This window comes from Ruegeria atlantica (assembly GCF_013032455.1).
In the GTDB taxonomy this organism is placed as follows: domain Bacteria; phylum Pseudomonadota; class Alphaproteobacteria; order Rhodobacterales; family Rhodobacteraceae; genus Ruegeria; species Ruegeria atlantica_B.
Genome location: NZ_WQCF01000013.1, coordinates 1 through 100,329 on the forward strand (window position 1 = coordinate 1; position 100,329 = coordinate 100,329).

Here is a 100,329-nt window from a genome sequence, read left to right on the forward strand (position 1 = left end):
TACAGGCCGACGATGCACTAACAATCAATTTGGACCAGTCAGATGAGGCTGCTCAATCTGTCAGTTTCGGACGCTCTGATTGTCCCTCCCAGGCTCTCAGCGGCTCTGCGATGATTGTTTTGCGATCTTCCACTTGGCAACCGCTTTCGTCATCCAGTGGTTACGAGCCCTTATCTTAAAATCCTTAGATTTCGACCGCAAAGCGCATTGTATTCATGGCCTTGTGGCATTACTGGTTTTTCAGGCCTGAAATAGGCCCAATGCACATTGCCCGCGTGGTGGAATGGTAGACACAGGAGACTTAAAATCTCCAGGCGGAAACGCCGTGCCGGTTCGAGTCCGGCCGCGGGTACCAAAACCGACTTTGTGCAAGTCTTATTCTCTGAGCATGAGCGCTCTCTTTGTTCGCTCACCTTTTCAATAAGCTGCGCTTTAGATCCCGCTTTCCTGTAGGGGCGAGTGGCTCGTTCAAATCCCATCTGCACGAAAAGGATTCGTAGAAGGACTTTGACCGGCTCACAACCTAGCGCAACCTGTTCGGGCGGCCACAATCAAACCGGGAAACCCAAGTGGCCTATCAGGCGCCAGATATCCCGGTTAGCAGCCGACAATTGCGTGAGGGTATCTTCGATTTGCTGAATGGCCTCTTCGTCAACAGTGTCTTCGCGCCCCATTTTTATATCGGTCTTTCTATCCGAGATGCGCATCAGAATTGTCTTTGGGTTTCCGCTGTCGGCATCGAACGAGTAAATGCAGTGATTGTATTTGTTTCGAATAGACGACAGCTTACTTAGTCGTTGGGTGAGTTCCAGAACTGGATCCCGAATTTCAGGCGGACGGCCGTCCATCTTTGCCAGCCGCTCCACAAGGTCTACGCGAGCGCGCGTTGTGTTGAGGGTCAGAAAGATAATAACGGCGACGTCTTTTTTTGTATCACCAAGTCCAGCAATAAGGTGGATCAACAGGCTTTCGGTGTTGGTCCACATGTAATTGAGCTTGCCGACCAGCAGGATTAGGCGGTCAAAGCGAGTTTCGAGTGCTTCAGTCAACTGTTTGAGCCTGATCTTGTTCTGCTACCACCTCAAAATAGAACTGAGCAGCAGCTGTCCTGTTGCTGACACCGATCTTGCCCGCAACGTTATGCATGTGCAGCTTTACCGTGTGCTCGGTGATGCCGAGGTTTGATGCGATGATCTTGTTGCTTTGACCTTTCGAGACGAGGCGCAGAACCTGCTTTTCGCGCCGGGTCAATCGGGCAAATACCGGGTTTGGTTCTTTCGTTTTTTGCTGCGGCTTTGCCGGGGCGTCGCCCAGCAGGCAGGGTGTGGTCGGGCTTTGCGGGGGGGACACACAGTCTGCCAGAAAGCTCGGCAGGTAAAGCTCTTCATGCATCAAAAGCCGCAAAATGGACCGCCATACATCTGGCGCGACGTTCATTGGAAGATAGCCAATATCCCCGAACTGTCCCCTGTCCCAGTTTTTAAATAAGGAACGGGCTGTGTCTTCCTTACGATATGCAAAGGCAAGACATCCCGACCCAACTGTTTCGATATAGAGGCCTGGTTGGGTAAGAAGGTCGTTCAGCATGATTTGGTCGACGACAACCACTTTCCCGGCCGGCAATCTGGATGTGTCGAGTGATTTTAGTTCAGCGATGTCATCATACCTATGCGCAGCAACACCGAATTCCGTCTGAACGCTACGCAGAGTTTGGTTTGAAAAGAAAAGCTCCTTGCCAATAAAGTTGATCGAGAAATCTTCGGTGCAAGTATCTTTTTGGGCGGCACTATCCCGCAACGGATTGCTCATTACTTCCCCCTAAAAACTCACGCCACGAAATCTGTAGCGCACCAGTAAACAACACACTTAACGCGAATTAACGATAGATTAACTTTTGGTTTAAGTAACTATAGCTGAAAGTCCAGTTTTCATCAATATTGGGCCTTTTCCAACCCATTCGGACTAGAACTTTGGTTTAGGTTCATCGCTGCTACTCCCGAAAATGTTGAGGGTTAATGCGGTTTTAGATCCTTATCCGAAATCCTTCGGAAAATTGGTGATTTTATCCGTTAATATATAATTAATAATTAAAAATACTGCGTAATATCAAGCCACTGTGCCGTCTAATGCTTAAGGTCAGCTATTCAGGGCGCTGTTCGGCTGCGACCATTACCCTGCTTCAATTTGGGAAGCTTAGTTACTGATCTGCCTGCGCATCGCGAATTGACGCGAACCTCAATGACCGCGAGCAGAGAGTCGGCTTGGCCGGGAAAGGGAGGTGGGAAACGACTTCACCAAACGAAACCGCTTCAAGCGCGTTTTCGCGCCTGAGAGCTTAAATATTGTTTCAACAGCGCCAGTAGCCGTTTGTTAGATGAATGACGGTCGGGCGCGGCAATAAATGGATATTTGTTATGAGTAAAAACCGTCAATATCAGCCCCACAATGACATCACAGCAATCGGTGAAGTGAACGTTGACGAGGCCTATGTGCCAATCGACGCTGACATCAACGTCAAACATGCAGATGTCGATGCAAATTTGAACAAACAGAAACAAGACACGGATGTTGATCAGAATCAGCGCCAAACCACTGACGTCGACGCGGATCAGGATCAGCGCACAGACGTGGACAATGAAAATGATCAGGACCAAGACCAGGATCAGCAACAAAAGCAGTCTCAGTCGAACAAAAATGGCGGCGATGACAGCAACACGAACGACGTCAACAACAAGATCAATATTGATTTTGGCGGCGGCGAGTGGATCCCCCGTGACGATGATTTGGTCGATGTGGATGTAAGCAAAGGCGGTTCGGTTGACGACGTGATCACCGTTGGGAACGACTTTGATTATGATCCGGGTGATGACACAAATTTGGACATTTCGTTGGACGGCTCAGGCAACGACATGTTGTCGATCAACAACCAGCTTGCAGAACTGACTGACAACGATCATCTGGGCCAAGCTTCGGTTTCGAATGACGGTGGCACGTTCGAGCAACATGGCGACGCGACTGGCGGTACCGCCAACTCTGACGATGGCATAGATGCCGAGTCACTTGGCGGCAATTCCGGCGCGGGTGGTACGGCTCATGGTGGCGGTGCGATGGCCTTCACCAAGGGTAGTAATGCACAGTCGGGCGGCGGCGAAACTGGCAACGCCAATGCCGATGCAGACGCCGGAAATGGCGGTGACTCGGGTGATGCAAAAACTCTGGGTCTGAACGCCAGCAAGTCGGATGCGAATGCCAGCGGATCCGGCGACGGTGGCAATGGTGGAACTGCGGACAGTGATTCCAGCGCCTACAACAAAGGTTACTCGGACGCGTCCGACGCTGATAGCGACGGCGGAGACGGTGGCAACGCAGGCTCGATTGGTCTGGGGCTGGGATTGGGACTGTCGGGTGCCGGTAACAGCGGTCAGTCAACCGGTGGTTCCAATGACAGCATCGCAGCTGCCAAAGGCGGTGCGCTTGCAGCCAATGACGCATCATCCGGCAACGCCGACGGCGGTGACAGTGCAGCTGGCAACATCGGCCTGGCCAAAAATGAATCAGACAGTGACACCGAAGCCAACGGTGCTTCTTCGGGTGGCAATATCGGTCTTGGTAAAGCTGGCAGCCTTGCCAACAGCGACGCTGATGCTGACGGAGGCAAAGGTGTCGGCGGTGACGGTGACGGCGGCAAAGGTGAAGGTGCACGCGGCGACGGTGGCGATGGCACTGGTGGCGCCGGTACTGGCGGAGACGCCGGTCAGATCGATGCAGCACTTGCGGCTTCGCACCAGAGCACGGGTCTGAGCGGCCTGAACCTGGGCGGCGCGGGTGCCTACAACGGCGGTGGCGGTGAAGCCGAAGCTGGCAAAGGCTATGGCGGTGAAGGGGACGGCGGCCGCGGTATTGGTGGCGACGGAACCGGCGGTAACGGTCCGGGCGGCGACGGGACTGGCGGTGCCGGTACCGGCGGTCAAGCGGACTCTGACTCGGATGCTCAGGGCGTCGGAGATCAGTATGCTACAGGCCCGGTTGTCACCCAATCCCCGGGAGATGTCACAGGCACGGCGCGCAACGATCAGGATGCCGACTCGAACGGTGGCGCCGGCGGAACCAACGACACCGATGGTCGCGCAGACGCTGAAGGAACCGGTATGGCAACGGCCAACGGGACCGGCGGTGGCGGCGGCGCAATCCAACAGGACGCGCAGTCGAGTGGCAGCGGCACGGGGTCTGCAGACGCGGATAACGATGCCGGTTATGGCGGAGAATCCTCGGTATTTGCCACGGCGGACACCGATGGCACCGCTGACAGCCTGGCCGAGGCAATCTCTGGCTATGGTGGCGCTGGCAGTTCGGACAATGACGCAACGTCGACCGCATATGGCACGACCAATGGTATGTCCGAGTCGGGCATCGGCGGCGGCGGTGGTGCCGCGCAATCGACTGGCGGTCAAAGCGGCGACGCCAACGGCTTCGCAGAAGCTGGCAACGTAACTGGCGGTAACGTCAGCGGTGGCGATGTTTCGGGTGCGTATTCTGGGGCCGGTGGCAACGCTGGTAGCGCTGGTACCTGGGGCTCGAACAATGGCGGCGACGGCATCGTAAACGGTGAATCGCATGCTTCTGCCGCTGCGGTGGTTGATACGTCAGCCTTCAACCAGTCGATCGTCATGGGAGCCAACGTCCTTGGCAACTCAGTCGATACAACGATGGTGGGCGGGTCCATGAGCTCGTCCTACGCCAGCGACGATACCGACGTGTAACCAGAGTTCAGAGCCCGCGCATGCGGACTCTGATACTCTTCGAGAAAAACGCCGAGGCCGCAAAAAGGCGGCCTCGGCCCAACTTAACCCAAGCCGGAAATTTCAGCCGGGGCGGGGAAAGGAACCGATATGTCTCTCGACAGTATTACGGAACAGATTGCACATTTTATTGGAACGTTTGAGCTTACGACCGAACAGGCGCGATTGCGCGATCAGTATGAAGAATTTACCGCGCTAAGACGCCAAGCAGAACTTGAAGATTTGGCAGACCCCACACGTATTGAGGTCTCGGCACATCTGAAATTAGAGACGGGCGAGCATAATATGCTGCCATACAAGTTTTCTGCGCCGCAGGCCGACGTGCCCTTACCACCTGCCACCGCTGAGCAGCTTGAAAGTCTCGGAGCGGTTCCCAGCCAGTCGTTTGGTTTGGATTTCAATTTTCCCCAAGCGCTTGAGTTGGGATCATCCATACAACTCACCATGATCGTGAAGCCAGAGTTTATTACCGAACTGATCGGTTCGGCGGTCACCTATACGGTTCAGAAAATCCGACTAACCGACAATGACACCGTCGGAGAGGGTGATTTCCGAGATGTCGAAGCTTTGATGGCAAAGGGTGACGGGCTGTTGGCAAAGGCGTTGTCGCTGCATGCCACTTCGTCCCCGTCAATGGACATTCAGGATTACCTGTCTGGCGCGGCGCTGGAAGTACTTATCGACCAGATGCAAACAACCCTGACCCCCGAAGTGGAAGGGGCAGAAATTCATCAGTTCCACGGCGATGACGCATTGGGCATTGTTGTGAATGGCGAACATGTCGATGAAGTGCCGGATTTCAACGAATTGCTGCCCGCGCATCTCAAGGCCGATGAAGAAGAGGGGGCAGGGGATGATACCCCAAACCCATGGCCCGCAGAATGGGAGCAGACCGAAGATCCTGTGTTCGAAGATGGCCATTCGGTGATTGCAGGTGGAAATCTGGCGGTGAACGAAGTTGCGGTAACCGTCAGCTGGATTGACGCCCCCAACATCCTTGTAGGTGGTAAAGCCACAAACCTGACGGTGTTCAATCAAGTGGCTGTTGTCTCTGATGTTGATGAAGGCGAGCCCGGCGTGCAGAGTGAAACTCATGTGGTGCAGTCCTCTGAGATTGCTGTTGAGGCCAACGAAGCATCATGGCTGGAAGACAATGTCGCGGAAGCAGGTCAAGCGCCGGTTGTCGATGTCGATTGGATTTCCGGCGATATGTTGGTCACGAATTTCATCAAGCAGGTTATCGACGCTACGGATATCGACCAGATCGCCACCGAAATTACCGCGACGTCCACGGCCTACACGTTGGGCGAGAATGTCATGACCAACGTGACTGACATTCTTCAGTTGGGCAGCTTCTACGATATGATCGTTGTTGGTGGAGATATGACATCGGTCGATGCTGTGTCGCAGACCATCGTGCTGTCTGACAATGACGTGGTGCATGGTGCTCAACCGACAGAGGCTGAGGACAATCTGGTGATGAATCAGGTGTCTCTGACGACGACGGGCGAAGACACACATGAGGAGTTGAGCGAAACACTGGCCGAGGTGATACCTCTGCAAGAAGTGGACACCGAGGCGTTGGAAGACGCGCTTTTGAATGATCCCATGTTTGCCGGGACAGAACTGGTCCGGGTGCTCAAGATTGAGGGCGATCTTTTGCAGGTCAATGTCATCGATCAGGTCACCGTGTTGCAAGATGATGACGATGTTTATGTCGATGCCCCCCCTGGCAAAGAGGTTGCCGCGCTGGGTGCTGGTAATGGCATTCTGAATTCCGCCCATGTGAAAAAGATGGGTGTGGATTCAGTGATCAGAGCTAAGGAAGAGGAATATTCCGATCTGCTTTTGCATCAGGCAAGCATCTTTGAAGACGCGATGGCGGAAAAAACCGAGATTATCAGCGAAGCTGTCGCGCTGATGATGGAAGAGCTTGATGCGCCGGGCAAATCTGAACACGCCCCCGGCCACAACAAACTGACGCCATCGGAAAAAGCAGGCCTCGACGATGGTCTGGAGACTATGCTTGCGTAGTAATTTTGTGTGTTTTGCGAGTGACTTGAAAGTTTTGATATGTCGATTAAATTCCCGTCGCGTCCGAGACGTTACGCCAGCCCGTTGGACCGCCATGGTGGTGCCGTCTCATCAACCTCAGATGCAAGCGGTTCTGGGGAGAATTCAAAGAAAACCCCTGGATTGCGACTAAGCGACGACTACCGCGTGCGTGACCCCGAAGGTGGCACTCGCGACGCCGTTGTCACAGGCGATGCGAGCGCGGGCCAGACGGTGAAACCAAACCTGACGGGTCACAATACGAAAGACGAACCAAGCCTGCGCGCGGGATCCTCCTCCCAGCGCAAGCAGCCGCGGCCTGTCGAAGGTCATGACCAACAGGACAGCGGTGCTGGGGTGGCCGATGCCGAGGGCTCAGATCCCGAAACCGTCAGTAAGACCAGCGACCGAAGTACCCCCAGGTCGCGCTCGGGTGACGGTGATAGAATGGGCACCACAATCGAGGCCAAGGCGAATGAACCATTGCTGCGCAGCACCCAAAATGGCGGTGATGGGAAGGGGCCACCCCAAACATTTCACAAACGCACACCCCCCGAGGATTTCCGAAAAACGCTTCGAACCTCGCTACGGGCGATCTATCGCAATCTGGCTTTTGTGCTGGTTTTGACCTGCGCGACGAACGTTCTGATCCTGGCAATACCGATTTACCTGTTTCAGATCAGCGACCGTGTTCTGACCAGCCGCTCGCTGGACACTCTGATCATGCTGACGGCCATCGTGGCCGGGGCGGTGATATTCCAATCAGCTTTTGATGCGGTGCGGCGGTTCATGCTGATGCGTACCGCGGTTGAGGTTGCGGCCCGTCTCGGTGCACCGATCCTGAGCGCTGCCGCGCATGCCTCGTTGCATGGTACAGGGCGTGAATATCAGACATTGGGTGATCTTCAGCAGGTCAGGGGGTTTCTTGTTTCGGGGACGCTGATCTCATTCCTTGATGTGCCCTTTGCGCCCTTGTTCATTTTGATGATCTTTCTGGTGCACCCTCAGCTTGGGATGATCGTGATCGTAACAGCCCTGCTGCTGATGACGATCGCCTTCATCAACCAACGCATGACGGCGAAACCCTTTGCCGAGGCCAACAAAGCGCAATCGATGGCGAACCAGCATCTGGACTCGATGTCGCGCAACAGTCAGATCATAAATGCCCTTGCTATGATCCCCGAGGCCGTGCGCATCTGGGGTCGTGACACCGCGCAATCCATGACATGGCAAGTCCGCGCCCAGGATCGCAACGTGATCTTCGCAGCGATTTCACGTGCCGTGCGTCTGCTGACTCAGATCGCCATTCTGGGCTGGGGCGCGTATTTGGCGTTACAGGGTGAAATCACTGGCGGTATGGTGATCGCGGCTTCGATTATTGCCGGCCGTGCATTTGCACCCATTGAAGGGTCAATCGAAGGGTGGAACGGCTTCCTGCTGACGCGGGCAGCCTATGGTCGGATCAACCAACTGTTGTCCAACTCTGCCCTGCAGTTCGAAAAACTGCGCCTGCCACGCCCAGAAGGACGGCTGGATGTCGAGCGCCTGCTTTACGTACCGGGCGGAACCAAACGCGTCGTGCTGAACGGGATCAGTTTCTCGCTGAATCCGGGCGAGACATTGGCCATCATTGGTAATTCGGGTGCAGGTAAAACCACTCTGGGTAAAACACTAGTCGGGTCAATCCTGCCCACGTCGGGCAGTGTGCGGCTGGATCTGATGGATATCCGCAACTGGGATCCGCGCCAGTTTGGAGAAAGCATCGGCTATCTGCCGCAGGATGTTCAACTGTTCCCCGGCACGATCAAGGACAATATCGGACGGATGCGCTCGGACGCGACGGATGAACAGATCCACGATGCCGCGGTTCTGGCCGATGTGCACAACATGATCGCGACCCTGCCGCAAGGTTACGAGACGGTGGTCTCCGCCGATGGCTCGCCCCTGTCTGGTGGGCAGAAACAGCGCATCGCATTGGCAAGGGCGTTCTTTGGCAACCCACGCATGGTGGTTCTGGATGAGCCGAACTCGAACCTCGACGTGGCTGGTGACAAAGCCTTGGCCCGTGCCATTGAGCAAGCCAAAGAAAGCAAGATTACCGTGGTCGTGATTACTCAGAAGCCAACGCTGCTGAACGTGGTCGATAAGATCATGCTGCTTACAGATGGACGTGTGGCGCTGTTTGGCCAGCGCGAACAGGTTCTGCAACAACTCAATGGGCCGCGCAGTAATACGCCCGGCATTCAAAACCAGTAAGGGGGTGCGACATGAATGATCTTGTCCCCGTGAATAACGATCCCAAGAACCCCGACGTCTGGTATGCCGAGGTTCCACGTTCAATCAACCGTCTGGTCGTCATAGGGATGATCCTGCTGGTTGTTTGTTTTGGTGGTTTCGGCGTCTGGTCTTTCCGCGCACCTTTGGCCGCTGCTGTGATTGCGCAGGGCAGCTTTGTCGCCACCGGCCGCAACAAGATTGTGCAGCATCTGGAAGGCGGTATCATTCAGGACATCAAGGTAATCGAAGGCCAGTCCGTCAAGGCCGGTCAAGTCCTGATGACGTTGGACCAGACATCGGCCGAAGCCAATGAGCGCGAGTTGTTCATCCGCAAAGCACGCCTGCAGGCTATGTCCGAGCGCCTGAATGCAGAATATGCAGAATTGCAACGGTTGGAATTTTCCCCTGCCTTGATGGCCCAGGCAGAGGACACAGAGGTGATGACAATCCTTGATGGGCAAAAGATCAGCTTTGATCTGTCTCGCAAGACCTTGCTGAACGATATCGCTCTGTTGGAACGCAACATGGAAGCCCTGAGAATTCGTTCCAGCGGGTTTGAGGCGCAGTTGGACAGCATGGTTCGGCGCTCAGCGATCCTGCAAGAGGAATACGAGACCAAGCAGGCCCTTTTTGAAAAGGGGCTGGTCCGTAAGGGCGAACTGAACACAATCCGCCGGGTTCAGGCCGAAGCTGAGGGGCAGCAGGCGCGCCTGCAAGCCGAAGCTGCCGAAATCAACCAAATGTTGCTGAAATACGAAGAGCAGATATCGCGCACTCGTGCGGCTTATCGTGAGGCTGCGTTGGACGAGTTAGGCGTGATCGAAGCCGATCTGGAAAGCGTGCGCGAAAAAGCGCGCCAAGCCCGCAGCGTTTTGGATCGCGCGGTTGTACGGGCCCCGGTGTCGGGCACGGTTGTGCGGTTGCACTATCATACGCCGGGCGGCGTGATCGAAACTGGTGAGCCCATCGCCGAAATCCTGCCCGCAGACGCGCCATTGATTATCGAGGCGCAAATCCCGCGCACCGAGATCGACAGCGTTGTCACGGGTCAGAATGCAACCGTGCGGCTTGTGGCACTGAATCAACGCACGACCCCGGTGCTGAACGGTCAGGTGTTCTATCTGTCAGCCGATGCTCTGGTCGAAGACACTGCGGGTGCTCCGCAAGAGGTCTATCTCGCCCGCATCTCGCTTGATCCCGAAGAGATCGAGCGCGTGCGCGGCTTTATCCCTACCCCCGGTATGCCTGCGGAAATCATGATCCAGACAGAAGAGCGGACCTTTGCAGCCTATATAGCTAAGCCTGTGACAGACAGCATGTCGCGCGCTTTCCGCGAACAGTGAAGGGGCTGGCCTGCGGTTAGTCTACACCTTCCATTTCCTGCATGTTAACCTGCGGCGACATTCACCGGAGGATTGCGCATGCCTTTGACCGTAAAAGACATGATGGAGGCCGCAAATGCGGTCGTTAAACGTGTAGATACCGCTTTTGCCCAAGTAGCTTTAGGGCAGGGTGGTCTGTTGCTGGATGTGCGCGATGCCGTTGAATTACAGCAAACCGGTCGGGCCAAGGGCGCGCATCATATCCCGCGTAGCATGTTAGAGTTTCGGGCTGATGACACCTTGCAATCCCATGACCCAGAACTTCAAAAAGATCGCCCGATCGTTCTGTATTGCGCGGCCGGAGGTCGCGCTGCTTTGGCGGGCAAGTTGCTGAAAGACATGGGGTATCATCAGGTCTACAACCTTGGCGGATTGTCCGATTGGATCAATGCCGGCGGAGAGGTTACTGAGCTCTAGGCGTTCAGGAATGCCCGGACAGCCGCCTCAAACTCTCGCGGTTTTTCGGCGTGTAGCCAATGCCCCGCGCCGGGTATCTTGGCAAACTTGGCAGCCGGGAAAAGCCCTCGGATCAGGTCGCGGTGCTCGGGCAGGACATAGTCGGACTCGGCGCCAGACAGAAACAGGGTTGGGCCGTCCCAGCTTGCGGTTAGTTCAGGAAAGCCCATGATCTTGGGCATTTCGGCAGCCAGCACGTCGAGGTTCAGCAACCAGCGCTGCCCTTTGACATCCAGCGATTGCGTAAAAAAGCTCTGTAGCGCAGGCTCAACGCCCAACTTCGCCAGTTGCTCCGATGCATCCGAGCGGCGCTCGACCTTGGACAGATCAACGGCGCGCATTGCTTCGATGAACTGGATCTGACTATGGCTGTAGATAACTGGCGCAATGTCGGCCACGACTAACTTGCGTACCAAATCTCCATGTTGCAGCGCCAGCGTCATTGCCGCCTTACCGCCCATCGAATGCCCCACTACATCGGCCTTGCCACCAAAATTGTCGATCACCTCGGCCAGATCGTTTGCGAGGTCGGGATAGCTGTGCTGATTGGTCCACATGCTATAGGCGTGGTTGCGCATATCGACAGCAACCACCTGCCTTTCATCCGCCAGCCGTCGGGCGATTACCCCCCAATTTCGCGCCGAGCCATACAGCCCATGTGCAATCAGCAAAGGAGGTTTCGCAGTCGGTTCGCCATGAATGATCGTATTCAGCATGCTGGTGTGATACCCGCCGTGAGCGGAAACAGCCAGCCCCATTGTCGCCCTCGCCCAAGGTGGTTAGATTAACGGGCTTGGAGGCCGCGTCATGTCGGAAATTACAGATGTCCAAAGCCAGATCGCGCACACGGTTCAGCTGCTGCGTAATAAATTGGGAGTTCGGGACAAAACGCTGACAGCATCGGTAAAAAAGGCCAAGCGGCAGCTGCCCCGTCGGATTTACAAACAGGCTCTTTTGCTGGCGAATGCCGAGCAGATGGCGGCTCATCCCAAATTGCGTCTGGTGCTGGATACACCGAAACTTGTGAAAGCGTCAGAAGAGGTTCAGGCCCATCTGAACGGAATCAACTTGGCTGATCGGCGTTGGGGTTGGTTTCTAAGCTTTCTTGGATCGCTGGCCTTGGGTTTCCTTGCCCTGTCGGTGCTGGCGTTGATCGTTCTGCGCTGGCGCGGCTTTATTTGAGTACAACTGGTCAAAGAAAACGGCGCCCAAGGGACGCCGTACCTATCATTTATGGGTTTCCGATTTACAGGTTCGGATAGATCGGGAATTTCGCGCAGAGGTCTGCGACCCCGGCTTTGACCTTGGCTTCGACTTCGCCGTTACCGTCCTCGCCATTGGCGGCCAGACCGTCGACAACTTCGATGATCCAGTCGGCGATCTGACGGAACTCGGTCTCACCGAATCCGCGGGTGGTGCCAGCGGGCGAGCCCAGACGGATGCCGCTGGTGATGGTCGGTTTTTCCGGGTCAAACGGCACGCCGTTCTTGTTGCAGGTGATATGTGCGCGGCCCAGAGCCTTCTCGGTGGCGTTGCCCTTGACGCCTTTGGGGCGCAGGTCGACCAGCACCACGTGGGTGTCGGTGCCGTGGGTCACGGTGTCCAAGCCGCCTTTGATCAGCTGATCCGACAGGGCCTGTGCGTTGACCACGACTTGCTTGATATAGTCTTTGAACTCGGGGCGCAGCGCCTCACCAAAGGCCACGGCCTTGGCTGCGATCACATGCATTAGCGGGCCGCCCTGAATGCCTGGGAAGATCGCCGAATTCACTTTCTTGGCGATCGCCTCGTCATTGGTCAGGATCATGCCGCCACGCGGGCCGCGCAGGGTCTTGTGGGTGGTGGTTGTTGCCACATGCGCATGCGGGAAGGGCGAGGGGTGCTCACCCGCGGCAACCAGACCAGCGATATGAGCCATGTCCACGTGCAGGTATGCGCCAACCATGTCGGCGATCTCGCGCATGCGGGCAAAGTCGATGACGCGCGGGATGGCCGAACCGCCCGCGATGATCAGCTTGGGCTGGTGTTCCTTCGCCAGTGCTTCGATCTGGTCATAGTCGATCAGGTTGTCCTGCTGGCGCACGCCGTAATGTACGGCGTTGAACCATTTGCCCGACTGGTTCGGGGCAGCGCCGTGTGTCAGGTGGCCGCCGGCATCCAGGCTCATACCCAAGATTGTGTCACCAGGTTTGATCAGCGCTTGGAACACACCTTGGTTCGCCTGCGAACCCGAGTTGGGCTGAACGTTGGCGAATTCACAGCCAAACAGTTGCTTGGCGCGGTCGATGGCCAGATTCTCAGCGATATCAACGAACTGGCAGCCGCCATAGTAGCGACGACCGGGATAGCCTTCGGCGTATTTGTTCGTCATCACTGAGCCCTGTGCTTCCATAACGGCGGCAGAGACGATGTTCTCGGACGCGATCAATTCGATCTCGTCTCGCTGGCGACCCAGCTCGGATGTGATAGAGCCAAACAGCTCAGCGTCACGCTCGGCGAGGGATTGGGTGAAAAAACCGGTATCACGAAGATTGGCGTTCATGGAGGCTCCACTGGGCTGGGTAAGAATCTTGCGGATTTCCTATCGGAAACGATTCATTTGCAAAAGGCGTAAAGCGACGATTTGGCCCGCTGTGGCGTCAAGACTGGCCTATTGCGGAAAGGTATGTTTGTTTCGGAACCAAATGTGCAGCACCGGAAACCGGAATAGATGAAAAAGAGAATCGCTTTTCTTGCCAGCGACGCCAAAGTGGCCCAAACCGCGCGAGACAGCCTTGTGAAACGCTATGGTAATGCGGCCCCACGGGACGCCGATGTGGTGGTTGCTTTGGGTGGTGACGGCTTCATGTTGCACACATTGCATAATATGCAGCATCTCGACACGCCGGTGTACGGAATGAACCGCGGCACAATCGGCTTTCTGATGAACGAGTTCCACGAAGACGACCTGATGGAACGTCTGGCTGCGGCCGAAGAAGAGCTTATCAACCCATTGGCCATGCAGGCTATGGATCAATCCGGCAAGATGCATGAGGCGCTGGCGATCAACGAGGTGTCTTTGCTGCGGGCAGGCCCACAGGCGGCACGGCTGAAGATCAGCGTTGATGGGCGGGTGCGAATGGCTGAATTGGTCTGCGACGGGGCTCTGTTGTCCACGCCCGCCGGGTCGACCGCCTATAACTACTCGGCGCATGGGCCAATTCTACCGATCGGATCTGACGTTTTGGCACTGACGGCGATTGCCGCGTTCCGTCCGCGTCGGTGGCGCGGGGCGTTATTGCCCAAGATTGCCAAGGTTCGGTTTGATGTGTTGGACGCCGACAAACGCCCCGTTATGGCGGATGCGGATTCGGTTTCTTTTCCGGATATCGACTGGGTCGAAATCCGATCCGAGCCGTCCATTCAGCACCGTATTCTGTTTGACCCCGGGCACGGTCTGGAAGAGCGCCTAATCTCGGAGCAATTTACCTGAGGTTGTATGTGTTCAAACTTTTTTCGCCTTGTGTGATCCAGTTCACAGGAGAATCGTTTGTCGTTTGTTAATATGAACTTGCCCGGAGAACACGCCAAGGTGGGAGTGAGTGGCCACCAGACGGCGTATTCGAATGATTGCGCAGTTTTCGCGCTGGCGAGGGTAGGTGGTGCTACGCTCGTTGTCAGAATTCCGGGCTTATTTAAGTAAGCGGACCCCGGGCACAAAACCCCGGGGTCTATTTTTGTAAAGTGCTTAATTCGGCTGAGGCCATTTTGTCCCAAAGTGGCAGGCACATTTGACCTACGCGTGCCTCTATCGCCAAGGCGGCATCCACTGCCATATCCTCGCGCCAGCGTCGGGCTGCAATCTGGACGTTGATCGGTTGCGGGCCTTGGGGCAAGTCGGCCAGATGTGCCGGAACGCAGGCGGCAGGTAACCCCATAAAGTTCATTGCATAGGAATAAACGGCGCAGCCAAGAACCTCATGCACGCCTTCGGCCCCCTCGGTATCCCGATCAGGTTTGAAGAAAGGTTGCGGCAGGAAAGGGGACAGAATGAGCGGGTAATCCTCCAGAAACAGCGACCAATCACGTGCATAGGTACTGCGTTTGGCCAGCATCTGGACCAATTCGGTGCCGGTGACAGGCGGAAACTCCTGAAAGTAGACGTCGAAAATGTCACGTATCGTTTGCGATCCTGCGGCTTCTATATCGCCCTTCATCAGGGTCAGAACTTCCCCCATCAGTGTACGGTAGCCAATCCGCCCACAGTCGAACACGTCGGGCGGGCTGACCTCCTCCACCTGATAGCCAGCGTCGGCCAAAGCCTCGCGTGCCATGTCTAATGCCTTGTCAACCTCAGGGTGAAGATCGTAGCCGAAGGTTTCTTTGGTGACGGCGACCTTGATCGGACCGTCTGCCTGTTCGCCCCGCCACGGCATCGGGACGTGGAAGGGATCGCGAGGATCAGCTGCAATCAGGCTAGGCATCGACAGGTGAAGGTCGGCGGCGGTGCGAGTGATCAACCCCTGCACTGACATGGATTGCGCCAGCAGTCCGCGCTCGGCTTGTTGACTGGGGTTCCACGCGGGTACGCGACCAAGGCCAGGCTTAACCGTGACTGCTCCGTTGGCAGCGGCCGGAAACCGCAGACTGCCGCCGATATCATTGCCATGCGCCAGCGCCCCGATCCCTGCCATAACGGCTGCTCCCGCACCCCCCGAGGATCCACCAGGTGAGATATGACGCCCCCAAGGGTTATGTGTACGGCCGTGCAAAGGGTTGTCGGTGTCGGCGCGAAAAGAGAACTCGGGCGTGTTGGTGCGTCCGATGACGATGGCTCCGGCGTTTTGCAGATTGCGAACAACCGGCGCGTCATCGGGGGCGATCACGTCTTTCAGGGCGACGACACCGTTCGAAGTGGCGTGGCCCTTTTGATCGACGTTGATCTTAATCGTCACCGGTACGCCGTGTAGAGGTCCGGTTGGGATGCCCTGTGCCCGCGCCCGGTCGAGGGTTTGGGCGCGGTCAAGCGCCTCGGCGCTCAGATCTTCGACCACGGCATTCAGTTCCGGGTTGACCTCGTGCATCCGGTCAATTGCGCTTTGAACTGCGTCCTCGGCGCTGAGGTCTCCGCTACGGGTTCGGGCGGTCAGATCGGTGGCGCTTAGGCGCCATATGTCGGTTTGTGTCATGCAGCCTCACTGTCTTGGTCAGACAGTAGGGGCGTTGGGCCCGGTTGCAAGCGAAAGCCGGTGAGGGCGGGGCGACCGACGGCCGCCCAGATCCCATTTACTGCGCAAATCCGATGGATTTCAGCGCAACCTCGATTTCGTCCAGAATCGCCGGATCGTCGATGGTTGCAGGCATCTTGTACTCTTTGCTGTCTGCGATCGAAACCATTGTTCCACGCAAGATTTTACCCGAGCGTGTTTTGGGCAAGCGATCCACGACAACGGCCTGTTTGAAGGCAGCAACCGGTCCGATCTTTTCGCGCACCAGCTTGACCACGTCCTGTACTACCTCACCGTGGTCGCGATCACAGCCCGCGTTCAGGCAGAGGAAACCCACCGGCATTTGACCTTTGAGCTGATCCGACACGCCGATTACTGCGCATTCGGCGACGTCTGGATGTGCGGCCAGCACCTCCTCCATTCCGCCGGTAGACAGGCGGTGACCCGCGACGTTGATCACGTCATCAGTGCGCGCCATGATATAAAGATAACCGTCCTCATCAATCATGCCAGCGTCGCCGGTTTCGTAGTACCCAGGGAACTGATTCAGGTACGAGCTTTTGAACCGCTCTTCTGCATTCCACAGCGTCGGCAGTGTGCCTGGGGGAAGGGGTAATTTGACTGCAATCGCACCCAGTTCGCCGGGTTTCACCGCGTGGCCGCCTTCGTCTAGGATCTGTACGTCATAGCCTGGCATCGGCTTGGCCGGAGAGCCCAGCTTAACCGGCAGTTCTTCGATACCCAGCGGGTTGCCCGCGATGGCCCAGCCTGTTTCCGTCTGCCACCAGTGGTCGATCACCGGAACCTTCAGTGCATCTTGCGCCCATTCGATGGTATCCGGGTCTGCGCGTTCGCCCGCCAGAAACAGCGCGCGCAGGCCAGACAGGTCGTATTTCGCCAGCATCTCGCCTTTTGGGTCTTCCCGTTTAACGGCGCGAATGGCGGTGGGAGCGGTGAAGAAGCTTTTGACCTTATGTTCGGAAATTACCCGCCAGAAGGTACCCGCGTCAGGTGTGCCGACAGGTTTGCCCTCGAACACAATGGTTGTATTGCCGTGGATCAGCGGGGCGTAACAGATGTAAGAGTGCCCCACCACCCAGCCCACGTCAGACGCGGCCCAGAACACATCGCCGGGGTCGACGTCGTAAATGTTCTTCATTGTCCAGTTCAGAGCCACCAGGTGACCCGCGGTAGGGCGCACAACGCCCTTGGGGGCTCCAGTCGTACCCGAGGTGTAAAGGATATAGGCCGGATCATTGCCATCTACCGGCACACATTCTGCCGGTTCAACGCCGTACTGGAACCCGTGCCAGTTAAAATCGCGCCCCTCGACCAATTGCGCCACTTCCTGCTCGCGCTGGAAGATCACGCAGAAATCGGGTTTGTGGCTGGCCATCTCTATGGCGCCGTCTAGCAGAGGTTTGTAGTGAACCACGCGGCCCGGTTCCATCCCGCACGAGGCGGCGATGATCGCCTTTGGCTTGGCATCATCGATCCGAACGGCCAGTTCGTTGCTTGCAAAACCACCGAACACAACCGAATGAACCGCACCGAGGCGTGCGCAGGCCAACATGGCCTCCAGGGCTTCGGGGATCATCGGCATATAGATGATGACCCGATCACCCTTTTCGACACCCTTGTCCCGCAACGCCCCGGCCAAAGTGGCGACACGGTTGCGCAGCTCGACATAGGAAATTTCGCGCTTGGTGTGTGTGATCGGGCTGTCGTAGATGATAGCCGTCTGCTCGCCGCGGCCGTTTTCGACGTGGCGGTCTACCGCGTTCCAGCAGGTGTTGACCTTGGCGTCGCAGAACCATTCATAGAGCGGAGCGTTGTCGTCAAAAAGCGCCTTGGTCGGCGGTTTGATCCAGTCTATCCCCTTGGCGGCTTCCATCCAGAATGCCTCGGGGTCTGACTTCCAACTCTGGTATACGTCCTGATATGCCACAATGGCCTCCTCCTTCAACTCCGCGATTTGTGTAAGGCCGTGAGGGGGCGGCACACAAGCAAAGGAAATGACGGAGCGTCACTTTATCGCAAAATCTTTGCAGGATTTGCCAAAGTGGGCTGCAAATTTTTGCAAACCTCCTGCCAGGGGCAAAGTTGTGTGTGTCAGAGGGCCAGTTTTGCAAATCTGCAAATAATCGAATGCAAAGAATCACTGGTGCCCAGGTGCCTCTGAGGGCACCTGAGATTTAGTGTCGTGGACTAGCTGTATTGCGTGACTGGCGTGCCTGCAATTGCGGCCATGTTCAGCAACCCACGCGCCGTTATAGATGGGGTCACGATATGGGCCTTGTTGCCCATGCCCATCAGGATCGGCCCAACCTCAAGCCCATCAGCTTTCATCTTCAGGATGTTGCGCACACCGCTGGCCGCATCCGCATGGGCAAAGATCAGCACGTTGGCCGTTCCTTCCAGACGCGAGTTCGGAAAAATGCGCGACCGTAGTTCCGGGTCCAGCGCCAGATCAAGGTTCATCTCACCTTCATAGGTAAAGTCTCGCGGTTCGGAATCGAGGATTTCCAGCGCGGCCCTCAGACGTTTTCCTGACCCTTCGGCCTGGTTGCCGAATTGCGATTGTGAACAGAAGGCGATATTGGGTTCGATCCCAAATCGCCGCACGTGACGGGCTGCGCCGATCGTGATTTCAGCCAGTTCCTCGGGTGTTGGCAATAGTCGCACATGCGTATCGGCGATGAACAGGGGGCCATCTTCAAGGATCATCAGTGACAACGCACCATGCGGATGTTGTTCACCATTGGCCAGAACCTGTTCGACATAGTTCAGGTGCCAGCGATACTCGCCAAAAGTACCGCAGATCATGCTGTCTGCATCACCGCGATGAACCATGATGGCGGCAATTGCGGTGTTGTTTGTGCGCATGATTGCCTTGGCAAGATCAGGGGTGACGCCACGGCGCTGCATGATTTCGTGATAGGAATTCCAGTATTCGTAATACCGTGGGTCGTCTTCCGGGTTCACGATCGGGAAGTCATGGCCGGGGCGAACAGTAAGGCCCAACCGTTCACATCGCGCTTCGATTACGTCCGGGCGGCCGATCAGAATGGGTGTCTCAGTGGTTTCTTCCAAAATGGCCTGAGCTGCACGGAGAACACGTTCGTCCTCGCCCTCGGAAAACACGATCCGTCGCGAGGCGGCAGTTGCAGCCTCGAAAACGGGGCGCATGAGAAGGGCGGATTTGAACACGGTCTCATTCAGGCGCTCTTTATAGGCCTCAATATCGTCGATCGGGCGCTTGGCCACACCGCTTTTCATAGCCGCCTTGGCAACAGCCGAGGACACAACGCCCACCAGACGCGGATCAAATGGTTTCGGGATCAGGTAATCCGGGCCGAAAGTCAGTTGCTCACCTTTATAGGCTGCGGCGGCTTCGGCGCTGGTGGTGGCGCGGGCCATTTCGGCGATACCATCGACGCATGCGATCTGCATTTCGTCATTGATCTCGGTCGCACCCACATCCAGAGCACCCCGGAAAATGAAAGGGAAGCACAGGACATTGTTCACCTGATTGGGGAAATCGCTGCGACCCGTTGCGATGATCGCGTCAGGGGCAACCTCGCGCGCGGCTTGTGGCAGAATTTCCGGTGACGGGTTGGCCAGCGCAAAGATGATCGGGCGCTTGGCCATTTTCTTGACCATCTCGGGCTTGAGCACGTTGGGCCCGCTCAGACCCAGAAACAGGTCGGCATCCCCGATCACGTCGTCCAGCGTGCGCAGGTCGGTTTTCTGCGCAAACTGATCCTTGTGCGGGTTCATATCCTCGGTGCGGCCCTCATAGACAAGGCCGTTGACGTCGCACAGCCAGATATTCTCGCGCTTAACACCCAGTTTCACCAGCATGCTCAGACAGGCAATCCCCGCCGCGCCGCCTCCGGTCGAGACGACCTTGATCTCTTCGAACTTCTTTCTGGCCACGTGCAGTGCGTTTTTTGCGGCCGCGCCGACAACAATGGCGGTGCCGTGTTGGTCGTCGTGGAAAACCGGAATGTTCATCCGCTCGCGACAGATTTTCTCGACGATAAAACAGTCGGGGGCTTTGATGTCTTCCAGATTGATGGCGCCGAAGGTTGGCTCCAGTGCGCAAACGATGTCGGCCAGCTTTTCCGGGTCGGGCTGATCAACTTCGATGTCAAAACAGTCAATGCCCGCAAACTTTTTGAAAAGAACCGCCTTGCCTTCCATCACCGGCTTTGAAGCCAGCGCGCCGATATTCCCAAGCCCCAGAACTGCTGTTCCGTTCGAGACAACAGCCACAAGATTGCCCCGCGCAGTATATAGGGCAGCGTTGTGTGGGTCGGCCTTGATCTCAAGGCTTGCTTCAGCGACGCCGGGGGAATAAGCGCGGGCAAGATCACGACCGTTTGCCATCGGTTTTGTCGCCTTGATCTCCAGCTTGCCGGGCTTTGGATGGGCGTGATAATCAAGCGCGGCCTGCCGCAGGCTGGGTGTATCGGACATTGGCGTTTTGGCTCCGTTCTGAAATTTGATTTAGCCTTAAACTATTTTTTCCGGCTTGGCTACGTCGCGTCAGTTGATAGGTTAAATATGGCCGTTTTGCCGCTGCGGTTGATTTCTGTCACAAAACATTTACTGTCCGTCGACCTTGAAATTGGGGTCAGCCGTATGAGCACAAAGCAGAACTTGGGGTCAGACTCTGACCTTTCAATCGCCAGCAACAATTTTGGAACCGACCGTTTTGCATTTCGCGCTGCCATCGCATTGGCAGTGGTCATACTGTGCGGCATTTCGATTTGGCCAGTTCAGGCAGCCGCATTCAATCAAGAGGGCGGTCTGATCGAAACTGGCTCGGCAGCGGCTTTGCTCATTGCGGCACTGGTGGCGCTGTACCGGTATCGCGGGATAAGCCGACTGTATATCGGCGTGGTCCTGCTGCTACTGGCAGAGCGAGAGCTTGAAGCCGACATTTATGCAGTAGACAGCGTGCCTTACTTTATTCTGCACGGGCTGGATGTCCTATTGGACATGACGATTGTGCGTGTGGCGTTGGCGGTAATCGTGTTGGGCGGGCTGATCTGGCACGGGGTGCCGACCGGGTGGCGCGCACTCAAGGCGCGGGCTCCGTTTCTTATGGTGTTCTTTCTAGCAGGCATGTGCGCTGTTGTGGCTCAGGGGCTGGAAGAAATCAGTAGTGCTATGGGGGCCGAGATGACCGAAGTCATGGCGACCCGTCTGTTCGTGCTGGAAGAAACGCTCGAGATGTTCTTTTCGATTGGCATTTTGGCCGCCGTTCTGATCGGATGGCCGAAAACCAAGGCCGAAGAGACAGTCAATGAGCAAACCTCAAAACCAAATATGCGCTGAAATACGCCTGCCGACCCAGGAACTGCGCAACGACATACCGTTTTACACCAAGGTTCTGGGCATGCGGATGGACATGATCTACCCCGCAGATGACCCACGTGTCGCTGTATTCTCGGGCCACGGCTTGCGTCTGCGGATCGAAAAGGATGCGCCAGAGACGCCGGGTACCGTGCGAATCCTGACGGACAAGCCGGATGAATTTGCCAACGGTCAGCGTGATCTGGTGGCACCCAATGGAACACGGGTCGAGATTGATGAACTGAACCCACCGATGGTCATGCCGGAAACGGTGCACTCCTTCGTTGTGCGTCGTCTTAAGGATCAGGCGCCGTGGATTATTGGTCGGGCTGGTATGCACTATCGCGATCTGGTGCCGGACCGGTTGGGTGGGTCGATCATCGCCAGCCATATCCGCATTCCTGATGGTGGGCCGGTGCCGGATATGGTGCATTTCCACAAGGTCGGATTTCAATTGATCTTCTGTATCCATGGCTGGGTAGACGTGGTCTATGAAGATCAGGGTGAAAAGATGCGCCTGACTGCAGGCGATTGCTTTATCCAGCCACCGGAAATCCGTCACCGGGTGCTTGAGGCGTCAGACAACGTGCAGGTGATCGAGATTGGTGTTCCGGCGGAACATGTCACCGAAATTGATCACGATATGGACCTACCGACTCCACATTACCGCCCCGGCCGGGAATGGCAGGGCCAGCGGTTCGTATTCAATCAGGCCGAAGGCGCCGAATGGGGGGCGTTCCGACTGCCGGGTTACATCTGCCGCGATACAACCATTTCTGAAAACACCAAAGGTGTTGCCGGGGTGCAGGTTGTACGCAAAGGGCATGGCGATCCGGTTTGGGCTACCCATGATACCGATATCCACTTTACCTTCGTCATGAGTGGCGAGGTCACACTTGAGGGCGAAGGCCGGGAACCCTATCGGTTGGAGCAAGGCGATGCTTTCGTGATCCCGCCCTGTATGCGCACCCGGTTGGCTGATCCTTCCGAAGATGTCGAATTGCTAGAGGTCACGCTACCCGGCACGTTCAATACGGTTCTGGGGTAAGGAATCTTCTGCTTGGGGGTTCATCTTCACGAGCAGTTTCATTTAGGGTACGACTTTCTGACCAACTGATCAAAAATTGGGGAATCGCCATGACTTTGAAAGACGCGGCACTGTCTGTCCGGGAAAAAGCTTATGCTCCCTATTCAAACTTTAAGGTTGGTGCGGCGATCCAGGCGGCGTCTGGTCAGGTTTTCTCGGGTTGCAACGTAGAAAACGTCGCCTATCCCGAAGGCACCTGTGCCGAGGCCGGTGCCATCGCCGCCATGGTCGCGGCGGGCGAGCAAGCCCTGACCGAAGTTTACGTGGTGGCGTCTTCTCCGCAACCTGTGCCACCGTGTGGCGGGTGCCGCCAAAAGCTGGCCGAGTTCGGAAAGCGTGACGTCAAAGTGACCTTGGCCACTGTGGGCGGTGCTGAGTTCGAAACCACGATTGGGGATCTTCTGCCGGGTGCCTTCGACGCCTCGCATATGGAGGATGTCTGAGCCGATGGACGCCCGCTCGATTATTGCCAAACTGCGCCGCGAACAGGTGCCGACGAGTAAAGAGCTGACATGGTTCGCGCAAGGGCTTGCTGATGGCGGCGTCAGCGATGCACAGGCCGGAGCTTTTGCAATGGCCGTCTGCATGGGTGGGTTGGGCGCAAAGGGGCGGGCCGATCTGACCGTGGCGATGCGCGACAGCGGCGATGTGCTTAGCTGGGATTTTGACGGCCCGGTGATCGACAAACATTCGACCGGAGGGGTGGGCGATTGCGTTTCGCTGGTGCTTGCGCCAGTGTTGGCCGAACTCGGCGCGTATGTTCCGATGATCTCGGGGCGGGGGTTGGGCCATACCGGTGGCACGTTGGACAAACTGGAATCGATACCGGGCGTCAGCACGCAGATCGGGCAGGAGCGCCTGACCCAGATTCTGCACGAAACCGGGGCAGCCATTGTTGGTGCCACGGGCCAGATCGCGCCTGCGGACAAGCGGCTTTACGCAATTCGCGATGTAACGGCGACCGTTGAAAGCCTGGATCTCATCACCGCGTCGATCCTGTCCAAGAAATTGGCCGCCAGCCCCGAGGCATTGGTGCTGGATGTCAAGGTAGGCAGCGGTGCCTTTATGAAAACGCTTGAGGATGCGCGCAATTTGGCACGCGCTTTGACAGAGACTGCAAACGCCGCTGGTTGCCGAACATCTGCGGTGATCACGGATATGAACCAACCACTGGCCCCTGCGCTGGGCAACGCGCTAGAAGTGGCCGAGGTGATGAAGGTTCTGACCGACACGCATTACACGCCGCTCGCTGAAATCACGGCGGAACTGGGTGGGGTTCTGCTGGCTGATGCGGGGATGTACGCAACGGCGGACGAGGGGCGCGACAAGATCACAGATGTCATCCGTGATGGCCGCGCGGCAGAGCGTTTCGGTCACATGATGGCTGCCGTTGGCGGGCCGTTGCAGTTTGTCGAAAACTGGGTGCGTTTCTTGCCCGAAGCCAGCGTTATCCTCGAAGTTCCGGCACAGGACACGGGCTATATCACTGCTATCGACGGTGAGGCACTGGGTCTCGCCGTGGTCGCGCTGGGCGGTGGGCGGCAGGTTGAAGATGACGTGATTGACCCTGCAGTTGGTCTGTCGGCCATCGTGCGGCTTGGTGACAAGGTCGAAAAGGGTGGGCCATTGGCAGTTGTCCATGCGTCCCGTGAAGATGCCGCGCAGCATGCTGCTGAAACGATTCTGCGAGCAATCACGATCAGACCTGACGCAGTCATGGCACCTGTACTTGTGCACGAAAGGATTTCTTCGTGACCCGCGCGTTTCTGGTTGTGATGGACTCGGTCGGTATCGGCGGGGCACCGGATGCGGACCGTTTCTTTAATGGCGAGACACCTGATACCGGCGCCAACACGCTGGCCCACATTGCGCAGGCCTGCGCCGAGGGTCAAGCCGAGGGCGGGCGTTCGGGGCCGTTGCACCTGCCCAATCTGGATGCGCTGGGGCTAGGCGCGGCGACACGCTTGGCCTCGGGTACGGCCACACCTGGATTGCAGGCCGAACCGGTGGGCACTTGGGGCTGCGCGCGCGAGCATTCGCTGGGCAAGGATACGCCTTCGGGGCATTGGGAATTGGCTGGGCTGCCGGTGCCCTGGAATTGGCATTACTTCCCGGACACCTCACCATCTTTTCCACCTGAACTTAGCCGAGCCGCTGCCGAGGTTGCTGGAACCGAAGGCATTCTTGGTGATTGCCACGCCTCGGGCACCGCCATTATTGCCGAGCTTGGGCCCGAGCATATGCGAACAGGTTGGCCGATCTGCTACACCTCTGCCGACAGCGTCTTCCAGATCGCCGCTCATGAGGAAAGCTTTGGTCTCGACCGCCTGCTGGAGATGTGCAAATCATTAGCCCCGCGTCTGCATGAGATGAAAGTTGGGCGCGTTATCGCGCGGCCCTTCGTCGGCTCGCCTGAAACGGGCTTCACTCGTACCACCAATCGCAAGGACTACGCTATTCTGCCACCCGCTTCGGTGCTGACCAACTGGGCGCAAGATGCAGGGCGGCGTGTGCATGCGGTGGGCAAGATCGGCGATATTTTCTCGATGCAGGGGATCGACACGCTGCGCAAAGGATCGGACGCCGAACTGATGGGACACCTATCTGATCTGGTCGATGAGGCCGAAGAGGGCAGCCTGACTTTCGCCAATTTTGTCGAATTTGACAGCCTGTATGGCCATCGCCGTGACATCAGCGGATATGCCCGCGCGCTGGAATGGTTCGACCGAGAGATTGGCGTGATCCTTCAGAAACTGCGCCCCGGAGACCTGATGCTGCTGACCGCTGATCACGGCAATGATCCCAGCTGGATCGGCACCGATCACACGCGCGAACAAGTGCCAGTTTTGATAGCCGGGCAAGGAACAGGCCAGATCGGCGCGGTGAATTTCGCCGACGTCGCCGCCAGTATCGCACATCACCTGAACATTCCGGCGCAAGGGCCGGGAAAGAGTTTCCTATGACTGTCGCTGACCTGCCTAAAGTCGAATTACACCTGCACCACGAGGGCGCGGCACCGCCCGCATTCATTCGCCAGCTGGCTCATGAAAAGCGCACGGACCTAAGTGGTATCTTCAAGCCCGACGGCAGCTACGACTTTCGCGATTTCGCGCATTTCCTCAGTGTCTATGAAGCCGCTTGCGAAGTATTGAAAACACCCGAAGATTTTCGCCGATTGACCTTGGCGATCCTCGAAGAAAGTGCTGAGAACGGGGTAGTTTACTCGGAATCCTTCCTTAGCCCTGATTTTTGCGGTGGTGGTGATTTGCATGCTTGGCGTGACTACCTGAACGCCATTCAGGACGCTGCTGATGAGGCCGAGCGCAAATTCGACATCACCCTGCGCGGTGTCGTGACCTGTGTCCGCCATTTTGGACCAGATCAGGCCAAGCGAAGCGCATATTGTGCCGCTGAGACAGCGGGCGATTGGATCACAGGCTTTGGTATGGGCGGCAACGAATCCGTTGGTAAACAGGGCGACTACGAGTGGGCCTTCGACTGCGCGCGTGAGGCCGGTTTGCGCCTAACCACACACGCAGGTGAGTTCGGCGGCCCTGAAAGCGTGCGTGATGCGATCCGTAGCCTGGGTGTTGAACGGATCGGTCATGGTGTACGGGCCATCGAAGACCCGGACCTGATACACGAACTGGTCGACCGTGAGGTCACGCTAGAGGTCTGCCCCGGATCGAATGTGGTTCTGGGCCTCTACCCTGATTTTGGCACCCACCCGATCGCGAAACTCCGCGATGCGGGTGTCAAAGTTACCGTTTCTACGGATGATCCGCCGTTTTTCCATACCACCATGCGGCGCGAATATGAGATGCTGAGCAAGGCCTTCGGCTGGAAAGCTGAAGATTTTGTCGCCTTGAATGAAACGGCCCTTGCTGCCGCCTTTTGCGATGAAGACACCCGCGCGCGGGTCAAGAAAAGACTGGAGAGAACATGAGCGAACACCTTACCGTCGTTGACCACCCGCTGGTGCAGCACAAACTGACGCTCATGCGGGACAAGGGGACTTCGACCGCTGAATTCCGGCAATTGTTGCGCGAGATCACATTGCTGCTGGCCTATGAGGTCACGCGTGAGTTGAAACTGACAACCCGCCATATCGAAACTCCGATGGAGGAGATGGACGCCCCCATTCTGGCCGGTAAGAAACTGGCGCTGGTCTCGATCCTGCGAGCCGGGAATGGAATGCTGGACGGGGTGCTGGAGTTGATCCCCTCGGCCCGCGTCGGGTTTGTCGGTCTCTACCGGGACGAAGAGACCCTGAAGCCTGTGCAGTATTACTTTAAGGCACCTGAGGGGCTAAAAGATCGTTTGGTCATTGCTGTCGACCCAATGCTTGCCACCGGCAACAGTTCTGTCGCGGCGATTGATTTGCTGAAAGAGGCAGGGGCGACCGATATTCGCTTCCTCTGCCTGCTGGCGGCACCCGAAGGCGTGGAACGCATGAAAGAAGCACACCCAGACGTTAAAATCGTCACAGCGGCGCTGGATCGAGAGCTGAACTCCAAAGGCTACATCATGCCCGGCCTTGGCGATGCCGGCGATCGGATGTTCGGCACCAAGTAAGCTATTCGCTGCAGATATTTTGTAGCCGAACCCAATCGCGATCCGAAAGAACCTGCTGAAGAGGGCGGCCCGCCATTGGATCGGCCTCGATCAGGCCCAGCACTGTTTCGCCGGTTACATCCATCGCATAGGCATAAGGCGTCGACGGCAACGCAGCCTGCGCGAACACTTCCAGCAATTCATCCTCGGGCAGGGATGCGCGCGGTTCGGACAGAACCTGCTCGGTGTAGGTATCTATATTCTCGGATGTCAGTTCTCCGGTCGTCAGCAGCCGGAATGCGGTAGTGGCGCCGGTGCGGTCCAGCAGATCGTTCAGCGGATCCTGCGCCTCGGCCCGCGCGCGTTCGGCAATTATGTAGCCGGCGGCGACTGAAGGGTCCTCGTGATCCTCGACCAATGCGCGATTCAGCAAAACGATCCCACCTGGAAGACTCAGACTGGTTTGGACGCCTGCGGGCAGAATGACAACCTTCTGAACTCCGGTGCGTGCGGCCAACTGATCGAGTGCGGCTTGTGCGCCCTCGACCGTGCAGGCTCGGCCCGAGACCCGCTCGATTCTTTGCAAAATCGTGTTTCCGATATCCTTGCGTTTGATATCGGGGACGACGGACACAACATGGCTTTGCAGGGCGAGGGGCAGCCACAGAAATAGTAACGCGGCCACAGCAACCACAACGCCCGCAACACTGAACCAGCGCAATCGACCGGGGTGGGGGCGCGCCCTGTCAATGGCGCGCTGCAGGCGGTCGATGGCCTCGATCATGGTGGTTTCGGATTCCTCCAGTTCCAGCGTCTCATCCGGATCGCCGTCCGGGTTGAAAATAGCCGGAAAGCTGCCCGGATTCTGGCGCTCTAAGGCCGCCAGAGACCAATGGGTAAGCGCCTGTTCGTTGAAATCCGTAATTGTCAGCGTGGCTTCGCCGATCGATACCACGACCTCGCGACGTTGCACATCGGGCGAGGGGCGCCACAGACCGGTGGCTTCGATCCGTTGGTACTGTTTAAATGCCGTCTTCAAGATGAGAAATGCTCGTTATTATTTTGCTTCAGTTTAGCATGGTAAATTCCAATGGCGCAAACCTGTTGCGCGGAGTTTGAAAAATGTGCTGGATATCACGATGCGTAGGAAATAGGTCCGGCGCACCATTTTAAGATCAAGGCACAGAATGCAGGCAGATACTCAGACCTCACCGATTTTGGCCGCGGTCCTGATGGTCAGTGCAATGGCGATCATCGGGGTAATCGACAACGTGGTGATCCTATTGTCGGAAACGATTGGCCTGTGGCAGTTCCATCTGAGCCGCGCCCTGCTGATGCTGCCGCTGATCGCTGGCCTGTCTCTTTTAGGTATGGGTGGTTTGCGCCCACAGCGGTTGGGGCCGGTTATCTTGCGCAGCGTGTTGATCACGCTGGCGATGTTGTTCTATTTTGCCTCATTGGCGTTGATGCCGATTGCACAGGCGCTGGCGGGCCTGTTCACGTCGCCAATCTTTGTGCTGTTGATATCGGCGCTGGCGATGGGGCAAAGGATCGGTCCGTGGCGGATTCTGGCGGTTGTGATCGGGTTTTCAGGTACCCTGTGTGTGCTGCAGCTTAACCCGTATGAGTTCGACGCAAAGACGCTTCTTCCTGTGGCTGGCGGGTTGTTCTACGCCCTCAGTGCCATCATCACACGCAGCCACTGCGCGCAGGAAAGCACAGTGGCGTTGTTGGCGGCCATGATCGCTACGCTTGGCTTGGCAGGGGCCATCGGGCTGGCTGTGTTTTCATTCGTTCCGCATTCCTTTCCTGACGGCTTCGTCACACGGGGTATGGTTTGGCAAATGCAACCTGCGCTGCTCTGGATCGTCATACAGGCGGTTGGCTCAACGATCGCGGTCTTCATGTTGATCAAATCCTATCAGATTGGTGAACCCTCCTATGTGGCAGTGTTCGAATACTCGGTGATGATCTTCGGCCCGCTGTTTGCGTGGGTCGCGTTGGGCCAGACGATCGGTGTCATGCAGATCGCCGGGATCGGGCTAATCGCGGCGGCAGGGGCATTGTTGGGCTGGAGGTCAAAACGCGCTGCAGCAGTCGGAGAGGCAGCGTGATCATCTCGCGCGGGCGAGGCTATGTCTTTGTCCATATTCCCAAAACGGGCGGCACGTCGTTGGCGCATGCCCTCGAAGAGCGCGCGATGAAGGATGACATCCTATTTGGAGACACACCCAAGGCCGTAAAACGCCGCAAACGTGCCAAAGCTCTGACCGGCAGGGGGCGGTTGTGGAAACATTCAACGCTGGCGGACATCGATGGCGTTCTTTCGATTGAGGAATTGCAGTCTCTGACCACTTTCACTCTGGTGCGTAATCCTTGGGACCGGATTGTCAGCTATTATCACTGGCTGCGGGTGCAGGGATTTGATCATCCGGCAGTTTCATTAGCCAAATCCCTGACCTTCGAAGATTTTGTTCTACACCCGCACACAGCGCGGTCCTTCCAGAATAGCCCTGCGCGCCGCTATATGACCCGCGCGGATGGGGTGGAACAATGCCAAATCTATATTCGTTTAGAACATTTCGATCAGGAAGCAGCGCCCTTGTTCGATCACCTCGGGTTCCGCGTGGCATTGCCGGTTGTCAACAGATCTGATCGGCTTGGTGATTTTCGTGGGTATTACTCTGATCAGGCGGCCCAAATGGTCGGGGATGTTTGCGCAGAGGACATCGACAGATTTGGGTATGCCTTTGATTTTTGAAATTAAAAGAAAATTCTAATTTGGGCCAGAATTAGCGCCTCAAGAGTTTTGCCGCGATACATCTGATTTTAAGCTTTAAGTGACGCAAGACGAGGGGACGTCGCAGTCCTTGCGAACTCATTGGGGACTCTTCCAGCGCAGGTTTTGGGTCGCCCGATCATTCCGATGAGGCCGGTCAACAGAACACGCCGTCCCGGTCGACCGGGGCGTACTGTCATGATGATCTGACGGCCAGATCTAGTCGGAATCAACTAAGAACGCCGGCGCATGAGAGCATGCGCCAGCGTTTCATTTTTAAGCCGCTTTGGCTGCGGGGTTGAAACGGCCATAAAAGCTCTGACCTTTTTCGGCCATCTCACGCAGCAGTGGCGGACAGGCAAAGCGTTCGCCATAGGCTTCGGTCAGTTGATCGCAACGCTCGGCCGCGTAAGGCGTGCCGATGATGTCCAGCCAGCTGAGCGGGCCGCCTGACCATGGTGCAAAGCCCCAACCAAGGATTGCGCCCACGTCGCCTTCACGGATGTCTTCGAGAACGCCTTCTTCCAGCGCGCGGACGGCTTCCAGAACCTGTGCGAACATCAGACGTTCCTGAACTTCGATCAGGTCTGGCTGGTCTTCGGCGTGCGGGTATTTCTCCTGCAGACCTTTCCAGTATTCGACGCGCTTGCCCTTCTCGTCATAGTCGAAAAAGCCCGCGTTGGATTTACGACCCAGACGGCCCTGTTCTTCCATCCAGAAGATTAGATCGTCCGAGGGGCTTTCCGGGTAGGCATCGCCCATCGCCGCCTTGGTCGCACGGGCAATCTTGGCACCCAGATCAATCGAGGTCTCATCGGTCAGCTGGATCGGGCCCACCGGGAAGCCCAGTTGGCGTGCGGCGTTGTCGATCAGCACCGGGTTCACGCCCTCAGCAATCATCCGGACACCTTCGTTGATGTACGGGATGATGCAGCGGTTGGCGTAGAAGAAGCGCGCATCGTTAACCACGATAGGCGTTTTCTTGATCTGACGCACATAATCCAGCGCCTTGGCAACTGCACGGTCGCCGGTTTCCTTGCCCTTGATGATCTCGACCAGGAACATCTTTTCAACCGGCGAGAAGAAGTGAATACCGATGAACTGCTCGGGTCGCACGCTGGCCTTGGCCAGATCGGTGATCGGCAGGGTCGAGGTGTTCGAGGCAAAGATGCAATCCTCGGGGATGATTGCCTCGACCTTTTTGGTCATCTCGGCCTTGACGCCGGGATCTTCGAAGACAGCCTCGATGATCAGGTCGCAGCCTTTCAGATGTTCCAGATTGGGGGTGGCTGTGATGCGGGCCAGCAGGGCCTCTTTCTTCTCAGGCGTGGCTTTGCCACGCTTGATGCCCTTGTCCATATAGCTTTCGCTATAGGTCTTGCCCTTGTCGGCAGCTTCCTGATCACGGTCGATCAGAATAACCTCCATTCCGGCTTGCGCCGAGACCAGAGCGATGCCCGCGCCCATCATGCCCGCGCCCAGAACGCCGACCTTTTTGACGCGCTGATCGGGCACATCCTTCGGACGGACCGCGCCCTTCTCCAACGCTTCCTTGTTCAGGAACAGCGATCGGATCATCGCCGACGAAGACGGGTTCATCAGAATATTGGTGAACCAGCGCGCCTCGATCTTCAGGGCGGTATCGAAATCAACCAACGCGCCTTCGTAGATCGAGCTCAGCAGCGCCTTGGCCGCCGGGAAGGCGCCTTGGGTCTTGCCGTTCACCATCGCGTTGGCGCCGACGAAAGTCATGAAACCAGCGGGGTGGTACGGCGCGCCGCCGGGCATTTTGTAGCCCTTCGCGTCCCAAGGCTTGACCAGATCGGCGTCCTTGGCGTTCAGAGCCCATTCCTTGGCCGCAGCAACCGGATCGTCTGCCAGGGCATCGATCAATTGAGCACCCTTGGCTTTTTTCGGGTCCATCATCTTGCCTTCCAGCAGGACAGGGGCTGCCGCCATTGCGCCCACCATACGGCTGAAACGCATGGTGCCGCCACCGCCGGGGAAGATACCCAGCAGGATTTCCGGCAGGCCGATCTTGGCCTTGGGGTTCGAAGTCATGACGCGGTGATGACAAGCCAGCGCGATCTCGGTCCCGATGCCGGCGCAGGTGCCGTTGATGGCACAGGCGATCGGCTTGCCGCCCTTCTTGGTCTTGGGGTCCATGCCCGCCAATTCCATCTTGCGCAGGATGTGGTGGCCGCCCATGACGAAATCGAACAGCGCCTGCGCAGGTTCATCACCTGCTTCCTCACGGATTGTAGCGAGGGTGTTCAGGTCCATGCCACCAGCGAACGAGCCTTCTTTGCCGCTGGTGATTACGACGCCTTTGATCTCATCATCATTCAGGGCCTGATCGATCAGTTGGCTGACCTCCTGAAAGGCCTCGCGGGTCAGGACGTTCATGGATTTGCCTTGGGCATCCCAGGTAATAAAGGCGACGCCGTCCGCGTCTTTGCTCAAAGTGAAATCAGTCATTGTCATCTCCAATCTGGTCAGCCGTCAGCGGGCTGCCATCCTTGCGGGTGAAGGCGAATCCGTTCTCGTCATCCTTCACCATCATGTCTATGTCGCTGTAATAGCCGGTCTCGGTCGGGGTCCGAGTGCCCACCACCAGAAAGGTTGCGGGCGCATCGGTTTTGTTCACAAGGTGGTGGCCGTTGGCCTCACCTGCTGGCCATGCGGCGCAATCGCCGGGCAGCATCTCATGCTCACCACCGTCGTCGACCAGCACGCATTTGCCGCTGAGCATGATGGCAAACTCGTCCTGCTCCATGTGGTAATGACGGAGCGAAGACATGCCCTGCGGCTCGAGCCGGACGATGTTGACCCCGTACTGGGTGAGCCCGCCCGCATCGCCCACACGCTGCACGAAGCGACCCGCGGTCGCCTCAGCCAGTTTTCCAGGATAGGCCGAGCCACCCTTGAACGGGATCTGAGAGAGGTCCAGCTTGGGCATCAGACCCGCTCGATAATGGTTGCCGCACCCATACCGGACGCGATGCAGAGCGTGGCCAGACCCATTTCCTTGTCCTGACGCTCCAGCTCATCCAGCAGCGTGCCGATGATCATCGCACCGGTTGCGCCCAGCGGGTGACCCATCGCGATCGAACCGCCGTTCACGTTGACCAGCGCCGGATCAACGTCGAACGCCTGCTGAAACCGCAGCACAACCGAGGCGAAGGCTTCGTTCACTTCGAACAGGTCCAGATCGCTGATCTGCATGCCGTTATCGGCCAGGATTTTCTCGGTCACCGGAACCGGGCCAGTCAGCATGATGGTCGGATCGGTGCCGATCTTGGCGGTTGCCTTGATACGGGCGCGGGGCTTCAGGCCGTATTTCTCACCGAATTCCTTGTTGCCGATCAGAACAGCGGCTGAGCCGTCCACGATGCCCGAGCTGTTGCCCGCGTGGTGGATGTGGTTGATCCGCTCCAAATGCGGGTATTTCAACATCGCGACTTTGTCGAAGCCGGGCATTTGCTCACCCATCATCTGGAAGGACGGGTTCAACGCGCCGAGGCTCTGCATGTCGGTGCCGGGGCGCATATATTCGTCGCGATCCAGAATGGTCAGGCCGTTCTGGTCCTTGATGGTGATGACCGATTTCTCGAACCGGTTGTCTTCCCAAGCCTCTGCCGCGCGTTTCTGAGACTCAACGGCCAGTGCATCGGCATCGTCGCGGCTGAACCCATACTCGGTCGCAATAATGTCGGCCGAGATGCCCTGCGGTACAAAGTAGGTGTCCATTGCCAACGTCGGGTCTACGGCAATCGCCGCACCGTCGCTGCCCATGGCCACGCGGCCCATCATCTCAACACCGCCAGCGATATAAGCTTCGCCCGCGCCGCCTTTGACCTGGTTCGCGGCTAGGTTCACGGATTCCATGCCCGAAGCACAGAAGCGGTTGATCGCCAGACCGGGGATCGACTGGTCGAGGTCAGAGGCCAAAACCGCCGAGCGCGCCAGACAGCCGCCTTGCTCCATCACCTGCGTGACGTTGCCCCAGATCACATCCTCAACGGCGTGGCCTTCCAGGTTGTTACGCTCTTTCATCGCGTTCAGGGTCAGGGCGGACAGGCGCACCGAGGTTACCTCGTGCAGGCTGCCATCCTTGCGGCCCTTGCCGCGCGGGGTGCGCAGGGCGTCATAAATGTAAGCTTCGGTCATGGGTCTTCTCCTTAAGCTCGATCCGACGGTTTGCCGGGCATCAGGTCATAGGGGTGTTTCCAGCCGGGCTGTTCGGACAGGCGACTCAGCCAGGCGTCGATATGGGGCCAGTCGGCGCGGTCAAAGCCGAATGGTTCAGGATAATAAAGGTAGCCGCAGCAGCTGATATCGGCGTTGGTCACGCCGTCGCCGACGATCCAGTCGCGCCCATCCAGGTGGGAGTTGAGGACCTCGTATGCTGCCTTGAGGCGCCCTTGATTAAAGGCGATCACATCCGGGTTGCGGTGTTTTTCAGGCAGGAAGTTGATCAGAAAGCGGGTCAACCCCGCCATCGAGCTGAGTTTGTGGTTGTCCCACAGCACCCAGCGCAAAATCTCATAGTTTTCGTCGAGATCCTTGCCACCGAATTTACCCGATTTCTCGGTGACGTAGGCCTGAATGGCACCAGACTGGGAGGTTTGAAATTCACCATCGATCATGAAAGGCGCTTCGCCCATCACGTTGACTGCCGAGCGGAACTCAGGGCTGCGCGTAATACCATTGAAGAAATCTACAAAGACCGGCTCCCAATCCAGCCCGGACATTTCCAGCGCCAGTGCAGCCTTGTAGGAATTCCCGCTTTCGCCGAAACAGTGCAGTTTAATGGTCATGCGTTCGCCCCTCCCGTGGCGCACGTGGATAGGATGGAGTTGAGTATTTTTGAAAAGATGAAGAGACGACATTTACCTTTGATCAACCATGTTTTGTTTAGGTTGTGCTGCGGTACAGGCTGGAGAGCCGATGACCGCAAAAGGTGAAGTCGTCCCTGTCCTGATGGCGAGTGCGCCCGGTGGCAGGGACGCGCCCCGATTTCATCTTTTCAAAAATACTCCCGCCGGAGGCATCTGGCCTCGAGGCTTTAGGCAACGGCGGATTACAATACCGGTTCATCTCTTGCGCGCCTCAAGCTCGGAATTAAAGGTCCGTAACCGGCGAGTCAGTTTCTCCTCATCTGTAACGCTGTTGAAATTCTCGAACAGGAAGGACAACGCCTCACCTTCGTCCAGACCAGCCTCATGCGCAAAGCTACGGAGCTTGCGATAGCCTTCCTCTGTCATGGCGACTGGAAAGCGGCGGGTCAGGCGAAATCGTTTGGGCATTGTCTCTCCCTTGAATGTCCGGCTCCGAGGCAGTGCCCCGGAACCGGTTTGAGATCAGAAATTGGCGGCCTCCAGCGCCATGACCGTTTCCGCACCTGACTGGATGCGCGCTAGATGCATGCTCGTCGCGGGTAGGCGGCGGGCCATATAGAAGCGGCCGGTGTTGATCTTGGTCTCGTAGAACTCTTTGTCCGAGGCCCCACCGTCCAGCGCATCTTGTGCGGCCTTGGCCATCTGCGCCCACATCAGGCCCAGGCAGACCTGACCGAACATGTGCATGAAGTCATAGGAACCGGACAGGGCGTTGTTCGGGTTCTTCATGCCTTCTTGCATGAAGTACATGCCAGCGGCCTGCAGGTCTTTCGACGCGGCTTTTAGCGGTTCGATGAAGGCTTTGTCATAGGCTTCGTCCTTGCCGCCGTTTTCCTTGCAGAACGTTTTGACCATGTCGAAGAAGGCCATGACGTGCTTGCCGCCATCCTGCGCCAGTTTGCGACCGACAAGGTCCAGCGCCTGCACGCCGTTCGCACCTTCGTAGATCATCGCGATGCGGGCGTCGCGGGTGTATTGCGACATGCCCCATTCCTCGATGTAGCCGTGGCCACCATAGACCTGCTGCGCCTGAACGGTCATGTCGTAACCCTGATCGGTCAGAAAGCCCTTGATGACCGGGGTTAGCAGCGAGATCAGCCCGTCCGCATCCTTGTCGCCCGAGCGGTGCGCCTTGTCGATCATAGTCGCACCCCACAGGATGAACGCGCGTGCGCCTTCGGTGAAGCTTTTCTGATCCATCAGGTTACGACGGATATCTGGGTGCACGATCAGCGGATCAGCCGGGCCATCGGGGTTCTTCACGCCGGTCACGTCGCGACCCTGCAGGCGATCCTTGGCATATTCCAAGGCGTTCTGGAATGCGGCTTCGGCCTGCGACAGACCCTGCATCCCAACACCCAGTCGCGCTTCGTTCATCATGGTGAACATGGCGCGCATGCCTTTGTGCTCTTCTCCCAGCAGCCAGCCGGTCGCCTCGTCATAGTTCATGACGCAGGTCGAGTTGCCGTGGATGCCCATCTTCTCTTCGATCTTGCCGACTGAGACGCCGTTGCGCTCACCCAAGCTGCCGTCTTCGTTGACGATGAACTTGGGCACGATGAACAGCGACACGCCCTTGATGCCTTCGGGGCCGCCGGGGATTTTAGCCAGCACCAAATGAATGATGTTGTCGGCCATGTCGTGATCGCCCGCCGAGATAAAGATCTTCTGACCGGAAATCTTATAGCTGCCGTCGCCCTGCGGTTCCGCCTTGGTGCGCATCAGGCCCAGATCGGTACCGCAATGCGGTTCGGTCAGGTTCATGGTGCCGGTCCATTCACAGCTGACCATGTTCGGCAGGTACTTGTTCTTTTGCTCGTCCGACCCATGCGCCAGAATTGCCGAGGCCGCACCATGTGTCAGGCCCTGATACATGGTGAAGGCCTGGTTTGCGCCCGAGAACATCTCGCCAACAGCCGTGCCAATGACGTAGGGCATGTTCTGGCCGCCATACTCTTCTGGCATGTCGAGGCCGGTCCAGCCCCCTTCTTTCATCTGCTCGAAAGCTTCCTTGAATCCTGTGGGTGTGTAAACAATACCGTTTTCCAGACGGCACCCCTCGATGTCTCCGACCACGTTCAGCGGATGCAGAAGGTTGGTGGCAACCTTGCCAGCCTCTTCTAGAACGGCGCCGGTAAACTCGGCCTCCAGTTCGCTGTACCCCGGAATATCGGATTCCGAAATTTTCAGCACATCATGCAGAATGAACTGAGTGTCTTTGGTAGGCGCGTTGTAAACGGGCATTTGAAGCTCCCTTAAATTCAGATGTCCGGGGATTGGGCCGGCGGGATTATTCGGCGGCCTTTTTCTCGTTTTTCATCGAGGCGATGACTTTTTCGCCCCAGCGCAACTGTTCTTTCAGATCGTCAATGGCCTGAGTTAGCTCCTCTCGGCGGGCTTCCATATCTCCCAGACGTTCGCGTGCGATTTCAATCGTGCGGGTCATCTGGGTCATTTGCTGGTCGCCTACGTGGTACAGATCCAGCAGCTGCCGGATTTCTTCCAAGCTAAAGCCGAAACGTTTACCGCGAAGGATCAATTTCAGTCGCGCCCGGTCACGTTTGGTGAACAGGCGTTTCTGGCCCTCGCGGATCGGAAACAAAAGTTCCTTGGCCTCGTAAAACCGCAATGTGCGTGGCGTGACTTCGTAGGTCTCGCACATTTCGCGTATGGTCATCAGGTCTTCGGTCATGGTTTCAGCACTCTCGTCACTGGCGTCTATCAAAGTCAGTTGCGCAGTCGATGCGCACGTTTCAACACGTAGATGACGTTCACGTAATGCAAACGCTACGTCACTTTGAAAGTTGACGTAGCGCCCTCTCGCGTCAAGGTGCGGATTGCTCGAAAATTCGGGCGTTACGTAACGGAATTTCGATGCAAGAGTGGGGTGTAGCAGAATAGGTACGGAGGGCAGAGCCCAGAGACCCGGCTAAATTCGAATACAGACAGAATGGATTAACGCTGATGGGGTCAGCCCAAAGATTTTGCCGTCTGGTCGCGCAGGCGCCGGAGCTCGTCCATCGCCTCATCCAACTGCTGCCGTTGTTTTTGCAGTTCCGGCAACTGCCGGTCGGCCAGTTTGATGAACTCGGCCATCTGGGCCTGATCGCCTTGATCTTCGTAGATCAACAGCCACTGGCGAATCTCTTCCAGCGAGAATCCAAACAGTCGTCCGCGCATGATCAATTTCATCCGTGCGCATTCACGCGGCCCATAGTGGCGGGTGCGGCCTTCACGCTCAGGCTGCAGCAGTTCGATATACTCGTAATAACGCAGGGTGCGCTTGGTTACGCCGAACTCTTCGCACATCTCGTTTAATGACAAACGGTTGTCGGTCATTTGCGGTCTCCTCGATGGCAAATTAGGGCGTCGTTGCGGCAAGCGCAACAGGTGGGCTTGCTCTTTTGCGAAACGCGGGCTCATAAAGGATGAAACCGAAGGGACAGAAAGACATGGTCGACAAAGTTGCGATAGCACGCCGCTTCATCGAAGCGATCCCCCACGCCAGGGCACTTGAGCTGGAGCTTACGACAATCGGCGATGGTGAGGCTGCAATAACAATGCCTTACAACACTGAACTGGTTGGCGACCCCCGAACCGGTGTTATTCACGGAGGGGCAGTTTTCACCGCTCTGGATACCTGCTGTGGTGCGGCGGTCATGAGCCACCCGTCTGCCCCCGGCGGTACAGCGACCATCGACCTGCGGATCGACTATATGCGCGCGGCAACACCTGGGCAGAGCATCACCGCACGCGCGACCTGCTATCACATCACCCGCAACGTTGCCTTCGTGCGGGCAACCGCGATGGATGAAGATCAGGACCTTCTGGTGGCAACCGCCTCGGGCGCATTCACTGTGGAGGGTCTGTAATGGCGCGTCCTCGTCCCGAACCCATGCAGGTCGTCAAACAGCGTCGCGATGCGGCCCTGAACGCGATTGTCGAGGGTGTTCCATACATCCGGTTCCTTAACATCACCTTCGACCGTCGCGGGGATGAGCTGACCGGTGTGCTGAACTTTGATGACAAGCTGATCGGAAACCCTCTGCTTCCAGCGCTACACGGTGGGGTGACGGCGGCTTTTCTTGAAGTCACTGCTGTCATCACACTGAGTTGGGAGTATTTCTTTCCCCGTATCGAAAGCGGTGAAATAGATGCGGAAGAACTGATTAAGGCAGATGCGGTGAGATTTCCCAAGACTGTCGATTTCACTGTTGATTACCTGCGTTCAGGGTTGCCGCGTGATGCCTATGCCCGCGCCTTTGTCAGCCGGTCCGGTCGGCGGTATGCCTCGGTCCGGGTCGAGGCGTGGCAGGACAATCATGCCCGTCCGATTGCGCAGGCGACAGGGCATTTTCTGATGCCGCAAAACAAGTCAGAGGCCGGGTAAATCAGTATGGAAAACGCCTCGGCACCCCTCACACATAAACGGGTGTTGAAAATTGCGCTTCCGATCGTGCTGTCCAACGCCACCGTACCTATCCTTGGGGCGGTTGATACCGGTGTGGTCGGGCAAATGGGGCAGGCGGCTCCTATTGGGGCCGTTGGCATGGGCGCTGTCATTCTGGCGAGTATCTATTGGATATTCGGTTTCCTGCGCATGGGCACCACTGGTCTGGCCGCGCAGGCGCGCGGGGCCGGGGACACGGCTGAGACCGGCGCGCTCCTGATGCGTGGTCTACTGCTGGGTGGCGCGGCAGGGCTGTTCTTTATACTGACGCAGGTTTGGGTGTTTTGGGGTGCTTTTGCCTTGTCGCCTGCCAGCCCAGAGGTCGAAGCACTGACGCGGGACTACTTGCAAATCCGTATTTGGGGGGCGCCTGCTACGATTGCGCTTTACGCCGTGACAGGCTGGCTGATCGCGATCGAGCGAACCCGTGGTGTATTCGTTCTGCAAGTCTGGATGAATGGGCTGAATATCGTTCTGGACCTATGGTTTGTTCTTGGCCTTGGTTGGGGGGTAGAAGGCGTCGCCATTGCCACACTTATTGCTGAATGGACCGGGCTTGCGCTGGGCCTATGGCTTTGCCGCAATGCATTCGGTGGGAGGCAGTGGCGGGACTGGCCACGGATATTCGACCCGGCGCGATTGCGCCGGATGATGCAGGTGAACGGGGATATCATGATCCGTTCGGTTCTGCTGACAGGCTCGTTTGCCACGTTTCTGTTCGTGGGCTCCGATCTGGGGGACGTGAACCTAGCCGCCAATCAGGTGCTGCTGCAATTCCTTGAGATTACCGCCTTTGCCTTGGACGGTTTTGCCTTTTCTGCCGAGGCGCTGGTGGGCAGCGCTGTAGGTGCGCGGGATCGATATCAGGTGCGGCGCGCGTCGATCATGGCATCTCAATGGGGCGTAGGGGGCGCGTTTCTTCTGGGCGTCGTGTTCTACTTTGCCGGACCAGCATTGATCGATCTGATGTCTACCTCGCCCGAAGTGCGGATCGCAGCACGAGAGTATTTGATCTGGGCCGCGCTGGCCCCGGCGATTGGTGTGGCCAGCTGGATGTTCGACGGTATCTACATCGGCGCCACTTGGACCAGCGCCATGCGCAATGCGATGGTCCAGTCGGTTGCGATCTACGTGGTGGCGCTGTTCATTCTAGTGCCGACGTTGGGCAATCACGGCCTGTGGGCCGCGCTGATGGTTTTGAACATCTCGCGCGGCGTCACCATGGGCTGGCGTTATCCCAAGCTTGAGGCGCAGGTAGCCTAAAGCAGCGCCAACAGATTCTCGGGTGGGCGTCCGATAGCCGCCTTGTCACCCCCAATGGCTAGGGGGCGTTCGATCAGGATCGGGTTCTTGGCCATAGCGGCGATCAGGTCATCGCCGGGGGTCGTTTTGGTCAGACCCAGTTCCTTGAACTGCTTCTCGCCAGTACGCATCATGGCGATGGGTTCGATGCCCAGCATGCCGAGAACGGCACGGATTTCTTCGGCCGTTGGTGCGTCTTCCAAGTATTTGCGAACCTCGATCTGGGCGCCTTTTTCTTCCAGCAGCGCGAGCCCGGCGCGGGATTTCGAACAGCGCGGGTTGTGCCAATACTTGATCACAGCCAATCCTTTCGTTTGCTTCCAATGGCTTGCGCGACCGAGTTGAACCCATCCCGCGCCAGCAATTCATCCAGACCTTTGGCAATTTCCGCCACCAGAGAAATGCCGCCATAGACGAGCGCCGTATAAAGCTGAACGGCGGATGCCCCTGCACAGATTTTGGCATAGGCCTGCTCAGCGCTGCTGATACCGCCGACTCCGATCAGAGGGATATTTCCTTCGGTCAGTTGGCTCAGACGCGCCACAACACGGGTTGATTTCTCGAACAGCGGCGCTCCTGACAAGCCACCCGTTTCGTCCTTGTGACTGCTGCGTAACCCGTCGCGGGATAGGGTTGTGTTGGTGGCGATCACTGCATCAACGCCAGTCTCTTGCGCCACATCGGCGATGTCCTGCAGCTCGGCTTCGGTCAGGTCGGGGGCGATTTTCAGGAAAATCGGAATCGGACGCGTCAATTCATTGCGTGCTTCGATCACACCACCAAGCAGAGCGCTCAGCGCGGCCTTGCCCTGTAAATCCCGCAGCTTTTCGGTGTTGGGCGAGGAAACATTGACCGTGGCGAAATCCAGATGCGCTGCGCAGTGCGTCAGTACCTTGGCGAAATCTCCAGAGCGATCATCACTGTCCTTGTTTGCTCCGAGGTTCAGGCCGATCACGGCGTTTTTGGGCCGGTCGGCCAGACGGCGGGCCATGGCCTCCATGCCTTCGTTGTTGAAGCCAAAGCGGTTGATTGCGGCCTTGTCCTCGGTCAGGCGGAACAAGCGAGGCTTGGGGTTGCCGGGCTGCGGGCGCGGGGTGACGGCGCCAACTTCGACAAAGCCAGAGCCGGTGCGCGACAGCGGTGTCAGGACTTCTCCGTTCTTGTCAAACCCTGCAGCCAGCCCGACCGGGTTGGGCAGGTCAATTCCAGCCACCTGTGTCTTTAGTCGAGGCGACGTCACCGGCCCCGGCATTGGGGCCAGACCGGCCTTCAACGCCTTGATCGACATGCCGTGGGCGGTTTCAGGATCCATCTTGTGCAGGATGGCAAGCCCAAGTTTTTCAGTCAGTTTCATCCGAAAGCCTCTCCGCTTTTGGTTGGTGTGCAGCGGATCAGGCGCGAGGTTTCAACCGCCGCCTGCCGGTGAATAACCGCAGCTTGATAGGCCGGGTCCGTCACCATTTCCAAGAATGCATGTGCGGTTGGATAACGGGCGACGAAAACCTCATCCCAGTCCTCATTCTGCGGGCCAATCAGTGTGGTCTGATACGCACCGCGCCACAGGATCGATGCGCCCAGCCGTGCGATGATCGGCGCCGTTTCTGCGCCGTAGTTGCGATACGCTTGCGCACCGGTCAGGCCCGCCCCGGCCAGTTCATGATCTGCGGGGTATTTAGCCTTGGCACGAAATTTCACCAGATTCAGCATTTCGATTGGGTGATCACGGTCCAGCGCCTTGAACGCTTCAAACTGGGTGCGCTCGGGGTCGACGAATGCGGTCATTCTATTTCCTCGGGAAACTTGTGCGCCACACCGTCAAAGGGCAAGGGGAGGGACCATACCACATCGGTCATGCGGATCTGACGATAGAGATGGGGGAACAGGGCTCCACCGCGCGAAACCTCCCATTTCAGATCATCGCCCATAGCTTCGGTGTCGCAGGCCAGCAGGATCAGCCCTTCGACCCCGGCAAAGTGTTTGGCTGCAGTCTCGGTCGCTTGTTCGGCGGTCGAGAAATGAACATAGCCGTCGGAAACATCAATCGGGGCACCGTCAGAAGCACCCTGATCCTGTAGCGCGGCCCACTCATTGGCTCGGAAAATCTTGTAAATCAGCATAAGGCTCTGATGCCCCGCGTGACGGGTAGAATCAAGACGGATTTCCCCCTTTGACTCTTCCTGTTGGCGAGCGCACCATCACACCAATCAAATAAAAGGGAGTATAAAGATGTTGACCCGTTTTCTGGCGTCAGCGGCGGTGCTGGGCCTGACCGCCGGTATAGCTAGCGCCGAATATAAGCTGACCATTTTGCACACAAATGATTTCCACGCGCGTTTTGAGCCGATTAACAAATACGACAGCGCCTGTGACGAGGAAGATCAGGCCGAAGGTAAATGTTTCGGCGGATCGGCCCGTCTTGTTACAGCAGTGAACGAGGCGCGGGAGCGGTCGGAAAATTCGATTCTTGTGGATGGCGGGGATCAGTTTCAGGGCTCGCTGTTTTACACTTACTACAAGGGCAAGGTCGCAGCCGAGTTCATGAATAAGCTGGGTTATGACGCGATGACTGTGGGCAACCACGAATTCGACGACGGCCCCGAAGTGCTGCGCGGCTTTATCGACTCGGTCGATTTTCCGGTACTGATGTCGAACGCGGATATCCGCGACGAAGAACTGCTGACCGACAAGATCAAGAAATCGACCGTCATTGAAGTGGGTGGGGAACAGATCGGCCTGATCGGCCTGACGCCCGAAGATACGCATGATCTTGCCTCGCCGGGCCCCAATATCACCTTCTCTGACCCGGTTCCGGCAGTACAGGCCGAGGTTGACAGGTTAGCGGCAGAGGGCGTGAACAAAATCATCGTACTTAGCCATTCAGGCTATGGTGTCGATCAGCGCGTGGCGCAGGAAACCAATGGTGTAGACGTGATCGTTGGCGGCCATTCGAACACTTACCTGTCGAATGTTTCCGACAAGGCTGCAGGTCCATACCCGACCGTGGTCAATGGTGTTCAGATCGTGCAAGCCTATGCTTATGGCAAGTTTTTAGGGGAGTTGAACGTTACCTTTGACGATGAGGGAAATGTCGTCGAAGCGGTAGGCGAGCCGCTGATCATGGACAATACCGTGACCGAGGATCAGGCTGCCTTGGATCGTATCGCGGAACTGGCCGTACCGTTAGAGGAAATCCGTAACAAGGTGGTGGCGAGCGCGGCTGACGCAATCGAAGGAGACCGCTCGGTCTGCAGGATGCAGGAATGCGAAATGGGCAATCTGGTCGCCGATGCCATGTTGGCGCGGGTTGCAGATCAGGGTGTTCAAATCGCCATCGCAAACTCGGGTGGATTGCGTGCCTCGATTGATCCGGGCGACGTCACTATGGGTGAGGTGCTGACGGTGCTTCCTTTCCAGAACACGCTGTCGACCTTTGAGATTAGCGGTCAAGGCGTGATCGACGCGCTTGAAAACGGTGTCAGTCAGGTCGAAGATGTGAAGGGTCGGTTCCCGCAGATCGCAGGGCTGACCTTCACTTGGGACCCATCCATTTCACCGAATGAAGGGCGCGTCACCGAGGTCATGGTTGCCGATGGAGATGGATTTGTTCCGATCGACCGGGCAGCGACCTATCTGGTGGTGACCAACAACTATGTCCGCAATGGCGGCGACGGGTACAGCATGTTCGAAGGTGACGACAAAAATGCCTATGACTTCGGACCAGATTTGGCTGATGTGACGGCGGAATACCTGGCTGAAAATGCACCGTATCAACCATATCTGGATGGCCGTATTAAGCAGAAATGAATCTGCTAGGTCAGAAAGTAAAAAGGCCGCATCATGTGATGCGGCCTTTGTTTTTTCTGGGTTAACCCAAATCGTATTCGGGCCAGAGTGTCGGATCAAAGCCGTCCAGCATGGGTTGCAGGTGTTCCGAGACACTCTGCCATCCACCAATGGATTTGGTTGAAATCTTGTTGCGGACCTGGTCGATACTGGCCGTTCTGACCTGCTTGGTATTTTTTTCTGGGTGCATCATGGTTTCGTTCCACTGGATATCGCAGAACGTAGCAACTTTTTGGCTGTAGGTTTTCGGGTCAGCCACCAGTTTTTCGTACGGTACTGTCAGAATTCGGTCTCCGGCCACTGCATCCCAATGGGCCATGTAGCGGCGGTACATATTCGCTGAATGAGCAATGGATTTGAGGTTCGAAGCATAACGCATCCCGCCTGCAGGGAATCGTCTGATCCACTTGGACAGCCCGACATCGCGCGGGTCGCGCAGCATGTTGATCACTTTCGCATTGGGGAAGGCCGCCAACAGGAAGCCGACACGCTGATAGTTGTGCGGCATCTTATCGACAAAAGCGACCGACCCTTCGGGGATCGGTGGCATCAGCTTGCGAAACTGTTTTGCGAATTTCGCGGCCTCTGCTTCTTTGAAGCGTTTTTCGTCCTTTTCAAATTGTCGCGACAGGTCGGCCCCTAGCATTAGTTCACCGCAGCCAGCGATATCCGGGGCCGAGCTCAGCATCATCTCCATCAGGGTAGTGCCAGAACGAGGTTGACCCAAAACGAAGATCGGAGTCGGCGATTCGCTTAGTTCGGAAGTCGGCATCTCTGTTCCGACAGGGAACAGACCGGTGATCCGGCTCAGTTTTTCCTCTTCCACGGCTGCGTCATAGGGGTTGCTATCGTGTTGTATCGCATTGGCGCGCAAGAACTGCGGCATAGCTGCCGCCAAATCTTCGATTTTTGAGATCAATTGCGCTTTGGCGAACTCCAGTTCCAGGTTGTCATGGTCTTTGAGTAAGATAGCGGCCTCGACCGCCTCCAGCAGTTCAGGAGCGTCCTCGCTAGAGACCATTGTGGACATTTGCAGAAGGGCTGCTGGATGTTCGGGGACTTCAGCCAGAATGCGCTGAAGGATTTCTTTTGATCCTTTCTTGTCGCCGCTTTGGTGCAGGTTCACGGACTTCTGGAATGCGATCTTCAAATTGTCTGGAGCCAACTCATATGCACGGGCGAGATCGCGTGAGTGATCGTCGACAAACCCGATTTTTGAAAAGGCTTGGGATCGTTTCGACAGAAGGTCGACATTACTGGGATCCGCCTCAAGCTTGCGGGTCGCATGTTCGATGATCGAGCGCCAGTTGCTGCCCTTAAGGTGGATTTCATCCAGAACACGGGTCAGTTCTTTGTTGTTAGGAAACTGTTCCAGCTTTTGTTCGGTGTATTCCAATGCTTTGGGAATCTGTCCGGTTTGCATCAAAGCATTGGCAAGGTTCTCCACGAATTGCGGATCCTCCGGCTTCATCCGGGATGCTTCAACGAAATGGGGGATGGATTTTTTGTACTGCTTCAGCTCTGTCAGTACAAAGCCCGAAATCGCGTGGAAATCTGACTCCTTGGGGAATTTCTTGACGCCAAGCTGCGCCTTCTTCAGCGCTTGCTGCAGTTTGCCAGCTTCTAAAGCCGCCACCGCCTTGCCTTTAAGGGTTTTCGCTGTTTGATTTTGCATGTGACCCCGTGACACCCTGTGCCTGTATAAAACGATTAATGATGGTTCATTACCTATGTGCGGACGGTTTGCAATAACTCTTCCCAACGATGCGATGGCACAGCTGTTTTCTGCGCGGCCTGCGAACACACTGCCGTCAGTGCCGAATTTCAACGTATGTCCGACCAATAAGGTGCATGTTGTGCGGGGGGGAGAGGCAGGGCGCACACTGGACCCGCTGCGCTGGGGGTTTTTACCGCATTGGTACAAGACTGAAACCGCAGGTCCGCTACTGATCAATGCAAGGGCTGAAACTCTGGCTGAAAAACCCGCTTTTCGCGCCGCATGTCGCGAGCGTCGGTGCCTGATCGTGGCGACCGGTTTCTATGAGTGGACCAAGAGTGAACAGGGCACTCGCTTGCCCTGGTACATCCACCGCAAGGATGGTGCCCCAATTACCTTTGCCGGGGTTTGGCAGGATTGGGGCGCAGAAGAGGTTCGACAAGGCACTTGTGCTATCGTGACAACGTCCGCCAACCGGCGCCTCAGCGCCATTCACCACCGGATGCCTCTGATATTGGAGCCAGATGACTGGCCACTTTGGTTGGGTGAAGCAGGCAAGGGTGCGGCGCGTCTGATGCAGCCTGGTGCCGAAGGGGTGTTGGACTATCACCGCGTTGATCCCGCAGTGAATTCGAACCGGGCCAGCGGATCGGACCTGATCGTGCCTATTCCGGCCTAAAGGCATCTTTTCAACGATTAAACCGCAGGATAGACCATTGGCATGGCCTTAAGTTTCACTGATCTGCCCAGCCTTTTTGCACATGACTTCGACACCGTGATCGATGTGCGCAGCCCGGCGGAATATGTCGAGGATCATCTGCCCGGAGCCATAAACCTGCCGGTTTTGGACAATGACGAGCGTGCTGAGATTGGCACTATCTACGTCCAGAAAAGCCCCTTTCTGGCCCGAAAGCTGGGTGCGGCGCTGGTGTTCCGTAATGCGGCCAATCACATCGAACACAGCCTGTCGCATCATGAGGGCGGATGGAAACCGCTGGTCTATTGCTGGAGAGGTGGGCAGCGGTCGGGGTCGTTTACCTGGATGTTGCAGCAGATTGGTTGGCGTGCCGAGGTGGTGGATGGCGGATATCGCACCTACCGCCGTCTGGTGAACGGGTTCCTCTATGACGATCCCTTGCCACATAGGCTGGTTGCCTTGGACGGCTATACAGGCACGGCCAAGACCGACCTGCTGACTAATCTTAATTCGCGCGGCGTTCAGGTGTTGGATCTCGAGGGGCTGGCCAACCATCGGGGATCGCTGTTGGGCGAGATGCCGGGCGGACAACCCAGCCAGAAAGCATTCGAATCCGCTTTGGCCGCCGCATTGTGCAGGTTTGACCCGGCCCGCACGGTGGTGGTTGAGGCAGAGTCGTCCAAGATCGGTACGCTGATCCTGCCACCGAGCCTTTGGGCCGCGTTGCGCGCCGCACCCCGCATTCAGATTTCAGCCTCAATCGAAGCCCGCACTGACTATCTGGTTGGTGCCTATGACGACATCCTTTCAGACGCAGAGCGGTTGCGCGACCGCCTGTCTCCGTTACGAGCGCACAGGGGGCATGAGGTGGTTGATGGTTGGCTCTCTCTGATCGAGGCTGGGGACAAACAGACGCTGACGCGCGCTTTGATGGAACAACATTACGACCCGTCCTACGCCAAATCCCGCCGCGCGTGTTCGGCCGATGTTGTGGCACGTGTCGAGGCATCGGCACTGAATACCGCTGGGCTTAATGCGATGGCCGCGCGGGTGGAAAAAATTCTGGATCAACTTTGAAGGCGCAAGCGGGGAGTGTCGGTCAGGTGACCAATGATGACGGCAGGGTAGCCCGCGTGTCTTAGCTGGTCGCACAGACCTTGCGCATGAACAGGAGCTGCAGCCGCCAACAACCCTCCGGCGGTTTGCGGATCGAACAGAAGATCAGCTTTGCCGCCAACTGGTATCTCTGGAACGACGGAGCGATTGTCGTCGAATATCGTTGAACGTATGCCCTGAACGCTCAACTCTTGCGCGCCAATCATTAACGGTACTGCGTCCAGGTCCAGCAACGCGCCGCAGTCCGAAGCCTCACACATCCCAAGTAGATGTCCGGCCAGACCAAAGCCTGTCACGTCTGTCATCGCATGAGCTTTGGCAAGAATACGAGACGCTTCGTTCTGAGGTTGAACCATCTGACGGAACGCTTCGGCGATCCATTGCCCTTTAGCCCGACCTGCCATTTCCGCTGCCATCAGCACGCCGCTGCCCAGCGGTTTGGTGAGGATCAGCGCATCCCCTGGGCGCCCGCCCGACAATGTGATCGGATCTTGGTCACAAAGGCCGGTCAGGGTGAAACCGATGGTCATCTCATCACCCATCGAGCTGTGGCCGCCGACAATCTCAGCACCTGCCGCGCGGATGACCTCGGTCGCGATGGCCATGATTTCGGCCATCGTGCGGTGCTGTAATTCGGGCGACATGCGCGGCAGTATGATCGACGCGGTCGCTGCCTGCGGGGTCGCCCCCATGGCCCAGATATCTCCCAATGCGTGCACAGCCGCGATCCGGGTCATCAGCGCGGGGTCATTGGTGAAGCCGCGCAAGTGGTCCGATGTCATCACCTGACGCAAGCCGCCAGTGGTCAGCAGGGCGGCATCGTCACCGGGCAGAGGGGTGATGTCGGCTCGCTCCGGCGCAGGTAAATCGGCCAGCGCAGCTTGTAGTGCGCCGCGCCCGATCTTGGCCCCACAGCCTCCGCACATGGGTTTCTTACCCAATGCCGCCAGCATCCCGGCTGCGTGATTGCGTGGCAAAGAGGCGCGCGCCATTTCAGGCAGGTCGCGGAATTTGTTCATAAAGCTCTGGTCGATGTGGTTTTTCCATTTCCACATCAATGGCCCGCTAAATGAGGTGCCTAGGCGTTCGGCCAGTGCGGATTTTCCACCTAGGGATATTAGCTTCAGATAGTCTTTCTGCGGCTGATATCGCCGCATTCGCCCCGCGCCTAACGCGGCCCGCAGGTTGTTGAACAGAACCGGCGCTTCACGCACAGCATAGACCCCGGCCTTGGGCCTGGGATTCTCAGTCAAATGCGCGCAGTCCCCGGCGGCAAAAATCGCCGGTTCGCTGGATTGCAGGAAACCGTTCACGCGGATGTAGCCATCCTGCAGATCAAGCCCGGTATTTGCGATCCACTCATAGGGGCGGGCACCGGCAGCTCCGGTCACGAAGGTAGCCGGGATTTCGCGTCCGTCGTCCAGAACTATATGATCTCTTTCAACGCGCGAAATAGTGGCGTGTTCGATTAGCTCAATACCAAGATCGGCCATCGCCCGGCGGATGGTGGAAGCGGCTTTGTCTCCGGTCGCGGTCAGGGCCGAGGCATTGTCGACCAACGTCACCTGCGCGCTGCGGCCCTTGGCGCGCAGGGCATGAGCCATCGCCATAACCAGTTCAACCCCCGCAACACCGCCGCCGATCACGGCGACCGAGGCAGGGTTGGTACCCGCCAGATACTCTGCCCATCGCGATGCGAACAGCCCCAGCGGTTTGGCTGGGACTGCGTGTTCGGCAAAGCCCGGCAGGGCGGGCATGTCGGACGTGATCCCGACGTTGACCGAAGCCACGTCGAACGACACCGGGGGACGGCCCGGTACTTGAACACGGCGCGCGCCTATGTCGATGCCTTCCACTGGGCCGAGGATAACACGCGCTCCGGCGAACCGCGCCAGCCGCACCAGATCAATGTCCAGTTCTGACCGATTGTAATGCCCGGCGACAAAGCCGGGCAGCATGCCGGAATAAGGTGCAGTGGCGCCGGGGTTAATCACCGTGACCCGCGCGCCGGGCAGGGGGTTCATGCCCCATTTCCGCAGTACCAATGCATGGGTATGACCGCCACCAATCAGAACCAGATCGCGGGTCAGGGGCAGCGGAGAGTGGTGCATGGAACTCAGGTCTTGGTGTGGGCAGGTACGTCTTCGACCTGTTCGACCGCGTGGGTGGCCCAAAGTTCATCCTCGCCCGCGTCTGGCAGATCGCTGGGCTTTTCATGGCGGTGAATATGCCATTTGGCAATGAACAGTGCCGTGATCGGAGCCGTCAGGAACAGGAACAGGGTGATCAGCAATTCGTGCAGCGACAGCATGCCCTCTAACAGGACCGAGTGGCAGATCGACGCCAGCAACACGCCACCCACACCCAGCGTGGTCGCCTTGGTGGGCGCGTGCAGGCGGGACATCGGGTCTTTCAGCTTAATCATTCCGAAAGAGCCGACAAAGCCGAAAATGCCCGAGACGATCAGAAAGAAGGAGATCACTAGTTCTATGAGGAATGTCATGTCGCCCTCACTCGATGATGTTGCCGCGCAGCATAAAGCGCGCATAGGCCACGGTTGAAACAAATCCGAGCATGGCGATGATCATGGCGGCCTCGAAGAATATCTCGGTTCCCAGTGCCAGACCATAAAGGATCATCAGCGCGATGGTGTTGATCACCATCGTATCCAGCGCCAGAACACGGGTTCCGACCCCTTCCGCCGATATGATCCGATAGAGGCACAGCATGATGGCCGCCCCAAAACAGGCGAAGGCAAACCAGATCGCAACTTCGATCATTCGAAAATCTCCTTCAGGCGGCGTTCATAACGCTGTTTGATCTGGTCGCGCACCTCATCCACGTTGGGTGCGTCCAGGCAGTGAACCAAAAGGCAATGCCCCTGCGCGGACAGATCGCAGCTGACCGTGCCGGGGGTCATGGTGATGGTGCCAGCCAGCACCGTAATCGCCTCGGGTGTGCGCAGTTCCAACGGAATAGAAACCCAATTGGGCTGCCGGTCGGCATCGCGTTTGAACAGGATGATCCGGGCAACCGTGATGTTTGCGATCACGATATCCAGCAGGACCACCAGCATATATTCAACCACCTTGGGCCAGTTGCGCAGCTTTGGGCGGTCTGGCCAGTACGGCTGAGTGATGAAAGGGATAATGATCCCAAGGATCAGACCAAAGACCAAAGAGTTCAGCGAGGGTTTGTTCGCCAGCAATATCCAAACCACCGTCAAAAGGAAGGTCAGGTGGGGGTGCGGAAAAATCCGGTGCAGAAGTCTCATCATTCTTCTCCTCCCAGAACGGCCGAGATGTAGTCTTCAGGAGTGAACAGCTGTTCGGCCGTTTTACCAGCGTAGTTGAGCGCAGGGCCTGCGAACAGGGTCAGCATGACAAGGCCCAGCACGGCGCCGAAGATTGCCGTGAATGCGAGGCCGGGATTCGGCTCGGGCGCGGGCAAGGCGGGGGTTTCTTCGTCTTCATCTTCTGGTGCGGGGTTGTACTCGGCTGCGTGGCTTTTCCAGAAGATCAAAGTACCGGCGCGCGCCAGGCCGACGATTGTAACGAAAGACCCTATCAAAATCACAGCCCAGACCACAAAGACATCCGGCGCATCGCGCGCCGCATCCAATACCAACAGCTTGCCAATAAAGCCTGATAGCGGCGGCATACCGGCCAAGGCGATTGCTCCGACAAAGAACAGGGCCGAGATCAACCCGCTTTGCGGCATCGGCGGGGTGGGGGATATTTTGCCGCCCCGGCGCTCCATTACCAGATCGGCCACCAGGAACAGCAGCGCGGTCGCAAGTGTCGAGTGATAGATGTAGTAGAGCGCTGCTGCGGTGGCGGTTTCCGTGAATAGCGAAATTGCAATCAGCAGAGTGCCCATGGAGGCTATGGCACAGAACGCCACCATACGAGCAATATGTTGTGAGCCAAGGATGCCGATTGCGCCAACCGCCAGCGTCACCAGCGCGGCAGGTTGCAACCAGGCACCGACAAGGCCCTGCGTCACCTCCACCTCGGGGCCGAAGCTCAGCGTGTACATCCGCAAGATCGAATAGGCGCCAACCTTGGTCATGATCGCAAACAGAGCGGCCACTGGAAGCGGTGCGTTCGCATAACTGGCCGGCAGCCAGAAATGCAGCGGCAGAACGGCGGCCTTGATACAGAACACCAAAAGCAACAGAACCGCACCGACACGCAGCAAGGCCGTATCATCGGCAGGCAGTTCCGCTACGCGCACTGCCATGTCTGCCATGTTCAGCGTACCAGTCACCGCATAGAGTGTACCCAGTGCAAACAAGAACAGTGTCGAGCCAATCAAGTTATAGGCGACATATTGAACCCCAGCTTTCAAGCGCACTGAGCCGCCGCCATGCGTCATTAGGCCGTAAGACGCGATCAGCAGAACTTCGAAGAAAACAAACAGGTTGAAGGCGTCGCCGGTCAGGAAGGCGCCACAGACCCCCATGAGCTGAAAGTGGAACAGCGCGTGGAAATGCTTACCTCGGTCGTCCCAACCGGACGCAATTGCATAAAGTACAATGGGCAAGGCCAATATGGCCGTAAGAAGGACCATCATGGCAGATAGGCGGTCCAACACCATCACGATGCCGAACGGTGCGGGCCAGTCGCCCAGCTCATAGACCTGAATGTCGCCACCCGCCGCCTGCGCCGTGATGGTCAGGGCAATGCCCAACAAACCCACCACACCAGCAACTGAGAAGATGCGCTGCAGGTCCAGATGATACCGAAGAACCATGATGATAAACGGGGCCAGGATCGCGGGCAGAACGATCGGCGCAACGATCCAGTGGTTCATGCGTCTTCTCCCTGCGCGTCCACGCTGTCATGGGCTTTCATATCGATATGGTCATCTTTCGAGGACAGATAGGCAGAGAGTGAGATCATCACGATTACCGCGGTCATCCCGAACGAGATCACGATGGCCGTCAGCACCAGCGCCTGCGGTAGGGGATCGGTATAGGGGACCTCTTCGTATTTGTTCAGGACGGCGGGCGCATCAAGCGCCAGTCGACCAGTAGCAAACAGAAATACGTTCACCGCATAGGTGATCAACGACAGACCCAGAATGACCGGGAAAGTGCGGCGGCGCAGGATCAGGAAAATCCCGGCGGCGGTCATGATGCCTACGGCTGAGGCGACGAGCGCTTCCATCAGGCCTGCTCCTTCTTTTCTTCTTCTTTCGACCCGTCCCGCAGTGGATTGATATCCATCGGGAACTCCTGTGCCATGCCGGGTTGCCACGCGAACCGCGACAAGCTGTCCAGCGCCAGCATGACCGCGCCCAAAACTGCAAGGAACACTCCGGTGTCGAACAGTATGGCGGTGGCCCATTCGAACTCTTCCAGTGGTGGCCAGTGCAAATAGCCGAAATCACTGGTCAGGAACGGGCGTTCGTTAAACCATGCGCCCAGCCCTGTCGCGGCCGCGATCAGAACACCCCAGCCGATTGTGCCGTGATAGTAGAACCGCTGCCGCTCGATGGCCCAGGTGTAGCCGCTGGCCATGTATTGCATCAGGAACGCAATCGCCACAATCAGACCTGCGATGAACCCGCCGCCCGGCTGGTTGTGACCGCGGAAAAAGATGTAGGCGCCAACCATGAGGGCGATCGGCATCATCACGCGAGTCGCGACCACCATCATCAACGGATGCGAGTCCCCCGATTGCGGCCAGTGCGGTTTGCGGTTCAGCAGATAGCCTCGGACATTGGTGCCCAGAACGGACTCGGTCAGGGCAAAGATGATCAGGGCGGCAATACCCAGAACGATGATCTCGCCAAAGGTATCAAAGCCCCGGAAATCGACCAGGATCACATTGACCACATTGGTGCCGCCGCCGCCTTTATACGAGTTCGCAAGGTGGAATTCCGAGATCGTCGGGAACGCAAAATCCCGCAGCATCAGCGCGTAGATCAATCCGCCGCTGCCAAGGCCCGCCACGACCGAGATTGCCGCATCACGCCAACGTCGCGCCGCGCTACTGTCCCAAGGCGTATCGGTGGGCAGGAAGTTCAACGAAAGCAACAGCAGGATCATTGTCACCACTTCGACCGAGATCTGTGTAAGCGCCAGATCCGGGGCCGAGAGGTAGTTAAACGCCATCGACACGATCAATCCGACCACGCCGATCAGCACCAGCGACAGCAGGCGATTGCGGTGGAACCACATGATCGCCAGCGTTGCGCCAACCAGACAGATCCAGCCGATAAATGGGATGATCTGTATCGGCAAAGGTTCGCGGGTTACCGGGCCCATCGATCCGGTTGTGTAAGCGTAGTAGCCAAGCCCAATTGTGAAGGCGACCAGAATGATAGCATAGCGGCTGATCACGCCGTTATGCAGTGTATCAGTGACCCACCGGCTGAGTGTGGTCAGCGCGCCGATGATGGCCTCGAAGATAACCTTCGCCTCGGGGCGCGGCAGGGCGTTCCATATATGTTCACCCCGACGATGCAATGCCAGTAGGAACAGGCCGCCCAGCGTAGCCACGATCGACATATACAGCGCGGGCGTGAAACCATGCCACAGTTTCAGCGAGTAGTAGGGCAGCTTCTCTCCGCCAATCACCGCGCTGGAAACGACTGCGACCAGAGGTCCGACAATCGCTGCCGAATACAGGCCGATCAATACGACCAGCACCACAAGGAAAGCCGGGGCCAACCACAGACCAACGGGGGGATCATGCGGGTGGTGCGGATAATCGTTGCGCTCTGGGCCAAGGAAGACGTGACTGACAAAGCGGAACGAATAGGCTGCTGAGAACACTGCGGCCAACAGGGCCAGACCCGGCACCAGATAATGTGAATGCAGCCATGTAGTGTGAACCGTTTCCTCCAGCATCATCTCCTTGGACAAGAAGCCGTTTAGAGGCGGTAGGCCGGCCATAGACAGCGCGGCTATGGTGCCAATGGTAAAGGTGATCGGCATCAGCTGACGCAATCCGCCCAGCCGCTTGATATCGCGCGTTCCGGCCTCGTGATCCACGATCCCGGCGGTCATGAACAGCGCCGCCTTGAAGGTCGCGTGGTTGATGATGTGGAACACCGCAGCGACGGCGGCAATCTTGGTGCCAAAACCCAGCAGCATCGTCACCAGACCCAGATGCGACACGGTCGAAAACGCCAGCAGCGCCTTGAGGTCATCTTTGAACAGGGCAATGCATGCCCCAATCAACATGGTCACCAGGCCAGTGGTCGCGACGATATAGAACCACGCATCGGTCCCCGCCAGAACCGGCCACATCCGCGCCATCAGAAACAGCCCGGCCTTCACCATCGTGGCCGAGTGCAGATAGGCCGAAACGGGTGTCGGCGCGGCCATTGCGTGCGGCAGCCAGAAGTGGAAAGGGAACTGCGCCGACTTGGCGAAACAGCCCAGCAGGATCAGGATCAACGCGGGCATGTAGTAGGGCGAAGCTTGGATCAGCTCTTTGTTCTGGAGAATGACGCTCAGGTCATAGGAACCTACGATGTTACCTAGAATCAGCATCCCAGCGATCATTGCCAACCCGCCACCGCCAGTCACCGCCAGCGCCATACGCGCACCCTGTCGACCTTCGGGCAGGTGCTTCCAATAGCCGATCAGCAAGAATGAGCTAAGAGACGTAAGTTCCCAGAAGATAAGCAAAAGAAGGATGTTGTCAGACAGGACAATCCCGACCATCGCGCCCTGAAACAGCAGCAGATAGGTATAGAACTGCCCCATCGGATCCTCGCGCGACAGGTAGAAGCGGGCATAGAGGATGATCAGCAACCCGATTCCAAGGATCAAGAGCGCGAACAGGAACCCAAGACCGTCCAGCATAAAATTGGCATTCAGTCCCAGCGCGGGTATCCATTCGAACCGCGCCATGATCACGTCTCCGCGCATGACTGAAGGGATGTGAATCAACAATCCCATAAGTGCCAGGAATGTGGTCAGTCCGGCAGCCGAGGCTGCAGCGTTTCGTCCTGCCCGGATCAATAGGGCTGGGAAAACAGCTCCGAGGAAGGGAAGGGCCGCGATGAGGAATAGGGACAAGTGCGATACTCCGGTCTGGGCGGTCAAAAGTAGTCCTGATTTTGTAAGGATAATTTTCTAACTGTCCAGCTTTTGCAAGTTTTTAGCTCTGATTTAAGGTGACAAGGACACAAGTTCGTATGGTGAGAAAGAATGACGCGAACTTGATCTGTGGATCGAATTTCTGCACAGCGACGCCTTGTCTATTGTGATAAAATCGATCCGTCGGCGCAGGAGGTGACTGTATGGCGGACAAGTTGAACCGAACTCGAAGATGGGTTTTGTTAGGCGGGGGCGCTGCCATCGCCGTCGGGTTCGCCATTCGAGAGTACCGACTGATCCCACAGGACTATGCTGGCGGTCAAATAAGCGTAGCGGAGGCGCATGAACTGGCGCTGTCAGGTGATATCCTGTTGGTGGATATTCGCACTCCGCGTGAATGGAGGGCGACCGGGATCGGCGACGGAGCGCAGCCTTTGGACATGCGCCGCGAGGATTTTGAGCAGGCGTTGACGCGATTAACCAATGGCGACCGAGGCGCCCCCGTGGCGTTAATCTGTGCTCGTGGTGTGCGATCGGCGCGGCTGAGTAACAGGTTGACCGAGGCAGGGTTCACACACATCATCGACGTGCCCGAGGGCATGCTGGGTTCGGCCGCAGGGCCGGGATGGGTGCGCGCCGGGTTGCCGGTTCAATACAATACAGGAGAGGCAGGATGATCCGTGCATTTGCCTTGGCGACAGGGCTGGCGCTGGTGGGGCAGGCAGGTTTTGCCGCTTGTGCCGATCAGGAGGACAAATGCGAAACCGAAATGGGCGGGTATCATATCGAACTGCCCGAGGCTGAGAACCCGCCACTGGTGGTGTTCCTGCATGGGTACGGTGGTACGGCGACTGGTACACTTAAGAACCGTAACATGGTCGAGCCGTTGCTGGCGCGGGGCTACGCGGTGATGGCCCCTGAGGGGTCGGATCGGAATGGCCGTAAAAGCTGGAACTTCTTCCCCGGATGGGAGGGGCGAGACGAACCCGCATTCCTGACCGAAGCGGTGCAGGATGCCTCGGCTCGGTTTGGGGTAGATGCGGATCGCGTGGTGCTGGGCGGTTTCTCTGCCGGAGCGTTCATGGTCTACTATCTGGCCTGTGCCGCACCAGAGACATTCTCGGCCTATGTCCCCGTGTCAGGTGGTTTTTGGCGTCCACACCCGGAAACTTGTGATGGCCCTGTGCGGATGTTCCACACTCATGGCTGGACTGACAATGTTGTTCCACTGGAAGGGCGTATTCTGGGCGGAGGTCGGTTCCATCAGGGCGATATCTTTGCCGGGCTGGAAATCTGGCGTGTAGCCAACGAATGCGCAGACACAAAGCCCAGCGGGTTTTCAAACACGGGCACGTTCATGCGGCGGTATTGGGCCGGATGCGCGGAGGGCAGCGCGTTGGAATTCGCGCTGTTTCCTGGCGGGCACAATGTGCCCAAAGGGTGGGCGGACATGATGGTGGACTGGTACGAAGGCCTGCCGGGTGGGTGATCACTCGGCAGGTGTCATAACGCCTTTACCTTCGATCACACGCTTCAGCTCATCCCGATGGCGGCGGGCCGAGCGGGTAATGGCGGGTTCGTGGAAATCTTCCTTCATCCCAACCATGCGGCGGGCGGCGCCAGCCGATACACCACTCAGCGCGGACAGCGGAATTGCCAGGGCAAGACTAATGGCGATCGGAGCCAACCAGATCGACACGAGGCCGTAAAGGATACCAACACTCAGCGCGAGGCCGCTAATGGTTTCCAGCGTGTGGCACAGGATCAGTGTCTTCAGGCCATAGGTTCCGCCATCGCGTGCTTGCGGGGACCAGCCCTTTTGAAGGCCCAGAGCGGTACGGAAAACCGCAATCATCTGTTGCACCATCAGGATAGGGGCATAGAGGATCGACAGGATAACCTCGGCCAAAAAGGACGTCAGAAATTTTGACCCGCCGCCGAAGTCCGAGTAGCGTACTCCGCTGAGGGGTAGGGCCAGAACACCCAGCACTTTGGGTGCAAGCAACATCGCGTACATTACCAGAATGATCAGCACGTGACGGGTTTCCGTCATCTCGGGCCATTGCGGGAACAGCGGGTTGTCGGGGCTGAAATAATGAAGGACCGAGGCGTCTTCACCTTGACCGATCAGCGCCCACATCACCAACAGCGCAAACCACAGTGGCGACATCAGATAGCCCACCGCACCGTGGAACATATGAAAGCGCGACACAGCACGGAAACCCGTCGAGCCTAGCAGTTTGAGGTGCTGCAGATTTCCCTGACACCAACGGCGATCCCGCAATGCGTGATCAATCAATGTGGGTGGGGTTTCCTCGTACGAACCACGGATGCGTGGCAAGAACCGTACAGCCCAGCCAGCGCGGCGCAGCAATCCAGCCTCGACGAAATCGTGGCTCATGATCAGTTTTTCCTGACCATTGAGAGCCCGCAGTTTCGGAAGGCCCGCGCTTGAGGCAAAAGCCTTTGTTCTGATGATAGCGTTGTGACCCCAATAATTGCCTTCCTGCCCGCACCAGCGCGCCAGACCTTCGGCAAAGGCGATGCCGTAGACGCCGTTGGCAAACTGCTGCATCCGGGCAAAGACCGACTGTGCGCCGATCAGTTGCGGATAGCTTTGGATCAGGCCCGCACCGGGATCGCGTGCCAGCGAATCCGTCAGGCGCATGATGGCACGGCCCGTCATCAGACTGTCGGCATCCATCACCAGCATCGCATCCCAATCTGCGCCCCAGCGGCTGACCCAGTCGGCGATATTACCCACTTTGCGGTCGGTGTTTTCCTCGCGGCGGCGGTAATACAATTCCAGACCGGGGGCGAGGGTTGTGCGCAGCGCCTCGATGCTCGCCTGTTCCTGTGCTGCGATCTCTGGGTCGCGGGTGTCGGACAGGATAAACATGGCATAGTGGTGCCGACCGCTTCGTGCTTGCAAGTCTTCAAGCATCGTACGGGCATTGCCCAGCACGTTCCAAGGCACCTCGTTATAGACGGGCATCAGAAGCGCCACGCGCAAAGGCTGCGGTCGCCCTTCGCGTTTCGGCTGTTCCTGCCGTGACAGGGACACCATGCCCAACAGCACGGTACAAACCGTGAAGGAAATCCAGAAGAAGTTGAACGAGATCAGCGCCAGCAGGATGGCTTCGATCAGGTTGATACCTTCGGCCCCGAACCAGTCGGTCATCACCCACAGCAAGCCCAGCGTGGCCGCCATCGCGGGTGAAAACGCCAGAGCGCGCCAAAATCCGGCTGAGGGGTGCTTGCCATGCGGCACTTGTGCATCCCGAAAATCCGCACGAAAGTCCTGTGCGGGCATAGCCAGAGGAGCCTCGGGCGGCATGATATGCAGATCCTGGGTCATGCAGTCCATCGGTATAGCCAAACCTCAGAGGCTGGCTGCTTGTCCTTCAGCAACTGCGCGCGCAGTTCCACGTGATTGCGCTCGCCCGGTTGGAAGGAGAACGCCAGCCGCAGACCGCCAGTATCAGGATTGCGCTGCAGCACGCCGTCGGAGGTTTCGGCATGGGGAGAGTCGACAAAAATGGTCATCGCCTCTGGGTCGTCGAAAAGATCAGAGGCTTCAAAGTCGATGACGGCCAGACGGCCTTCGCCAAAGGTGTTGTCGCCCATCGCCGTGCTGATCACGCGCGGCATCGGCGTGCGCTGCGGCTCGTCGCCCCAGATCAGGCGATAAGACAGGTCAACCTGACTGCCGGCTGCATAAGGCTCAGCCGGACGCCAATAGGCGACAATGTTGTCATAGATTTCCTGATCCGCGGGAATCTCGACCAGCGTGACCGTGCCTTTGCCCCAGTCGCCGTTGGGCTCGACCCACAGTCCGGGGCGTTTGTGATAATTTGCCTCAAGGTCTGCATAGTCCGAGAATTCGCGTTTCCGCTGCATCAGGCCAAAGCCACGCGGATTCATGTCGACGAAGGACGAAATCTGCAGCCGCGTCGGGTTGGCCAATGGTCGCCATAGGACTTCTCCAGCGCCATTGCGGATCAGCAGACCATCGCTGTCGTGGACGGCGGGTCGGAAATCATCGAACCGGCTGTGATTGGTCTGGTCGAACAGGAACATCGAGGTGCCGGGCGCGATGCCCACATGGGTCAGTTCTTCGCGCGGGAATAGTGTGGCTTCGATGTCCATCACACAATCCGCGCCTGCGGTGACATTGAACCGATAGGCACCGGTAACGCTGGGACTGTCCATCAGGGCATGGACCACCATGTCACGCTGGCCGGGTTTGGGGCGTTCTAGCCAGAAACGGATGAATTCAGGGAACTCCTCACCATCCGGATCGCCGGTTTTCAGGGCCAGACCGCGGGCTGACAGGCCGTAAACCTCGTGCAGGCCGATGGCGCGGAAATAGCTGGCACCCTGCCAGACGCAGAACTCATCGGTCTTGCCAGGACGGTGCATCTCGGTGCGCAGGCGCAATCCGGAAAAGCCCAGCGTGTCGTCGATCGGCAGCTCCGGTACATCCTCGGACTTGTCAAACATGCTCAGATCAAACGCGACCGGAGTAGCGTATCCGTTTTCGACCGTCGACACCTTAACGGTACGCGGGAAGTACAGTCCAGGCGTGAAGAAATCGATGTTGAAGGGCGTCTCGGTCTCATACCACAACGCGCGATCCAGACGGAAACGGATCGAGCGGTATTGCTGATAGGTCAGATCCTGCCATTCCTGTGGCACCATCTCGCGTTCGGCATAGGGGCGGCTGGCCAGATCCCGGGCCAATGCGATCACGTCGTTGCGGTCAAACGGAGTTTCCCCGCCGGTAGCAAATGTGGCCGGCGCGAAGGCAAGCGCAGAGGTCGAGGCCAAAAATGCGCGACGTGTAAAATTCATTTCTTTGCCTTCCAAGGTTGTGACTTAAACCAAGCGGCCATGTATGCCACGCCGATGATCATCGCAAAGCCAATCATGTTAGCGATGAACACACTGGCAACATCCCGCCCACTCAGGTCCAGTCCGACGCCGATAAGCCGTGCTGCTGCCATGGAAAATACGAATACCACCAGCGATTGTTGTCCAACCTTGGTGATAACGGTCAGCAGGAATTGCCAGACTTTGGCCGCCGCGCCGTGACCGGTGGCGATCAGGCGATGGCCGTGCTCACCGGCGACAACCCAACCCAGATAGGCCAGCGACAGGAAGTGCAGGTAACGGAACAGGCCGAAGTCGGTCTTGTCGCGGAATTCTTTCGTAATGGGCCAGACCTTACGGATTTCTTCGGCCAGATCGGGGGCCGCAGCATTGATCCAGCTAAATACTTTCCACGAGCCAAATGGCATCGATAAAATCAGAAACAGCGCGGCCGCCCAGATCAGGGCCTTGGACACCGGCGGCGCGGGAATCCAGCCGCGCATGAAGGCAAAGCCGGTGAAGAACAGCAACTGCCAGCCAAAGGGGTTAAAGAACCACTGACGGTCAGACCAAGGCTCGGCCGGAAGGTCCAGAACATCGGTCTGCGCCACCAGCCACAGCGTGATCGATGCCAAGGCCACAGCCCAGAACCCGATCCGAGACAACCCCATGACCAGCGGCATCATCGCCAATACCACCAGATACATCGGCAGGATGTCAAAGTAGTTCGGCACATAAGTCAGCGTGAACAGCCCCACGATCTGTGGCGCAGGATCGTTGAAAAAATGCTGTAGATTCAGGGACGAGATGTAGGTCTTCTCGAATAGCCCGCTCTGATCCAGTGCGGCCATGGTCATGGCAACAAAGAAGAACAGCCCGATATGCGCCCAGTAGACTTGCCAGATGCGGAAGGCGACACGGGCCGTGCCCATCCACCAGCCTTTGCGCAGAAACGCCCCGCCGAATGCAATGGCTGATGCCATGCCCGAGCAGAACACGAAAATCTCGGTGGCATCCGAAAATCCGAAGCGGGCCGGTATCCACTTGGCCCACGGGTCGTTGGGGATATGCGCGATCAGAATGATAAACATCGCGATACCGCGATAGAAATCCAAGCGCGGATCGCGCACACGGGCAGGGGCGGCCGTCGAGGCCGCCACCGGCGCAAAATCAGAAGCGGGCGATGCAGTCGCCATACGTATTCTGTCCTTCTGTGGTCTTTTTATTTTGTTATTCAGCCGGAACGCTTTGTGCGTCTCCGTTATTGCGGGCCGCGTCGATTAATACGCGGCGCGCCAGAGCGTAATTGTCCTCGCCCCCGGCACGTTTGGCGCGGCGATCGTCCAAGATGCGCTCGACTGCATCCAGACGGCCAGCGCGCAGGCCAGAGTCAATCGTGATGCGCTCGAATACATCACGTTGGGCGTGGCTGCCACCTGCCAATTGCATACTATTGCGGGCAGTCGACAGAAAATCGAATGCCGCACCGTAAAGCCCTTCGCCAAAGGCCTCAAGTCCCTTGGCTGCGGCGACACCCGGGTCGGACATGCGGATCGGTGTGTCACCTTGATTGCGTTGCGCATCCTTCTGAATACGCTGCAACATCTTACTAGTTGCGACGGTGCGGTTATCACCGGTCAGCGCCAGTAGATAGTGTAGATCGGCGAAAATCAGGCAGCCATCCTCGGTCCGGGCGGCGCTGAGATCAGCCAGTTCCTCCCAGCGGTTGCCAACATCGATGCCTTCCAGCTCCAACCGCGACAGCAGTGACGTGGCGTTTGAAATGTCGCGGTAATCGTCAGTTTTGTCCTGACGGATGTAGTTGTCATACAGTTCCATCACCTGATCGACCTGACCCAGATCCAGATGCATCAGCGCCTTGTGCCACCAGACGTGATAGCGGAAATTGTTACAGTGGGTCCAGGCATCCTCGCGCCCGGCCAGCCAGTCCAGGCCCAACTGCGCATTGCCGGTCATCTCATGCACGTGGGCCACCGCGTGCAGACCCCATGCATCGTCCGAAACCATCCAAAGAGCCTGACGTCCGGCAATCTCGGCTTTTTCATAAGCGCCGGTTTCCTCCAGCGCGAATGAGTGGCAGCCCAGCAGGTATCCACGCCCGGCGTGGTCGGGCGCATAGGCCGGCATAACGCGTTCGATTGACCGGCGCATCCCGGCGGAATCACCCAGAACAAACCGCGTTGCATGGCTGAGCTTCATCGCCAGTGTATCTTCGGGGTGCTTGCGCAGAATTTCTTCGAACTTTTGTACCGCTTGTGAGGGCAGGTCGGCCAGATACAATTCCAGAGCCTGTACATATAGCTTTTCACGTGCCGAGACTGGTTGCCGTTCCATTGCTGCATTGGCTGCGGACAGGGCCTCTACCGCCACCGCAGTCATCTCGCGTCGGCCCAGCAGGACCATGAACAGGCCTTTGATGGCATGACCAAGGGCAAAGTCGGGTTCAAGCTCCAGCACTTTGCCCAGATGTTGCGGTGTGCTTGCCGAATGCGCCATGAAGCCAAGCAGAACACCGTTCCACGCCTCAACACTTGCCGTCTGGCTGAGGGTGTTCATCTGTCCGAAAACGTCTTGTTTCATGCGTATGGTCCGATCCAAGTGAGAATTTTTATACTATTCGATTTATCAGAGACTATGGCCGCTTCGTATCAGTATCGCCCGTGCTCTCGAATTGGTGAAAAGCTGTGTGTGTAAAACGTGAAAATAACCGCCGATTCAACGGCATGTTTCAGCAACATGCCGCCGAATTAGGCATTGTGTTTCAATCTTCAAAGGGGTTCTTGGCGTTCAGTACGGTCTGAGTGTCGGCGCCGAACTCTGGCGGGGCGGTACGGTAGGTGACCGGTGTGCGCGACAATTTCAGCGGGTTTCCGATCAGATTTACCTCGCCCGGGGCGGCCTGCATGGCGATCTGCATCTGCCGCGCTGCGACCTGATCGGTAGCAAAGACCTGATCCATGGTCTGCACCGGACCGACAGGCACCTTACGTGTTTCCAGCTCGGCGATTACAGTCGCCATGTCATAGGCCTGAACCGCCGGGCGTAGCACCGCATTCAGTGCGTCCCGATTTTCGAGCCGCGCAGGGTTTGTGGCAAAGCGCGGGTCATCGGCCAGTTCGGGATGCTCTATAAAGTCACAAAAACGGCGAAACTGGCCATCATTGCCAACTGCTAGAATCACGTGACCATCGGCGGTTTCATAGACGTCATAGGGTACGATATTCGGGTGGCCATTGCCGCGCCGCTGAGGCACTTGGCCCGAGGTCAAATAGTTCACGCCCTCATTGATCAGCCACGCCACCTGCGCATCCACCAGCGCCAGATCAATCTGCTGGCCCTCACCTTTCTGGTCGCGGTGACGCAGGGCGGCCAGAATGCCGACGGTTGCGTACATCCCGCACATGACGTCGGCAATGCCTACGCCCACTTTCATCGGGGCGCCGTCTGGATCTCCGGTCAGCGACATGATCCCGCCATACCCTTGCGCCATCAGGTCATAACCCGGTTTCGAGGAATTCGGTCCAGTCTGGCCGTACCCCGAGATCGAGCAGTAGACGAGGCCCGGCAATTCTTGCGCCAACGAGGCATAGTCCAGCCCGTATTTTGCTAGTCCGCCGGGTTTGAAATTCTCGATCAGGATATCCGCGTGGGAAGCCAACCGCTTGATCTCGGCTTGCCCCTCAGCGGTGGCGATGTCGATGGCAACAGATTTCTTGTTCCGGTTGGTCGACATGAAATAGGCGCTCAAGTCTGAGCGGTTTCCTTCGGCGTCTTCAACGTAAGGAGGGCCCCATTGCCGCGTGTCATCGCCCCCGGTGGCCGGGTTTTCGATCTTGATGACGGTCGCCCCCAAATCGCCCAGCAATTGAGTGCAAGTTGGTCCGGCCAGAATGCGCGAAAGGTCCAGTACTTTGACACCTTTCAGCGGTCCCTCAGATGCGGCCATCATATCCTCCACGCTCGATTTCTGCGGCGATGACGGTGAAGCGGTCGGCTGTGACCGCCTGTTCCAGCGCCGACCGCAGTTCTGCGCGGTTGCGAACGGTATGTCCATAGCCACCAAAGGCTTGTCCCATAGCAGCAAAGTCGTGGCGGTCGAAATCGACACCTTTGTTGCCCATCTGACGCTGGCGCTGTTTCAACTCAATTAGAGCGAGGCTGGCGTCGACAAAGACCAGAAAGATCGGATTGCCACCCATCTCGGCGGCGGTCGACAGCTCTCCAGCAACCATCAGGAACCCAGCATCACCTGAAAAGCTGATGACCGGGCGGTCCGGTTCGGCCAGTTTCAGGCCAATCGCCATCGGCACTGCGCAGCCCATGGTGCAGAGCGCCGAGGATTGGATCAGTCCGCGCTCTTCATGGCAATCCCACATCTGGCTTAGCAGGATGCGATGCGCGCCGCTATCTGCGGTCGCCAGCGTTTCGACGGGTAGTGAGGCACGGGTTTCGGCAATCACTGCAGCGGGGCCCCAATCGTCATCGGTAGGGAAGGCCTGCGCCAGCGCGGCCTTGACCTGCGCAGGCTCGCCACTCGGCCATGTTGCACGGGCAGGGTTGCCTTTGGCGATGGCCTCTAGCGTGGCACCGGTATGGGCCACCAGATTCAACCCGGCCTGGTGCATGTAGTGGTCATTCACCACAGCCGAGATGTCTATGACACGCTTTTCCTCGGGGTCCCAAATCTCGCGCCAACCCGGGCGCATTTCGATCGGGTCGTAGCCCAGACACAAAACCAGATCGGATTGCTCGACCAACGGCACCAGATGTTTGTCGGCCAGCGGCGATAGCCCTGCGCCGCCAAGGCACAGCGGGTGATCCTCGGGGACTACGCCCTTGGCTTTGTAAGTGGTGACAAAGGGGATGCTGAAATGTTCCAGAAACGCCTGCACCACGTTGCGCGAGTCGTCATAGAGCACGTCCAGACCCACAATCGCGATGGGCCGTTCAGCCTCGGCCACCCAGCGGCGGGCCTTTTCGACGCAATTCCCCTCGGGCGCGACGGCGGCGGGTTTCTTAAGGCGGCGGCGTTTGACACCCGAAACGCGCGTGTCTGCAATCGAGATCGGTACGTCGATATGCACCGGGCCGGGGCGCGGCTGGTTCGCCAGCGAGACGGCCTTATCAGCAACGATATCTGCGCCTTGCGCCGTCAGGGTAAACGTCCCCTTGGTGATCGAACGATAGACCTGCGCATGATCCATCACCTGATGCGTGTACGTCAGTGCCTCATCTGCATCGACGCAACCGGTCAGCACGATCATCGGCACCCGGTCTTGCAGCGCGTTAGCAACCACGTTGATTCCGTTCATTGCGCCGGGGCCAAGGGTCGCTACCAGAATGGCAGGCGCACCGTCGCGGTGATGCACTGCCTCGGCCATGAAACCGGCGGCGTTTTCGTGCTTGGTCAGATGAAAGGTGATCCCGGCCTGTTCAAGTGCATCAACCAACGTCAGAACTTCGCCACCGGGCATGCCGAAGGCATGACGGCACCCGGCCTCATAAAGTCGTTGAGCCAATAGGTCAGCCGCGCGCGGGGAGAGGTCCTGCATCAGTTATGCTCCGAAATATTTGTTGCACAGGAGATTGCGGAGGACGCGTCCGGGCGCAAGCTGGTTCACGTCAGTGTGACTATTTGACTGCAGATTCCGCCACTGCCTGAAACTTTGTGTCAAGTTCGGCGGCGATCTGGCGCAGGGGTTCTCCTCCCTCGTCTACATAAGGAGCAAAAACAAAGCTGGGCGTTTTGTAGGACAGAGTTGCGGTACCGTCCTCGTTCTCTGTCACGTAAAAGCGGATAGGTGCTTCAATCATGGCACTGACCGATGTTTCCAGAACGCGAACGGCGTAGTCGTTGTTGAAGGCACCGATAACCAAGTTGCCGGGAATGGTGATCCCGCGCGCTGCGGCAGCCTTGGTTGGTCCGGCCTGGGTGACCACGATCAACCCGTTTTCCTTCACTGCGGATTTGGTGTCAGTAACCAGTTCATCATAGCTTTTGTCGGTGGGTAACACAGCCCATCCTGATAACGGTTCATCCGCTAGGACGGGCAGGGCCAGAAGGCAGAGCAAAGCCAATATCGCGCGCATGTCGGGGCCTCGTTTTGTGTGACTGACCAAGTGATGACAGAAATCCCCGAGCGGCGCATCTACAATCCTTTTGCATTCAGGATTGCGAAGATGGCCATAAACCCTCAGAAACATGCGGACGATACAGGATGAGGCCGCGAGTGGACCGGATACACCTTTTGATCTGCAGCAGTTGTTCAGGCCAGCGCGATCGCGTGGCCGAGCGGCAGGCCGTTGGCGTAGCTCTGTCTCGTGCCGGATTGGAAGATCGCGTTGAGGTCTCGGATCACGCCTGTTTCAGCGGTTGCTCGGAACCGACCGCGCTGGCGCTGCAATCTGCTGGCCGGGCTTCTTATGTATTTTCAGGGGTCAATATCGTTGCGGATGCCGAGGATATCGCCGCAACCTGTAACACCTATCTGGATAGCCCCGAGGGCTGGATCGAAGACGCCCGTCCTTGCGGGCGGCTTCGGATGTGTTTGCGTGCGCGTATTCCGGCGCTTTAATCGACCTGAACGGTGATTGCAGCACTGACCGGAACATCGTCGACTGTCAGCGGGCTATGGCTGTTGGCGTTCAGTGAGACCGAGACCTCAACCTCGCCCTTCGGCAAATCAGGGATGTGCATCCAATTGCCATAGAGCCGGGCCAGTTTCTCGCCATTTACATAGACATGCGCGTGACCTTCGCCGTCCTTGTCGGCGGCAGAAGCGTTTTCCGGTGAGAACCGGAAGTTTTGTGGCATGACGTGAAGATTCCAACCGGCCATCGGATCTTGGGTCAGCGCGATTTCCAGGCCGGGCGCGTCCGGGCCTGCGGGTAGGTTCACCGCAGTTGAGTGGTCATGAGCCACCGCCTCGGCATGAGCGCCGCCGTGATGTGCGGGGTCGCCATGGTCGTGGCCGTCAAACGTGACACCGTTGGCTGCGGCCAGCACGAATCCTGCGCCGCCGCCGAACACCAGACCGATTGCAAATAGGGCAAGTGAGCGAGCCATTTTCTTTCCTTATAGGCAAACAGAAACGCGCCGGGCGGAACCCGGCGCGCATGGGATGAAACGATCAGGCCGTCGCGTCGATGCGCTTGCCTTCGCTTTGCCAGAAATAACCGGCGAAAGCGCCAACCAGAACCCAGGCCACCAGACCGATGCCAAAGGCACGGGCCGCGAAAAGGGCGCCGATCTCGGTTGGGACAGGGCCGGTGAACACATCCGGTTCAGGCGCACCGATCAGGTGCGGTGCCAGCATTAGGGCGGCCGCGACCACATAGCTGATCAGGTTGCCGCCAAAGGCAATCAACCACATTGCTACGATCGCTGCGCCAACTGTCGCAAACCACCAGACCTGACGTGCGTAAACGTCCGCTGCTGCCACACCGGGCACTTCGGGTGCTAGGGTAAAACCCGGTGCAAGGTGGAAAGCGATAAAGCCCGCCAGACCCCACAGAACGCCGGTGCGACCGTCAATCTTGTGGCCATTGCCTTCAGCCACCGACATCAGGGCAACCATCATCAACGCGTAGCCGGTATAGGTCAGCATGGTGAAGATGACACTTAACGCATCGCGGGTCAGCTCCGAGAACATACCCGGCAACTCGGGGTGCGCGGAAACCGCTTCTCCACCGAAATGAACCAACTCGCCTGATTCATAGAGTTCAGCGTGCAGCAAAACGGGTTGCACAAAGACCAACTGCAGCAAGGCGGCTATCAGCCCCGCTGCAGCACCAGCGAACAACGCGCTGGTCAGTATACGACTGAACATGGTCTTAGTGGCAGGGGAAGCCGGTCGCGTGACGGACGTCATGCGCAGCATCGTGCAGTGCCGCGGCCTGAACGTGACCGGTCAGCGTGACGATGCCCAGACCCAGAACCACTGCGAACATGACCGGTACAAAACCTGTGCGCGCGGCGGATGCTGTTTTTGTTAGTGTTGCCATCTTTAGTTCTCCTCTGCCGCCGCACCCGACGGCCGGTGTTTCAATTACATGCCTGGCAGGTCTCCTGGCTTGCGGGTCGATGCCTCTGTTCGCCTTCCCCCTGAAAACAGGAGTGGCTGGTTGAACAGGGCTCACCGCTTACAGTCGCGGGGGCGGCTTTGGTATTGACCACCGCAGTGGTCGCACCAAATTCCCTCTTAGCTTCCGGATGCCTCCGGCGGGACCAGACACCTTCATTTAGACGTTTTGACGGTAATGGCGCAATCGTCATTTGCGACCTATTTCGTCAGTTCACGCGCTTTTTCAGTAAATAGATATCCATGATCCAGCCATGATCGGCGCGCGCGCTGGCGCGTGTGTCCAGAATCTGCTGTGCCACACCTGCCAGAGGCCCCGAGATCAGGATTTCCTCTTTCATACCGACGTAAGCGCCCCACCAGATGTCATATTCGGCCATCTCCAAGGATTGGAATGAACATTCGCCATCCAACATAACCGCAACTTTTGAGGCTTTTGCGGGCCATCCTTCATCGCGAATACGCCGTCCGGTGGTAACCACATAGGATGCACCCAGATCGTTGATCGGAATCGCATGGGCTGCGGTCAGAGCCTGCAGCGCGGTGATTCCGGGAACGACCCGAGTTTCCGGTTGTGGGGTCAAACGTGACGCGATTCGCAGAGAGCTGTCGTACAGCGACGGATCGCCCCAAATCAGAAGCGCCACGTGGCGAACGTCGGGATTGGCCGAGATCGCCTCCTGCCAGCGCAGCGCGATCGCGTCGTGCCACTCATCGACACCTCGCAGATAGCCATCGTCCGACCTGCGCTTGGGAATATCGAAATACGCAATCTGCGGCGGCGTGTCGGTAACGGTCGCGATGATCTCTTCGCGCAACCCGGCCAGATCGGCCTTATTTTCACCTTTGCGGGGGATCAGGATCAGATCCGCATCGCGGATGGCCTGCGCACCCTGCAAGGTCACGTGGTCCGGGTTGCCAGTGCCGATACCTATCAGGGTCAGATCAAACATCGTCGAATTCTGCCAATGGGCCATATAGGATCAGGGCCGGGGCTGTGCCAATCTCAGTGCTCAGTTGTTCAGACAGTGCCCCGACGGTTGCACGGTGTAGCTTCTGATCTGGTGTTGAAACGGATTCGGCCATCATCGCAGGCGTTTCCAAAGGCAACCCGTGTTTGTGCAGGGTTTCGACCAGTAAAGGAAACGTCCGCTTGCCCATGAATACCACAGTCGTCGCATCAGGATCGGCCAGAGCGGGCAGGTTCAGGTCTTCGGGCAACTTGCCGCTAACGTCGTGGCCGGTGACGAATTGTACCCGCCGCGCCGTCAACCGACGGGTCAACGGAATCCCCGCCGCCGCCGCCGCCGCGACCGCCGATGGGATGCCGGGGATGATTTCGTATTCGATTCCGGCTTCGCGCAGGGCCAGAAGTTCTTCCTCCAGTCGCCCAAACATCCCGCCATCGCCGGATTTCAAACGCACGACATGCTGACCGGTCTGCGCATACTCCACCAGCAACCGGCTGACATGGTCCTGCTTGGGAGAGGGCCGCCCGGCGCGTTTGCCGACGCCAACCAAATCGGCATCCTCGCGCGCATGGCTTAGGATCGGGCCGCTGCTGAGATCATCAAACAACACCGCGTCTGCCTTTTGCATCCGGTCGACCGCTTTCAGCGTCAACAATTCCGGATCGCCAGGGCCAGAACCGATGAAGGACACAAATCCGCTCATGCCGAGGCCTCCGCGATCAGGTGAAAGAATGTGCCGGTCACGTTACCGCGTACCGATCCGGTCTGCGGGCCCTCGGCGCCTTCTGCGTCAAACACGCGCGCCAGCGGAGCGTCCGGCTGCTCGACAATTGAGGAATAGTGGAACTCATGCCCGCGCAGGGCCGAGCCGACCCCGTAGCCGGGCATTTGAGCCAGCAATTCCGCCTTGCGATAGCCGAGGTTGAACTTGCGCTTCTCATACGAAGTCACCAGCCCCAGCAATCCTGCCATCTGATGACGGGCGCCATCCTTGTCGATCAAGCCCTGACCTAGGGCCATGTACCCCCCACATTCTCCATGAACCGGCTTAGTTTCCGCATGTCTGCGAAGCCCCGCCAGAAAAGTTTCCGCAGCGGCCAGTGTACCGGCATGCAGCTCAGGATACCCACCAGGCAACCAGACCAGGTCCGCATCCGTTGCGGGGCTTTCGTTTGCAAGTGGAGAAAATGGCAGAATCTCCGCACCGGCCGCGCACCAGCCTTCCAGCAAATGCGGATAGGTGAATGAAAACGCCGCGTCGCGTGCCAGCGCGATCCGCTGGGCTGGGGGCCGCGGCAGCGTGGCGGACGATGGCCCCTGCGGGCCTGAGGACGCCGCCATCTTGATCGCCTCCAAATCCACATGCTCTCGCAGAAATGCCGCATATCCGGCAATCGCCGTTTCAAGATCGGGATGCTCGACCGCCTGGATCAGCCCAAGGTGCCGCTCCGGCAGGGTCAAGTCTCCTCGACGGGGAAGAACGCCCAGAACGGGCAGTCCCGCGCGCTCCATTCCCAATCGGGTAAGACGCTCATGGCGCGGGCTGGCGCATCGGTTCAGGATCACGCCAGCGAAGGGTAGGTCGGGATTGTACATGCGGAAGCCCAGCGCCGTTGCCGCCGCCGACTGCGCCTGACCACCCACGTCCAGCACCAGCACGACTGGCCAACCCATCCGCAACGCGGTTTCGGCACTGGAGCCATGCCCCAATTCTCCGGGCTTGGCGACCCCGTCAAACAAGCCCATTGAGCCTTCGGCCACAACGATATCCGCGCCTTCGGCCTGCGCCGAAATGGCGTTCAGCAGCGGATCACCCATCGCCCAGCTGTCCAGATTGAACGAGGACCGACCCGCCGCTGCCCGGTGGAAGGCCGGGTCGATATAGTCCGGGCCACTTTTGAACGGTTGAACGGTCAGCCCATCCTCGGCCAGTGCACGCAACAGTCCCAGCATGACGGTCGTTTTACCAGTACCCGAGGAAGGTGCAGATATCAGTAGGCCCGGAGGATTAGTCATCACCATGGCTCCAACTAGACCACGGGCTATCCGCGCTCTGCGGACGATACCGCCGGTCGTAATCCTTAGAATATAGGCAGCTTTCGTCAAAACCCTCGCCCGCCAGTGCAGGGCCAACCATGATCAATGCCGTGCGCGAGATGCTCTCGTCTAGCGCCTCTTTTAATGTCGCCAGTGTTGCCCGGATTATCCGCTCGTCCGGCCAACTGGCGCGGTAGACCACGGCGACAGGGCACTCTGCGCCATAGGCCGGTGTCAGATCGGCGATCACCTTGTCCAGATTGCCGATCGACAGATGGATCGCCAGGGTCGCCCCGGTGCGGGCGAAGTTTTCCAAGGTTTCACCTTCGGGCATTGAGGACGCGCGCCCCGGCGTCCGGGTCAACACGACCGATTGTGCCAGACCGGGCAGGGTCAACTCTGTTCCCAAGGCGGCAGCGGCGGCGGCAAAGGACGGCACGCCGGGGGTTACACTGACGGGGATGCCCATTTCCTTCAGGCGGCGGATTTGCTCTCCCATCGCCGACCAAACCGACAGGTCGCCGGAATGCAGCCGTGCCACGTCTTGACCGGCCTGATGCGCGGCCTCGATCTCGGCCATGATCTGATCCAGATCCATCGGCGCGGTATTAATAATCTTTGCGTCTTTGGGGCAATGGCCCAAAATCTCTTCGGGCACTAGCGACCCGGCATAGAGGCATACTGGACAGGAGGCGATGATATCGCGCCCGCGCAGGGTCAACAGGTCGGCGGCACCCGGTCCGGCGCCGATGAAATGAACGGTCATGTCTATCCTCCGATGGCGACGGCGCAGGTTGCAAGCCGGTCGTCCGAGATTTGTCTGTGTGAGATCAGCCGCGCACCATGTCCGGCGGCGGCAAGAGCGGATGCTTCGGCCACGCTGCCGGTGCCATAAGTGGCGCGGCTGCGGTTCGAGCAGGTGAGGGTTCGCTGTCCTGCCAAATCAGCAGGCGCGACGAAATACAGGGGCAGGGCGGCGGCAGTGGCGAATTCGGCAAGTGCCCTGTGGCCTTCCTTGTCTGCCACGGTGGCCAACGCCTCCACGTTTTGACCGGCACTCGCCTTTTCAAAGGCTGTGCGCAGGCTGTCCACCGTCGCCGTAGATGAAAATCCGATACCGGCAACGATCATAGGGTGACGCTCCACTGCACCACCGGATAGGCGGACTTCCAACCGCGGCGTGGGCCAAGGGCCGAGGCTTGGGCCAGTTCGATACGCAGAAGCTCCCCACCCAGTTCATGGTGCCAATGTGCTAGCAGCGCCTCGCTTTCCAGCGTCACTGCGTTGGCGACCAGCCGCGTGCCAGCGGGCAAGGCGTCGCGCAACCAAGCCAGCAGGTTGGCGCTTAGCCCGCCACCGATAAAGACGACATCGGGCAAGGGAATTCCGTTCAGACCATCCGGTGCAGTACCGTGGATCACGTTCAACCGGTCTTGTCCCAGTGTATCGGCGTTACGCCGGATACGTTCGGCGCGGTCCTCGCGCGGTTCGATTGTGGTCGCGGTCAGGGTCGGATCGCACATTAGCCATTCAATACTGATGGACCCGGTGCCACCGCCGATATCCCAAAGGTGCTCGCCCCGCTGAGGTGCCAGCGCCGACAGCGTAAGGGCCCGAACAGGTCGTTTTGTGATTTGGCCGTCAGTTTCGAAAATCTCATCCGGCTTGCCCGATGCCTTTGGAAAGGCGCGCCCTTTGCCTTCAACCTCAAGCCCCACACAAACCGGGTGGTCGAAGCCGCCCAACAACGCCTCGGTCAGCGAGACGCTCCGCGCCCGCTCGCGAGGGCCACCGAGCGCCTCCATCACATGCAAGCGTGTATCGGCAAAACCTGTCTCGGTCAGATATGTTGCCAGTTCTGCTACTGCTGCCCCATTGCGTAACAACAGGATGGCGAGCAGACCGGGCGCCAAATGTGGTCGCAGCCGCGTCAGCGGGGCCGCGTGCAGACCGAACGTCAGCGTGCTTTCCAGCGGCCAGCCTAGCCGTGCGGCAGCGAGCGAAAAGGTCGATTGGCCAGGCAGGGCGGCCCATTCACCAGCCTCGAAATTACGCGCGATAACAGAACCCGCGCCGAACCAGAACGGATCGCCCGAGGCCAGAACGACGGTTGGTCGCCCGCGGAATCCGGTCAGGATCGGCAGGCCATCGGCGAACGGTATGGGCCATTCCACCCGTTGCGCGCTGGTTTCAGCCACCAAGGACAAGTGGCGCGGCGGTCCCATGATGATTTCAGCACGTTCCAGCACTTGACGGCTTGCGGGGGGCAGGCCATCCAGTCCATCTTCGCCCAAGCCCAAAACGGTCAGCCACGGAGCCTCAAGCATGACACACCTCCTGATCCTTGGCGGCACGACCGAGGCCAACGCTTTGGCCAAAGCTGTGGCCGAGCAGGGCATTCCGGCGACCTATTCCTACGCCGGTCGCGTGGATAGCCCGCGCCCGCAGCCTGTGCCGGTGCGTGTCGGAGGCTACGGCGGAGCAGACGGGTTTGCGCGGTACCTGCGCGATCACGCGATTACCCACGTGGTCGACGCCACCCATCCTTTCGCCGCGCAGATGAGCCGCAATGCTGTGAGTGCCAGCCGCGAGGCGGGTGTCCCGTTGGCCGCGCTGACCCGCCCGCAATGGGAGGCGCAAGAAGGTGATAGGTGGCTGCATGTACCTGACATCGAGGGCGCGGTGGCCGCTCTGTCCGGTCCGGCGCAGCGCGTCTTTCTGGCCGTGGGTCGGATGCATCTTGAAGACTTCGCCGCCCAACCCCAGCACCATTACCTGCTGCGCTTGGTGGACGAACCCGACGCTCTGCCCCTGCCGAATTGCGATGTTGTTGTCGCACGCGGGCCGTTTGCCGAAGCGGATGACCGGGCGCTTTTGCAGCGCCATGGTATCGAACTGGTTGTGTCCAAGAACGCAGGCGGCACCGGCGCGCGGGCCAAGCTGGATGCGACACGGGCGCTGGGCATTCCGGTGCTCATGATTGACCGACCGGCCCTGCCGCAGCGGACCGAACTGTCGAGTGTCGCACAGGTTCTGGACTGGCTGGCTCATTCCGGCGTGAACCTCGGAGTGTAGACGATTGGGGTGCTGTCCCGTTCTATCACACGGGTCAGCGATGAGCCGACAATCACAACGGTCTGCATGTCGGCCATATCTGGTGTCGCTTCGGCAAGAGTCGAAATTCGGATCGCCTCATCCGCGCGCGAGACGGCTCGGGCGAATAGAATAAGACGTTCGGGCTCGCATTCCTCACGCAGGATTTCCAGCGTTTTTACAAAACCTTCTGGGCGGGATTTCGAACGTGGATTGTAGAACGCCATCGCGAAATCGCCCTGTGCCGCCAGACGAAGGCGTTTTTCGATCAGGGACCACGGTTTCAGGTTGTCGCTGAGGTTGATGGCGCAGAAATCATGCCCCAAAGGCGCGCCAGCGCGGGCAGACGCGGCCAGCATTGCAGTGATCCCCGGCAGCACATCAATCGGGATATCGCGCCAGTCCGCAGGACCATTTTCCAGCGCCTCAAACACTGCGGCGGCCATTGCGAACACACCCGGATCACCGGATGACACCACAACTACGCGTTTCCCCTCGGCCGCCATCTGCAGCGCGTGTTGCGAGCGGTCGATCTCGACACGGTTGTCACTGGCATGCAGGGTCAGTCCGGGGCGCTCAGCCACGCGCGCAACATAGGGGATGTAGCCAACCACATCTGTAGCTTCGGCCAACGCGGCAGAAACCTCGGGCGTGACTAAATCTTCATTGCCGGGGCCAAGGCCCGCGATTTTGATCCAGCCGCTCATGGGCGTCGTCCCTGACCATGTACGATGATGATCGAGAAATAAGGTGTCACTTTCTCACAAGCCTCGGACAGTTTTGTCACGGTTTGGTTCGGCATCTGTGCGAACTCGACAATCCACGCACGGTCGTAGAGGCCTGCCGTCTTTAGCGCCCGTTTCACTTTGTCGATGTTGCGCCCGATCTTCATCACCACCAGCGCATCGGTCTGCGCCATGCGTTCCGCCAAAGTATCCTCGGGAAGGGTGCCGACAAGAACGGTCAGGACATCATCACCCCAAGTGATCGGGTCGCCCGTGGCCGTCCACGCGCCAGACATACCAGTGATGGCGGGCACAACTTCAACATCAGCTCCGTCGCGTAGTCGACTGTAAAGATGCATAAAAGAACCATAGAAGAACGGATCACCTTCACACAGAACCACCACATCTTCGCCCCGGTCCGACAGGGATTTCAGATGTGCGGCGCAGTCTTTGTAGAACGCTGAAAGCAATTCATTATAGCGCGGATCGGTGACCGGGATTTCAGTGGTCACGGGGTATTCCATCGGGAATTCGATCGCATCACCTGGGATCATGCCGTTGACGATCTTACGCGCCTGACCGCTGCGGCCTGGCTTGCGGAAGAATGCAACGTGGCGCGCATTGCGCAACAGGCGGTCGGCCCGGACGCTCATCAGGTCCGGGTCGCCAGGGCCAAGGCCCACGCCATATATCTTGCCCGCGCTCATTCCGCGCGACTCGCGATGGCGTTAACGGCGGCGACGGTGATGGCGCTGCCGCCCAGACGGCCTTTGACGATACAGGACGGCACCGGTTGCGCTGCCCACAGGGCGTCCTTGGATTCGACCGCACCGACAAAGCCCACGGGGCAACCAATGATGGCAGCGGGGCGGGGGCAGTCCGGGTCTTCCAGCATGTTCAGCAGATGGAACAGCGCGGTTGGGGCATTACCGATAGCTACCAGAGCGCCCTCAAGATGCGGACGCCAGAGCTCTAGCGCCGCGGCAGAGCGGGTGTTGCTCATCTCAGCGGCAAGCGGGCGCACGCGCTCGTCATGCAAGGTGCAGATCACCTCGTTATCCGCGGGCAGTCGGAAGCGGGTGACGCCTTCGCTGACCATGCGTGCGTCACACAGGATCGGAGCACCATTTTCCAAAGCAGTGCGAGCAGACGTGACAAAATTCGGCGAAAAATGCACGAACTCTTCCAGCCCAACCATACCGGCGGCGTGGATCATGCGGACGGCGACCTGTTCTTCGTCGGCGTCGAACCGGGCCAGATCGGCTTCGGACCGGATGGTGGCAAAGCTTTCTTTATAGATCGCCGCGCCATCAGTTTCGTATGTATAGGGCATCAGGTCAGGTCCATGGTCTTGAGTGTTTCGAGTGTCAGGCCGTGCTTGCAGGGCTCATCTCCTGCGCGGCCTTGTTTGACAAGGTCAAATCGCCCATCGCGACCGACCAGAGTAACATCTGCGGGGCCCATCCGCGCGCAGCCTTTGGCGCAGCCCGAGACATGCAGGCTGCCGGTGACACGCGGCGCCAGAGCGCGGGCAATATCACGGGTTTCCGCCTGTGCCTGAGGGCAGTACGGCGCGCCTGGGCAGGCGTCAGTGGTCATCAGCGGGTCAGAGCCATCTGTCACAAAGGCCGGGGCGGGTATCGCCACCCCGCCTTCAAGCAGAAACAACCGCCACGGGGTAACCCGCAGGGCCGACGCGCCCGAGGAAGTGATCAGGTCGGCAAGAGGCCTTGCAGGCAATTGCCCGAACGCGGCGCCATATAGTGTGCCAAGGTCGCATGTGCCGGGCTGGATCGGCGTACCAATGGTACCGGGAAGGGAGCCGTGCCATTCCTGCGATAGGCCCTTAATCGCAACGACGCGCGCCATGCGGCGGGTGTCAGAGGTGTAGTTTTCGGCAAACCACCGCGCCAGATCGATCAATTGGTCTATGGCGTCGGCCTGTGACACTTTTCGTCCGGTCTCGCACCCATCGGCGCGAAGGATCAGGCCGTTCACTCCGGTTTCCAGCCGGATATCGGCTGAGTCCGCTGCCAACAGCCGGCTCGGGCCGGTGTCGATGGCAAAGCCAAATTTCGCAGGTAGGGAAGGCAGTTGCTCAAGCTGGTCAATCAGTTCCTGTGTCAACCGCGCGGTCAAATCACCTGCCTGATACAGCGGTGAGACCAGAATGTTTCGCCGCACCTCAATACCCGGCTCGGCGTCCAGCAGATCCAGCGCCGCCAGTTCCGCCAGCAGCTGCTGGTGGTCCGCTTCCTGCACGCCACGAAGCTGCAGATTGGCTCGGTTGGTCAGGTCGATGGTGCCATTGCCAAAACGATCGGCAAGTTCGCACAGTCCCAGCGCCTGCACCTTGCTCAGACGGGCCAGCCGAGGGCGAACCCGCACCACCAGCCCGTCGCCCGACATCATCGGACGGTGAGCTCCGGGGCACCAGCCTTGGACGATGGGCGCGCTCATGACAGACCCTCAAGATCGGCCCGGATCGAGTTCCGGCGGGTGTTCCAAAGCCCGGCCTCCAGCAGCGCGCGGAATCGATCCTGCATGGCCTGATGCGCTTGCGGATTGGCCTCTTGCAAAAAGGCGTCGACCTCGGCGTCGCCAAGAGTTGCGTCGTGGTAGAGGTCGAATAGATGCGGTGCGACGGTGCCAGACAGATGCGCGAACGAGGCCATGTGATCCAGCGTGGCCGCGATCTCGGCTGCGCCCCGGAACCCGTGACGTTGCATACCCGCGATCCAGCCGGGATTGGCAGCGCGGGCGTGAACGACGCGGCTGATTTCCTCGGGCAGGGTGCGGGCGCGCGGGTTTTCCGGATTGGTGTTGTCCAGATGATAGAGCTGTGCCGTGCCGCCGGTGATCTTCTTTGCAGCAGCAAACCCGGCCTCATGCGTGGCGTAGTCGTTGGCCAGCAGCAGGTCGGTCTCAGTCAGGTCCTGAAGGTGCACGAAACTGTCGGCATTGACGACGCGTTGGGTTATGCCGTTTTTGTCTTGCGCGATATGCTCGCCTTCCAGCGCGAAGGAGCTGGCCTCTAGCCACGCCTCACCGGCCTGTACGCGGGCCTCGTCGGTATAGACTTCGGACAGTTGGGTCATGTTGACGCCATAGCTGCCGGGCGCAGGCCCATAGACCCGTGCCGCAGGTTCCTGACCGGAGTAGGGGTTCCAATCCGGCGCTTCGTCTCGCTCGGACAATGCACGCACCGCCTGACCGAACAGCGCCGAAAGCGTCGGGAAAACATCGCGGAATAGACCCGAGACCCGCAAAGTCACATCCAGGCGCGGGCGGCTGAGGTCGGTGATCGGCAGCACCTCGATGCCCGAGACGCGCTCGGACCCCTTGTCCCAGATCGGTTTTACCCCCAACAGGTGCAGCGCCATCGCGAATTCTTCGCCAGCGGTCCGCATGGTGGCCGAACCCCACAGATCGACGATCAACCCCTTGGGATAGTCGCCTTCCTCTTGCAGGTGCCGCCGCACCAGTTCCTCCGCCAGCTTCACACCTTGGGTATAGGCGGCGCGCGTGGGCACTGATCGAGGGTCGGTGGTGTAGAGGTTCCGCCCGGTGGGCAGCACATCCGACCGCCCACGATAAGGGGAGCCGGACGGCCCGGCCTCGATCCGTCTGCCAGCCAGCGCGTCGATCAGAGCACTGCGCTCAGCATTTGCCGAGGGCGCGGGGTCGAAATTTCCGGTCACCTTAGGCACGCGGCCAAAGATATGCAGCCCGTCGCCGAACTGGCTTTCCTTGATGTCACAGACAAAGCGGTCGATGCGGGTGATTGCCTCGGCGGTGCAGGTGGCCTGATCGAGGCCAAGGTCGCCTTCCAGCCCAATGGCCTGCGCTTCTTCGCGAATATCCACCTGCAAGCGGTCGCGACGCTTGGGGTCAAGGCCGTCAGCATTCGAGAACTCGTCCAGCAGCGATTCAAGCCGCACCATCCGGTCAGGTGTGCCACTTTCCTTCATAGGCGGAGGGATATGGCCCAACGTGACGGCCCCGATGCGGCGTTTGGCCTGCGCGGCCTCGCCGGGGTCGTTGACGATGAACGGATAGATCACCGGCAGGTCTCGGATCAACGCCTCGGGCCAGCAATCGGCGGACAGGGCGACCGATTTGCCGGGCAACCATTCCAGCGTGCCATGCGCACCAATGTGGATCAGCGCATCCGCGCCCAGCTCTTTGCGCAGCCACAAATAGAAAGCCACATAGCTATGGCGCGGGGTGCGTGAGAGGTCGTGGTAATCGTCGTCACGTAACTCGGGTGTGCCGCGTTCCGGTTGCAGTGCGACCACAGCACTGCGACGGCGCAGGGCGGTGAAGCGGAAGGCTCCATCGACGTAGGTTGGGTCGTCTTCGGGCTTGCCCCAGACGGTTTGCAGATCGCTGCGCAGGGTCTCGGGCAATTCGGCCAGTGCGGTCAGGTAATCCGTCAGCGGCCATGAAATCCGGGCGTCTGGCAGCGCGTCGGCAATCGGTTCTTCGGGGGCGGTGTCGTAGCCTTCGCCCTCCAGATCGGACAGCATCGCTTCGGCCGAGGCCAGCGCGTCGAGGCCCACTGCGTGCGCCATTTGCCAATCCTTACCGGGATAGGTCGACAACACCAGAGCCGGGACTTGATCCTGTTTGGGTTTGTCGTTCAGGTTCAGCCAGCCGGACACTCGGTCGATGATTGCTTCGATCCGGTTCGGCTCTGCCCTGTGAGCGAAACGGGAGTATTCCAGATGCGGGTCGCGCTTGCCCGGTTCCTTGAACGACGCGATGCCTGCCGAAATCCGCCCGTCCACCTCGGGCAGCACCACATGCATGGCGAGGTCGGCCGGCGAGAGGCCGCGCTCCGCCTCGGCCCAGGCTTTGCGGCGGGACGTGGCGAGGGCGACCTGGAACACGGGCACGTTCGCCGCGTCTAAAGGTGACGTGCCCGATACGCCTTTGCCCGAGAATGAGGTGGCGTTGATGATCGCCGATGGAGCAAGCGCTACGACTTGTTCGCGCAGCCATTCGGCAGCTGCAGGTGCTTTGAGAGAAGGGGCAAACATACCCACAGCGTCAAACCCGCGTGCGCGAAGGCTGTGGATCAGGGCCGCAACCGGAGCTGTGTCTGCCGAGGTCAGATAGGCGCGGTAGAAGGTGACGAGGATGCGCTTTGCGTCGCCCGTGAACGCCGTATCAACCGGGATGACACCGCGATCCGGGCACCATGCTCCGCATTCGGGCAGGGTTTTGGCCCCCATCACCGGCCCGGCATAGAGCCCCGCCGCCAGTGCCATTTGAGCCAGCGCGGCCTGTGCCGCGACTTCACCACCGGTGTCACACAGATGCGCCAGACGACGCAGGGTCGAGACCGGTAGGGTGGAGTACTCATCCAGCCGCGTGTCCTCACGCCCATCCGCAGGCAGAACGGCCAGCGCGATGCCTTTGGCCTGCGCCAGCGCCAGAACCTGCTGCAACCCGTAGGACCAGTAGGGCACACCGCCGATCAGGCGGATCAGGATGCCCTTTGCACCCTCCAGAGTCTGTTCAACATATGTGTCGACAGACAGAGGGTGTTTCAGCGCCGTCAGGTTTGCCAGCCGCATCGTCGGCATCCGCCCCTCGGGCCCGCCACCGCGATGCCAGCCCGCCGCGAAAGCACCAAGGTCGCTGTCGGAAAAGGACAGCACAACCAGATCCGCCGGGCTTTGGCCCAGATCGGTCGGGGTCTCGGTTTCTTCTAACCCGTGGCTTTCGCGGAAGACGACGTGCATAGCTTACTCGGCGGCCTCGGTCACACCCGCGAGGATGTCACGGATTTCGGCCTCTTTGATGTCGTCATGCTCGGCAATCACGACCAGACGCGAGCGACGCTCTTCGCCGGGCCCCCACGGGCGGTCGTACTGATGACGCACGCGGGCGCCAACGGCCTGAACCAGCAGACGCATCGGCTTACCCTGAACGGCGGCATAGCCTTTGACGCGCAGGATGTTCAACTCCTTGGCCAGACGTTCAATCTTGGCAACCAGATCGGCAGGGTCGGTCTGTTCGGGAAGTTCAACGATAATGCTTTCGAAATCGTCATGCTCGTGGTCGTGGTGGCCGTCATGATGCGAGGGACGCGCCTCCATGTCATCCTCGGCGGCGGCCTCAAGGCCCAGCACGACGCGCACGTCCACGACGCCCTCGGCCACTTCAACTACGGGCAGCGGTCGCGGGGCTTCGGCGGCGATGACTTCCTTAGCTTTGGCAACGCCTTCGGGACCGGCCAGATCAGGCTTGGTCAGCAGGATAATGTCGGCGCAGGAGATCTGATCCTCGAACACTTCGGACAGAGGCGTTTCATGGTCGATCGAGTCATCGGCCAGACGCTGGGCGTCCACGGCCTCGACATTCGTGGCGAAGCGACCGGCGGCGACGGCCTCGGCATCGGCCAGAGCGATCACGCCGTCCACGGTGATTTTCGAACGAATATCGGGCCAGTCGAACGCCTTTAGCAGCGGCTTGGGTAGGGCGAGACCAGAAGTTTCGATCAGGATGTGATCGGGGCGCGGCTCCAGCGCCATCAGGGCTTCGATTGTCGGGATGAAATCATCGGCCACGGTGCAGCAGATGCAGCCGTTCGCCAGTTCCATGATGTTTTCCGCCGGGCAATCCGGAATTGCACAGGATTTCAGGATGTCACCATCGACGCCTACATCACCAAATTCGTTGACCACAACGGCCAGACGTTTGCCCTGCGGGTTCTGCATCAGGTGTTTGACCAGCGTGGTCTTGCCCGAGCCCAAAAAGCCGGTGATCACAGTAACGGGGAGTTTTTCCAGATTGCTCATTTCGGGGCTCCAATCGGGGGAATGCGCGAGGCGCAGTTTTTGCGGAAATGCTCGGGACGTTCGCGCCATTTGACCAGGCCGTCCTCGGTGGCCAGATACTTGGTCGCTCCGTCGACGATGACGTTAACGTGGTCGGTTTCGTTCAGGTTCTCATAGACAAAGGTCCAGCGGTCTGCCCCGCCGCGCAGAACGATGGAACAGCCCTGATCGCAGTTCGATAGGCATTCGACCGGTTTCAGCGTGATGCCCTCGGGCAGGTCCGCCCGTTCCAGGGCTTTATGCAACAATGTTCCGGGGCGCTGGTCGTCATCCTCGACGGGCAGGCCACGGCGGCAAGTGGTACAGACCAGCAATTCGACTGGTGCGGTCTCGGTCACGTCTCTCATCCCCCCAAATCCTCTTCGCGGGGGACGGGGTTTCATGCGGGCCACGTCTGCACATGGGCCCGACACCGGATCACCCCGTCCGGTTTCAACTTCGGGCGCTGGCAGGTCTCCCGGCTTGCGGATATAGGGGCGTCAGCCCCGGCAGATGTCCCGCCTTCCCGGCCTTGCAGGCCAGTGGCTTTGGGCACCCTCTCCGGTCACGGTCGCGGGGGCGGCTGCGTTTGGCGGATGATCCGTTGACGCATTCCCTTTTCATCCATCCAAAGATGGACACCAGCGCGTCGGACATGCGGTACGGGCAGGGGGGTTGTCAAGCACGAGGTACGGGTTGCTGTTGCTCGGGTGAGAAAAGCGACCAGCATGTGTCAAACAGCGGCATTCACGGCAATCCGTTCTCGCAGCCACGCGCAAAACAGCCCCGCGGCCGCTGTCGGCTGGGCAGCTCCCTGCGCGCTGATCAGATAATGTGACTGAGCAAAGGGAATCGCGGGGCCTGCAATTTCAAGCGGCGCACCTTGCCGGATCGCGTTTCGCGCAAACCGTTCCAGAATCGTCGCATAGCCGGCGCCAGCCATGACAAGCTGCAGCGCAGCCACCGAAGTGTCCACCGAATGCTGAGGCGCTTGATCCGAGGGTGCGATGTTATTGGCCTGAAAATACCGTGCCCAGTTGTCTTCGTATCCAAGGATATGAATCAGAGGGCCCTTTTGCAGGTTGTTACACGTCGGCAACCCACCGCCAGCCCGACACACCGGAACTAATTTTTCTTCGGTCAGTTTCTCGGAGATCACACCAGGCCAATCGCCATAACCAAGCCGAATTTCTAGATCCACATCTCCAGGCGCGATGCTGTCATTCCAGATGTGTGAGACCAGTCGCACAGGGATTTCCGGGTGCCGCACGGTAAAGTCAGGCAGTTCTGCAGCTATCCAATACGTTGCGGTTGATATCGCCGCGCGGATTGTCAGGGTCTGCCGTGAGGCAGGGCCAAACAGACTGTTGGTGGACAGGGCGATATCAGCCAGAGAGCGCCGGACCGTCAGCGAATAGGACTGTCCAAGTTCGGTTAGTTCCAACCTCCGCGCGTTCCGGGTGAACAGTTTTTGTCCCAGTTCGGCCTCAAGCGAGCGGATGTGTAGTGAAACCGCCGTCTGCGTCAGGCCAAGTTCCCTCGCTGTAGTGGTAAAATTCAGATGCCGTGCTGCGGATTCAAAGCTGCGCAACCATGTGGGATTTGGCAGGCGGTCCATTTATCACCAAAAATATTTGACCATATATTGGCATATTAATCATTTTCGTTTCTAGCAAGCAACGCGGATACTCGGCCCAAAATACGACCGTCAGGAGGTAAACATGAAAGTCGGATTTATCGGTTTGGGGAATGTCGGTGGTAAACTGTCAGGATCGCTGCTGCGCAATGGAATTGACCTGACGGTCCATGACCTCAACCCCGATCTGGTGGTCGAATTCGTGGCCAAAGGTGCCAAAGCAGCCGAAACCCCTGCGCAAATGATGCGGGATTGCGATGCCGTCATTACCTGCTTGCCATCACCTGCTGCATCTGACGCCGTCATGCAAGAGATGCTGACCGAAGTCGGGCCGGGCAAGATCTGGATGGAGATGTCGACCACCGATGAAGCCGAAGCCAAGCGACTGGGGACTATGGTGATCGAACGCGGAGGCGCAGCGGTCGATTGCCCCGTGTCCGGCGGTTGCCACCGTGCAGCAACCGGCAACATCTCGATCTTCGCCGGATGTGATCGTGCGACGTTTGAGAAAATCCTGCCTTTCCTCACCACAATGGGGCGGCGCGTGCTGCACACAGGAGAATTGGGCTCGGCCTCGGTTCTCAAGGTGCTGACCAATTATCTTGCCACCGCAAACCTGATCACCTGCGCCGAGGCGTTGGTAACAGCCAAGGCTGCAGGCATGGACCTCAACACTACATATGAGGCGATCAAGATTTCTTCGGGCACCTCGTTTGTTCACGAAACCGAAAGCCAGGTCATCTTGAACGGGTCGCGTGATATTTCGTTCACGATGGATCTGGTGAAGAAGGACATTGGCCTGTTTCAGGATGTTGCCGACCGCGCCGGGGTGCCGTTGGAGATAAATCCGGTGATGATCCAAATCTTCGAAGACGGCATTGCCCGGTTCGGTGAACGCGAGCTTTCCCCTAACATTATCAGGCGGTTGGAAGAGGCAACGGGGCTGGATATCACGGCGCCGGGTTTTCCACCAGAGATGTTGGATGATGAGCCTGAGGAGCCGGGATATGAGGTTGTTCCACAGGGGCGTGGAGTCGAATAACAGAGGATACCCTAAATAATATGGGCGGTATGTGATGTTGTAGGAGTGGAGGCGAGTACCGGAATCGAACCGGTGTACACGGATTTGCAATCCGCTGCGTCACCACTCCGCCAACTCGCCTTTTCAAGTAATATCAAATACTTGCCGTGGTGTGGCTGGCGTTTTAACACCTTTCGTCAGGGGCGTCCAGTGGGTTGGGCGCAAAAATCCAAAGCCAGTTTATGACGTGCGGCGCAATGCCATCCCAAGTTCCTGCTATTGGGTCGAATTTTCCACGTCACAGCCGTTGCCGGTTTCGCTTGGATGTGGCACAAGCCGGGTATACTTGGGACTTACAGTGAGCGATCCAATGACAGATTTCGCAACCCGACGCCGCACGATGGTTGACACGCAGGTTCGACCCTCGGATGTCACGAAATTTCCCATCATTGATGCAATGCTGACTGTCCAGCGCGAGAATTTCGTGCCCGACGCCCAACGTGAGGCTGCCTATGCCGAAGGCGTGGTTGATCTTGGGAACGGGCGCTGCTTGCTGGAGCCCCGGACGCTGGCAAAGATTCTGGACGTTCTGAATATCTCGAATGACGAGGCTGTTTTGGATATTGCGCCGGGGCTGGGGTATTCCACAGCAGTCGCAGCGCGCATGGCGCAATTGGTGGTTGCTGTTGAAGAAGACGAAGCTCTTGCTGCCGAAGCGCAGACGATTCTGATGGAGGCTGACGCCGACAACGCGATTGTTCATATCGGGCGGCTTGAGGAGGGTGCAGCCGAGCACGGCCCTTATGACGTCATCATGATTCAGGGTGGGGTTGAGCAAGTGCCTGATGCACTGATCGCTCAATTAAAGGATCACGGCCGCATTGCCTGCCTTTTTGTGGAAGGTGAGCTGGGTGTCGTTCGGGTCGGCCATAAATCCGGCGACAAGGTAACTTGGCGTCGCGCATTCAACGCCAATGCTCCGATTTTGCAGGCGTTTTCCAGAAAGTGTGCATTTTCACTATAGTTCTTAGACATATTCCAATGCTGTCTTGATTAGTTGAACGCATAGACGCAAACTGCGGTTAGGGTTGCGTAATTTTGATTTGAGAGGGATTTCGTTATGCGTGCAAGGACGGGGGCGAAATTTGCGAAGGCTTTGGCACTGACGGCGGGAATAGCGCTGAGTGCCCTTCCTGGGCGTGTAGCTTGGGCGGACAATCTGACGGATGCCTTTATTGGAGCCTATAACACCAGCGGCTTGCTGGAACAGAACCGGGCTCTGTTACGCGCGGCGGACGAAGATGTGGCTATCGCCCTATCGGCGCTCCGCCCGATTATCAACTGGGCGGTCGAAGTCAGTCAGGACTACAGTCGGTCCTCAACGGATCTGGGCGTGAGCCGGGATGAGCCGACCACTTTTTTCACCGGACTTACGCTGAGCCAACTGATTTACGATGGCGGCTTCTCGGTTCTGGGCAAGCAGTCGGCGCAGGAAACAGTACTTGCGACGCGGCAATCCCTTTTGGATATCGAACAGCAGGTTCTGTTCCGGGGTTTGAACGCTTATCTTGGGGTGTTGCTGCAGGAAGAGACGGTTCAGATTCGCCTGAACAACGTCGACGTGTCGGCCGAGGAACTGCGTGCCTCTCAGGACCGGTTTGAGGTGGGCGAGGTGACGCGTACCGACGTCGCGCTGTCCGAGGCGCAGTTGGCCAGCTCACAAGCGGATTTGGCGGTTGCGCGTGGTAACCTTAGCATTGCGCAAGCTGAATATGTTAACGCCGTGGGAAAGCAGCCTGGGCGCACAGCCGGACAGCCGAGCCTGCCGAACTTGCCTGGGTCCGAAGCTGCGGCTGTTAGCCTGGCACAGCGTAATCACCCGGCCATCCAGTCGGCGCAGCATCAGGTGCGTGCGCTGGATCTGGTCGTACAGCAAGAGCGGGCCAACCTAGGCCCCAATGTCAGCCTGAACGCCGATGCGGGCATTCGTGAAAGCTATGACAACGACGACAGCCTTGAGGATGCGACCATCGCGCTGCGTTTCAATCAGCCGATTTACGCCGGTGGCCGCTTGGCTGCCAGCGTTCGCCGTGCGATGGCGACACGGGATGCATCACGCGCCAATCTGCTGAACGTTCAAAAGGACATCACTCAGGGTGTTGCGGATGCTTATGCGGCATTCCAGGCAGCGACAGCCAGCCTGCGCGCATCGGAAGAGCGGGTGCGCGCCTCGCAGGTCGCCTTTGACGGCATCCGGGAAGAGGCAACCTTGGGCGCGCGGACAACTCTGGATGTTTTGAACGCTCAGCAGGACTTGCTGGACGCGCAATTGGCCGAAGTTGCGTCGCGCACAGAGCGGTCTCGGGCCGCGTATGAGCTGCTACAGGCCCAAGGTTTGTTGACCGCAGAACGCCTCGGGCTGGCGGTGCAGATTTATGATCCAACCCTTTATTATAATCTGGTAAAGAAGGCCCCGGCCCAGATCAGCAAGCAAAGCCGGGATCTGGATCGCGTCCTCAAAGCGTTGCGCCGCGATTAAGGCGCAACTCTACCTGTTGTGAGGTCCGATTTGTTTGGCTAAACTCGCTCTTGAGGATAGAGCGGTAGAGAACAATGACGGATAAAGTCGTACACGCCGGTATCGAGGACGTTTTATCCTCGATCAAGCGCTTGGTTAACGAAGAAGACCGAAAAGCTAAGGCCGGGCAGTCGGACTCCATTGCGCGAAAGCCCGGCAGGTTGGTTTTAACCGACGCGTTGAGGGTTGGCGATAAGGTGTCTGTCGAAGACCCGGTGCCTTCCCCCGAGGACGACGTGCTGTATCGGGTGGACGATTCAATTAAGCCCATGATTCTAAAGTCTTCCGACATTGTTCAGCACTCAGAGCCAGCCGATGCTCAGCAGCCACATGCAGCTCCTAAAAGTGACCCTGTCGAAAGCCTGAGCGCAAAGATCGAAGCTTTGGAAACAGCAATCGCCAAAACCGAAGACCAGTGGGAGCCGGATGGAGACAGTGACGACGAATATGCCGGGACGCCAAATGCGACGTTGGTTTGGCGGGCCGAGGAAGAATTTGCACTAATCGATTCTCAAAAATCAGGTGAAACTACGCAGGTGCGCGAACAACCGCCGGTGGAAGAGCCTGAGCATGCCTCTGTCGCGACATTTGTCAGAAGCCCTCGCCCATCTTCTGACGAGGAATCAAAACCTGCCGACGTTTCCAAACCAGCTGAAGGTAAGCTAAAGACGGCCTCGTTGACGTTGGATGAGGATATGTTGCGCGGTCTGATCGCTCAGGTCGTTCGGGAAGAGCTGCAGGGCGTTCTGGGTCAGCGTATTACCCGCAATGTTCGCAAGATGGTGCGGCGTGAAATCTACCGCGCACTGGCCGAGCAGAAACTGGATTGACCCTCAGGTTTTCTTCGGTGACGCGGCCAATTCCAGCAGGTGATCCAGATTCATATGCTGTTCAAGATGGTCAGCCAGAGCGTCCAGTACCTCTTCTACCCCATTCTCGTATGACAGGTCAGATGTTGCGCCAAGTTGCTGCAGATAACGGGCGCGGAAGGCGTCTGAAGAAAAGATACCGTGCAAATAGCTGCCGCGGATACGGCCAGTTTTGTCGGAGGCGCCTTCCGGTCGGTCTTCGATCTTAAGCCAGGCGCGATAGCAATCCGGCCCTTCGGTCCGGCCCATGTGAATTTCATAGCCCGTTACGGGGTCGTCGCCCAAAACAGAGCGCGCGGTGCGCAGTGTAACCTGTTTTCTCCCTGCCATGGTGGTGGTCACATCCAACAGACCCAGCCCTTCAACCGTTCCAGGGCGGCCATCGACACCATCGGGGTCGGCGATAGTCTTGCCGAGCATCTGATAGCCACCGCACAGACCCAACACGTGACCACCCCGACGGACATGGGCGTAGAGGTCGATATCCCAGCCTTGAGCCCTGAAATAGGTCAGATCGCCGATGGTGGATTTACTGCCCGGCAGCAGAACAAGATCGGCGTCACCGGGCAGGGGGCGTCCTGCCGGGATGATTTCAACCGTGACTCCGGGTTCTGCTGACAACGGATCAAGGTCATCGAAATTGGCCATCCGTTCAAGCTGTGGCACGACGACCTTGCAAGCCCCACCACTGTGCGAGCGGATATCCATCATGTCCTCGGCCGGCAGTTTCCAAGCGTCATGGAACCACGGTACAACGCCAAGGCAAGGCCACCCGGTACGTGCGGCAATGTCGTCTCGCCCGTCATCGAAGAGAGAAACGTCACCTTTGAAGCGGTTGACGGCAAAACCTTTGATCATCTCAAGATCGCCTGAATCAAGCACCGCCTGAGTTCCCACGATCTGAGCAATCACGCCACCGCGGTGGATGTCGCCGACCAGAATAGCGGGCACACCCGCCGTGCAGGCAAAGCCCATATTGGCAATATCGCCCTTACGCAGATTGGTTTCAGCCGGGCTGCCCGCACCTTCGATCAGCACCAGATCGGCATCGCTGCACAGGCGGTCAAAGCTTTCTAGCGCCGCCCCCAGTAGTTTGGACTTATCCTTGCGGTAATCACCCGCCTTCATGGTGCCCGCGCGCTGACCCTGTACAATGATCTGAGCGCCAGTATCCGTTTCCGGCTTCAGCAGGATCGGGTTCATGTCGGTATGTGTCGGACGTTTGGCCGCGCGCGCTTGCAGAGCTTGAGCGCGACCAATTTCTCCGCCATTTTCGGTGACGGCTGCGTTGTTCGACATGTTCTGTGGCTTGAACGGCGCAACCCTCAGCCCACGCCGCGTATAGGCGCGCGCCAACCCGGCCACCAAAACCGATTTGCCAACATTGCTGCCGGTGCCCTGAATCATAATGGCGCGAACCATGGCCGTCTCCTATACGTTGACGCACATGACCTGATTTGAGGCCAAAGGAAAAGCCCCGGATGAACACGCCCTCGCATCTTTTGATCGGTGCTGCCGCATTTGCACGGCCTGCACGGGGAGCAATTCTTTGGGCTGCGATGTTAGGATCGTTGCTGCCTGACCTGTCGCTGTTTGTCATGGTCGGGGTTTCCCTGTTCATCCTGCGCATCCCGCCGCAGGTAGTTTTTGACGAACTCTATTTTTCCCCCGCCTGGCAGACGGTGTTTGCAATCGACAATTCGTTCATACTCTGGGGGCTGGCACTGGCGCTTGGGCTTTGGCGCGGATGGCGGTTTCTGACGGTGGCTGCGTCCGCTGGCCTGTTGCATCTGGCGTTGGATTTCGCGGTGCATGCGGACGACGGTCGCCCGCAATTCTGGCCGCTGAGCGATTGGGTCTTTCATAGCCCGGTTAGCTATTGGAACAGCACGCATCACGCACTTTTGGTGATGCCTGTGTCAGTGGCGATCTGTGTCGGGTCTTATGTGATGCTGTGGAACAGAGGGCTGTCAGTGACCGCCAAGCTTTTCTTTGGCTTTCTTCTGGGTGCAGAATTGTGGGTCGCACGCCAATGGCTTTTATTCTTCTGACTGTCACAAAAGAAAAGCGCGCCCCGATGTACGGGAGCGCGCTTTTTCATTCAGAAATCGCCTTGGATCAGGCGGCTTCAGCTTGCTGAGCGGCATTGCGACGCTCGCTTTCTTCACGCGACAGCGCGACCGAGGTGCGCACGCCACGACCAACGAACTCCATCAGTCCGCTGACAACCCGTTCATTCGGGTCAATGCCGGCACAAGACAGCACTTCGCGTCCATCGCGCGAGCGCGCCCAGCGGGCGATCTGTTCGGGGCCATTGCCGTACTTCTTGTCATCGGCGATAGCATCATCCAGAGCGGCCAACACAACAGCCGCGAAAAGTTTGCGTGCACGATTGCCTTGCTCATTGTTAAAGGCAGTGCCGTCAACGAAATCTCTCATCTCGTCTTCCTTGTTGTTCTTGCTCTTGCATTTTCGGCGTGAGGGTCCTTATGACCTATTAGGTGTGATTCGGATACAGCTAAATTGCATATCTACGTTGCGTCATTTGCATGGCTTGCTGCAGGTGCAGCACTAGGTGTCGTTGTCTTGTCAGGTGTGGTCCCGCCAGATATAGGGACGGGAACTGACGCATCAACCGTTTCTAAAGGATTTATGTCATGCCCAAGATAAATGGGAACGAAATTCGCCCCGGCAATGTGCTTGAGCATAACGACGGGCTGTGGGCTGCTGTTAAGGTGGATCACGTAAAGCCCGGTAAAGGCGGTGCTTTTGCGCAGGTCGAACTGCGCAACCTGCGCAACGGATCCAAACTGAACGAACGTTTTCGTTCGGCAGACAAGGTCGAGCGCGTCCGCCTGGAACAAAAAGACCAGCAATTCCTGTACGAATCCGATGGCATGCTGGTGTTCATGGATGCCGAGACCTATGAGCAGATCGAACTGCCCGCCGAATTGCTGGGTGAGCGCCGCCCGTTTCTGCAGGACGGCATGACAATTGTCGTAGAATTTTACGAAAGCGAAGCGCTGAACGCCACGCTGCCCCAGAAAGTGACCTGCAAGATCGTCGAAACCGAGCCGGTAGTCAAAGGTCAGACTGCCGCGAACTCGTTCAAGCCGGCTATTCTGGACAATGGTGTAAAGGTCATGGTGCCGCCCTTTATCGGTCAGGATGAGATGATCGTCGTGAACACCGAAACCATGGAGTATTCCGAACGGGCCTGAGCCTGAGCATATAAGACGCGTGAAAAGACCGCGACGGCAGGAACCGCGCGGTCTTTTTTAGTTTCGACCCTTCAAGTAGCGATAGCGTTCAGGGTTGGGGCCGAACAGTTCCAGCATCAATTCGTATTTGATGCGGTTGGCGCTGACCTGCCGGTAGAAGGCGATCAGGAACGCCGTAGGCCCCTGAATGCGACCCAGTCCGCTTGTCGCGGCCACCACCGTCCCAACATCCGTTTTGCCGTTCAGAACCAGATAACCACCCAGCATCAGAACGCCGACCGTCCCGGCACCGTTTATCACGCTCAGCAGAAATTTGGCCGACAACTTCCAGAGAAACATCTTGCGGCGCGTGTTATAGATGTCGTCAAACATCGCCTCGACATCGCGCGCCACCGCGTCAATGTCCTCGGTCGTGAGACTGTCGGTCGAGGAGCGCAAAATGCGGACCCGCTCGGCCACGAAGACGTTCACTTTGCGCTGGGATATCAGCACTATGATAATTTGCGGCACGATCATGGAAAGGGCGATCATGCCCAACCCCGGTTGCGTTGCTGAGATATAGCCGATCACACTGATCAACGTGCCAATTTGCACGACCGGGTCAGAAAACGCACCACCCGCGAATTTGCCCAATTCTTCGGCCTCGGCTGAGATTGCGGTGGTCATTGTGCCCTTGCGAACTGTTTCACCGGCGTCATGCAAGTCGGCCGATCGCAGTAAGAGCCGCTGGCGGATAAGGCGGATAATATCTTCGCCCAGCGTGCCTGCGCGATAGCCCAGCAACCATTTCAATGCGAGGCTCAATAGGATGACTGACATCATGCCTGTGCCCAGATAGATCAACCGATCTGTGCTGACATCGTCCGCGGTCAGGTGGTTGATGATATCGCGCTGAAATTCCAGCGGCACGGCGGCAAGGCCCGCGATCGCAATGGATAAGATGATAAGGATGATTTGCCGCCCGGCGCTGGCGCGCCAGATCGCACTGTATAATTTGAACATTTGCGCATCCGTTCGGTGAACTGAACGCAGTGTGGCAGGGTCGCAGCGCTCGTTCAAACCGGGGTAGGGCAACCTGCGGCTAGGCCGTGCCGCAATAGCAACAAGTTACGCGTCGAGCGTGACGGTCGCGTCGCCAGCCTGCATCTCTCCGGTCGCACGGTCAAAGCGCAAATAGGCGATCCCGCGACCTTTCGACTGAGTGAACAATGTGCCCGCTGGTTTGCCGCCTACAGTGATCTCGGTCCCGACCGGGGCAGAGCCATCAACCCGGACACTCCGCAAGCCTTTGCGCAGCTCGGTTTTGTGTTTCATCCGCGCGGTGACTTCCTGCCCTACATAGCAGCCCTTTTTAAAGTCGACGCCGTTCAGCGCCTCGAACCCGGATTCGAGGATATAGCTATCGGGCGTAAGTTCGATACCGGCTTCGGGGATGCAGTGCCGCACGCGAATGGCATCCCAATCGGTGCCGTCATCGCCTTCGGCTTCGGGGGCATAAGCTCGCCAACCCATTTCAGGGTGGCGCGGGTCCGGCAGGGCTCCGTCGGGTGCAGGGCCGGTGCCGCGGTGCAGGTTCAGGCCGCTGTCCTCGATCCTGACATCGGCGCGCAGCTTGTACATGCTCAGCCGTTTGACGAAGCCGTCAGCGATATCCTCGGCCACGTCTAACAGAACCGCGTCGTCGTCACGCTTGAGAAAGAAATCCGCAAGGTACTTGCCCTGAGGGGTCAATAACGCTGCATAAACCAGCCCATCCCTCAGGCCATCCACATTATTGGTGACCAGCCCTTGCAAGAAGCTGTCGGTGTCCGAACCGCTCAGGCGCAGAATACGGCGATTGGGCATGGGGTGGTCCTCGTCTTTTCCCTCGGCCCCGTGATATAGGAGTTCGCGCTGCCATGACCAGAGGGTAACCACGTTGCCAGCACCGATCAGTATCGTCATTCCGACATTAAACGCGGGTGAGGCTCTTTCTGAGTCGCTGCCTGCGCTGGTTGAAGGGCTACATGCGGGGCTGATCCGCGAGCTGATCGTCACCGACGGCGGGTCGACGGATAGAACCCTTGAAATCGCCGATGAGGTGGGGGCACGGATCGTCACCGGCGCGCCTTCGCGCGGGGGACAATTGCGGCGGGGGTGTGCGGTGGCCAAGGGTGAGTGGCTATTGGTCCTGCATTCCGACACTGTGTTGCCTGACGGGTGGACAAAAGACGTGGCCGAGCACCTGCCTAGCGGTCAGCCCGCCGCCTTTCGATTGGCTTTTCGGGCGAAAGGCTTTGGCCCCTCATGGGTTGCGGGCTGGGCCAATCTGCGCAGCCGGATATTTAGCCTGCCTTACGGAGATCAGGGGCTGCTAGTGCCGCGCCGCATTTACGAACAAGCCGGAGGTTACCCAGACCAACCATTGATGGAGGACGTCGCACTGGTGCGTGCCTTGCCACGTGTTGCGCTGCTGAATACCCGCGTGGTTACGAGTGCGGCTCGCTATGTGCGGGACGGTTGGGTGCGTCGGGGTGCACGGAATCTGTGGACTCTGACACGGTATTTTCTTGGGGCCGATCCGGAACAGTTGGCGCAGGCGTATCGGCGCTGAGGGTTGCGCGCAGTTCAACAATGGATTTGCCCAGCCGGAAGGGCGCAGCAAAACTGACGAGACACAAAGCCACAATCTGCAGCACCAGAATATGCGCGTTGGCCTGTAAGTATTCCCATTCGTCCTTCAGCTTTCCGACCTGCTCGACCAAGTCATCGTAGCTTTGTGCAAGGATCAGGTAATCTCCGGCGATTGCTGGAACCTTGCGGCGCATATTGTCGATGGCTGCCTGGGTTTCGTCGTCAAGCGTGGTGAAGACAAGAAACTGATCAATGTTGAACGCATCGGCCTTTGCGGCCATAGCGCGCATTTCATCCTGTTCCTCTTTCGCTTGCCCGCCGATCAGGAAATGCAAACCTCGCAACGGTGCGACCTCATTGGTCACAGCGATGAACAAGGGCAGGTCGGCATTGCTGGCGGTTGAGGCCGACAGGAACTCGACCTTGTCGCACAAAACAGCGGTGTCTGGGTCATAAGCCGGATCGCAGAATCGCAGCCGGAACCGCGCTGCGTCACGGTCAAACGCCAGCGTCGCGGCATATGCTACGTCGATCTGTCGGTCGAGCCGCGAACTGTCCGAGGTGTAAAGCCCGGCCAGAACCGCCACCAGCGCACCGATGCCACCCAGAACGACCCAGACAAGATCTGCCAGTTTCCACGCCCGGTGCCCGGCCGGTTTGCGAAACAAGAATGACGTACCAACCGACCCGATCACAAAGAACAGGATCAGGAGCGGCAGTTGATTTTCGGTTACAAACGTCATGACACCAAAGTGACCGCGCACCTGCGCGCTGGCAACACTCCTCACGGTCAGTTGTAGAGGTTTCGACCTAAGAGCCTGAGCTTTGGCCAAATTTCCGGAACAGCCTGGTGCGGTCAAAGGCCTGTTCCAGTTCATCGGTGCGCTCTTTAACCGAATCCCACAGGCGTTCCTGAACCTCAGCGATCGCACATTCCATCAGCATAAGGATGGCGGACATAGAATCCCACGCCGAGGGTGCCGCAATCCGAGCGGCAAATGTGTGCTTGGCCAGTCTGTGAATGGGCGAACGCCATTGATCGGTGAACAGCACGATCTCGGCCTCTCGCTCCTGACAGAGTTGCGAAATCAACATGGTAGAGTTTTCGTATCGCCGCACGTCCAGTGCAATCAGCAGGTCACCCTTACGCACATCCAAAAGGTCATGGGTCCACGAAGCCGCAAAAGGAAGCATCCTTACGTCTGGACGGATCATCTGCAGATGCAGGTACAGGTATTGTGCCAATGTGCCTGTGATACGCCCGCCAGTAATGAAAATGCGTCGGTCAGGGTCGCTGAGAAGTTTGCAGAAGCTGTCAAATTCTGCCGGGTCGACTTCATCAATCGTGCGTTTCTGATTGGCTAGCGCTTGCTGGGAGTAGCGGTTGAGAATGTGTTCCTCGGGCAGATTGTTCTGCCAGACGTCCCGCTTGGCAATGGGCCCCGAGATCATCTCTTTCACCTCGCCACGCAGTGCGGACTGAAACTGGGGGTAGCCGTCGAACCCGGTTTTCTGTAGCATTCTCGCGACGGTGGTGGTTGAAACCGAAGCAGCGTTGGCCAGCTCGGTGATAGTTCCCAAACCTGCCATTGGGTAGTCGTCCAGCAGGACACTGATCAATTGCCTCTCAGACGGAGTCATTTCATCCCGATGAGCCAGCAGCCTGTCCGTCACCCGCACTGAAGTGTCCTCCTGCATAGGAATTACGCGCTGATGTGAATAATTTTCCAACGCATCCTGGTGTGGATAATTTTGTACAGGAAAAATATTGACAGGTGAATGCTTAATGTGGAAATTTTTCCAAAGACACCTTTCACGGAATCGCAGGACGGCACATTGGACTTCGGAACTGTTGTTCATACGGAAAACGCAGACGGTGCACCTTCGGTGTTGCTGGTGTGTGAACATGCCTCGAAACGTATTCCCGATTTTCTGGGCGATATGGGGCTGACGGCCGAGGTGCGGGAAAGCCACATCGCTTGGGACCCGGGTGCGTTGGGTGTGGCTCAGCACATGGCGGCCCTTATGTCCGCACCGTTGGTTCATGGCGGTGTGTCGCGCCTGATCTACGATTGCAATCGTCCGCCCGAGGCGCCGGATGCCATGCCTGTCAAAAGCGAGGCATATGACATTCCGGCCAATATCTCGATGTCGCCCGAAGAGCGGGAGGCCCGGATTGAGCATGTCTATGGCCCGTTTTCGGATGCAGTGTCGGGTCAGATCGCGCAACATCGCTCATCGCTGGTGCTGATGGTGACGATGCACAGTTTCACCCGGATCTACCACGACCAGCAAAGAGAGGTTGAGTTGGGCATCTTGCATGGCCGCGATGATCGTTTCGCGTTGGCGATGATGGACGCAGCGCCTGCAGATTCGCCATTTGTGATACGCCTTAATGAGCCTTATTCAGCCACTGATGGCGTGGCTCACACTCTGGACGTGCAGGCCTATGCGAACGCGTTGCCGAATGTAATGATCGAGGTGTGCAACGACTTGATCCGCACGTCAGATCAGCAGCGTGCGATGGCTGAGTATTTGGTTGCGTGGATCGACCGGACTTTGGCCGGGTTCCAAAACAGGGGCGCGGCATGATCCGGGCGATGGCGGTATATGTGCGCGTGGTCGATGCGGTCAACTACCGTATCGGTCGGGTGATGATGTGGGGCCTGTTCGTGATGATGGGAATCCTGCTGTGGTCCTCGATCTCGAAGACGTTTTTCCTGCCGTCGCTCTGGACGTTGGAAATGGCGCAGTTCGCTATGGTGACCTACTATATCGTGGGCGGGCCGTACTCGATCCAGCTGGGGTCAAACGTGCGGATGGACTTGTTCTATCATAACTGGAGTCCGCGCAAGAAGGCTTGGTTCGACGCGTTCACCGTCATCCTCCTGATCCTCTATTTGAGCGTGCTGCTTTACGGTGGGCTTGGGTCAACTGCCTATAGCCTTGGATATTGGGGAGATGAGCCTCTGTCCTATTTCACCGGCCTGATCACGGGCAGTGAAGAGATCGGACGGTTGGAGCGTTCATCCACCGCTTGGCGGCCCTATATCTGGCCAGTCAAAGCTATCATGGTGTTTGGCTTCTTCCTGATGCTGCTGCAGGCCATATCGGAATTTTTCAAAGATATAGCCCGGATCAACGGGCAGGAGATCGGGGTGCAGCGGGCATGAGCCAGGAATTTATCGCCATCTTTATGTTCGCGCTGATGATGCTGATGCTGTTCACCGGTCAGCGCGTGTTTGGCGCGATCGGGGCGGTCGCAACCATAGCGGCGCTGGCGCTGTGGGGGACCGGAGGGCAGGACATCCCGTTCTCGGCTGCGATGAAGCTGATGAAATGGTATCCGCTTCTGACTCTGCCGATGTTCATATTCATGGGGTACGTGCTGTCTGAAAGCCGCTTGGCCGATGACCTTTACCGGATGTTCCATGTGTGGATGGGGCCGGTGAATGGCGGGTTGGCGATCGGGACGATTGGCCTGATGGTGTTGGTGTCGGCCATGAATGGGCTCAGCGTCGCAGGCATGGCGATTGGGGCGACTATCGCGCTGCCCGAATTGCTGCGGCGGGGCTATGACAAGACCATGGTCACGGGTGTCATTCAGGCAGGATCTAGTCTGGGAATCCTTGTGCCCCCATCGGTGGTTCTTGTGCTCTATGCCATGATCGCGCGGCAGCCGGTTGGACAGCTGTGGTTGGCGGGCATCCTGCCGGGTCTGCTGATGGCCGGGCTGTTTATCCTCTACATCTGGATCCGCTGCCGCATGCAGCCTCACCTCGGCCCTGCAATGGAAGACGCGCATGAGGTCCCGTGGTCCGAAAAAATCCGCCTGCTGGGGGCAGGGGCGCTGCCGCTGATCATCTTCGCTGCCATGATGGTGCCGTTCGTGAATGGCTGGACATCATTGGTGGAAAGTTCGGCTATCGGGGCGCTGACGGCGCTGGTTGTATCGGTCGTCAAGCGGCGGATGACGTGGAAGATTTTCGAAGATTGCACCAAACAGACGCTGGCGATTTCCTGCATGTTCATGTGGATCATCCTAGCGGCGCTGGGCTTTGGGGCGGTGTTCGACGGTCTTGGTGCGGTCAAAGCCATCGAGAACCTGTTCACCGAACAGCTGGGTCTGTCGCCATGGCTGATCCTGATCCTGATGCAGCTCAGCTTTATCGTCATGGGCACGTTTTTGGACGACACGGCGATGCTTGTGATCGTGGCGCCGCTTTACGTGCCGTTGGTCGGAGCGCTGGGCTTTGATCTGATCTGGTACGGGGTTCTGTACACGATCACCACCCAGATTGCGTATATGACGCCGCCCTTCGGCTATAACCTGTTCCTGATGCGGGCGATGGCCCCGCCTGAGATTGGGCTGAAGGACATCTACCGCTCTATCATCCCATTTGTCGGCGTGATGGTGCTGGCCCTGATTATCATTATGGCCTTCCCGGAAATCGCCCTTTGGCTGCCGGGGTATGTTTACGGAAATTAACCAGAAGGCCCGGCAAACGGGCACCCAAACTTAAACGGAGAGGAAATTGACATGACGACAAGACGTAAGTTTTTGAAAACCGCAGGCGTGGGCGTTGCTGCCGCACCATTGGCTGCACCTGCTCTGGCCCAGAGCACAATCACCTGGCGGATGCAGACTTATGCAGGTCCTGCGTTGGCGGCACATGTGATTGATCCAGCCATCGAGATGTTCAACAAAATCGCGGGCGACCGCATGCAGATCGAACTGTTCTACGCCGATCAGCTGGTCCCGACCGGTGAGCTGTTCCGCGCTATGCAGAAAGGGACCATCGATGCGGTTCAGTCGGATGACGACTCGATGGCGTCGCCGACCGATGTGACTGTGTTCGGCGGATACTTTCCCTTTGCTTCACGTTATTCGCTGGATGTGCCGGTACTGTTCAATCAGTACGGCCTGAACGAGATCTGGGACGAAGAATACTCAAAAGTTGGCGTCAAGCACATCAGCGCGGGTGCGTGGGACCCATGCCATTTTGCCACCAAAGACCCGATCAACAGCCTCGAAGATCTCAAGGGCAAGCGAGTCTTTACCTTCCCGACAGCGGGGCGGTTCCTCTCGCAGTTCGGTGTGGTGCCTGTAACCTTGCCATGGGAAGACATCGAGGTCGCGGTCCAGACTGGTGAGCTGGACGGCATAGCATGGTCGGGCATTACCGAAGATTACACAGTTGGCTGGGCTGACGTGACCAACTACTTCCTGACCAACAATATCTCAGGCGCTTGGGCCGGATCATTCTTTGCCAACATGGACCGCTGGAACGAATTGCCGGAAGACCTGCAGACGCTGTTCCGTGTTTGCTGTGATCAGTCGCATTACTACCGCCAGTGGTGGTATTGGGGTGGCGAAGCCAGCCTGCGCGTCAACGGGGACAAGATGCAGCTGACCTCGATCCCGGATGAAGAATGGGCGCAGGTTGAAGAGGCTGCAGTCAAGTTCTGGGACGAGATCGCCGCAGAATCCGAAACCAAGGCGAAAGTCGTCGAGATTTTCAAACAGTACAACGCCGATATGCTCAAGGCCGGACGGCCATATCGCTACGGTTAACAAAATGAACCGGCGCGCTTCTGGGTGCGCCGGTTCCTATTTGGCCAAAGAATTTTCACCGAAAATTCTTGCATATCTCAGAGGAAATAATGCTCAACTTTGAAGGATTGAAGGGGCAGGTATCTGCGGGTGATGTTGACACTGTAT

94 protein-coding genes, 2 tRNA genes, 1 pseudogene and 2 riboswitches are annotated in these 100,329 nt (G+C 58.1%); of the genes and pseudogenes, 38 read left to right on the forward strand and 59 right to left on the reverse strand.

Annotated elements, in window-relative coordinates:
- The first annotated feature begins 269 nt into the window (after positions 1-269).
- Positions 270-355, forward strand: a tRNA-Leu gene (locus GOW93_RS17935).
- A 196-nt stretch (positions 356-551) separates the two neighbouring features.
- Here the strand turns inward: GOW93_RS17935 and GOW93_RS17940 are convergent.
- Both GOW93_RS17940 and GOW93_RS17945 read right to left on the reverse strand, forming a co-directional pair.
- Positions 552-1,049, reverse strand: coding sequence for a hypothetical protein (locus GOW93_RS17940; RefSeq protein WP_170387291.1), 498 nt, complete (start codon positions 1,047-1,049; stop codon positions 552-554).
- Positions 1,042-1,809, reverse strand: coding sequence for a helix-turn-helix domain-containing protein (locus tag GOW93_RS17945; protein ID WP_170387293.1), 768 nt, complete (start codon positions 1,807-1,809; stop codon positions 1,042-1,044). Before GOW93_RS17945 ends, GOW93_RS17940 begins: the two co-directional genes overlap by 8 nt.
- Before the next feature lie 605 nt (positions 1,810-2,414).
- Here GOW93_RS17945 and GOW93_RS17950 point away from each other — a divergent pair.
- The 5 genes from GOW93_RS17950 (at position 2,415) to GOW93_RS17970 (ending at position 10,927) form a co-directional block, all read left to right on the forward strand.
- The gene (locus tag GOW93_RS17950; RefSeq protein WP_170387295.1) at positions 2,415-4,760 is read left to right on the forward strand and encodes a beta strand repeat-containing protein; all 2,346 of its coding nucleotides are present in this window, start codon (positions 2,415-2,417) and stop codon (positions 4,758-4,760) included.
- A 129-nt stretch (positions 4,761-4,889) separates the two neighbouring features.
- Entirely contained in the window at positions 4,890-6,833 is a 1,944-nt protein-coding gene (locus tag GOW93_RS17955) for a type I secretion protein (RefSeq protein ID WP_170387297.1), read from the forward strand.
- Positions 6,834-6,872: 39 nt separating this feature from the next.
- Positions 6,873-9,107, forward strand: a complete 2,235-nt coding sequence (locus GOW93_RS17960) for a type I secretion system permease/ATPase (RefSeq protein WP_170387299.1) — start codon at positions 6,873-6,875, stop codon at positions 9,105-9,107.
- An 11-nt stretch (positions 9,108-9,118) separates the two neighbouring features.
- The gene (locus tag GOW93_RS17965) at positions 9,119-10,471 is read left to right on the forward strand and encodes an HlyD family type I secretion periplasmic adaptor subunit (RefSeq protein ID WP_170387301.1); all 1,353 of its coding nucleotides are present in this window, start codon (positions 9,119-9,121) and stop codon (positions 10,469-10,471) included.
- Positions 10,472-10,549: 78 nt separating this feature from the next.
- On the forward strand, positions 10,550-10,927 hold the full coding sequence (locus tag GOW93_RS17970) for a rhodanese-like domain-containing protein (protein ID WP_170387304.1): 378 nt from the start codon (positions 10,550-10,552) through the stop codon (positions 10,925-10,927).
- Here GOW93_RS17970 and GOW93_RS17975 read toward each other — a convergent pair.
- Positions 10,924-11,724, reverse strand: coding sequence for an alpha/beta fold hydrolase (locus GOW93_RS17975; protein WP_254443676.1), 801 nt, complete (start codon positions 11,722-11,724; stop codon positions 10,924-10,926). The genes GOW93_RS17970 and GOW93_RS17975 overlap by 4 nt on opposite strands.
- Positions 11,725-11,773: 49 nt before the next feature.
- Here GOW93_RS17975 and GOW93_RS17980 point away from each other — a divergent pair, with 49 nt between their 5' ends.
- Positions 11,774-12,148, forward strand: a complete 375-nt coding sequence (locus GOW93_RS17980) for a hypothetical protein (protein WP_170387307.1) — start codon at positions 11,774-11,776, stop codon at positions 12,146-12,148.
- A 64-nt stretch (positions 12,149-12,212) separates the two neighbouring features.
- Here the strand turns inward: GOW93_RS17980 and glyA are convergent, their stop codons facing one another.
- Positions 12,213-13,508 carry a serine hydroxymethyltransferase gene (gene glyA / locus GOW93_RS17985; RefSeq protein WP_170387309.1) on the reverse strand — a complete coding sequence of 432 codons (1,296 nt, stop codon included), beginning with the start codon at positions 13,506-13,508 and terminating at the stop codon, positions 12,213-12,215.
- Between the two features lie 168 nt (positions 13,509-13,676).
- Between glyA and GOW93_RS17990 the strand changes: the two genes are divergently transcribed.
- Positions 13,677-14,438, forward strand: a complete 762-nt coding sequence (locus GOW93_RS17990; RefSeq protein ID WP_170387311.1) for an NAD kinase — start codon at positions 13,677-13,679, stop codon at positions 14,436-14,438.
- A gap of 238 nt (positions 14,439-14,676) precedes the next feature.
- On the opposite strand, the gene GOW93_RS17995 is transcribed toward GOW93_RS17990, so the two are convergent.
- From GOW93_RS17995 to GOW93_RS18005, 3 genes are all read right to left on the reverse strand, one after another.
- Positions 14,677-16,134, reverse strand: a complete 1,458-nt coding sequence (locus tag GOW93_RS17995; RefSeq protein ID WP_170387313.1) for an amidase family protein — start codon at positions 16,132-16,134, stop codon at positions 14,677-14,679.
- Positions 16,135-16,231: 97 nt separating this feature from the next.
- Positions 16,232-18,121: a propionate-CoA ligase PrpE gene (gene prpE, locus GOW93_RS18000; protein WP_170387315.1), complete on the reverse strand. Its 1,890-nt coding sequence runs from the start codon at positions 18,119-18,121 to the stop codon at positions 16,232-16,234.
- Positions 18,122-18,381: 260 nt separating this feature from the next.
- Positions 18,382-20,655 carry an NADP-dependent malic enzyme gene (locus GOW93_RS18005; RefSeq protein ID WP_170387317.1) on the reverse strand — a complete coding sequence of 758 codons (2,274 nt, stop codon included), beginning with the start codon at positions 20,653-20,655 and terminating at the stop codon, positions 18,382-18,384.
- Positions 20,656-20,820: 165 nt separating this feature from the next.
- Here GOW93_RS18005 and GOW93_RS18010 point away from each other — a divergent pair, with 165 nt between their 5' ends.
- From GOW93_RS18010 to upp, 7 genes are all read left to right on the forward strand, one after another.
- Positions 20,821-21,519, forward strand: a complete 699-nt coding sequence (locus GOW93_RS18010) for a hypothetical protein (protein ID WP_170387319.1) — start codon at positions 20,821-20,823, stop codon at positions 21,517-21,519.
- Positions 21,488-22,585 (forward strand): cupin domain-containing protein, encoded by a 1,098-nt coding sequence (locus tag GOW93_RS18015; RefSeq protein ID WP_170387321.1) that lies wholly within the window; start codon positions 21,488-21,490, stop codon positions 22,583-22,585. The genes GOW93_RS18010 and GOW93_RS18015 overlap by 32 nt, the downstream gene beginning before the upstream one ends.
- Before the next feature lie 89 nt (positions 22,586-22,674).
- Complete coding sequence (locus GOW93_RS18020) at positions 22,675-23,067, forward strand: cytidine deaminase (protein ID WP_170387323.1); 393 nt, start codon at positions 22,675-22,677, stop codon at positions 23,065-23,067.
- Between the two features lie 4 nt (positions 23,068-23,071).
- Positions 23,072-24,379, forward strand: a complete 1,308-nt coding sequence (locus GOW93_RS18025; protein ID WP_170387325.1) for a thymidine phosphorylase — start codon at positions 23,072-23,074, stop codon at positions 24,377-24,379.
- The gene (locus tag GOW93_RS18030) at positions 24,376-25,587 is read left to right on the forward strand and encodes a phosphopentomutase (RefSeq protein WP_170387327.1); all 1,212 of its coding nucleotides are present in this window, start codon (positions 24,376-24,378) and stop codon (positions 25,585-25,587) included. The genes GOW93_RS18025 and GOW93_RS18030 overlap by 4 nt, the downstream gene beginning before the upstream one ends.
- Positions 25,584-26,570 (forward strand): adenosine deaminase, encoded by a 987-nt coding sequence (locus GOW93_RS18035; RefSeq protein WP_170387329.1) that lies wholly within the window; start codon positions 25,584-25,586, stop codon positions 26,568-26,570. The genes GOW93_RS18030 and GOW93_RS18035 overlap by 4 nt, the downstream gene beginning before the upstream one ends.
- Entirely contained in the window at positions 26,567-27,199 is a 633-nt protein-coding gene (gene upp, locus GOW93_RS18040) for a uracil phosphoribosyltransferase (protein ID WP_170387331.1), read from the forward strand. Before GOW93_RS18035 ends, upp begins: the two co-directional genes overlap by 4 nt.
- Position 27,200: 1 nt before the next feature.
- On the opposite strand, the gene GOW93_RS18045 is transcribed toward upp, so the two are convergent.
- Positions 27,201-28,217: a hypothetical protein gene (locus GOW93_RS18045; RefSeq protein ID WP_170387333.1), complete on the reverse strand. Its 1,017-nt coding sequence runs from the start codon at positions 28,215-28,217 to the stop codon at positions 27,201-27,203.
- A 148-nt stretch (positions 28,218-28,365) separates the two neighbouring features.
- Here GOW93_RS18045 and GOW93_RS18050 point away from each other — a divergent pair, with 148 nt between their 5' ends.
- Both GOW93_RS18050 and GOW93_RS18055 read left to right on the forward strand, forming a co-directional pair.
- Entirely contained in the window at positions 28,366-29,292 is a 927-nt protein-coding gene (locus GOW93_RS18050) for a DMT family transporter (RefSeq protein ID WP_170387335.1), read from the forward strand.
- Complete coding sequence (locus GOW93_RS18055) at positions 29,289-29,939, forward strand: sulfotransferase family 2 domain-containing protein (RefSeq protein ID WP_170387337.1); 651 nt, start codon at positions 29,289-29,291, stop codon at positions 29,937-29,939. Before GOW93_RS18050 ends, GOW93_RS18055 begins: the two co-directional genes overlap by 4 nt.
- Before the next feature lie 294 nt (positions 29,940-30,233).
- On the opposite strand, the gene GOW93_RS18060 is transcribed toward GOW93_RS18055, so the two are convergent.
- The 8 genes from GOW93_RS18060 to GOW93_RS18095 all read right to left on the reverse strand — a co-directional run bounded on the left by GOW93_RS18060 (position 30,234) and on the right by GOW93_RS18095 (position 38,197).
- Positions 30,234-32,435 carry a 3-hydroxyacyl-CoA dehydrogenase NAD-binding domain-containing protein gene (locus tag GOW93_RS18060; RefSeq protein WP_170387339.1) on the reverse strand — a complete coding sequence of 734 codons (2,202 nt, stop codon included), beginning with the start codon at positions 32,433-32,435 and terminating at the stop codon, positions 30,234-30,236.
- Positions 32,428-32,916: a cupin domain-containing protein gene (locus tag GOW93_RS18065; protein ID WP_170387341.1), complete on the reverse strand. Its 489-nt coding sequence runs from the start codon at positions 32,914-32,916 to the stop codon at positions 32,428-32,430. The genes GOW93_RS18060 and GOW93_RS18065 overlap by 8 nt, the downstream gene beginning before the upstream one ends.
- Positions 32,916-34,127, reverse strand: a complete 1,212-nt coding sequence (locus GOW93_RS18070) for an acetyl-CoA C-acetyltransferase (protein ID WP_170387343.1) — start codon at positions 34,125-34,127, stop codon at positions 32,916-32,918. Before GOW93_RS18070 ends, GOW93_RS18065 begins: the two co-directional genes overlap by 1 nt.
- Positions 34,128-34,138: 11 nt before the next feature.
- Positions 34,139-34,777 carry a glutathione S-transferase family protein gene (locus GOW93_RS18075; protein ID WP_170387345.1) on the reverse strand — a complete coding sequence of 213 codons (639 nt, stop codon included), beginning with the start codon at positions 34,775-34,777 and terminating at the stop codon, positions 34,139-34,141.
- 276 nt (positions 34,778-35,053) lie between these two features.
- The gene (locus GOW93_RS18080) at positions 35,054-35,266 is read right to left on the reverse strand and encodes a hypothetical protein (RefSeq protein WP_170387347.1); all 213 of its coding nucleotides are present in this window, start codon (positions 35,264-35,266) and stop codon (positions 35,054-35,056) included.
- A 54-nt stretch (positions 35,267-35,320) separates the two neighbouring features.
- A complete protein-coding gene (locus GOW93_RS18085) occupies positions 35,321-37,102 on the reverse strand; it encodes an acyl-CoA dehydrogenase C-terminal domain-containing protein (protein WP_170387349.1) in 1,782 nt (593 codons plus the stop codon).
- Between the two features lie 46 nt (positions 37,103-37,148).
- On the reverse strand, positions 37,149-37,550 hold the full coding sequence (locus tag GOW93_RS18090; RefSeq protein WP_170387351.1) for a MerR family transcriptional regulator: 402 nt from the start codon (positions 37,548-37,550) through the stop codon (positions 37,149-37,151).
- Positions 37,551-37,828: 278 nt separating this feature from the next.
- Positions 37,829-38,197 carry a MerR family transcriptional regulator gene (locus GOW93_RS18095; protein WP_170387353.1) on the reverse strand — a complete coding sequence of 123 codons (369 nt, stop codon included), beginning with the start codon at positions 38,195-38,197 and terminating at the stop codon, positions 37,829-37,831.
- Positions 38,198-38,310: 113 nt separating this feature from the next.
- Between GOW93_RS18095 and GOW93_RS18100 the strand changes: the two genes are divergently transcribed.
- Genes GOW93_RS18100 through GOW93_RS18110 form a run of 3 tightly spaced genes read left to right on the forward strand, consistent with a single transcriptional unit; the run spans position 38,311 to position 40,571 of the window.
- Positions 38,311-38,730: a PaaI family thioesterase gene (locus GOW93_RS18100; RefSeq protein ID WP_170387355.1), complete on the forward strand. Its 420-nt coding sequence runs from the start codon at positions 38,311-38,313 to the stop codon at positions 38,728-38,730.
- Positions 38,730-39,248, forward strand: a complete 519-nt coding sequence (locus tag GOW93_RS18105; protein WP_170387357.1) for a PaaI family thioesterase — start codon at positions 38,730-38,732, stop codon at positions 39,246-39,248. The genes GOW93_RS18100 and GOW93_RS18105 overlap by 1 nt, the downstream gene beginning before the upstream one ends.
- 6 nt (positions 39,249-39,254) lie before the next feature.
- Positions 39,255-40,571: an MATE family efflux transporter gene (locus tag GOW93_RS18110; RefSeq protein ID WP_170387359.1), complete on the forward strand. Its 1,317-nt coding sequence runs from the start codon at positions 39,255-39,257 to the stop codon at positions 40,569-40,571.
- Here the strand turns inward: GOW93_RS18110 and arsC are convergent.
- The 4 genes from arsC to GOW93_RS18130 are packed head-to-tail and all read right to left on the reverse strand — an operon-like array spanning position 40,568 to position 42,727.
- Positions 40,568-40,909 (reverse strand): arsenate reductase (glutaredoxin), encoded by a 342-nt coding sequence (gene arsC, locus GOW93_RS18115; protein ID WP_170387361.1) that lies wholly within the window; start codon positions 40,907-40,909, stop codon positions 40,568-40,570. The two genes, GOW93_RS18110 and arsC, sit on opposite strands and share 4 nt — an antisense overlap.
- Positions 40,906-41,964, reverse strand: coding sequence for a quinone-dependent dihydroorotate dehydrogenase (locus GOW93_RS18120; protein WP_170387363.1), 1,059 nt, complete (start codon positions 41,962-41,964; stop codon positions 40,906-40,908). Before GOW93_RS18120 ends, arsC begins: the two co-directional genes overlap by 4 nt.
- Entirely contained in the window at positions 41,961-42,392 is a 432-nt protein-coding gene (locus GOW93_RS18125) for a DUF1330 domain-containing protein (RefSeq protein ID WP_170387365.1), read from the reverse strand. Before GOW93_RS18125 ends, GOW93_RS18120 begins: the two co-directional genes overlap by 4 nt.
- Complete coding sequence (locus tag GOW93_RS18130) at positions 42,389-42,727, reverse strand: DUF952 domain-containing protein (protein WP_170387367.1); 339 nt, start codon at positions 42,725-42,727, stop codon at positions 42,389-42,391. Before GOW93_RS18130 ends, GOW93_RS18125 begins: the two co-directional genes overlap by 4 nt.
- 109 nt (positions 42,728-42,836) lie before the next feature.
- Here GOW93_RS18130 and GOW93_RS18135 point away from each other — a divergent pair, with 109 nt between their 5' ends.
- Entirely contained in the window at positions 42,837-44,414 is a 1,578-nt protein-coding gene (locus GOW93_RS18135) for a bifunctional metallophosphatase/5'-nucleotidase (RefSeq protein ID WP_170387369.1), read from the forward strand.
- Positions 44,415-44,475: 61 nt separating this feature from the next.
- Here the strand turns inward: GOW93_RS18135 and GOW93_RS18140 are convergent, their stop codons facing one another.
- The gene (locus GOW93_RS18140) at positions 44,476-46,128 is read right to left on the reverse strand and encodes a tetratricopeptide repeat-containing sulfotransferase family protein (protein WP_170387371.1); all 1,653 of its coding nucleotides are present in this window, start codon (positions 46,126-46,128) and stop codon (positions 44,476-44,478) included.
- Between the two features lie 55 nt (positions 46,129-46,183).
- Here GOW93_RS18140 and GOW93_RS18145 point away from each other — a divergent pair, with 55 nt between their 5' ends.
- Together GOW93_RS18145 and mnmH are read left to right on the forward strand one after the other, a co-directional pair.
- On the forward strand, positions 46,184-46,849 hold the full coding sequence (locus tag GOW93_RS18145) for an SOS response-associated peptidase (RefSeq protein WP_170387373.1): 666 nt from the start codon (positions 46,184-46,186) through the stop codon (positions 46,847-46,849).
- A 42-nt stretch (positions 46,850-46,891) separates the two neighbouring features.
- Positions 46,892-47,944 (forward strand): tRNA 2-selenouridine(34) synthase MnmH, encoded by a 1,053-nt coding sequence (mnmH, locus tag GOW93_RS18150; RefSeq protein WP_170387375.1) that lies wholly within the window; start codon positions 46,892-46,894, stop codon positions 47,942-47,944.
- On the opposite strand, the gene selD is transcribed toward mnmH, so the two are convergent.
- From selD to GOW93_RS18185, 7 genes are read right to left on the reverse strand one after another with little or no spacing between them, the layout of a single operon-like run.
- Positions 47,935-50,094: a selenide, water dikinase SelD gene (selD, locus tag GOW93_RS18155; RefSeq protein WP_170387377.1), complete on the reverse strand. Its 2,160-nt coding sequence runs from the start codon at positions 50,092-50,094 to the stop codon at positions 47,935-47,937. The genes mnmH and selD overlap by 10 nt on opposite strands.
- A gap of 5 nt (positions 50,095-50,099) precedes the next feature.
- Entirely contained in the window at positions 50,100-50,486 is a 387-nt protein-coding gene (locus tag GOW93_RS18160; protein ID WP_170387380.1) for a Na+/H+ antiporter subunit G, read from the reverse strand.
- A 7-nt stretch (positions 50,487-50,493) separates the two neighbouring features.
- The gene (locus GOW93_RS18165; protein ID WP_170387382.1) at positions 50,494-50,763 is read right to left on the reverse strand and encodes a K+/H+ antiporter subunit F; all 270 of its coding nucleotides are present in this window, start codon (positions 50,761-50,763) and stop codon (positions 50,494-50,496) included.
- The gene (locus GOW93_RS18170; protein ID WP_170387476.1) at positions 50,760-51,257 is read right to left on the reverse strand and encodes a Na+/H+ antiporter subunit E; all 498 of its coding nucleotides are present in this window, start codon (positions 51,255-51,257) and stop codon (positions 50,760-50,762) included. Before GOW93_RS18170 ends, GOW93_RS18165 begins: the two co-directional genes overlap by 4 nt.
- Positions 51,257-52,798 carry a monovalent cation/H+ antiporter subunit D gene (locus GOW93_RS18175; RefSeq protein ID WP_170387383.1) on the reverse strand — a complete coding sequence of 514 codons (1,542 nt, stop codon included), beginning with the start codon at positions 52,796-52,798 and terminating at the stop codon, positions 51,257-51,259. Before GOW93_RS18175 ends, GOW93_RS18170 begins: the two co-directional genes overlap by 1 nt.
- A complete protein-coding gene (locus tag GOW93_RS18180; RefSeq protein ID WP_170387385.1) occupies positions 52,795-53,154 on the reverse strand; it encodes a Na+/H+ antiporter subunit C in 360 nt (119 codons plus the stop codon). The genes GOW93_RS18175 and GOW93_RS18180 overlap by 4 nt, the downstream gene beginning before the upstream one ends.
- Positions 53,154-56,021, reverse strand: coding sequence for a monovalent cation/H+ antiporter subunit A (locus GOW93_RS18185; RefSeq protein WP_170387387.1), 2,868 nt, complete (start codon positions 56,019-56,021; stop codon positions 53,154-53,156). The genes GOW93_RS18180 and GOW93_RS18185 overlap by 1 nt, the downstream gene beginning before the upstream one ends.
- A gap of 224 nt (positions 56,022-56,245) precedes the next feature.
- On the opposite strand from GOW93_RS18185, the gene GOW93_RS18190 reads away from it, so the two are divergent.
- Both GOW93_RS18190 and GOW93_RS18195 read left to right on the forward strand, forming a co-directional pair.
- Positions 56,246-56,719 carry a rhodanese-like domain-containing protein gene (locus tag GOW93_RS18190; RefSeq protein ID WP_170387388.1) on the forward strand — a complete coding sequence of 158 codons (474 nt, stop codon included), beginning with the start codon at positions 56,246-56,248 and terminating at the stop codon, positions 56,717-56,719.
- On the forward strand, positions 56,716-57,531 hold the full coding sequence (locus GOW93_RS18195) for an alpha/beta hydrolase family esterase (protein WP_170387391.1): 816 nt from the start codon (positions 56,716-56,718) through the stop codon (positions 57,529-57,531). The genes GOW93_RS18190 and GOW93_RS18195 overlap by 4 nt, the downstream gene beginning before the upstream one ends.
- Here GOW93_RS18195 and mdoH read toward each other — a convergent pair whose 3' ends face one another.
- The 7 genes from mdoH to GOW93_RS18230 form a co-directional block, all read right to left on the reverse strand.
- Positions 57,532-59,400 (reverse strand): glucans biosynthesis glucosyltransferase MdoH, encoded by a 1,869-nt coding sequence (gene mdoH, locus GOW93_RS18200; RefSeq protein ID WP_170387393.1) that lies wholly within the window; start codon positions 59,398-59,400, stop codon positions 57,532-57,534.
- Positions 59,397-60,896: a glucan biosynthesis protein gene (locus GOW93_RS18205; protein WP_170387395.1), complete on the reverse strand. Its 1,500-nt coding sequence runs from the start codon at positions 60,894-60,896 to the stop codon at positions 59,397-59,399. The genes mdoH and GOW93_RS18205 overlap by 4 nt, the downstream gene beginning before the upstream one ends.
- Positions 60,893-62,110: an OpgC family protein gene (locus tag GOW93_RS18210; RefSeq protein ID WP_170387397.1), complete on the reverse strand. Its 1,218-nt coding sequence runs from the start codon at positions 62,108-62,110 to the stop codon at positions 60,893-60,895. The genes GOW93_RS18205 and GOW93_RS18210 overlap by 4 nt, the downstream gene beginning before the upstream one ends.
- Before the next feature lie 34 nt (positions 62,111-62,144).
- Positions 62,145-63,515: a tetratricopeptide repeat protein gene (locus GOW93_RS18215; RefSeq protein ID WP_170387398.1), complete on the reverse strand. Its 1,371-nt coding sequence runs from the start codon at positions 63,513-63,515 to the stop codon at positions 62,145-62,147.
- Between the two features lie 181 nt (positions 63,516-63,696).
- Positions 63,697-64,881: a CaiB/BaiF CoA transferase family protein gene (locus GOW93_RS18220; protein ID WP_170387400.1), complete on the reverse strand. Its 1,185-nt coding sequence runs from the start codon at positions 64,879-64,881 to the stop codon at positions 63,697-63,699.
- Positions 64,868-66,487 (reverse strand): thiamine pyrophosphate-binding protein, encoded by a 1,620-nt coding sequence (locus tag GOW93_RS18225; RefSeq protein ID WP_170387402.1) that lies wholly within the window; start codon positions 66,485-66,487, stop codon positions 64,868-64,870. The genes GOW93_RS18220 and GOW93_RS18225 overlap by 14 nt, the downstream gene beginning before the upstream one ends.
- 79 nt (positions 66,488-66,566) lie before the next feature.
- Positions 66,567-67,025, reverse strand: coding sequence for a DUF302 domain-containing protein (locus tag GOW93_RS18230; protein WP_170387404.1), 459 nt, complete (start codon positions 67,023-67,025; stop codon positions 66,567-66,569).
- Between the two features lie 140 nt (positions 67,026-67,165).
- On the opposite strand from GOW93_RS18230, the gene GOW93_RS18235 reads away from it, so the two are divergent.
- The gene (locus GOW93_RS18235) at positions 67,166-67,510 is read left to right on the forward strand and encodes a DUF1636 family protein (protein ID WP_368039687.1); all 345 of its coding nucleotides are present in this window, start codon (positions 67,166-67,168) and stop codon (positions 67,508-67,510) included.
- On the opposite strand, the gene GOW93_RS18240 is transcribed toward GOW93_RS18235, so the two are convergent.
- From GOW93_RS18240 to cbiE, 9 genes are all read right to left on the reverse strand, one after another.
- On the reverse strand, positions 67,507-68,001 hold the full coding sequence (locus tag GOW93_RS18240; protein WP_170387408.1) for a hypothetical protein: 495 nt from the start codon (positions 67,999-68,001) through the stop codon (positions 67,507-67,509). The two genes, GOW93_RS18235 and GOW93_RS18240, sit on opposite strands and share 4 nt — an antisense overlap.
- Positions 68,002-68,065: 64 nt before the next feature.
- Complete coding sequence (locus GOW93_RS18245; protein ID WP_170387409.1) at positions 68,066-68,764, reverse strand: CbtA family protein; 699 nt, start codon at positions 68,762-68,764, stop codon at positions 68,066-68,068.
- A gap of 4 nt (positions 68,765-68,768) precedes the next feature.
- The gene (locus GOW93_RS18250; RefSeq protein WP_170387411.1) at positions 68,769-68,939 is read right to left on the reverse strand and encodes a CbtB domain-containing protein; all 171 of its coding nucleotides are present in this window, start codon (positions 68,937-68,939) and stop codon (positions 68,769-68,771) included.
- Positions 68,940-68,976: 37 nt separating this feature from the next.
- A riboswitch (cobalamin riboswitch) is annotated at positions 68,977-69,182 on the reverse strand.
- A gap of 43 nt (positions 69,183-69,225) precedes the next feature.
- Positions 69,226-69,969, reverse strand: coding sequence for a precorrin-6A synthase (deacetylating) (gene cobF / locus GOW93_RS18255; protein WP_170387413.1), 744 nt, complete (start codon positions 69,967-69,969; stop codon positions 69,226-69,228).
- Positions 69,962-70,690 carry a uroporphyrinogen-III C-methyltransferase gene (gene cobA / locus GOW93_RS18260; protein ID WP_170387415.1) on the reverse strand — a complete coding sequence of 243 codons (729 nt, stop codon included), beginning with the start codon at positions 70,688-70,690 and terminating at the stop codon, positions 69,962-69,964. Before cobA ends, cobF begins: the two co-directional genes overlap by 8 nt.
- Positions 70,687-72,009, reverse strand: coding sequence for a cobyrinate a,c-diamide synthase (locus GOW93_RS18265; protein ID WP_170387417.1), 1,323 nt, complete (start codon positions 72,007-72,009; stop codon positions 70,687-70,689). Before GOW93_RS18265 ends, cobA begins: the two co-directional genes overlap by 4 nt.
- On the reverse strand, positions 71,996-72,790 hold the full coding sequence (gene cobM / locus GOW93_RS18270) for a precorrin-4 C(11)-methyltransferase (RefSeq protein ID WP_170387418.1): 795 nt from the start codon (positions 72,788-72,790) through the stop codon (positions 71,996-71,998). Before cobM ends, GOW93_RS18265 begins: the two co-directional genes overlap by 14 nt.
- 2 nt (positions 72,791-72,792) lie before the next feature.
- Entirely contained in the window at positions 72,793-73,155 is a 363-nt protein-coding gene (locus GOW93_RS18275; RefSeq protein WP_170387420.1) for a cobalamin biosynthesis protein, read from the reverse strand.
- Positions 73,152-74,351, reverse strand: a complete 1,200-nt coding sequence (gene cbiE / locus GOW93_RS18280) for a precorrin-6y C5,15-methyltransferase (decarboxylating) subunit CbiE (RefSeq protein WP_170387422.1) — start codon at positions 74,349-74,351, stop codon at positions 73,152-73,154. Before cbiE ends, GOW93_RS18275 begins: the two co-directional genes overlap by 4 nt.
- On the opposite strand from cbiE, the gene GOW93_RS18285 reads away from it, so the two are divergent.
- On the forward strand, positions 74,350-75,099 hold the full coding sequence (locus tag GOW93_RS18285; RefSeq protein WP_170387424.1) for a cobalt-precorrin-6A reductase: 750 nt from the start codon (positions 74,350-74,352) through the stop codon (positions 75,097-75,099). The genes cbiE and GOW93_RS18285 overlap by 2 nt on opposite strands.
- Here GOW93_RS18285 and cobJ read toward each other — a convergent pair.
- The 8 genes from cobJ to GOW93_RS18325 all read right to left on the reverse strand — a co-directional run bounded on the left by cobJ (position 75,072) and on the right by GOW93_RS18325 (position 84,287).
- Entirely contained in the window at positions 75,072-75,824 is a 753-nt protein-coding gene (cobJ, locus tag GOW93_RS18290) for a precorrin-3B C(17)-methyltransferase (RefSeq protein WP_170387426.1), read from the reverse strand. The two genes, GOW93_RS18285 and cobJ, sit on opposite strands and share 28 nt — an antisense overlap.
- Entirely contained in the window at positions 75,821-76,549 is a 729-nt protein-coding gene (locus GOW93_RS18295; RefSeq protein WP_170387428.1) for a precorrin-2 C(20)-methyltransferase, read from the reverse strand. The genes cobJ and GOW93_RS18295 overlap by 4 nt, the downstream gene beginning before the upstream one ends.
- Positions 76,546-77,175, reverse strand: coding sequence for a precorrin-8X methylmutase (locus GOW93_RS18300; RefSeq protein WP_170387430.1), 630 nt, complete (start codon positions 77,173-77,175; stop codon positions 76,546-76,548). Before GOW93_RS18300 ends, GOW93_RS18295 begins: the two co-directional genes overlap by 4 nt.
- Positions 77,175-78,302, reverse strand: a complete 1,128-nt coding sequence (cobG, locus tag GOW93_RS18305; protein ID WP_170387432.1) for a precorrin-3B synthase — start codon at positions 78,300-78,302, stop codon at positions 77,175-77,177. Before cobG ends, GOW93_RS18300 begins: the two co-directional genes overlap by 1 nt.
- Entirely contained in the window at positions 78,299-81,592 is a 3,294-nt protein-coding gene (gene cobN / locus GOW93_RS18310) for a cobaltochelatase subunit CobN (RefSeq protein WP_170387434.1), read from the reverse strand. The genes cobG and cobN overlap by 4 nt, the downstream gene beginning before the upstream one ends.
- A 3-nt stretch (positions 81,593-81,595) precedes the next feature.
- On the reverse strand, positions 81,596-82,651 hold the full coding sequence (gene cobW, locus GOW93_RS18315) for a cobalamin biosynthesis protein CobW (protein ID WP_170387436.1): 1,056 nt from the start codon (positions 82,649-82,651) through the stop codon (positions 81,596-81,598).
- Positions 82,648-83,037, reverse strand: coding sequence for a DUF1636 family protein (locus tag GOW93_RS18320; protein ID WP_170387438.1), 390 nt, complete (start codon positions 83,035-83,037; stop codon positions 82,648-82,650). Before GOW93_RS18320 ends, cobW begins: the two co-directional genes overlap by 4 nt.
- An 83-nt stretch (positions 83,038-83,120) precedes the next feature.
- Positions 83,121-83,330, reverse strand: a riboswitch (cobalamin riboswitch).
- Positions 83,331-83,402: 72 nt separating this feature from the next.
- A complete protein-coding gene (locus GOW93_RS18325; protein WP_170387440.1) occupies positions 83,403-84,287 on the reverse strand; it encodes a LysR substrate-binding domain-containing protein in 885 nt (294 codons plus the stop codon).
- Positions 84,288-84,390: 103 nt separating this feature from the next.
- Here GOW93_RS18325 and GOW93_RS18330 point away from each other — a divergent pair, with 103 nt between their 5' ends.
- Positions 84,391-85,347, forward strand: a complete 957-nt coding sequence (locus GOW93_RS18330; RefSeq protein WP_170387442.1) for an NAD(P)-dependent oxidoreductase — start codon at positions 84,391-84,393, stop codon at positions 85,345-85,347.
- A gap of 46 nt (positions 85,348-85,393) precedes the next feature.
- Here the strand turns inward: GOW93_RS18330 and GOW93_RS18335 are convergent.
- A tRNA-Cys gene (locus tag GOW93_RS18335) sits at positions 85,394-85,467 on the reverse strand.
- Positions 85,468-85,696: 229 nt separating this feature from the next.
- Between GOW93_RS18335 and GOW93_RS18340 the strand changes: the two genes are divergently transcribed.
- The 3 genes from GOW93_RS18340 to GOW93_RS18350 all read left to right on the forward strand — a co-directional run bounded on the left by GOW93_RS18340 (position 85,697) and on the right by GOW93_RS18350 (position 88,734).
- Complete coding sequence (locus tag GOW93_RS18340) at positions 85,697-86,350, forward strand: protein-L-isoaspartate O-methyltransferase family protein (protein WP_170387444.1); 654 nt, start codon at positions 85,697-85,699, stop codon at positions 86,348-86,350.
- A gap of 96 nt (positions 86,351-86,446) precedes the next feature.
- Positions 86,447-87,865 carry a TolC family outer membrane protein gene (locus GOW93_RS18345; RefSeq protein WP_170387446.1) on the forward strand — a complete coding sequence of 473 codons (1,419 nt, stop codon included), beginning with the start codon at positions 86,447-86,449 and terminating at the stop codon, positions 87,863-87,865.
- A 74-nt stretch (positions 87,866-87,939) separates the two neighbouring features.
- Entirely contained in the window at positions 87,940-88,734 is a 795-nt protein-coding gene (locus GOW93_RS18350) for a hypothetical protein (RefSeq protein WP_170387448.1), read from the forward strand.
- Positions 88,735-88,737: 3 nt separating this feature from the next.
- Here the strand turns inward: GOW93_RS18350 and GOW93_RS18355 are convergent, their stop codons facing one another.
- Positions 88,738-90,195 (reverse strand): cobyric acid synthase, encoded by a 1,458-nt coding sequence (locus tag GOW93_RS18355; RefSeq protein ID WP_170387450.1) that lies wholly within the window; start codon positions 90,193-90,195, stop codon positions 88,738-88,740.
- Between the two features lie 59 nt (positions 90,196-90,254).
- Here GOW93_RS18355 and GOW93_RS18360 point away from each other — a divergent pair, with 59 nt between their 5' ends.
- Positions 90,255-90,824: a cobalamin biosynthesis protein CobQ gene (locus tag GOW93_RS18360; protein WP_170387452.1), complete on the forward strand. Its 570-nt coding sequence runs from the start codon at positions 90,255-90,257 to the stop codon at positions 90,822-90,824.
- 67 nt (positions 90,825-90,891) lie between these two features.
- On the opposite strand, the gene GOW93_RS18365 is transcribed toward GOW93_RS18360, so the two are convergent.
- Positions 90,892-91,212 carry a DUF6280 family protein gene (locus GOW93_RS18365; protein WP_037310273.1) on the reverse strand — a complete coding sequence of 107 codons (321 nt, stop codon included), beginning with the start codon at positions 91,210-91,212 and terminating at the stop codon, positions 90,892-90,894.
- A 218-nt stretch (positions 91,213-91,430) separates the two neighbouring features.
- Here GOW93_RS18365 and efp point away from each other — a divergent pair, with 218 nt between their 5' ends.
- Complete coding sequence (gene efp, locus GOW93_RS18370) at positions 91,431-91,994, forward strand: elongation factor P (RefSeq protein WP_170387454.1); 564 nt, start codon at positions 91,431-91,433, stop codon at positions 91,992-91,994.
- A 57-nt stretch (positions 91,995-92,051) separates the two neighbouring features.
- Here the strand turns inward: efp and GOW93_RS18375 are convergent, their stop codons facing one another.
- Both GOW93_RS18375 and ygfZ read right to left on the reverse strand, forming a co-directional pair.
- Positions 92,052-92,996 carry an ABC transporter transmembrane domain-containing protein gene (locus tag GOW93_RS18375; RefSeq protein ID WP_170387456.1) on the reverse strand — a complete coding sequence of 315 codons (945 nt, stop codon included), beginning with the start codon at positions 92,994-92,996 and terminating at the stop codon, positions 92,052-92,054.
- A 105-nt stretch (positions 92,997-93,101) separates the two neighbouring features.
- Positions 93,102-93,839: a CAF17-like 4Fe-4S cluster assembly/insertion protein YgfZ gene (gene ygfZ / locus GOW93_RS18380; RefSeq protein WP_170387458.1), complete on the reverse strand. Its 738-nt coding sequence runs from the start codon at positions 93,837-93,839 to the stop codon at positions 93,102-93,104.
- Between the two features lie 73 nt (positions 93,840-93,912).
- On the opposite strand from ygfZ, the gene GOW93_RS18385 reads away from it, so the two are divergent.
- The gene (locus tag GOW93_RS18385; protein WP_170387460.1) at positions 93,913-94,587 is read left to right on the forward strand and encodes a TIGR04283 family arsenosugar biosynthesis glycosyltransferase; all 675 of its coding nucleotides are present in this window, start codon (positions 93,913-93,915) and stop codon (positions 94,585-94,587) included.
- Between the two features lie 7 nt (positions 94,588-94,594).
- Here the strand turns inward: GOW93_RS18385 and GOW93_RS21020 are convergent.
- Together GOW93_RS21020 and GOW93_RS18395 are read right to left on the reverse strand one after the other, a co-directional pair.
- Positions 94,595-95,350: pseudogene (locus GOW93_RS21020) on the reverse strand (hypothetical protein); the annotation flags it as partial.
- Between the two features lie 67 nt (positions 95,351-95,417).
- Positions 95,418-96,281 carry a MurR/RpiR family transcriptional regulator gene (locus GOW93_RS18395; RefSeq protein ID WP_368039688.1) on the reverse strand — a complete coding sequence of 288 codons (864 nt, stop codon included), beginning with the start codon at positions 96,279-96,281 and terminating at the stop codon, positions 95,418-95,420.
- A gap of 162 nt (positions 96,282-96,443) precedes the next feature.
- Here GOW93_RS18395 and GOW93_RS18400 point away from each other — a divergent pair, with 162 nt between their 5' ends.
- Genes GOW93_RS18400 through GOW93_RS18415 form a run of 4 tightly spaced genes read left to right on the forward strand, consistent with a single transcriptional unit; the run spans position 96,444 to position 100,182 of the window.
- Positions 96,444-97,199 (forward strand): N-formylglutamate amidohydrolase, encoded by a 756-nt coding sequence (locus GOW93_RS18400; protein WP_254443677.1) that lies wholly within the window; start codon positions 96,444-96,446, stop codon positions 97,197-97,199.
- Positions 97,196-97,780 carry a TRAP transporter small permease subunit gene (locus GOW93_RS18405; protein ID WP_170387467.1) on the forward strand — a complete coding sequence of 195 codons (585 nt, stop codon included), beginning with the start codon at positions 97,196-97,198 and terminating at the stop codon, positions 97,778-97,780. The genes GOW93_RS18400 and GOW93_RS18405 overlap by 4 nt, the downstream gene beginning before the upstream one ends.
- Positions 97,777-99,096 carry a TRAP transporter large permease gene (locus tag GOW93_RS18410; protein ID WP_170387469.1) on the forward strand — a complete coding sequence of 440 codons (1,320 nt, stop codon included), beginning with the start codon at positions 97,777-97,779 and terminating at the stop codon, positions 99,094-99,096. The genes GOW93_RS18405 and GOW93_RS18410 overlap by 4 nt, the downstream gene beginning before the upstream one ends.
- A 51-nt stretch (positions 99,097-99,147) precedes the next feature.
- Entirely contained in the window at positions 99,148-100,182 is a 1,035-nt protein-coding gene (locus tag GOW93_RS18415) for a TRAP transporter substrate-binding protein (RefSeq protein ID WP_170387471.1), read from the forward strand.
- Positions 100,183-100,329 lie beyond the last annotated feature (147 nt).

Bases quoted from the DNA above. Each gene is read 5' to 3' on its own strand.
- GOW93_RS17945 (WP_170387293.1), bottom strand. From the start codon at position 1,809: ATGAGCAATCCGTTGCGGGATAGTGCCGCCCAAAAAGATACTTGCACC.
- GOW93_RS17950 (WP_170387295.1), top strand. From the start codon at position 2,415: ATGAGTAAAAACCGTCAATATCAGCCCCACAATGACATCACAGCAATC.
- GOW93_RS17955 (WP_170387297.1), top strand. From the start codon at position 4,890: ATGTCTCTCGACAGTATTACGGAACAGATTGCACATTTTATTGGAACG.
- GOW93_RS17960 (WP_170387299.1), top strand. From the start codon at position 6,873: ATGTCGATTAAATTCCCGTCGCGTCCGAGACGTTACGCCAGCCCGTTG.
- GOW93_RS17965 (WP_170387301.1), top strand. From the start codon at position 9,119: ATGAATGATCTTGTCCCCGTGAATAACGATCCCAAGAACCCCGACGTC.
- GOW93_RS17970 (WP_170387304.1), top strand. From the start codon at position 10,550: ATGCCTTTGACCGTAAAAGACATGATGGAGGCCGCAAATGCGGTCGTT.
- GOW93_RS17975 (WP_254443676.1), bottom strand. From the start codon at position 11,724: ATGGGGCTGGCTGTTTCCGCTCACGGCGGGTATCACACCAGCATGCTG.
- GOW93_RS17980 (WP_170387307.1), top strand. From the start codon at position 11,774: ATGTCGGAAATTACAGATGTCCAAAGCCAGATCGCGCACACGGTTCAG.
- glyA (WP_170387309.1), bottom strand. From the start codon at position 13,508: ATGAACGCCAATCTTCGTGATACCGGTTTTTTCACCCAATCCCTCGCC.
- GOW93_RS17990 (WP_170387311.1), top strand. From the start codon at position 13,677: ATGAAAAAGAGAATCGCTTTTCTTGCCAGCGACGCCAAAGTGGCCCAA.
- GOW93_RS17995 (WP_170387313.1), bottom strand. From the start codon at position 16,134: ATGACACAAACCGACATATGGCGCCTAAGCGCCACCGATCTGACCGCC.
- GOW93_RS18005 (WP_170387317.1), bottom strand. From the start codon at position 20,655: ATGTCCGATACACCCAGCCTGCGGCAGGCCGCGCTTGATTATCACGCC.
- GOW93_RS18010 (WP_170387319.1), top strand. From the start codon at position 20,821: ATGAGCACAAAGCAGAACTTGGGGTCAGACTCTGACCTTTCAATCGCC.
- GOW93_RS18015 (WP_170387321.1), top strand. From the start codon at position 21,488: ATGAGCAAACCTCAAAACCAAATATGCGCTGAAATACGCCTGCCGACC.
- GOW93_RS18020 (WP_170387323.1), top strand. From the start codon at position 22,675: ATGACTTTGAAAGACGCGGCACTGTCTGTCCGGGAAAAAGCTTATGCT.
- GOW93_RS18025 (WP_170387325.1), top strand. From the start codon at position 23,072: ATGGACGCCCGCTCGATTATTGCCAAACTGCGCCGCGAACAGGTGCCG.
- GOW93_RS18035 (WP_170387329.1), top strand. From the start codon at position 25,584: ATGACTGTCGCTGACCTGCCTAAAGTCGAATTACACCTGCACCACGAG.
- upp (WP_170387331.1), top strand. From the start codon at position 26,567: ATGAGCGAACACCTTACCGTCGTTGACCACCCGCTGGTGCAGCACAAA.
- GOW93_RS18050 (WP_170387335.1), top strand. From the start codon at position 28,366: ATGCAGGCAGATACTCAGACCTCACCGATTTTGGCCGCGGTCCTGATG.
- GOW93_RS18060 (WP_170387339.1), bottom strand. From the start codon at position 32,435: ATGACTGATTTCACTTTGAGCAAAGACGCGGACGGCGTCGCCTTTATT.
- GOW93_RS18065 (WP_170387341.1), bottom strand. From the start codon at position 32,916: ATGCCCAAGCTGGACCTCTCTCAGATCCCGTTCAAGGGTGGCTCGGCC.
- GOW93_RS18070 (WP_170387343.1), bottom strand. From the start codon at position 34,127: ATGACCGAAGCTTACATTTATGACGCCCTGCGCACCCCGCGCGGCAAG.
- GOW93_RS18075 (WP_170387345.1), bottom strand. From the start codon at position 34,777: ATGACCATTAAACTGCACTGTTTCGGCGAAAGCGGGAATTCCTACAAG.
- GOW93_RS18080 (WP_170387347.1), bottom strand. From the start codon at position 35,266: ATGCCCAAACGATTTCGCCTGACCCGCCGCTTTCCAGTCGCCATGACA.
- GOW93_RS18085 (WP_170387349.1), bottom strand. From the start codon at position 37,102: ATGCCCGTTTACAACGCGCCTACCAAAGACACTCAGTTCATTCTGCAT.
- GOW93_RS18090 (WP_170387351.1), bottom strand. From the start codon at position 37,550: ATGACCGAAGACCTGATGACCATACGCGAAATGTGCGAGACCTACGAA.
- GOW93_RS18095 (WP_170387353.1), bottom strand. From the start codon at position 38,197: ATGACCGACAACCGTTTGTCATTAAACGAGATGTGCGAAGAGTTCGGC.
- GOW93_RS18100 (WP_170387355.1), top strand. From the start codon at position 38,311: ATGGTCGACAAAGTTGCGATAGCACGCCGCTTCATCGAAGCGATCCCC.
- GOW93_RS18105 (WP_170387357.1), top strand. From the start codon at position 38,730: ATGGCGCGTCCTCGTCCCGAACCCATGCAGGTCGTCAAACAGCGTCGC.
- GOW93_RS18110 (WP_170387359.1), top strand. From the start codon at position 39,255: ATGGAAAACGCCTCGGCACCCCTCACACATAAACGGGTGTTGAAAATT.
- GOW93_RS18120 (WP_170387363.1), bottom strand. From the start codon at position 41,964: ATGAAACTGACTGAAAAACTTGGGCTTGCCATCCTGCACAAGATGGAT.
- GOW93_RS18125 (WP_170387365.1), bottom strand. From the start codon at position 42,392: ATGACCGCATTCGTCGACCCCGAGCGCACCCAGTTTGAAGCGTTCAAG.
- GOW93_RS18130 (WP_170387367.1), bottom strand. From the start codon at position 42,727: ATGCTGATTTACAAGATTTTCCGAGCCAATGAGTGGGCCGCGCTACAG.
- GOW93_RS18135 (WP_170387369.1), top strand. From the start codon at position 42,837: ATGTTGACCCGTTTTCTGGCGTCAGCGGCGGTGCTGGGCCTGACCGCC.
- GOW93_RS18140 (WP_170387371.1), bottom strand. From the start codon at position 46,128: ATGCAAAATCAAACAGCGAAAACCCTTAAAGGCAAGGCGGTGGCGGCT.
- GOW93_RS18145 (WP_170387373.1), top strand. From the start codon at position 46,184: ATGTGCGGACGGTTTGCAATAACTCTTCCCAACGATGCGATGGCACAG.
- mnmH (WP_170387375.1), top strand. From the start codon at position 46,892: ATGGCCTTAAGTTTCACTGATCTGCCCAGCCTTTTTGCACATGACTTC.
- selD (WP_170387377.1), bottom strand. From the start codon at position 50,094: ATGCACCACTCTCCGCTGCCCCTGACCCGCGATCTGGTTCTGATTGGT.
- GOW93_RS18160 (WP_170387380.1), bottom strand. From the start codon at position 50,486: ATGACATTCCTCATAGAACTAGTGATCTCCTTCTTTCTGATCGTCTCG.
- GOW93_RS18165 (WP_170387382.1), bottom strand. From the start codon at position 50,763: ATGATCGAAGTTGCGATCTGGTTTGCCTTCGCCTGTTTTGGGGCGGCC.
- GOW93_RS18170 (WP_170387476.1), bottom strand. From the start codon at position 51,257: ATGAGACTTCTGCACCGGATTTTTCCGCACCCCCACCTGACCTTCCTT.
- GOW93_RS18175 (WP_170387383.1), bottom strand. From the start codon at position 52,798: ATGAACCACTGGATCGTTGCGCCGATCGTTCTGCCCGCGATCCTGGCC.
- GOW93_RS18180 (WP_170387385.1), bottom strand. From the start codon at position 53,154: ATGGAAGCGCTCGTCGCCTCAGCCGTAGGCATCATGACCGCCGCCGGG.
- GOW93_RS18190 (WP_170387388.1), top strand. From the start codon at position 56,246: ATGGCGGACAAGTTGAACCGAACTCGAAGATGGGTTTTGTTAGGCGGG.
- GOW93_RS18195 (WP_170387391.1), top strand. From the start codon at position 56,716: ATGATCCGTGCATTTGCCTTGGCGACAGGGCTGGCGCTGGTGGGGCAG.
- mdoH (WP_170387393.1), bottom strand. From the start codon at position 59,400: ATGACCCAGGATCTGCATATCATGCCGCCCGAGGCTCCTCTGGCTATG.
- GOW93_RS18205 (WP_170387395.1), bottom strand. From the start codon at position 60,896: ATGAATTTTACACGTCGCGCATTTTTGGCCTCGACCTCTGCGCTTGCC.
- GOW93_RS18210 (WP_170387397.1), bottom strand. From the start codon at position 62,110: ATGGCGACTGCATCGCCCGCTTCTGATTTTGCGCCGGTGGCGGCCTCG.
- GOW93_RS18215 (WP_170387398.1), bottom strand. From the start codon at position 63,515: ATGAAACAAGACGTTTTCGGACAGATGAACACCCTCAGCCAGACGGCA.
- GOW93_RS18220 (WP_170387400.1), bottom strand. From the start codon at position 64,881: ATGGCCGCATCTGAGGGACCGCTGAAAGGTGTCAAAGTACTGGACCTT.
- GOW93_RS18225 (WP_170387402.1), bottom strand. From the start codon at position 66,487: ATGCAGGACCTCTCCCCGCGCGCGGCTGACCTATTGGCTCAACGACTT.
- GOW93_RS18230 (WP_170387404.1), bottom strand. From the start codon at position 67,025: ATGCGCGCGATATTGGCTTTGCTCTGCCTTCTGGCCCTGCCCGTCCTA.
- GOW93_RS18240 (WP_170387408.1), bottom strand. From the start codon at position 68,001: ATGGCTCGCTCACTTGCCCTATTTGCAATCGGTCTGGTGTTCGGCGGC.
- GOW93_RS18245 (WP_170387409.1), bottom strand. From the start codon at position 68,764: ATGTTCAGTCGTATACTGACCAGCGCGTTGTTCGCTGGTGCTGCAGCG.
- GOW93_RS18250 (WP_170387411.1), bottom strand. From the start codon at position 68,939: ATGGCAACACTAACAAAAACAGCATCCGCCGCGCGCACAGGTTTTGTA.
- cobF (WP_170387413.1), bottom strand. From the start codon at position 69,969: ATGTTTGATCTGACCCTGATAGGTATCGGCACTGGCAACCCGGACCAC.
- cobA (WP_170387415.1), bottom strand. From the start codon at position 70,690: ATGAGCGGATTTGTGTCCTTCATCGGTTCTGGCCCTGGCGATCCGGAA.
- GOW93_RS18265 (WP_170387417.1), bottom strand. From the start codon at position 72,009: ATGGTGATGACTAATCCTCCGGGCCTACTGATATCTGCACCTTCCTCG.
- cobM (WP_170387418.1), bottom strand. From the start codon at position 72,790: ATGACCGTTCATTTCATCGGCGCCGGACCGGGTGCCGCCGACCTGTTG.
- GOW93_RS18275 (WP_170387420.1), bottom strand. From the start codon at position 73,155: ATGATCGTTGCCGGTATCGGATTTTCATCTACGGCGACGGTGGACAGC.
- GOW93_RS18285 (WP_170387424.1), top strand. From the start codon at position 74,350: ATGACACACCTCCTGATCCTTGGCGGCACGACCGAGGCCAACGCTTTG.
- cbiE (WP_170387422.1), bottom strand. From the start codon at position 74,351: ATGCTTGAGGCTCCGTGGCTGACCGTTTTGGGCTTGGGCGAAGATGGA.
- cobJ (WP_170387426.1), bottom strand. From the start codon at position 75,824: ATGAGCGGCTGGATCAAAATCGCGGGCCTTGGCCCCGGCAATGAAGAT.
- GOW93_RS18295 (WP_170387428.1), bottom strand. From the start codon at position 76,549: ATGAGCGCGGGCAAGATATATGGCGTGGGCCTTGGCCCTGGCGACCCG.
- GOW93_RS18300 (WP_170387430.1), bottom strand. From the start codon at position 77,175: ATGCCCTATACATACGAAACTGATGGCGCGGCGATCTATAAAGAAAGC.
- cobG (WP_170387432.1), bottom strand. From the start codon at position 78,302: ATGAGCGCGCCCATCGTCCAAGGCTGGTGCCCCGGAGCTCACCGTCCG.
- cobN (WP_170387434.1), bottom strand. From the start codon at position 81,592: ATGCACGTCGTCTTCCGCGAAAGCCACGGGTTAGAAGAAACCGAGACC.
- cobW (WP_170387436.1), bottom strand. From the start codon at position 82,651: ATGAGCAATCTGGAAAAACTCCCCGTTACTGTGATCACCGGCTTTTTG.
- GOW93_RS18320 (WP_170387438.1), bottom strand. From the start codon at position 83,037: ATGAGAGACGTGACCGAGACCGCACCAGTCGAATTGCTGGTCTGTACC.
- GOW93_RS18325 (WP_170387440.1), bottom strand. From the start codon at position 84,287: ATGGACCGCCTGCCAAATCCCACATGGTTGCGCAGCTTTGAATCCGCA.
- GOW93_RS18330 (WP_170387442.1), top strand. From the start codon at position 84,391: ATGAAAGTCGGATTTATCGGTTTGGGGAATGTCGGTGGTAAACTGTCA.
- GOW93_RS18340 (WP_170387444.1), top strand. From the start codon at position 85,697: ATGACAGATTTCGCAACCCGACGCCGCACGATGGTTGACACGCAGGTT.
- GOW93_RS18345 (WP_170387446.1), top strand. From the start codon at position 86,447: ATGCGTGCAAGGACGGGGGCGAAATTTGCGAAGGCTTTGGCACTGACG.
- GOW93_RS18350 (WP_170387448.1), top strand. From the start codon at position 87,940: ATGACGGATAAAGTCGTACACGCCGGTATCGAGGACGTTTTATCCTCG.
- GOW93_RS18355 (WP_170387450.1), bottom strand. From the start codon at position 90,195: ATGGTTCGCGCCATTATGATTCAGGGCACCGGCAGCAATGTTGGCAAA.
- GOW93_RS18360 (WP_170387452.1), top strand. From the start codon at position 90,255: ATGAACACGCCCTCGCATCTTTTGATCGGTGCTGCCGCATTTGCACGG.
- GOW93_RS18365 (WP_037310273.1), bottom strand. From the start codon at position 91,212: ATGAGAGATTTCGTTGACGGCACTGCCTTTAACAATGAGCAAGGCAAT.
- efp (WP_170387454.1), top strand. From the start codon at position 91,431: ATGCCCAAGATAAATGGGAACGAAATTCGCCCCGGCAATGTGCTTGAG.
- GOW93_RS18375 (WP_170387456.1), bottom strand. From the start codon at position 92,996: ATGTTCAAATTATACAGTGCGATCTGGCGCGCCAGCGCCGGGCGGCAA.
- ygfZ (WP_170387458.1), bottom strand. From the start codon at position 93,839: ATGCCCAATCGCCGTATTCTGCGCCTGAGCGGTTCGGACACCGACAGC.
- GOW93_RS18405 (WP_170387467.1), top strand. From the start codon at position 97,196: ATGATCCGGGCGATGGCGGTATATGTGCGCGTGGTCGATGCGGTCAAC.
- GOW93_RS18410 (WP_170387469.1), top strand. From the start codon at position 97,777: ATGAGCCAGGAATTTATCGCCATCTTTATGTTCGCGCTGATGATGCTG.
- GOW93_RS18415 (WP_170387471.1), top strand. From the start codon at position 99,148: ATGACGACAAGACGTAAGTTTTTGAAAACCGCAGGCGTGGGCGTTGCT.